Annotated in this window: 110 protein-coding genes, 2 tRNA genes, 2 other RNA genes and 1 pseudogene (2 of these 115 running past the window's edge); 50 read left to right on the plus strand and 65 right to left on the minus strand. The window is 66.6% G+C overall.

Features of this window, described 5'->3' with window-relative positions:
* The 3 genes from dnaG to DF286_RS14145 form a co-directional block, all read left to right on the plus strand.
* Positions 1-747, plus strand: partial view of a DNA primase gene (dnaG, locus tag DF286_RS14135; RefSeq protein ID WP_109272326.1) — the end only. Its footprint begins 1,101 nt before the window's first position; the window shows 747 of its 1,848 coding nt (coding positions 1,102-1,848); the start codon falls outside the window, past its left edge; the stop codon is at positions 745-747.
* A gap of 9 nt (positions 748-756) precedes the next feature.
* Positions 757-2,772, plus strand: a complete 2,016-nt coding sequence (gene rpoD / locus DF286_RS14140) for an RNA polymerase sigma factor RpoD (protein ID WP_109272327.1) — start codon at positions 757-759, stop codon at positions 2,770-2,772.
* A gap of 410 nt (positions 2,773-3,182) precedes the next feature.
* Positions 3,183-3,464, plus strand: a complete 282-nt coding sequence (locus DF286_RS14145; RefSeq protein ID WP_109272328.1) for a PspC domain-containing protein — start codon at positions 3,183-3,185, stop codon at positions 3,462-3,464.
* A gap of 60 nt (positions 3,465-3,524) precedes the next feature.
* Here the strand turns inward: DF286_RS14145 and DF286_RS14150 are convergent, their stop codons facing one another.
* Complete coding sequence (locus tag DF286_RS14150; RefSeq protein WP_146193641.1) at positions 3,525-3,785, minus strand: hypothetical protein; 261 nt, start codon at positions 3,783-3,785, stop codon at positions 3,525-3,527.
* A gap of 324 nt (positions 3,786-4,109) precedes the next feature.
* On the opposite strand from DF286_RS14150, the gene DF286_RS14155 reads away from it, so the two are divergent.
* The 3 genes from DF286_RS14155 (at position 4,110) to DF286_RS14165 (ending at position 6,488) form a co-directional block, all read left to right on the plus strand.
* Entirely contained in the window at positions 4,110-4,781 is a 672-nt protein-coding gene (locus DF286_RS14155; RefSeq protein ID WP_109272330.1) for a DUF6975 family protein, read from the plus strand.
* Between the two features lie 38 nt (positions 4,782-4,819).
* A complete protein-coding gene (locus DF286_RS14160) occupies positions 4,820-5,662 on the plus strand; it encodes an AAA family ATPase (RefSeq protein ID WP_109272331.1) in 843 nt (280 codons plus the stop codon).
* A 73-nt stretch (positions 5,663-5,735) separates the two neighbouring features.
* A complete protein-coding gene (locus DF286_RS14165) occupies positions 5,736-6,488 on the plus strand; it encodes a PepSY domain-containing protein (RefSeq protein ID WP_109272332.1) in 753 nt (250 codons plus the stop codon).
* 46 nt (positions 6,489-6,534) lie between these two features.
* On the opposite strand, the gene DF286_RS14170 is transcribed toward DF286_RS14165, so the two are convergent.
* From DF286_RS14170 to DF286_RS14195, 6 genes are all read right to left on the minus strand, one after another.
* The gene (locus DF286_RS14170; RefSeq protein WP_243444896.1) at positions 6,535-7,083 is read right to left on the minus strand and encodes a DUF305 domain-containing protein; all 549 of its coding nucleotides are present in this window, start codon (positions 7,081-7,083) and stop codon (positions 6,535-6,537) included.
* Between the two features lie 74 nt (positions 7,084-7,157).
* Positions 7,158-7,769 carry a DUF2231 domain-containing protein gene (locus tag DF286_RS14175; RefSeq protein ID WP_109272334.1) on the minus strand — a complete coding sequence of 204 codons (612 nt, stop codon included), beginning with the start codon at positions 7,767-7,769 and terminating at the stop codon, positions 7,158-7,160.
* The gene (locus tag DF286_RS14180; RefSeq protein ID WP_109272335.1) at positions 7,769-8,830 is read right to left on the minus strand and encodes a copper resistance protein B; all 1,062 of its coding nucleotides are present in this window, start codon (positions 8,828-8,830) and stop codon (positions 7,769-7,771) included. The genes DF286_RS14175 and DF286_RS14180 overlap by 1 nt, the downstream gene beginning before the upstream one ends.
* Positions 8,827-10,602 carry a copper resistance system multicopper oxidase gene (locus tag DF286_RS14185; protein WP_207790054.1) on the minus strand — a complete coding sequence of 592 codons (1,776 nt, stop codon included), beginning with the start codon at positions 10,600-10,602 and terminating at the stop codon, positions 8,827-8,829. The genes DF286_RS14180 and DF286_RS14185 overlap by 4 nt, the downstream gene beginning before the upstream one ends.
* A 119-nt stretch (positions 10,603-10,721) precedes the next feature.
* On the minus strand, positions 10,722-11,012 hold the full coding sequence (locus DF286_RS14190; protein ID WP_109272336.1) for a hypothetical protein: 291 nt from the start codon (positions 11,010-11,012) through the stop codon (positions 10,722-10,724).
* A 38-nt stretch (positions 11,013-11,050) separates the two neighbouring features.
* Positions 11,051-11,437 (minus strand): hypothetical protein, encoded by a 387-nt coding sequence (locus DF286_RS14195; RefSeq protein WP_158274704.1) that lies wholly within the window; start codon positions 11,435-11,437, stop codon positions 11,051-11,053.
* Between the two features lie 9 nt (positions 11,438-11,446).
* Here DF286_RS14195 and DF286_RS14200 point away from each other — a divergent pair, with 9 nt between their 5' ends.
* Both DF286_RS14200 and DF286_RS14205 read left to right on the plus strand, forming a co-directional pair.
* Complete coding sequence (locus DF286_RS14200) at positions 11,447-12,925, plus strand: helicase HerA domain-containing protein (protein ID WP_109272338.1); 1,479 nt, start codon at positions 11,447-11,449, stop codon at positions 12,923-12,925.
* On the plus strand, positions 12,925-13,884 hold the full coding sequence (locus DF286_RS14205) for a 2-dehydropantoate 2-reductase (protein WP_109272339.1): 960 nt from the start codon (positions 12,925-12,927) through the stop codon (positions 13,882-13,884). The genes DF286_RS14200 and DF286_RS14205 overlap by 1 nt, the downstream gene beginning before the upstream one ends.
* Here DF286_RS14205 and DF286_RS14210 read toward each other — a convergent pair.
* Both DF286_RS14210 and folE read right to left on the minus strand, forming a co-directional pair.
* On the minus strand, positions 13,878-14,567 hold the full coding sequence (locus DF286_RS14210; protein WP_109272340.1) for an RNA polymerase sigma factor: 690 nt from the start codon (positions 14,565-14,567) through the stop codon (positions 13,878-13,880). The two genes, DF286_RS14205 and DF286_RS14210, sit on opposite strands and share 7 nt — an antisense overlap.
* 39 nt (positions 14,568-14,606) lie before the next feature.
* Entirely contained in the window at positions 14,607-15,269 is a 663-nt protein-coding gene (gene folE, locus DF286_RS14215; RefSeq protein WP_109272341.1) for a GTP cyclohydrolase I FolE, read from the minus strand.
* A gap of 131 nt (positions 15,270-15,400) precedes the next feature.
* Between folE and DF286_RS14220 the strand changes: the two genes are divergently transcribed.
* The 3 genes from DF286_RS14220 to DF286_RS14230 are packed head-to-tail and all read left to right on the plus strand — an operon-like array spanning position 15,401 to position 18,454.
* Entirely contained in the window at positions 15,401-15,925 is a 525-nt protein-coding gene (locus tag DF286_RS14220; RefSeq protein WP_109272342.1) for a DUF4142 domain-containing protein, read from the plus strand.
* A 3-nt stretch (positions 15,926-15,928) separates the two neighbouring features.
* Positions 15,929-16,276: a cupredoxin domain-containing protein gene (locus tag DF286_RS14225; protein ID WP_109272343.1), complete on the plus strand. Its 348-nt coding sequence runs from the start codon at positions 15,929-15,931 to the stop codon at positions 16,274-16,276.
* Between the two features lie 60 nt (positions 16,277-16,336).
* On the plus strand, positions 16,337-18,454 hold the full coding sequence (locus DF286_RS14230) for a S9 family peptidase (protein ID WP_109272344.1): 2,118 nt from the start codon (positions 16,337-16,339) through the stop codon (positions 18,452-18,454).
* Between the two features lie 9 nt (positions 18,455-18,463).
* Here DF286_RS14230 and gatB read toward each other — a convergent pair whose 3' ends face one another.
* The 3 genes from gatB to gatC all read right to left on the minus strand — a co-directional run bounded on the left by gatB (position 18,464) and on the right by gatC (position 21,840).
* A complete protein-coding gene (gatB, locus tag DF286_RS14235; protein WP_109272345.1) occupies positions 18,464-19,954 on the minus strand; it encodes an Asp-tRNA(Asn)/Glu-tRNA(Gln) amidotransferase subunit GatB in 1,491 nt (496 codons plus the stop codon).
* A gap of 117 nt (positions 19,955-20,071) precedes the next feature.
* The gene (gatA, locus tag DF286_RS14240; protein WP_109272346.1) at positions 20,072-21,553 is read right to left on the minus strand and encodes an Asp-tRNA(Asn)/Glu-tRNA(Gln) amidotransferase subunit GatA; all 1,482 of its coding nucleotides are present in this window, start codon (positions 21,551-21,553) and stop codon (positions 20,072-20,074) included.
* A complete protein-coding gene (gene gatC, locus DF286_RS14245; protein ID WP_109272347.1) occupies positions 21,553-21,840 on the minus strand; it encodes an Asp-tRNA(Asn)/Glu-tRNA(Gln) amidotransferase subunit GatC in 288 nt (95 codons plus the stop codon). Before gatC ends, gatA begins: the two co-directional genes overlap by 1 nt.
* A 100-nt stretch (positions 21,841-21,940) precedes the next feature.
* Here gatC and DF286_RS14250 point away from each other — a divergent pair, with 100 nt between their 5' ends.
* Genes DF286_RS14250 through DF286_RS14260 form a run of 3 tightly spaced genes read left to right on the plus strand, consistent with a single transcriptional unit; the run spans position 21,941 to position 25,473 of the window.
* Complete coding sequence (locus tag DF286_RS14250; protein WP_109272348.1) at positions 21,941-23,056, plus strand: DUF3089 domain-containing protein; 1,116 nt, start codon at positions 21,941-21,943, stop codon at positions 23,054-23,056.
* Positions 23,053-23,514 (plus strand): Holliday junction resolvase RuvX, encoded by a 462-nt coding sequence (ruvX, locus tag DF286_RS14255; RefSeq protein ID WP_109272349.1) that lies wholly within the window; start codon positions 23,053-23,055, stop codon positions 23,512-23,514. Before DF286_RS14250 ends, ruvX begins: the two co-directional genes overlap by 4 nt.
* Before the next feature lie 51 nt (positions 23,515-23,565).
* Complete coding sequence (locus DF286_RS14260; protein ID WP_109272350.1) at positions 23,566-25,473, plus strand: S9 family peptidase; 1,908 nt, start codon at positions 23,566-23,568, stop codon at positions 25,471-25,473.
* On the opposite strand, the gene DF286_RS14265 is transcribed toward DF286_RS14260, so the two are convergent.
* Positions 25,474-27,489, minus strand: coding sequence for a putative bifunctional diguanylate cyclase/phosphodiesterase (locus DF286_RS14265; RefSeq protein ID WP_170303987.1), 2,016 nt, complete (start codon positions 27,487-27,489; stop codon positions 25,474-25,476).
* Between the two features lie 147 nt (positions 27,490-27,636).
* Here DF286_RS14265 and DF286_RS14270 point away from each other — a divergent pair, with 147 nt between their 5' ends.
* The 3 genes from DF286_RS14270 (at position 27,637) to DF286_RS14280 (ending at position 29,286) form a co-directional block, all read left to right on the plus strand.
* A complete protein-coding gene (locus tag DF286_RS14270) occupies positions 27,637-28,419 on the plus strand; it encodes an NAD kinase (RefSeq protein ID WP_109272352.1) in 783 nt (260 codons plus the stop codon).
* A 68-nt stretch (positions 28,420-28,487) separates the two neighbouring features.
* A tRNA-Asn gene (locus DF286_RS14275) sits at positions 28,488-28,562 on the plus strand.
* A gap of 112 nt (positions 28,563-28,674) precedes the next feature.
* Entirely contained in the window at positions 28,675-29,286 is a 612-nt protein-coding gene (locus DF286_RS14280) for a hemerythrin domain-containing protein (protein ID WP_109272353.1), read from the plus strand.
* Between the two features lie 108 nt (positions 29,287-29,394).
* On the opposite strand, the gene secA is transcribed toward DF286_RS14280, so the two are convergent.
* Positions 29,395-32,130, minus strand: coding sequence for a preprotein translocase subunit SecA (secA, locus tag DF286_RS14285; protein WP_109272354.1), 2,736 nt, complete (start codon positions 32,128-32,130; stop codon positions 29,395-29,397).
* A gap of 141 nt (positions 32,131-32,271) precedes the next feature.
* Here secA and DF286_RS14290 point away from each other — a divergent pair, with 141 nt between their 5' ends.
* Positions 32,272-32,715: a GFA family protein gene (locus DF286_RS14290; RefSeq protein ID WP_109272355.1), complete on the plus strand. Its 444-nt coding sequence runs from the start codon at positions 32,272-32,274 to the stop codon at positions 32,713-32,715.
* A gap of 101 nt (positions 32,716-32,816) precedes the next feature.
* Here the strand turns inward: DF286_RS14290 and trxA are convergent, their stop codons facing one another.
* Together trxA and addA are read right to left on the minus strand one after the other, a co-directional pair.
* Complete coding sequence (gene trxA, locus DF286_RS14295; RefSeq protein ID WP_109272356.1) at positions 32,817-33,137, minus strand: thioredoxin TrxA; 321 nt, start codon at positions 33,135-33,137, stop codon at positions 32,817-32,819.
* A 51-nt stretch (positions 33,138-33,188) separates the two neighbouring features.
* Positions 33,189-36,626, minus strand: a complete 3,438-nt coding sequence (addA, locus tag DF286_RS14300; RefSeq protein ID WP_109272357.1) for a double-strand break repair helicase AddA — start codon at positions 36,624-36,626, stop codon at positions 33,189-33,191.
* Between the two features lie 214 nt (positions 36,627-36,840).
* Between addA and DF286_RS14305 the strand changes: the two genes are divergently transcribed.
* From DF286_RS14305 to arsB, 8 genes are all read left to right on the plus strand, one after another.
* Positions 36,841-37,365 (plus strand): acyloxyacyl hydrolase, encoded by a 525-nt coding sequence (locus DF286_RS14305; protein ID WP_109272358.1) that lies wholly within the window; start codon positions 36,841-36,843, stop codon positions 37,363-37,365.
* Between the two features lie 63 nt (positions 37,366-37,428).
* Complete coding sequence (locus tag DF286_RS14310; RefSeq protein ID WP_243444897.1) at positions 37,429-38,043, plus strand: trimeric intracellular cation channel family protein; 615 nt, start codon at positions 37,429-37,431, stop codon at positions 38,041-38,043.
* A gap of 64 nt (positions 38,044-38,107) precedes the next feature.
* On the plus strand, positions 38,108-38,314 hold the full coding sequence (locus DF286_RS14315) for a hypothetical protein (protein ID WP_146193642.1): 207 nt from the start codon (positions 38,108-38,110) through the stop codon (positions 38,312-38,314).
* A gap of 215 nt (positions 38,315-38,529) precedes the next feature.
* On the plus strand, positions 38,530-38,880 hold the full coding sequence (locus tag DF286_RS14320) for an ArsR/SmtB family transcription factor (protein ID WP_109272361.1): 351 nt from the start codon (positions 38,530-38,532) through the stop codon (positions 38,878-38,880).
* The gene (locus DF286_RS14325) at positions 38,877-39,380 is read left to right on the plus strand and encodes an ArsI/CadI family heavy metal resistance metalloenzyme (RefSeq protein WP_109272362.1); all 504 of its coding nucleotides are present in this window, start codon (positions 38,877-38,879) and stop codon (positions 39,378-39,380) included. Before DF286_RS14320 ends, DF286_RS14325 begins: the two co-directional genes overlap by 4 nt.
* Complete coding sequence (gene arsN2, locus DF286_RS14330; RefSeq protein ID WP_207790055.1) at positions 39,368-39,808, plus strand: arsenic resistance N-acetyltransferase ArsN2; 441 nt, start codon at positions 39,368-39,370, stop codon at positions 39,806-39,808. The genes DF286_RS14325 and arsN2 overlap by 13 nt, the downstream gene beginning before the upstream one ends.
* Entirely contained in the window at positions 39,805-40,239 is a 435-nt protein-coding gene (arsC, locus tag DF286_RS14335) for an arsenate reductase (glutaredoxin) (protein ID WP_109272363.1), read from the plus strand. Before arsN2 ends, arsC begins: the two co-directional genes overlap by 4 nt.
* A gap of 3 nt (positions 40,240-40,242) precedes the next feature.
* Entirely contained in the window at positions 40,243-41,313 is a 1,071-nt protein-coding gene (arsB, locus tag DF286_RS14340) for an ACR3 family arsenite efflux transporter (RefSeq protein ID WP_109272364.1), read from the plus strand.
* Between the two features lie 211 nt (positions 41,314-41,524).
* On the opposite strand, the gene DF286_RS14345 is transcribed toward arsB, so the two are convergent.
* The 7 genes from DF286_RS14345 to DF286_RS14375 all read right to left on the minus strand — a co-directional run bounded on the left by DF286_RS14345 (position 41,525) and on the right by DF286_RS14375 (position 47,510).
* A tRNA-Lys gene (locus DF286_RS14345) sits at positions 41,525-41,600 on the minus strand.
* Positions 41,601-41,811: 211 nt separating this feature from the next.
* On the minus strand, positions 41,812-42,060 hold the full coding sequence (locus DF286_RS14350) for a hypothetical protein (protein WP_146193643.1): 249 nt from the start codon (positions 42,058-42,060) through the stop codon (positions 41,812-41,814).
* A 74-nt stretch (positions 42,061-42,134) separates the two neighbouring features.
* Positions 42,135-43,742: a cisplatin damage response ATP-dependent DNA ligase gene (locus DF286_RS14355; RefSeq protein ID WP_109272366.1), complete on the minus strand. Its 1,608-nt coding sequence runs from the start codon at positions 43,740-43,742 to the stop codon at positions 42,135-42,137.
* A 212-nt stretch (positions 43,743-43,954) separates the two neighbouring features.
* The gene (locus DF286_RS14360; RefSeq protein WP_158274705.1) at positions 43,955-45,940 is read right to left on the minus strand and encodes a tetratricopeptide repeat-containing sulfotransferase family protein; all 1,986 of its coding nucleotides are present in this window, start codon (positions 45,938-45,940) and stop codon (positions 43,955-43,957) included.
* 87 nt (positions 45,941-46,027) lie between these two features.
* Positions 46,028-46,525 carry a Dps family protein gene (locus DF286_RS14365; RefSeq protein WP_109272368.1) on the minus strand — a complete coding sequence of 166 codons (498 nt, stop codon included), beginning with the start codon at positions 46,523-46,525 and terminating at the stop codon, positions 46,028-46,030.
* An 85-nt stretch (positions 46,526-46,610) separates the two neighbouring features.
* Positions 46,611-47,174: a TMEM165/GDT1 family protein gene (locus DF286_RS14370; RefSeq protein WP_109272369.1), complete on the minus strand. Its 564-nt coding sequence runs from the start codon at positions 47,172-47,174 to the stop codon at positions 46,611-46,613.
* A 9-nt stretch (positions 47,175-47,183) separates the two neighbouring features.
* Positions 47,184-47,510 carry a hypothetical protein gene (locus tag DF286_RS14375; protein ID WP_109272370.1) on the minus strand — a complete coding sequence of 109 codons (327 nt, stop codon included), beginning with the start codon at positions 47,508-47,510 and terminating at the stop codon, positions 47,184-47,186.
* 189 nt (positions 47,511-47,699) lie between these two features.
* On the opposite strand from DF286_RS14375, the gene rpmG reads away from it, so the two are divergent.
* Positions 47,700-47,867 carry a 50S ribosomal protein L33 gene (gene rpmG, locus DF286_RS14380; RefSeq protein WP_106640541.1) on the plus strand — a complete coding sequence of 56 codons (168 nt, stop codon included), beginning with the start codon at positions 47,700-47,702 and terminating at the stop codon, positions 47,865-47,867.
* An 85-nt stretch (positions 47,868-47,952) separates the two neighbouring features.
* Here the strand turns inward: rpmG and DF286_RS14385 are convergent, their stop codons facing one another.
* On the minus strand, positions 47,953-48,351 hold the full coding sequence (locus DF286_RS14385; protein ID WP_109272371.1) for a response regulator: 399 nt from the start codon (positions 48,349-48,351) through the stop codon (positions 47,953-47,955).
* 60 nt (positions 48,352-48,411) lie between these two features.
* Here DF286_RS14385 and DF286_RS14390 point away from each other — a divergent pair, with 60 nt between their 5' ends.
* The 5 genes from DF286_RS14390 to DF286_RS14410 are packed head-to-tail and all read left to right on the plus strand — an operon-like array spanning position 48,412 to position 51,626.
* Positions 48,412-48,663 carry a DUF3572 domain-containing protein gene (locus tag DF286_RS14390; RefSeq protein WP_243444898.1) on the plus strand — a complete coding sequence of 84 codons (252 nt, stop codon included), beginning with the start codon at positions 48,412-48,414 and terminating at the stop codon, positions 48,661-48,663.
* A complete protein-coding gene (locus tag DF286_RS14395) occupies positions 48,660-49,286 on the plus strand; it encodes a hypothetical protein (protein ID WP_109272373.1) in 627 nt (208 codons plus the stop codon). The genes DF286_RS14390 and DF286_RS14395 overlap by 4 nt, the downstream gene beginning before the upstream one ends.
* A 33-nt stretch (positions 49,287-49,319) precedes the next feature.
* On the plus strand, positions 49,320-49,787 hold the full coding sequence (locus tag DF286_RS14400) for a RidA family protein (RefSeq protein WP_109272374.1): 468 nt from the start codon (positions 49,320-49,322) through the stop codon (positions 49,785-49,787).
* Positions 49,759-50,493 (plus strand): glycerophosphodiester phosphodiesterase family protein, encoded by a 735-nt coding sequence (locus DF286_RS14405; RefSeq protein ID WP_109272375.1) that lies wholly within the window; start codon positions 49,759-49,761, stop codon positions 50,491-50,493. The genes DF286_RS14400 and DF286_RS14405 overlap by 29 nt, the downstream gene beginning before the upstream one ends.
* Complete coding sequence (locus DF286_RS14410) at positions 50,490-51,626, plus strand: GNAT family N-acetyltransferase (protein ID WP_109272376.1); 1,137 nt, start codon at positions 50,490-50,492, stop codon at positions 51,624-51,626. The genes DF286_RS14405 and DF286_RS14410 overlap by 4 nt, the downstream gene beginning before the upstream one ends.
* 26 nt (positions 51,627-51,652) lie before the next feature.
* Here the strand turns inward: DF286_RS14410 and rnpB are convergent.
* The 10 genes from rnpB to DF286_RS14460 form a co-directional block, all read right to left on the minus strand.
* Positions 51,653-52,019: RNase P RNA component class A (gene rnpB / locus DF286_RS14415), an RNA gene on the minus strand.
* A gap of 44 nt (positions 52,020-52,063) precedes the next feature.
* Positions 52,064-52,744 (minus strand): N-acetylmuramoyl-L-alanine amidase, encoded by a 681-nt coding sequence (locus DF286_RS14420; RefSeq protein ID WP_109272377.1) that lies wholly within the window; start codon positions 52,742-52,744, stop codon positions 52,064-52,066.
* A 48-nt stretch (positions 52,745-52,792) separates the two neighbouring features.
* The gene (locus DF286_RS14425; protein ID WP_109272378.1) at positions 52,793-53,653 is read right to left on the minus strand and encodes a CheR family methyltransferase; all 861 of its coding nucleotides are present in this window, start codon (positions 53,651-53,653) and stop codon (positions 52,793-52,795) included.
* Positions 53,644-54,765: a chemotaxis-specific protein-glutamate methyltransferase CheB gene (gene cheB / locus DF286_RS14430; protein WP_243444900.1), complete on the minus strand. Its 1,122-nt coding sequence runs from the start codon at positions 54,763-54,765 to the stop codon at positions 53,644-53,646. The genes DF286_RS14425 and cheB overlap by 10 nt, the downstream gene beginning before the upstream one ends.
* Positions 54,762-55,127 carry a response regulator gene (locus DF286_RS14435; protein WP_109272379.1) on the minus strand — a complete coding sequence of 122 codons (366 nt, stop codon included), beginning with the start codon at positions 55,125-55,127 and terminating at the stop codon, positions 54,762-54,764. The genes cheB and DF286_RS14435 overlap by 4 nt, the downstream gene beginning before the upstream one ends.
* A 68-nt stretch (positions 55,128-55,195) precedes the next feature.
* A complete protein-coding gene (locus tag DF286_RS14440; RefSeq protein ID WP_109272380.1) occupies positions 55,196-55,630 on the minus strand; it encodes a chemotaxis protein CheW in 435 nt (144 codons plus the stop codon).
* Positions 55,627-57,981 (minus strand): chemotaxis protein CheA, encoded by a 2,355-nt coding sequence (locus DF286_RS14445; protein WP_109272381.1) that lies wholly within the window; start codon positions 57,979-57,981, stop codon positions 55,627-55,629. Before DF286_RS14445 ends, DF286_RS14440 begins: the two co-directional genes overlap by 4 nt.
* Positions 57,982-58,202: 221 nt before the next feature.
* Positions 58,203-58,838: a histidine phosphotransferase family protein gene (locus DF286_RS14450; protein WP_109272382.1), complete on the minus strand. Its 636-nt coding sequence runs from the start codon at positions 58,836-58,838 to the stop codon at positions 58,203-58,205.
* A 455-nt stretch (positions 58,839-59,293) separates the two neighbouring features.
* Positions 59,294-59,695 carry a DUF2442 domain-containing protein gene (locus DF286_RS14455; protein ID WP_109272383.1) on the minus strand — a complete coding sequence of 134 codons (402 nt, stop codon included), beginning with the start codon at positions 59,693-59,695 and terminating at the stop codon, positions 59,294-59,296.
* Positions 59,683-59,922, minus strand: coding sequence for a DUF4160 domain-containing protein (locus DF286_RS14460; protein ID WP_109272384.1), 240 nt, complete (start codon positions 59,920-59,922; stop codon positions 59,683-59,685). The genes DF286_RS14455 and DF286_RS14460 overlap by 13 nt, the downstream gene beginning before the upstream one ends.
* 337 nt (positions 59,923-60,259) lie before the next feature.
* Between DF286_RS14460 and DF286_RS14465 the strand changes: the two genes are divergently transcribed.
* From DF286_RS14465 to mtgA, 4 genes and pseudogenes are all read left to right on the plus strand, one after another.
* Positions 60,260-60,925 carry a hypothetical protein gene (locus tag DF286_RS14465; RefSeq protein ID WP_109272385.1) on the plus strand — a complete coding sequence of 222 codons (666 nt, stop codon included), beginning with the start codon at positions 60,260-60,262 and terminating at the stop codon, positions 60,923-60,925.
* 119 nt (positions 60,926-61,044) lie between these two features.
* Complete coding sequence (locus DF286_RS14470; RefSeq protein WP_109272386.1) at positions 61,045-61,998, plus strand: RluA family pseudouridine synthase; 954 nt, start codon at positions 61,045-61,047, stop codon at positions 61,996-61,998.
* A 55-nt stretch (positions 61,999-62,053) separates the two neighbouring features.
* Positions 62,054-62,959, plus strand: coding sequence for an RNA polymerase sigma factor RpoH (rpoH, locus tag DF286_RS14475; RefSeq protein WP_109272387.1), 906 nt, complete (start codon positions 62,054-62,056; stop codon positions 62,957-62,959).
* 121 nt (positions 62,960-63,080) lie between these two features.
* Positions 63,081-63,794: pseudogene (gene mtgA / locus DF286_RS14480) on the plus strand (monofunctional biosynthetic peptidoglycan transglycosylase); the annotation flags it as partial.
* Between the two features lie 262 nt (positions 63,795-64,056).
* On the opposite strand, the gene DF286_RS14485 reads toward mtgA, so the two are convergent.
* From DF286_RS14485 to DF286_RS14510, 6 genes are all read right to left on the minus strand, one after another.
* Positions 64,057-64,380 (minus strand): YbaB/EbfC family nucleoid-associated protein, encoded by a 324-nt coding sequence (locus DF286_RS14485; protein ID WP_109272389.1) that lies wholly within the window; start codon positions 64,378-64,380, stop codon positions 64,057-64,059.
* A complete protein-coding gene (locus DF286_RS14490) occupies positions 64,381-66,027 on the minus strand; it encodes a DNA polymerase III subunit gamma/tau (protein ID WP_109272390.1) in 1,647 nt (548 codons plus the stop codon).
* A gap of 165 nt (positions 66,028-66,192) precedes the next feature.
* Positions 66,193-66,288: signal recognition particle sRNA small type (gene ffs, locus DF286_RS14495), an RNA gene on the minus strand.
* A 29-nt stretch (positions 66,289-66,317) separates the two neighbouring features.
* Positions 66,318-66,653 carry a 2Fe-2S iron-sulfur cluster-binding protein gene (locus DF286_RS14500; RefSeq protein ID WP_109272391.1) on the minus strand — a complete coding sequence of 112 codons (336 nt, stop codon included), beginning with the start codon at positions 66,651-66,653 and terminating at the stop codon, positions 66,318-66,320.
* On the minus strand, positions 66,650-67,840 hold the full coding sequence (locus DF286_RS14505; RefSeq protein WP_109272392.1) for a cysteine desulfurase family protein: 1,191 nt from the start codon (positions 67,838-67,840) through the stop codon (positions 66,650-66,652). Before DF286_RS14505 ends, DF286_RS14500 begins: the two co-directional genes overlap by 4 nt.
* The gene (locus tag DF286_RS14510; protein WP_109272393.1) at positions 67,837-68,889 is read right to left on the minus strand and encodes a cysteine desulfurase family protein; all 1,053 of its coding nucleotides are present in this window, start codon (positions 68,887-68,889) and stop codon (positions 67,837-67,839) included. Before DF286_RS14510 ends, DF286_RS14505 begins: the two co-directional genes overlap by 4 nt.
* 107 nt (positions 68,890-68,996) lie before the next feature.
* Here DF286_RS14510 and DF286_RS14515 point away from each other — a divergent pair, with 107 nt between their 5' ends.
* Positions 68,997-69,653, plus strand: coding sequence for an alpha/beta hydrolase (locus DF286_RS14515; protein ID WP_109272394.1), 657 nt, complete (start codon positions 68,997-68,999; stop codon positions 69,651-69,653).
* A gap of 83 nt (positions 69,654-69,736) precedes the next feature.
* Here DF286_RS14515 and DF286_RS15215 read toward each other — a convergent pair whose 3' ends face one another.
* On the minus strand, positions 69,737-69,907 hold the full coding sequence (locus DF286_RS15215; protein ID WP_158274706.1) for a hypothetical protein: 171 nt from the start codon (positions 69,905-69,907) through the stop codon (positions 69,737-69,739).
* Between the two features lie 91 nt (positions 69,908-69,998).
* Between DF286_RS15215 and DF286_RS14520 the strand changes: the two genes are divergently transcribed.
* Entirely contained in the window at positions 69,999-70,238 is a 240-nt protein-coding gene (locus DF286_RS14520) for a hypothetical protein (RefSeq protein WP_146193644.1), read from the plus strand.
* Here the strand turns inward: DF286_RS14520 and DF286_RS14525 are convergent.
* Positions 70,235-71,206, minus strand: coding sequence for a threonine ammonia-lyase (locus DF286_RS14525; protein WP_109272487.1), 972 nt, complete (start codon positions 71,204-71,206; stop codon positions 70,235-70,237). The two genes, DF286_RS14520 and DF286_RS14525, sit on opposite strands and share 4 nt — an antisense overlap.
* 208 nt (positions 71,207-71,414) lie before the next feature.
* On the opposite strand from DF286_RS14525, the gene DF286_RS14530 reads away from it, so the two are divergent.
* The 3 genes from DF286_RS14530 (at position 71,415) to DF286_RS14540 (ending at position 75,210) form a co-directional block, all read left to right on the plus strand.
* Complete coding sequence (locus DF286_RS14530; protein ID WP_109272396.1) at positions 71,415-72,602, plus strand: type III PLP-dependent enzyme; 1,188 nt, start codon at positions 71,415-71,417, stop codon at positions 72,600-72,602.
* A 125-nt stretch (positions 72,603-72,727) separates the two neighbouring features.
* The gene (locus tag DF286_RS14535) at positions 72,728-73,783 is read left to right on the plus strand and encodes a 1,9-bis(guanidino)-5-aza-nonane synthase (RefSeq protein ID WP_109272397.1); all 1,056 of its coding nucleotides are present in this window, start codon (positions 72,728-72,730) and stop codon (positions 73,781-73,783) included.
* Positions 73,783-75,210, plus strand: a complete 1,428-nt coding sequence (locus tag DF286_RS14540) for an amidohydrolase family protein (protein WP_109272398.1) — start codon at positions 73,783-73,785, stop codon at positions 75,208-75,210. The genes DF286_RS14535 and DF286_RS14540 overlap by 1 nt, the downstream gene beginning before the upstream one ends.
* A 1-nt stretch (position 75,211) precedes the next feature.
* Here the strand turns inward: DF286_RS14540 and DF286_RS14545 are convergent, their stop codons facing one another.
* The 8 genes from DF286_RS14545 to DF286_RS14580 all read right to left on the minus strand — a co-directional run bounded on the left by DF286_RS14545 (position 75,212) and on the right by DF286_RS14580 (position 84,000).
* Positions 75,212-76,402: a class I SAM-dependent RNA methyltransferase gene (locus DF286_RS14545; RefSeq protein ID WP_109272488.1), complete on the minus strand. Its 1,191-nt coding sequence runs from the start codon at positions 76,400-76,402 to the stop codon at positions 75,212-75,214.
* Positions 76,399-77,766 carry an NAD(P)H-hydrate dehydratase gene (locus DF286_RS14550; protein ID WP_109272399.1) on the minus strand — a complete coding sequence of 456 codons (1,368 nt, stop codon included), beginning with the start codon at positions 77,764-77,766 and terminating at the stop codon, positions 76,399-76,401. Before DF286_RS14550 ends, DF286_RS14545 begins: the two co-directional genes overlap by 4 nt.
* A complete protein-coding gene (locus tag DF286_RS14555) occupies positions 77,763-78,134 on the minus strand; it encodes a hypothetical protein (RefSeq protein ID WP_109272400.1) in 372 nt (123 codons plus the stop codon). Before DF286_RS14555 ends, DF286_RS14550 begins: the two co-directional genes overlap by 4 nt.
* A 28-nt stretch (positions 78,135-78,162) precedes the next feature.
* Complete coding sequence (locus DF286_RS14560; protein WP_109272401.1) at positions 78,163-78,891, minus strand: N-formylglutamate amidohydrolase; 729 nt, start codon at positions 78,889-78,891, stop codon at positions 78,163-78,165.
* Positions 78,888-79,634, minus strand: a complete 747-nt coding sequence (locus DF286_RS14565; RefSeq protein ID WP_158274707.1) for an enoyl-CoA hydratase/isomerase family protein — start codon at positions 79,632-79,634, stop codon at positions 78,888-78,890. Before DF286_RS14565 ends, DF286_RS14560 begins: the two co-directional genes overlap by 4 nt.
* A 256-nt stretch (positions 79,635-79,890) precedes the next feature.
* A complete protein-coding gene (locus DF286_RS14570; RefSeq protein ID WP_109272403.1) occupies positions 79,891-80,697 on the minus strand; it encodes a 4-(cytidine 5'-diphospho)-2-C-methyl-D-erythritol kinase in 807 nt (268 codons plus the stop codon).
* Positions 80,697-82,181, minus strand: coding sequence for a tetratricopeptide repeat protein (locus DF286_RS14575; RefSeq protein ID WP_109272404.1), 1,485 nt, complete (start codon positions 82,179-82,181; stop codon positions 80,697-80,699). The genes DF286_RS14570 and DF286_RS14575 overlap by 1 nt, the downstream gene beginning before the upstream one ends.
* A gap of 169 nt (positions 82,182-82,350) precedes the next feature.
* A complete protein-coding gene (locus tag DF286_RS14580) occupies positions 82,351-84,000 on the minus strand; it encodes an electron transfer flavoprotein-ubiquinone oxidoreductase (RefSeq protein WP_109272405.1) in 1,650 nt (549 codons plus the stop codon).
* A 158-nt stretch (positions 84,001-84,158) separates the two neighbouring features.
* Between DF286_RS14580 and DF286_RS14585 the strand changes: the two genes are divergently transcribed.
* From DF286_RS14585 to DF286_RS14595, 3 genes are all read left to right on the plus strand, one after another.
* Entirely contained in the window at positions 84,159-84,839 is a 681-nt protein-coding gene (locus tag DF286_RS14585) for a uracil-DNA glycosylase (protein WP_109272406.1), read from the plus strand.
* Positions 84,836-86,608 (plus strand): lytic transglycosylase domain-containing protein, encoded by a 1,773-nt coding sequence (locus DF286_RS14590; RefSeq protein WP_109272407.1) that lies wholly within the window; start codon positions 84,836-84,838, stop codon positions 86,606-86,608. The genes DF286_RS14585 and DF286_RS14590 overlap by 4 nt, the downstream gene beginning before the upstream one ends.
* Positions 86,609-86,694: 86 nt before the next feature.
* Positions 86,695-87,771 (plus strand): PA0069 family radical SAM protein, encoded by a 1,077-nt coding sequence (locus DF286_RS14595; protein WP_243444901.1) that lies wholly within the window; start codon positions 86,695-86,697, stop codon positions 87,769-87,771.
* 104 nt (positions 87,772-87,875) lie between these two features.
* Here the strand turns inward: DF286_RS14595 and DF286_RS14600 are convergent, their stop codons facing one another.
* The 6 genes from DF286_RS14600 to proS form a co-directional block, all read right to left on the minus strand.
* Positions 87,876-89,459, minus strand: coding sequence for a long-chain fatty acid--CoA ligase (locus tag DF286_RS14600; protein WP_109272409.1), 1,584 nt, complete (start codon positions 89,457-89,459; stop codon positions 87,876-87,878).
* A gap of 91 nt (positions 89,460-89,550) precedes the next feature.
* Entirely contained in the window at positions 89,551-93,054 is a 3,504-nt protein-coding gene (gene dnaE, locus DF286_RS14605) for a DNA polymerase III subunit alpha (RefSeq protein ID WP_109272410.1), read from the minus strand.
* A 121-nt stretch (positions 93,055-93,175) separates the two neighbouring features.
* Positions 93,176-94,099: a lysozyme inhibitor LprI family protein gene (locus tag DF286_RS14610; RefSeq protein WP_109272411.1), complete on the minus strand. Its 924-nt coding sequence runs from the start codon at positions 94,097-94,099 to the stop codon at positions 93,176-93,178.
* Positions 94,100-94,108: 9 nt separating this feature from the next.
* Positions 94,109-94,780, minus strand: a complete 672-nt coding sequence (locus tag DF286_RS14615) for an ABC transporter ATP-binding protein (protein WP_109272412.1) — start codon at positions 94,778-94,780, stop codon at positions 94,109-94,111.
* Complete coding sequence (locus DF286_RS14620; protein ID WP_109272489.1) at positions 94,773-96,023, minus strand: lipoprotein-releasing ABC transporter permease subunit; 1,251 nt, start codon at positions 96,021-96,023, stop codon at positions 94,773-94,775. The genes DF286_RS14615 and DF286_RS14620 overlap by 8 nt, the downstream gene beginning before the upstream one ends.
* A 115-nt stretch (positions 96,024-96,138) precedes the next feature.
* Positions 96,139-97,443 (minus strand): proline--tRNA ligase, encoded by a 1,305-nt coding sequence (gene proS, locus DF286_RS14625; RefSeq protein WP_109272413.1) that lies wholly within the window; start codon positions 97,441-97,443, stop codon positions 96,139-96,141.
* A gap of 525 nt (positions 97,444-97,968) precedes the next feature.
* On the opposite strand from proS, the gene DF286_RS15220 reads away from it, so the two are divergent.
* Positions 97,969-98,130 carry a hypothetical protein gene (locus DF286_RS15220; RefSeq protein WP_158274708.1) on the plus strand — a complete coding sequence of 54 codons (162 nt, stop codon included), beginning with the start codon at positions 97,969-97,971 and terminating at the stop codon, positions 98,128-98,130.
* A 119-nt stretch (positions 98,131-98,249) separates the two neighbouring features.
* On the opposite strand, the gene DF286_RS14635 is transcribed toward DF286_RS15220, so the two are convergent.
* The 4 genes from DF286_RS14635 to tpiA all read right to left on the minus strand — a co-directional run bounded on the left by DF286_RS14635 (position 98,250) and on the right by tpiA (position 101,908).
* Positions 98,250-98,705: a CHRD domain-containing protein gene (locus tag DF286_RS14635; RefSeq protein WP_109272414.1), complete on the minus strand. Its 456-nt coding sequence runs from the start codon at positions 98,703-98,705 to the stop codon at positions 98,250-98,252.
* Positions 98,706-98,912: 207 nt separating this feature from the next.
* The gene (locus DF286_RS14640; protein WP_109272415.1) at positions 98,913-100,562 is read right to left on the minus strand and encodes a CTP synthase; all 1,650 of its coding nucleotides are present in this window, start codon (positions 100,560-100,562) and stop codon (positions 98,913-98,915) included.
* Between the two features lie 106 nt (positions 100,563-100,668).
* The gene (gene secG, locus DF286_RS14645; protein WP_109272416.1) at positions 100,669-101,073 is read right to left on the minus strand and encodes a preprotein translocase subunit SecG; all 405 of its coding nucleotides are present in this window, start codon (positions 101,071-101,073) and stop codon (positions 100,669-100,671) included.
* An 85-nt stretch (positions 101,074-101,158) separates the two neighbouring features.
* Positions 101,159-101,908, minus strand: a complete 750-nt coding sequence (gene tpiA / locus DF286_RS14650) for a triose-phosphate isomerase (protein ID WP_109272417.1) — start codon at positions 101,906-101,908, stop codon at positions 101,159-101,161.
* Positions 101,909-102,024: 116 nt separating this feature from the next.
* On the opposite strand from tpiA, the gene DF286_RS14655 reads away from it, so the two are divergent.
* Genes DF286_RS14655 through lexA form a run of 3 tightly spaced genes read left to right on the plus strand, consistent with a single transcriptional unit; the run spans position 102,025 to position 105,295 of the window.
* Positions 102,025-103,971, plus strand: coding sequence for a peptidyl-prolyl cis-trans isomerase (locus DF286_RS14655; RefSeq protein ID WP_109272418.1), 1,947 nt, complete (start codon positions 102,025-102,027; stop codon positions 103,969-103,971).
* Between the two features lie 25 nt (positions 103,972-103,996).
* Complete coding sequence (locus DF286_RS14660; protein ID WP_109272419.1) at positions 103,997-104,590, plus strand: anthranilate synthase component II; 594 nt, start codon at positions 103,997-103,999, stop codon at positions 104,588-104,590.
* A 54-nt stretch (positions 104,591-104,644) separates the two neighbouring features.
* The gene (gene lexA / locus DF286_RS14665) at positions 104,645-105,295 is read left to right on the plus strand and encodes a transcriptional repressor LexA (RefSeq protein WP_109272420.1); all 651 of its coding nucleotides are present in this window, start codon (positions 104,645-104,647) and stop codon (positions 105,293-105,295) included.
* 112 nt (positions 105,296-105,407) lie between these two features.
* On the opposite strand, the gene DF286_RS14670 is transcribed toward lexA, so the two are convergent.
* From DF286_RS14670 to DF286_RS14685, 5 genes are all read right to left on the minus strand, one after another.
* The gene (locus DF286_RS14670) at positions 105,408-105,758 is read right to left on the minus strand and encodes a hypothetical protein (protein WP_109272421.1); all 351 of its coding nucleotides are present in this window, start codon (positions 105,756-105,758) and stop codon (positions 105,408-105,410) included.
* Between the two features lie 211 nt (positions 105,759-105,969).
* Positions 105,970-106,095: a hypothetical protein gene (locus DF286_RS15520; RefSeq protein ID WP_279379367.1), complete on the minus strand. Its 126-nt coding sequence runs from the start codon at positions 106,093-106,095 to the stop codon at positions 105,970-105,972.
* Between the two features lie 112 nt (positions 106,096-106,207).
* Positions 106,208-106,618: a hypothetical protein gene (locus DF286_RS14675; protein WP_109272422.1), complete on the minus strand. Its 411-nt coding sequence runs from the start codon at positions 106,616-106,618 to the stop codon at positions 106,208-106,210.
* Positions 106,618-109,170 carry a cbb3-type cytochrome c oxidase subunit I gene (locus tag DF286_RS14680; protein ID WP_109272423.1) on the minus strand — a complete coding sequence of 851 codons (2,553 nt, stop codon included), beginning with the start codon at positions 109,168-109,170 and terminating at the stop codon, positions 106,618-106,620. The genes DF286_RS14675 and DF286_RS14680 overlap by 1 nt, the downstream gene beginning before the upstream one ends.
* Complete coding sequence (locus DF286_RS14685) at positions 109,167-110,273, minus strand: cytochrome c oxidase subunit II (RefSeq protein WP_243444902.1); 1,107 nt, start codon at positions 110,271-110,273, stop codon at positions 109,167-109,169. Before DF286_RS14685 ends, DF286_RS14680 begins: the two co-directional genes overlap by 4 nt.
* On the opposite strand from DF286_RS14685, the gene DF286_RS14690 reads away from it, so the two are divergent.
* Both DF286_RS14690 and DF286_RS14695 read left to right on the plus strand, forming a co-directional pair.
* On the plus strand, positions 110,252-110,974 hold the full coding sequence (locus DF286_RS14690) for a cytochrome c3 family protein (RefSeq protein ID WP_109272425.1): 723 nt from the start codon (positions 110,252-110,254) through the stop codon (positions 110,972-110,974). The two genes, DF286_RS14685 and DF286_RS14690, sit on opposite strands and share 22 nt — an antisense overlap.
* Positions 110,974-111,634: the 5' portion of a 4Fe-4S dicluster domain-containing protein gene (locus tag DF286_RS14695; RefSeq protein ID WP_109272426.1), read on the plus strand. Its footprint extends 2,051 nt past the window's final position; the window shows 661 of its 2,712 coding nt (coding positions 1-661); its start codon is at positions 110,974-110,976; its stop codon lies beyond the right edge, outside the window. Before DF286_RS14690 ends, DF286_RS14695 begins: the two co-directional genes overlap by 1 nt.

Consider the following 111,634-nt stretch of genomic DNA (forward strand, 5'->3'; position numbering starts at 1 on the left):
TGGCGCCACGAAAGCACCGCCGAGCCGCTCGCCACGCCCGAGCAGCGCGCCGGGCTCAAGCGCCGCCTCCTTGACCATGTCTCCGCGATCGGCGATCCGGACGTGCGCGACCAGTATCGTCATGAGCTGCTGGAGCGCTTCAACACCCTCACCCGCCCCAGGCGCGAGCCATGGACCCCGCGCCAACCGTGGAAGGGGGGCGGCAAGTTCGTGCCGCAACGCCCCACGTCGCCGCGCGCCCGGGCGGTCGCGAGCGGCGGTCTCGATCCTCAATGGAGCCACGCCGTCCTCCACGGCCTGCTGCGTTTTCCCGAGGTCATTGCGGGCCATATTCAGGAGATCGCCGCCCTTCCGCTGGCGGAAAAAGCGGCCGTCCAGCTTCGCTCGACGCTGCTCGACGCGGCGCTCGTGCACGGCGAGCTTGATCAGGAGGCGCTTAATACCATATTGGCCCAGACAGGCGCGGCTGCTCTCATCGAGGGGCTGCACTTAAGACAAGGTTTGGCCTTTTCCTTTATCCGACGTGACGCCGACCCGGAACGTGCTCGCCGCGATCTCGTTCTGGTCATCGAAACTTTGGCGGCACGGCCTGGACTGGACGCCGCCTATGAAGCGGCGACCGCCCGGTTGAAGGAAAAGTTCGATGAAGTGGCGTTCGACGAGCAGAAACGGCTCCGGGCGGCACGCGAGGATGCGGACAGGAAGCTTGCCACGCTGATGATGGGCGAAGGCGGCGGTACAGATTAAGGCGTGCGAATGGCAAAGACGAATACGGCCGAGGCGAACGAGAAGACCGAGAGCGGCGATGCGCCCCTCATCGACCTCAACGATGCCTCCCTCAAGAAGCTGATCGCCCGCGCCAAGAAGCGCGGCTACATCACCTATGACGAGCTGAACAACGGCCTGCCGCAGGACCAGATGTCCTCCGAGCAGATCGAGGACGTCATGTCTGCCCTGTCGGAGATGGGCATCAACGTCGTCGAGAATGAGGAGGCCGACGAGGAGGAGGGCGAGCAGGATGCGGGCGTCGAGGAAGTCGATGCCGCGGAGAGCCAGACCTTCGTCGTCGAGAAGAAGAAGGAGACCGTCGACCGCACCGACGATCCCGTCCGCATGTACCTGCGCGAGATGGGCGCCGTCGAGCTCCTCTCCCGGGAGGGCGAGATCGCCATCGCCAAGCGCATCGAGGCCGGCCGCGACACGATGATCTGGGGCCTGTGCGAAAGCCCGATCACCTTCAACGCCATCATCGAATGGTCGAACGCCCTCAACGAGGGCAATATGCAGCTGCGCGAGATCCTCGACCTCGACGCGATGCTCTCCAAGGGTCCGACCCCGGAGCAGGTCGAAGGCGACGAGGACGGCGAAGGCGAGATTTCCGAGAAGACCGCCGGCCCCTCCTACAAGGAGGAGGAAGAGGTCGAAGAGGAAGAGTCCGAGGACGAGGAGGACGGCCTCGTCGAGCGCCGCACCCCGCGCGCGTCCGACGACGACGATGAGGACAACACCCTCTCCCTCGCCCAGATGGAGGAGGCGCTAAAGCCCCAGGCGCTCGAGAAGTTCGCCACCATCACCGCGCTTTTCCGGAAATTCGCCAAGCTTCAGTCCGCGCGCATGGACGCGATGGGCGCCGGCCACGATTTCCCCAAGGCCGAGGAGAATAAATATCAGAAGCTGCGCGAGCAGTTGACGGCCGAGGTGGAGAGCGTCCAGTTTCACGGCGCCAAGATCGAATATCTCGTCGACCAGCTCTACAGCTACAATCGCCGCCTGACCGCCTTGGGCGGCCAGATGCTGCGCCTCGCCGAGCGCCACAAGATCAAGCGCAAGGACTTCCTCGATTCCTATATGGGCCACGAGCTCGACGAGAGCTGGTCGGACCGCGTCTGCAAGGTCGACAAGAAATGGGCCGCCTTCTGCAGCGAGGAAGGCGCCGCGATCGAGCGCATCCGCACCGAGATCGCCGAGATCGCCCAGGCGACCGGCATGAGCCTCGCCGAGTTCCGCCGCATCGTGAACCAGGTCCAGAAGGCGGAGCGCGAGGCGCGCATCGCCAAGAAGGAAATGGTCGAGGCGAACCTCCGGCTCGTCATCTCGATCGCGAAAAAATATACGAACAGAGGCCTGCAATTCCTTGATCTTATTCAGGAAGGCAACATCGGCTTGATGAAGGCGGTCGATAAGTTCGAATATCGCCGCGGCTACAAGTTCAGCACCTACGCCACCTGGTGGATCCGGCAGGCCATCACCCGCTCGATCGCCGACCAGGCGCGCACCATCCGCATCCCGGTCCACATGATCGAGACGATCAACAAGCTGGTGCGGACCAGCCGCCAGATCCTCCACGAGATCGGCCGCGAGCCGACCCCGGAGGAACTGGCCGAGCGCCTCTCCATGCCTCTGGAGAAGGTCCGCAAGGTGATGAAGATCGCCAAGGAGCCGATCAGCCTCGAGACGCCGATCGGCGACGAGGAGGACAGCCACCTCGGCGATTTCATCGAGGACAAGAATGCGGTGATCCCGGTCGACGCCGCGATCCAGGCCAACCTCAAGGAGACGGTGACGCGAGTCCTCGCCTCCCTCACCCCGCGCGAGGAACGCGTGCTACGCATGCGGTTCGGCATCGGCATGAACACCGATCACACGCTCGAGGAAGTCGGCCAGCAATTCTCGGTCACCCGCGAACGCATCCGCCAAATCGAAGCCAAGGCTCTGAGGAAGCTGAAGCATCCGTCGCGCAGCCGCAAGATGCGGAGCTTTTTGGACCAGTGACAAGCGCCCGAGCGTAGCGACGCCGGCTGCAGGGCAGCCGCCGGAGCAGCGCGAAGAGAGCGCGCAGTCCGGCCGACGGGTCAGCAAAGCTGAGCCCGATCGACGTCACGGGATTCACTCCCGTGACGGCCTTTTCTCGTTGCGTGAACACCGCGAACTGACCCCCACCTCGTTCGTCCCGAGCGTAGTCGAGGGGCGCCCGTGATGAGTCAGTGCCAGCGCCCCTCGACTACGCTCGGGACGAACGGATGTGTGCACTAGTGAAATTTCCCAACAAGTGGTGGCGTATCTCACCACATTTGCGGCTACGCCAAACGCTTGCTGCGACCAACCCTCTGAAATCCGGCCACTTCCCCCATTTGGCACGGCTCCTGCTCTGCATCGGGCAACCAACCCGAAAGGAGCCAAACATGCCGACCGCCCAGCCTTCCCTCTTCGCCCGCGACGACACTTTCTTCGGCGTATGCCAGGCGATCGGCGACGATCTCGGTTTCAACCCCAACTGGCTCCGACTGGCGCTTCCGCTGCTGCTCTTCCTCAACCCGACCCTGACCCTCGTCGGCTATGCGGCGGCCGGAATGATCGTGTTCGTTTCCCGCTGGTTCTTCCCGGAGCCGCGCGTGGCTGCCGAAGCCATTGCAGACCCCGCGCCGGTCGAGGCCGAGCAGGATTGGGTGCAGTTGGCGGCGTAAGCTCCCGCGGAAGGTCCGAGGGTACGGCCCCGGCGCCACGCGCCGGGGCCGCCCCCCGGTTCAGGGGCTGACCGGCGTCTCGTCGTCGTGATTGTGAAGCAGATGGCCCCAACCCTTGCCATTGCCGCGGGGCACGTCAGAGCCATGGCCCACCTGGGGGAAGGCTTTTTGCATGGCGATCAGAATACCGCGAGGCACCTCGCCCCGCTCGGCGGCAGCCTTGCCGGGCTTCGGCCCCGGTCCCTTCTGGGCAAGGGCTGGCGTGGCACCCATGGCCGTGATCGCGGCCGCGCACAGGAACATCCTCGTTACGCTTCGCATACAGACTCTCCTTTTCGACAAGCCGCCAGCTTCCCCCACGAACATCGGGGGTATCATGACGGCAGGCGCACAAAGAGCGACAGGACGGCGGTATCCAGCGATAAGCGGCAGCCCGACCCTAATCGACGATATGGCACCGGTGCTGTTCGAATTCGGAGACGAACAGAGACGCGCGTGGGGACTCGTGGAGCACCGGTCGCCCGGAGCAGAGTTTTCCACAGTTTTCGGTGTGCCTAACGCTTCATAAACCGCATTTTTACGCCAATCGGTTTAGGTAAATCAGCGACAAGCCGTTACTCGGTTTGTCAATTCGGGAGGGCCAGCATGGCTTCAGCATCGGTCGGACTTGCACGGAGCCCGCGCGCCGGCGAGCTGCTGCTGTCCTCAGCCGCTGCCCAGGGCAGCGCCGCCCATGCCTACCTTACGTCCGAAGACCTGCTGTCCGGTCGCGAGGCCCCGCGCAATCTCGCCGATGCCGTGCATTTCCTGGCGGCGCTTCACGGCCGCTATCCGGGCGTGGTCGATCATGCCGCCAACCGTTGCGTCGATCCCTTGGTGCGCGGCTGGTTCAACGACGCCACCTACAGTTTCGCCGCCGAGCGGGCCTATCTCGCCCGCCTCGCCGTCGCCGCCGGACCGCTTCCGAGTACGCCGGGCGCCGCCGACAGCGCCGGCGCCGTGCTCGGCCAGCGCCACGCCCTGGAGATGCTGTCCCAATCGGAGCGCAATGGCTGCGCCGTGGGCGCGGCTTTGGCGGTGGTGCTTGATTGGAGCGCGATCCGCAGCGTGCTCGATGCCGCCGGCCGCCGCTTCGGAGTCGACGCACCGGCCTGGCCGTTCGCCGATGCCACGGCGATTGCGGACCTCGCCGACGGTTTCGCCGCCACCCCTTCCCTGCAGCGGGCCCTGCTCTTCGGCGCCGAGCAGGTCGTGATCCAGCATTTCGGCCTTTGGGACCTGCTAGAAGCGAGAGGCCAGGCGCGCGCCGCCGTCTGATCATTGCGCCCGCCAGCGGCCTCGCCTATGCGCGGGCCATGCGTTTCGAAGGCACTAAAAGCTATGTCGCGACCGAGGACCTCAAGGTCGCGGTGAACGCGGCGGTGGCGCTCCGCCGTCCCCTCCTGGTCAAGGGCGAACCCGGCACGGGCAAAACCGTCCTCGCCCACGAAATCGCCGCGGCCGTCGGCGCGCCGCTCATCGAATGGCACGTCAAGTCGACCACCAAGGCCCATCAGGGGCTCTACGAATATGACGCGGTAGCGCGGCTCCGCGACGGCCAGCTCGGCGACGAACGGGTCCACGACATTTCCAACTACATCAAGCGCGGCAAGCTGTGGGAGGCGTTCACCTCGCCCAAGCTGCCGGTGCTGCTGATCGACGAGATCGACAAGGCCGACATCGAATTCCCGAACGATCTCCTCCAGGAGCTCGATCGGATGGAGTTCCACGTCTACGAGACCGGCGAGACGGTGAAGGCCACGGAGCGTCCGATCGTCGTCATCACCTCGAACAACGAGAAGGAGCTCCCGGACGCGTTCCTCCGCCGCTGCTTCTTCCACTACATCGCCTTTCCGGATCGCCAGACCATGCAGGCGATCGTCGACGTGCACTTCCCGGGCATCCAGAAAATGCTGGTGCAAAAGGCGATGGACATTTTCTACGAGGTGCGGGAGGTGCCGGGGCTCAAGAAGAAGCCGTCGACCAGCGAACTGATCGACTGGCTGAAGCTGCTGCTCCACGAGGACATGCCGCTCGACATCCTCCAGTCGCGCGATCCCAAGAGCGCGATCCCGCCGCTTCACGGTGCGCTGCTCAAGAACGAGGCCGACGTGATGCTGTTCGAGCGACTGGCCTTCATGAGCCGTCGCGGCGCTTAAGCGTCCAGCACGACAGCACGGATTGCTCTATAATGGGCAGGCTTGCTACGTCCTCGCCTCCAATAGCGGGAGCATGGGTATGAGTTGGGCGCGGGTTTCGGCAAAGGTTCACAAGTGGCTGGCGCTGCTGATGGCGATCCAGATCCTCTTCTGGTTCGTCAGCGGTCTCTTCTTCGCGATCGCGCCGATCGAGACGGTGCGCAGCGAGCATCGTATCGCCCAACTGCCGGTCCAACCCGTCTCCCTCGATGCCGCCGCCGCCGGGCTGGCTCGAGTGGCGGCGTCCGGAGCCGCCGGCGCGGACAAGATCGAGCTGCGCAGCCTGATGGGCGAACCGGTCGCCTTGATCACCAGCGGCGAGCAGCGTCCCCGCCTCTATGATCTTTCGACCGGGCAGCGGATCTCGCCCATCCCCGCCTCCATGGCCGTCGCCATCGCCGAGCGCGATCATGACGGGGACGAGCGGGCGGCGCGCGTCTCGGAGGTGACCGAGAACACCACCGAATATCGCGGCTCCCTCCCCGCCTGGCGGATCGACTTCGAGGACGGCGCCAGCCGCGCCCTCTATGTCGCGGCGGACACCGGCGCGGTGACGGCGCGGCGATCAACCCTGTGGCGGACGTTCGACTTCCTCTGGGCGCTCCACATCATGGACTTCAAGAACCACGAGGATTTCAACACGCCGCTGCTCATCATCTCGACCGCGCTGGCACTGATCGTAATCATCACCGGAATTATCATGTTCCCGAGCCGCTTCGGCTACCACGGCTGGCGCAAGCGACGGCTGGCACGGCGGGAGGCCAAGGCAGCGGAGGCTGGGGCATAGTCGTCACCCCGAACTTTCAGGGTCCATGTTTCCAGTTCGCAACGCATCAGTAGCGTTCCAGGATGCGCTGCATCTGCGCGATCTCGCGCTCCTGTGCCGCGACGATGTCCCGGCACAGGTCGGCAATCTCCCGGTCGTTGATCGACGCCCGCTCGCACATCAGGATCGCGCCCGAATGGTGCGGGATCATCGATTTCAGGAACTCCTCGTTGCCGATGCCGCCTTGGGCGCGCATGGCCCAGAAGCTGCCTGCGAACACCAAAACCGCGACCGCGACGACGGCAACGTTGAGCGGCCGGGAGGGAAACATCGAACGCATCGTCAGCATCATGATGGGCGCCATCGGCGTCACCATCATCAGTGTCATCCAGAGCGTGTTATTATTGGGATAGAAGTGATCGAGCGAGGCGATCATCGTGTACATGACGAGATACATGATGATGAAATGGGCCGCCATTTCGACGCCGAGCCCGCCATAGTGACCTTTCACCGCCTGCCTCGCGTCCTTGTGGCCTGCATGCTCCTGCATCGATCCCTCCTCAGTGGCGACGACGGTGCGCGTGAACGACGGCGGCACGGGTGCTGCCCCGCCCATCAGCCGCCATGGTCCGCAAGGCTCCCGGGCGAGGGGCCTAACCCGCCGGCCCCGGCACCCCGTTCACAATCGACTTACCACGCCAGGTGATCGACACCGTGGATCAGGGCGCCGCCATGCCAGCCCTGGACGAGAATCGCGGCTGTCATCACAACGAGGACCGCAAGCATCGCGTTCCCGCGCACATGGCTCGGCCGGGCCAGGACCCACGCGACCAGTCCCAGGCCGCCGACGCCGATGGCGGTGCCGAGCCAGCGATGGACCGTCATGATCTGATCCCGGTCCCAGAGCGACCAACCGCCGTCGAGCCACCCGAGCAGCATCGCGACAGGTGCGGTTAGGCCGCCGGCGAGGATGAGGAAACGTGTCGCCTCGTCGAAGCCGGCACGCCTACGACCGATGACAGCGGTGAACAGCGCCGCCGGCAGGAAGGCGAGCGGGAAATGGACGACCGACGGATGCAGTCGGCCAAGCCAGTCGAGCAGCCTCTCGAAGGCGGACGAAGACGGCGCCTCCGTTTCCTCCGGCTGCGTCACTGCCGGAGCGGTCGCGACGGAGGCATTCCCTGGCTCTGCAGCCGGCGTTTCGACAGCCTCATTTCGCTCGTGCCCCTTGTGCGCATGAGCCGGGACGACAGGCCCGGCGGACAGGATCAGCAGCAAGGGAATCGCGAACGCGCGGCGCATCAGAACCAACCCCTGAGTCCGATCAGGAAGGCCCATCCTCCGACATCCTCGCCCGCGGCGCGCGCGAAATCGGCGGTGTCGCCGAGTTTCCGCTCATATTCGACGCCGACGTAGGGGGCGAATTCGGGGACGAATTCGTAGCGGAGGCGGAGGCCCGCCTCGATGGACGAGAGACCCGATCCGATGCCGAGCTCCGGCACGTCCTGGGCGGCGAGGTCGAACTCGACCGCGGGCTGGAGGATCAGCTTCTGCGTGATGCGCTGGTCGTATTCGGCCTCGAAGCGAGCGGTGACGTCGCCCTTGTTCGAGAGGAAGAGCTGGCCGTCGACCTCGAACCAATAAGGGGCGAGGCCCTGGATGCCGAGGACAAGGTACGTGCGCTCCGGATCAGGCTGGAAGTCGTGGCGGACGCCGGCCTGGAGGTTGAACCAGGGATCGATGGCGCGGCTGTAGAGGAACTGCACTTCGGCCTGTTCGGGAACATCGCCGAAGGCCCCCTCGCCTTCGCTCTTGAACCAGATCTTGTGATAGTCGCCGCCGTACCAGCCCTGGCCGTCCCACTGATAGCCGTCGCGCCCCTCCTGCGCCCGATATTCGAGCCGGTCGATCAGCAGCGTGCCGGTGGTGAAGCCGCCATGCGCGTCGATCAGCGCGTCCTCGCGCTTGCGGAGGAATAGCTCCCGGTCCCAGACCGTCGTGCCGGCATGCTCCGGCCCTCGGAGGGCTTCGGGCGGCGGCGGAGCGACGGGCGGCGCCTCTTCCGCCGCCATGCCCGGCATGGCGTGTCCCGCATGCGGGTCCGCCTGCGCGGGCATTGCATGGCCAGCGTGAGGATCCGTCTGCTCAGGCATGACGTGGCCCGCATGAGGGTCAGCCTCAGGCTGTTCCAGCGCCATATGGCCGGCGTGCGGGTCGGCAGTCTCCTCAGGAGAAGGCATTTGATGGCCGGCATGCGGGTCCTGCTCGGGTGCGGGCGGCGCGCCATGGCCGGCATGTTGAGCCAGTGCCCCCGAGGAGAGGGCGAGCGCGGAAACGCCGAGGGCGATCAGGAAGGGCTTCATGCCGACTCTCCTCCATCGTCCATCGGTCGGACCTTCACCACGTTCATCATCCCGGCGTGCATGTGGTAGAGGAGGTGGCAGTGGAAAGCCCAATCACCCGGGGCGTCCGCGGTGAGGTCGAAGCTCGCCTTGCCGCCCGGCATCACGTTCACCGTGTGCTTCACCGGATGGCCGTGCGGCATCCCCGTCACGACCTCGAAGAAATGACCGTGGATGTGGATGGGGTGGCTCATCATGCTGTTGTTGATGAGGTTGACCCGCACGCGCTCGTTCCGGGCGAAGCGGATCGGCTCGGCCCCTTCGTTCAATTTCCGGCCGTCGAACGACCACATGAAGCGCTCCATGTTGCCGGTGAGGTGGATGTCGACGCTGCGAGTGGGCTCACGCTTGTCGTGGAAGGGCGTCAGCGGCGCGAGGTCGTGATAGGTGAGGACGCGGTGGGGCGCGTCCTCTAGACCCAGCGGCTTGTTGCCGGTGCGATCGACCGGCATCGGCGCGATCATATCGACACCGACGCCGACCTTGACGTCGGACGGGACGAGCGACTTGTCCCGCATGTCGTGGCCCATGCCACCACCGCCGGAGCCATGATCCATCCCCTGCATCGATCCGTGGCCCATCGCGGCGTGGTCCATCGCTCCCATGCCCATGTCCTTCATGCCGAGGACCGGCTTGGGGCGGAGCGGCGGCACCGGCGCCTGCATGCCCATGCGCGGTGCCAGGGTGGCGCGGCCCATGCCGGAGCGGTCGATCGATTCCGCCACCAGCGTGTAGGCCTTGTCCTCGGTGGGCGTGACGATGGCGTCATAGGTCTCGGCAACCGAAATCTGGAATTCGTCGGTCTCGACGGGGCGGACATTCTGACCGTCGGCCTGCACCATGGTCATCGGCAGGCCCGGAATGCGGATGTTGAAGATCGACATCGCCGAGGCGTTGATGAAGCGCAGCCGCACCCGCTCGCCGGGGCGGAACAGCCCCGTCCAGTTTTCCGCCGGTCCATGGCCGTTGATGAGATAGGTGTAGGTCGAGCCCGTGACGTCGGCGATGTCGGTCGGATCCATCCGCATCCGGCCCCACATCAGCCGCTCGTCGAGCGGCATGTTGCGCGCGAGGTCGTCGCCGTCGCCGACGAGGCCGGCGAGCGTCTGCCGCTCCCGGTTGAAATAGCCGCCCTGCTTCTTGAGCTTGCCGAACAGCGAGTGCGGATGAAGGAAGGTCCAGTCGGACAGGACGATCACATGCTCCCGATCGTAGGCGACCGGGTCCGGCTCGGCAGGATCGATGACGATCGGCCCGTAATGGCCGATCTGCTCCTGCAGCCCCGAATGGCTGTGATACCAGTAGGTACCGTTCTGGACGATCGGGAATTCGTAGGTGAAGGTCGTCCTCGGCGGGATGCCGGGAAAGCTGATGCCCGGCACGCCGTCCATGTGGAACGGAAGGATGAAGCCGTGCCAGTGGATCGACGTGTCCTCATCGAGTGCGTTCTCGACGTGGATGCGGACATTCTGCCCTTCGCGAAGCCGAACGAGCGGCGCCGGGAGCACGCCGTTCATCGTGATGGCATGACCGGTGCGGCCGCCGACGGTGAAGGGGCTGGCCGCGACCTTGAGATGAATGTCGTCGCCCGACAGGGTGGGCATTTGCGGGGCAAGGCCGGGACTCCCCGGTTGTGCCCAGGCGGGGAACAGGTTCGCCAGCCCCAGCCCAGCTCCGCCGAGCGCAGCGCCGCGCAGCATGCTGCGGCGGCTCATCGAAGAAAACTCGTTCATTTACATAATCCTTGGACGCGTTCGACCGACGCGGGCCTGCCTTGTCGGCGCTGACACGGCGGCAGGCTCAAGCCCCCGCCAGGTGCGGGGCGGAGCGCCACGCCCCGCCCCAATTCGCGTCAATGCTTCATCTGATGGCCGGCATGGGCGTCATGCCCATCCTTCTGCTCGCCTTTCTGCTCGCCCTTGTCGGCGCAGCACTCCATGGCCTTGCCGTCGGCCATCTTGTCGCAGCAGTCCATCCGGCCGTTGCCGTCCGCATCCTTGCAGCAATCCATCTTGTGGCCTTCGTGCTGGCCCTTTTCGTCGCCCTCATGCTCGGCGGACTTGTGAGCGGCGTGCGGATCGGCGACCTGCGCGGCGGCGGGCATGGCGATCGTCAGCGCGATCGCGGCAATGAGCATCTTCATATCTAAATCTCCTGAAAAGCGCTGGTGTTGGATTCGCTTCAGGAGATTCGGGGAGGCGGCGTCTCCGATTCGGGGTCGAGGCCGTCCGAGGTCGACGTCGCCGGAAAATGCAGCAGCGGCGCCGGAACAGTCATCTGCGGATCCAGTCGAGGCTCCACCGTCGGAACCGCTGCGCACATGATCATGCAGTCGATGTCGAGACCCGGTTGCTTTTTCGAGGGGCCGTCCATGCCGGCGCAATGGCCCATCGCCGCCATGGTATCATGCGGCATGGCCATGGCCGCGCCGCCGCCGACCATCGTCAACGGCGCCATAAGAACGGCCAGCGCGAGCAGAAGCTGGAACAGGCGCTTCATGGCGTGACAGATAGGCTTCGCCCCCGCGGCTGGCAACAGCCCTTGCGGACCGACCGGGGTATCGGCCAAGAGCCCCATGTGACTGTAAAGATAGACATGGGGGCCGACGGCTCGGGCGAGACCGTCGCGATGGACCTGGAAGAGCTGCTGGCGACTCGGCTGCTCGTCCAGGGCAATTCCGGATCGGGCAAATCGCACCTGCTGCGCCGCCTGCTGGAAGGGAGCGCCGGCCTCGTCCAGCAGGTGGTGATCGACCCGGAGGGCGATTTCGTCTCGCTCTCGGAGGCGTTCGGCCATGTCGCGATCGAGGCGGCGGACTATAGCTTCGCCGAGATCGCCCGGCTGGCGGCGCGGGTGCGGGAGCATCGCGCGTCGGTCGTGCTCAACCTCGAGGGGCTGGAGATGGAGGCGCAGATGCGCTGCGCGGCCACCTTCCTTTCCGCTCTGTTCGATGCGCCGCGCGACCAATGGTATCCGACGCTTGTGGTTGTCGACGAGGCCCAGGTCTTCGCGCCGGTAGCGGCGGGGGAGGTCTCCGACGAAGCGCGCCGCGCCTCATTGGGCGCCATGACCAACCTCATGTGCCGCGGCAGGAAACGCGGGCTGGCGGGCGTCATCGCCACCCAGCGGCTCGCCAAGCTCGCCAAGAACGTCGCCGCGGAAGCCTCCAATTTCCTGATGGGCCGCACCTTTCTCGACATCGACATGGCGCGCGCCGCCGACCTGCTCGGCATGGAGCGGCGCCAGGCGGAGGTGATCCGCGACCTGGAGCGCGGCCACTTCCTGGCGCTCGGGCCCGCCGTCTCGCGGCGGCCGGTGAAGGTCCGCATCGGCGAAGTGAAGACCGCCGCCCGCAACGCCAGCCCCAAGCTGATGCCGCTGCCCACCGCGGCGCCGGAGGAACTGGAAAGCCTGCTGCTCGCTCCCGTCGAGGAGGAAGAGCTGCCTCCCCCGCCGCCACCGCCTGCACCGGTCCCGGCGGAGGATCTTATCGGCGCGACGGTGCCCGTTCCGGTGGCCCCTTCGCTTCCGGTCCTTGCCGACGACGAGCAGGAGGCGATCGTTTGCCTCACCTTGAAGGAGCTGACCGAGGAGCCCGGCTCCGCATTCCAGCCCGTTCCGGCCCTTTACCAGGATTTCGTGGTCCGCTGCCGGATGCGGCAGCTGCCGGTGGCGCCGCTCGACCTCGCGGGCTTCCGCCGGCGGCTCGCCATGGCGCGCGCCGGCATATTGGATGCGGGCGACGAAGCCTGGGGATCGGCGCTCGCCATCGGCGCAGAACTGCCGGAGGATATGCTGGCGCCCTTCCTCCTGATCGTCCGCGCCGCGCGTGAGGGCATGCCTTGCCCCGCCGACGAAGCGCTGGCCGAGGCTTATGGCACCAACTCTCCGGCGCGGGTCCGCCGCCTCATCGGGTGGATGGAGGAGCAGCAGATCATCGCCTCGCGCATCGATCTCGCCGGCAAGCGGTCGATCGCTATCCCGCGCCTCGGCTGGACCACCGCGCCGGCCGCGCCGGAGACCGAGCAGCCATTGCGCGCCGCCGGGCGCGGCTGATGCGGATCGCCGTCGTCGGCGTCGGCGCCATCGGCGGCTGGGTGGCGACCCGGCTGGCGGAAGCGGGGCACGACGTCGCCGTGCTCGCCCGCGGCGCGACGTTGGAGGCGATACGGGCGAACGGGCTCGTCCTGCGCCGGGAAGGCGATGAACGTAGCGCGCTCCTGGAAGCCTCCGACGATGCCGCCAGCCTTGGGCGGCGGGAGCTGGTCGTCTTCGCCGTCAAGGCCCCCGCGCTTGCCTCGGCGGCCGTGGCCGCACGGCCCCTCATCGACGGCGGGACGTCGATCGTGCCGATGCTGAACGGCGTTCCCTGGTGGTTCCTGGCCGATCAGGGCCGGGACCTCGATTCGGTCGATCCGGACGGCGTCATCGCGGGCGCGCTGCCGCTGGCCCAGGTGATCGGCTGCGTCGTCCACGCCAGCTGTTCCACCGACGCGCCCGGCGTGATCCGTCACATTGCCGGCAACGGCCTCATCTTCGGCGAACCCGCGGGCGGAGACAGCCTGCGCCTGACGGACCTCACTCAGCTTTTCGCCGAGGCCGGCTTCGCGGCCACGGCGAGCCCCCGCATCCAGAAGGACATCTGGTACAAGCTGTGGGGCAATATGACGATGAACCCCATCTCCGCCCTTACCGCCGCGACCTGCGACCGGATCCTCGACGATGAGCTGGTCGAGGGCCTGGTCCTCAGCATCATGGCCGAGGCCCAGGAAATCGGAGCCCGCATCGGTTGCCCGATCGAAGAGAGCGGCCGCGACCGCATAGCGGTGACGCGGCGGCTGGGAGCGTTCAAGACGTCGATGCTGCAGGATGTGGAAGGCGGGCGGCCGATCGAGCTCGATGCCCTGCTCGGCGCCCCGCGGGAGATCGGCCGACGCGTCGGCGTCGAGACGCCGAACATGGACGCGCTGTTCGGCCTCGTTCGCCTGTTCGCGCGCGAGCGCGGGCTCTACTGACGATCGGCGCAGTAGGCGGCAAGCACCCGCTCGGTCATCGCCTCGCAATCCGCGCCGGCGAAGGGGAAGGCACCGGTGAGCGCGGACTTGAGTTCCGGCGCCAGCGCCTCGCTCAAGCGCCGGCGGGCGCGCAGGTGCCGCGTCTTGACGGTGGCGGCCGGGATGCCGAGCGTCTCCGCCGTCTCCTCGACGCTCAGCTCCTCCACCTCCCGCAGCACGAAGGCGAGGCGGAAATTCTCCGGCAGCCGGGCGATCGCCGCCTCCAGCAGTCCCCTGATCTGCTCGCGGGCCAAATCGGCGCCGGGCGGCGTCTCGGTCATCGACCCGCGCATCAGCTTTTCCCTATAGTCGTCGAGCACCAGCGCGCCGTTGAGATGCGCCCGCCGCCTTTTTTCGGCGCGCCGCCGGCCCAGGGCCTCGTTGACCGCGATCCGGGTGAGCCAGGTGCTGAGCGAGGACCGCCCCTCGAAGGTCCCGATCGCCTCGAAGGCGCGGAGATAGGCGCTCTGCACGACATCCTCCGCTTCGAACCGGTCGCGAAGGATGCTCCAGGCGGCGCGGAAGAGACGCTGGTTGTTCCGGCCGGTGACGAGCCGGACGGCTTCCGGGTCGCGCGCGGCGATGCGCTCGGCGAGCGCGAGATCGTCGAGATTTTCATAGTCGAGCCTCGGCCTTGTCGCCATCTCAGCCCCTCCTGTGCGCGGATTGGATGCCGAAGGGGCTCAGCGGTTCCCGAAAAATCCCCCGCTCCCGCCCCGACAGGGCAGCGAGGCCATGAGCTCGGCCCTGAGGGCGGCATCCTCCTTGAAATCGCCGAGCCAGCATTTGGTCACCATCGTCAGCCCATGCTGCCTTACACCACGCGTCGCCATGCAGCCATGGGCGGCCTCGACCACCACGGCGACCCCGCGCGGCTGCAACGCCTCGTCCAGGGCCTCGGCAATCTGGTTGGTGAGCCGTTCCTGGAGTTGGAGCCGGCGAGCGAAAGCGTCGACGAGCCGCGAGAGCTTGGAGATGCCGACGACGCGGCCGTCCGGGCGATAGGCGACATGCGCCTGGCCGATGATCGGCGCGAGATGGTGCTCGCAGGTGGAGACGACGGGAATGCCGGTGAGGAGGACGGTCTCGTCGTAACCGGCCGCCTCGCTGAACTGGGTGGCGAGCAGCCGCGCCGGATCGATCGCATAGCCGGCGAACCATTCCCGATAGGCCTTCGCCACGCGAGCGGGCGTATCGGCCAGCCCCTCGCGCGTCGGATCGTCTCCGGTCGCCGCGATCAGGATGCGCACCGCATCCTCGATGCCGCGGGTCGCCGACCGCGCATGCAGCGGTATCACCTCGGACTCGGCGGAGGGACAGATCTCGTCATACTCGTACAATTCCATGGGCAAGCTCCTCTCTCGCCCTTTTGGATGCCGGCTGGCCCTGTGCGTTCCCGCGGCGCCTCCCGATCGGGCCGGGAACCTCCCGCCCGGCGCGGCATCAAAAGGGCGTAACCGACAACCGGAGGGAAGACATGATCCGCTATACCGCCATTCTCGGAGCCGCCTTGCTCGTCTGCACGGTGCCCGCAACAGCCCAGGCCGCGCCGGCCGTCACCGACGCGCAGATCGCCCACATCGCCTACACGGCCGGACAGCTCGACATCGACGCGGCGAAGCAGGCGCTCGCCAAATCGAAGGACGCCGAAGTGCGCGCGTTCGCCGAATCGATGGTGCGCGATCATGAGGCGGTGAACGACAAGGCGCTGGCGCTGGTGAAGAAGCTCGGCGTCACGCCCGAAGCCAATCCCACCAGCGAGGCGTTGACCGAGGCTGCCGCCGCCAAGAAGCAGAGCCTCGCCGCGCTGAGCGGGGATGCCTTCGACGAGGCCTATCTGAAAAATGAGGCCGCCTACCATGCGACGGTGAACAATGCGCTGGCCAGCACCCTCATTCCGGGCGCCAGCAATGCCGAGCTCAAGGCGCTGCTGGAAACCGGCCTTACCCTCTTCCGCGAGCATCAGGCCCATGCCGAGCAGCTCGCCGCCGGACGCGACTAGGCGATGGCGAGAGGGACCCTTCTCCTGATGGCGGCGGGCCTCGCCCTTCTCCCCCCGTCGTCAACCTTCGGCGCCGCCAGCATCGCCTACGCCGCGGCGCCGAAGGTCCACACCGTCGTCATGGACAAGATGAAGTTCGGCCCCGTTCCGAAGAATATCCGGGCCGGCGACACGATCCTGTGGGTCAACCGCGACATGTTTCGCCACACGGCGACGGCACGGGACAAGAGCTTCAACATCGACCTGCCGGCCGGCAAGAGCGGCAAGACGGTGATCCGCAAAAGCGGGAAGATCCCCTTCTACTGCATCTTTCATCCCGGGATGAAGGGGCAGCTGGTCGTCGCCAAATAATGACAATCCCCGGAGGGCGTGCCAACGTTGCGGCGTTCACGTCTCCGGGGGATATTTTGAATGACGTTCCTGACGCCCGCCCGCGCCGCCCTCGCCTGCGCCTTCCTTGCTACCACGCCCCTGGCCCAGGCGGCTCCGCCCGAGCCTCCGGTCGCCGCCAAGAAACCTCACGAGGTTCGCGCTCCCCACGGCGCCGTCAGCCAGGATGAGTATTACTGGCTCCGCGACGACACGCGCGAGGACCCTGAGATGCTGGCCTATCTGAAGGCCGAGAATGCCTATGCGGACGCGGTGCTGGCGCCCATCAAGCCGCTTCAGGAAAAACTCTACGAGGAGATTGTCGGCCGCATAAAGCAGGACGACAGCTCCGTCCCCTATCGCCTTCGCGGGTATCATTATTATTCGCGGTTCGAAGAAGGGCAGAACTACCCCGTCATCGCTCGGCGCAAGGGCAGCATGGACGCGACGGAAGAGATACTGCTCGACCAGAACGCCATGGCCGAGGGCCACGGCTTCTTCCAGGTCTCCGACTGGGTAGTGAGCCCGGACAACAAGCTGCTCGCCTGGGCCGAGGATACCGTCGGTCGCCGCCAATATGTGCTGAAGGTCAAGAACCTCGAGACCGGCGAGATGCTCGCCGACGCCGTGACCAATATCGAGCCGAACATCGTCTGGGCCGACGACAACCGCACCCTCTTCTATATCGACAAGGACCCAACCACCCTGCTCGGCAATCGGGTCAAGACGCACGTGCTGGGCACGCCCGCCAGCTCTGACAGGCTTGTCTATGAAGAGGCGGACGACAGCTTCTACATGGGCATAAACCGGACCCGCGACGACGATTTCATCTGCATCTATGTCCAGAGCACGGTCAGCAGCGAGCAACGCTGCACCTCCGCCGAAACGCCGGGTGCATTCGCCGTGCTCGCGCCGCGCGAGCGCGACTTCGAATATCAGGCCGACCATCTCGGCGGCCGCTGGGTCATCCGCACCAATTGGGACGCGCCGAACTATCGACTGATGACGCTTGCGGACGGGCACGCGCTTGGTGACCGCTCCGTCTGGAATGACATGGTGCCGCACAGCGCCGACGTGTTCATCGAAGGGTTCGAGCTGTTCGACGACGTTACGGCGATCGAGGAGCGCTCCGGCGGCGTGAAGCGCCTGCGCACCCTCGCCGCCGACGGGAAGAGCGAGTTCGTGGCTTCGGACGAACCGGCCTACGCAATGTCGCTCGCGAAAAATGCTGAACCGGACACCCAGTGGCTTCGCTACGAATATACGTCGCTCACCACGCCCGACACCACTTACGAGGTCAACATGGTGACGGGCGAGCGCAAGCTCTTGAAGCGTCTGCCCGTGCTCGGCGGCTATGATCCCGCCAATTATGTGACCGAGCGGCTGTGGGCGCCGGCGCGCGACGGAACGAAAATCCCCGTCTCGATCGTCTACAAGAAGGGATTCAAGCCGGACGGCACCGCCGCGCTTCTTCAATATGGCTATGGCAGCTACGGCTCATCGATGGATCCCGCCTTCGATTATGCGCGGGTCAGCCTGATCGACCGCGGCATGGCCTATGCGATTGCCCATGTTCGCGGCGGTCAGGAGATGGGCCGCGCCTGGTACGACGACGGTCATTTGATGAACAAGAAGAACAGCTTCACCGATTTCATCGACGTCACGCGCTATCTCGTCGGCCAAGGCTACGCCGCGAAAGATCGAGTCGCTGCAGCCGGCCGCCTGCTGATGGGTGCGATCGTCAACATGGCGCCCGAGGATTACAAGGTGATCGTCACCCATGTCCCCTTCGTCGACGTGGTCACGACGATGCTGGACGAGACGATCCCCCTCACCAGCAACGAGTGGGATGAATGGGGCGATCCGCGCGAGCCGGAGGCCTATGCCTACATGCTGTCCTATTCGCCCTACGACAACGTCGAGGCGGAAGCCTATCCGGCCATGTTCGTCGGCACCGGCCTGTGGGACTCGCAGGTGCAATATTTCGAGCCCGCCAAATGGGTCGCCCGCCTCCGCGAGCGCGGCACCGGAAGCGCGCCTCTGGTCTTCCGCACCAATATGGAGGCGGGGCACGGCGGCAAGTCCGGCCGCTTCAACAAATATCGCGAGGCGGCCGAATATTACGCCTTCATGCTGGACCAGCTGGGCGTGGCTCCCTGAGTCGGGGGCCTAACCCAGCGCCTTCTTCAACAGCTCGTTCACGACCTGAGGATTGCCCTTGCCGGCCATCGCCTTCATCGTCTGGCCGACGAAGAAGCCGAACAGCTTGTCCTTGCCTGAGCGATACTCGGCGACCTTGTCGGCATTGGCGGCAAGCACCTCGGAGATCACCGCCTCGATGGCGCCGGTGTCGCTGGTCTGCTTGAGGCCGCGCTCGTCAACGATCTTGGCGGGATCGTCACCCGTCTCCAGCATGATCTCGAAGACCTGCTTGGCAAGGGTGCCGGAGAGGGTGCCGTCGGCTACGAGGCTCAGGAGCTCCGCGCCCTGGGCGGGGGTGACGGGGCTTTCCTCGATCGTCTTTCCGAGGCGGTTGAGCGCCCCGAACAGATCGGAGATGAGCCAGTTGGACGCCGCCTTGGCGACTTGCGTTTCCGGACGCTCCTGCTTCAGCGCAGCTTCGGCGATCAGAGCCTCGAACCAGCGCGCCGTCTCGGCCTCGGCGGTGAGCACGGAGGCGTTGTAGGCGGAGAGGCCCAACTCCTCCTCATAGCGACGGCGCTTGGCGTCGGGCAGTTCGGGAAGGCTGTGCCGACATTCGTCGAGGAAGTCCGGGGTCAGCTCCAGCGGCAGCAGGTCGGGGTCCGGGAAGTAGCGATAGTCATGCGCTTCCTCCTTGGAACGGAGCGAGCGAGTCTCGCCCTTGTCCGGATCGAACAGGCGGGTTTCCTGGACGATGGCGCCGCCGCTCTCCAGCACGTCGACCTGGCGGTTGGCCTCATATTCGATCGCGGCCATGATGAAGCGGACCGAGTTGACGTTCTTGGTCTCGGTGCGGGTGCCGAACTTGTCACCGGGCTTGCGCACCGAGACATTGACGTCGGCGCGCATTGAGCCCTGCTCCATATTGCCGTCGCAGGAGCCGACATAGCGGAGAATTGATCTGAGCTTACGGACGTAAGCGCCTGCCTCCTCCGGCGAACGCATGTCGGGCTTCGACACGATTTCCATCAGCGCGACGCCGGAGCGGTTGAGATCGACATAGGAGAAGCTCGGATGCTGATCGTGCATCAGCTTGCCCGCGTCCTGCTCCAGGTGGATGCGCTCGATGCCGACGGTCCGGGTGACGCCCTCGGCGGGCTCGATCTCGATCGATCCCTCGCCGACGATCGGGTGATAGAGCTGGCTGATCTGATAGCCCTGCGGCAGATCGGCGTAGAAATAATTCTTCCGGTCGAAGCGCGAGAAGGCGTTGATCTTCGCCTCCAGCGCCATGCCGGTGCGGACCGCCTGGCGGACGCACTCGACGTTGAGGACCGGGAGCATGCCCGGCATGGCCGCATCGACGAGGCTCACCTGCGTATTCGGCTCCGCCCCGAACTCGGTCGAGGCGCCGGAGAAGAGCTTGGCGTTGGAGGTGACCTGGGCGTGTACTTCGAGGCCGATCACGACCTCCCACTCGCCCGTGGCGCCCTGGATGCGATAGCTGGACTCAGACATGGGCAAATCCAAAGAGTTCGTTCGTCCCGAGCGAAGTCGAGGGGCGTATGTGATGAGTCCGTGCCAGCGCCCCTCGACTACGCTCGGGACGAACGGAAGCGTTGGGCGCTAGGACGCTCACCACCATGCCTCCGGACGGGCCTTGAAGCCGGCCCGCTCCTCGAAGGCCAATCCCGCGTTTAGCACGCCCTGCTCGTCCAGCGCCTTGCCGATGATCTGGAGGCCGAGCGGCAGGCCCTGCTGATCGAGGCCGGCGGGGACCGACATGGCGGGCAGGCCGGCGAGGCTGGCGGGAACGGCGAAGACGTCGTTCAGATACATGGCGATGGGGTCGTTCGATTTCTCGCCCAGCGCGAAGGCGGCGGACGGCGCCGTCGGCGTCAGGAGAAGGTCGCAATCCTGCCAGACCCGCTCGAAATCGCGGGCGATGAGCGCCCTCACCTTCTGCGCCTGATTGAAATAGGCGTCGTAGAAGCCGGCCGAAAGCACATAGGTGCCGATCATGATGCGGCGCTTCACCTCGGCGCCGAAGCCGGCGGCGCGGGTAGCGTTGTACATGTCGTCCAGGCTGCCATGGTCGGGCGCGCGGCGCTGACCGTAGCGGACGCCGTCATAGCGGGCGAGGTTGGACGACGCCTCGGCGGGAGCGATGATGTAATAGGTCGGGAGCGCGTACTGGGTGTGCGGCAGCGACACCTCGACGATCTCGGCGCCGGCATCCCTCATCCATTCGATGCCCTGATCCCAGACCTTGCCGATCTCCTCGGGAATGCCGTCGATGCGATATTCCTTCGGAATGCCGATCCGCTTGCCCTTGATATCGCTGGAAAGATTCGCCTCCCACTTGGGCACCGGCAGGTCGAGCGAGGTGGAATCCTTGGGATCGAAGCCGCTCATCACTTCCAGCATGGCGGCGCAGTCGCGAACGTCCTGGGCCATCGGCCCCGCCTGATCGAGCGAGGAGGCGAAGGCGACCATGCCGTAACGCGAGCAGCGGCCGTAGGTCGGCTTGATGCCGGTGATGCCGGTGAAGGCGGCGGGCTGGCGGATCGAGCCGCCGGTGTCGGTGCCGGTGACGCCCGGCGCGATGCGCGCCGCGACGGCGGCCGCCGAGCCGCCCGAGGAGCCGCCCGGCGTCAGCGGCGCATTGCCGCCGTCCTTGCGCCGCCACGGCGAGATGACGTTGCCGAAGGCGCTGGTCTCGTTCGACGAGCCCATGGCGAACTCGTCCATGTTGAGCTTGCCGAGCATGCCCGCGCCGGCGGCGAGCAGCTTGCCGCTGACCGTGGACTCATAAGGCGGCGTGAAGCCTTCCAGCATGCGGCTGCCGGCGGTGGTCTGGTGGCCCTTGGTCGCGAACAGGTCCTTGATGCCGAGCGGCACGCCCGAGAGCGGGCGAAGCTTGCCCTCGGCGCGCTCGCGGTCCGCCTCCTCGGCGGCGGCGATGGCGTGCTCGGGCGTCTCAATGACGAAGGCGTTGAGGCCCCTCGCCTTCTCGACGGCGGAAACGAAGGCGTCGGCGACTTCGCGGGCGGAGAAACTGCCCTCGCGCACTCCGTCGCGGATCGCCGCGACGCCGAGATCGGTCAGATTGGTCACTATTCGATCACCTTCGGAACCGCGAAGAAGCCATGCTCTGTCACCGGCGCATTGGCCAGGACGGCATCGCGCTTGTCGCCATCGGTGACGATGTCGTCGCGCAGACGCAGGTGGTTGGCGATGACGGCGGTCATCGGCTCGACGCCGGTGACGTCGACCTCCTGCAATTGCTCGATCCAGCCGAGGATGTTGTTGAGCTCGGGCACCAAGGCCTCGGCCTCGCCGTCGGTCACGGCGATGCGGGCGAGCCTTGCGATATGGCGGACGGTGGCGGTGTCGACGGACATAGGTCGCGGCGCTAGCATCGGCGCGGGCGGGCATCAAGCGAGGCTTGCAAGATCGGCGCGCATGCTGTTGGGAGCGCGGCTGTTTGGTTGGAGACAATGGATGCTCGCGCGGCGTTTCCTGTGGATCGTGGCGGGACTGGTGGTGCTGCTGCTCGTCCTGGCGCTCGCCTATCGCATTTTCCAGATGGATCTGATGAAGGCGGCGCTGGTGCCGACCGCCCAGTTCGTCGAGCAGGAGACCCCGGAGCCGGGCCCGACCTATGCCGACGTCGAGATGTGGATCGCGCGGCCGGACATTCCGAACAATCCCTCCGCCTGGACGCCGGAAGGCTTCACCCCCACCGGGGAGCCCAAGGCCTCGCTCTTCTTCATCCACCCGACCTCCTATCTCGATCGCACCCATTGGAATGCGCCGCTGGATCATGAGGAATCGCAGGAGCGGGCCGAACTGTTCGTCCGCAGCCAGGCCAGCGCCTTCAACAATATCGCCGAGATCTGGGCGCCCAAATATCGCCAGGCGACCTTCGGGGCGTTTCTCACCACCAAGGCGGACGCCGAAAGGGCGCTGGACTTCGCCTATCGCGACGTGCTGGCGGCCTTCGAAGCCTTCCTCCAGCAGGCGCCCGAGGATCGGCCGATCATCCTCGCCGCCCACAGCCAGGGCAGCCTCCATCTCATGCGATTGCTGAGAGACCGGATTGCCGGCACGCCCGTCGAGCAGCGGATCGCGGCCGCCTATGTGGTGGGCTGGCCGATCTCGACCACCGCCGACCTCGGAAAGCTCGGCCTTCCAGCCTGCGAGGAAGCGGACGATTCGGGGTGCATCCTCAGCTGGCAGAGCTTCGCCCAGCCCGCCGACCCGAAGATGGTGACGGACGTTTACGATGCCTCGGCCGCGCCGGACGGGACGCCCCGCGCCGGCTCGCCGATGCTGTGCGTCAATCCGATCAGCGGCGTCAGAGCCGACGATGCCCCCGCGTCGGAAAATCTCGGCACGCTTGTCCCCAATGGCGATCTCACCGAAGCGGAACTGGTGGAAGGCGCGGTGCCGGCGCGCTGCGACGTGCGCGGTTTCCTGCTGATCGGCGAGGAGGCGCCGGACCTCGGCAACTATGTCCTGCCCGGCAACAACTATCATGTTTATGATTATGCGCTCTTCTGGGCGAACATCCGGGCCGACGCCGAGCGGCGGCTGGAAAGCTTCCTGGGACCATGATCACCGCCAGCGCCTCGGCTTTTCGCGATGCTTTGCCGGGCGGCGGGCGCCTCATCGGCCTGGACGTGGGCACGAAGACGATCGGCATCGCCCTGTGCGACTCCGGCTGGACGATCGCCACGCCCGCCGAGCTCCTCCGGCGGACCAAATTCTCGGCCGATCTGGAGCGATTGAAGGCGCTGATGGTCGCACAGTCGGTCAAGGGCATCGTGGTCGGCCTGCCGCTCAACCTCGACGGCAGCGACAGTCCGCGCACCCAGTCGATCCGCGCCTTCGCCCGCAACCTCGAGCCGCTCGAACTCCCCATCCTCCTCTGGGACGAGCGCTGGTCGACCCAGGCCGTGACCCGCACGCTCCTCGCCGCCGACGCCAGCCGGGCCCGCCGCGCCGAGCTGGTCGACAAAATGGCCGCCGCCTACATCCTGCAAGGCGCGATCGATGCGCTCACAATGAGCTAGCGCGGGCGATACTCCACTGGTATAGGGGACTAATACACAGGGGAGGGTTTGATGAGATATTTGAAGGCGCCCGCGATTCTGCTTGCTTCGACCAGCCTGGCGCTCGGGGCCGCACCGTCCCTCGCGGAGACCGCCGCCCAGCCGGTCCGCTATTCGGCCGAGGTCTTTTACAACACCACCAGCTTCAACATGGCCTCGCCCGCCGGCTATGGCTTTTCCGCCGACGGCAAGTCGATCCTGATCAGCAGCGACGCCTCCGGCGTCTTCAATGTCTATGCCCTTCCCGTGGCGGGCGGAGAGCCGGCGGCTGTCAGCCATTCGACCGACAATGCGACCTTTGCCGCCAGCTATTTCCCCACAGACGACCGGGTGCTGTTCACCGCCGACAAGGGCGGCAACGAACTCGACCATGTTTATGTCCGCGCCGCCGACGGCAGCGTTCGCGATCTGACGCCGGGGGAGAAGGTGAAGGCGGACTTCATCGGCTGGAGCGCGGACGGCGAGACCTTCTGGGTCACGACCAACGAGCGCAACCCGGAGATGTTCGACATCTATGCCTATGACGCGGACGATTATGAGCGGCGCCTCGTCTTCCAGAATGAAGGCTATAGCGTCGGCGGCATCTCGCGCGATGGACGCTATGTGGCGCTGGTGAAGGAACGGACGAGCGCCGACAACGACCTCTATCTCGTCGACCTCAAGGCGACGTCGCCCGAGCCCAAGCACATCACGCAGCACCAGGGCAATGTCAGCTACGGCGTCTATGATTTCACGCCGGACAGCCGCTCGCTCGTCTACGCGACCAACGAAGCGGGTGAGTGGAACCAGGCGTGGCGCTACGACTTGGCTTCGGGGGAGAAGGCGCCGGCGATCGAGGCGGACTGGGACGTCATGTACGTCTCCTTCTCGCCGTCGGGCCGTTACCGCGTCTCCGCGCTCAACAATGATGGGTCGACCGATCTCACCATCCAGGACCGCGAGGGCAAGGCCGTGACCCTCACCGGCATTCCGGACGGCGACATCGGAGGCGTGCGCTTCAATCGCGACGAGACGATGGTCGCTTTCACGGTAGCGTCGGACACGTCGCCGGCGGACATTTTCGTCGCCGATCTGGCCACAGGCACGGCGCGACGACTGACGACGGCGCTCAATCCGGCGATCGACGAGAAGCAGCTCGTCGAAGCGACCGTCGCCCGATTCAAAAGCTATGACGGCCTCGAAGTCCCCGGCATTCTCTATAAGCCGAGGGAAGCCAGCGCTTCAAACCCCGTGCCGGCCCTCGTCTGGGTCCATGGCGGGCCGGGCGGGCAGAGCCGGCGGGGCTACAGCGCGACCATCCAGCATCTCGTGAACCACGGCTATGCCGTCTACGCGATCAACAACCGCGGCTCCTCGGGCTACGGCAAGACCTTCTTCCATATGGACGACAAGAAGCATGGCGACGTCGACCTGAAGGACGTCGTCGCCTCCAAGGGCTTCCTCCAGTCGCTCGATTGGGTATCGAACGACGACATCGGGATCATCGGCGGGTCCTATGGCGGCTATATGGTCGCCGCCGCCCTCGCCTTCGAGCCGCAGGCGTTCGATCTCGGCATCGACATCTTCGGCGTGACCAACTGGGTGCGGACGCTCGAATCGATCCCGCCCTGGTGGGGCGCCTTCCGCGAGGCGCTCTATGACGAAATGGGCGATCCCGCGACCGACGCGGAGCGGCACCGGGCGATCTCGCCGCTGTTCCACGCCAAGAACATCCAAAAGCCGTTGCTGGTTATCCAGGGCGCGAACGACCCGCGCGTGCTGCAGGTGGAGAGCGACGAGCTGGTGGCTGCGGTAAAGGCGAACGACGTGCCGGTGGAATATGTGGTGTTCCCCGATGAGGGCCACGGTTTCTTGCGGAAGCAGAACCGGATCGACGCCTCAGAGGCCTATCTCAAGTTCCTCGACTCGCATCTCAGATAGTCACCGACGCCGGCGCGTCACGATATCGGCAAGCTCGTCGAGGGCTACCGGGGGCGAGCAGAGATAGCCCTGGTAGAGGGTGCAGCCCTCCTCGGCGAGCAGGCCCAGCTGCTCCTCCGTCTCGACGCCTTCGGCGATCACGTCGAGGCCGAGCGATCGGGCCATGTCGATCACCCCGCGCACCACGATCCGGTCGCGGGGCGATCCGGCTATGTCCTGCGACAGGCGCTTGTCGATCTTGAGATAATCGAGCGGCAGCGCTTTCAGATAGGCGAGGCTGGAGTAGCCCGTGCCGAAATCGTCAATGGCGACGCGAAGGCCGCCTTCGCGAAGGCCGGCGAGCAAGGTGGCGGCGGCGCTGAGATCCTCGATCAGCCCGCTCTCGGTCACCTCGACGGTGAGGCGGTGGGGATCAAAGCCGCTCTCCCCCACCATGGCGACGAACTGCGCCGCAAAGCCGGGGCGAACGATGTCGGCGGCGGTGATGTTGACGGCGAGGCGAAGGCCGGAGAGCGTCTCGGGCCAGGCGGCGGCAAGCTCAACGGCCTTCTTCTGCACATGGTCCGACAGCTGCACGAGATAATCGGATCGCTCGGCGACGTTGAAGAGCGTCGCCGCGCCCAATTGTCCCAAGGTCGGGTGCCGCCACCTCGCCAGCGCTTCGGCACCGACGATTTCGCCGCTGGTGACAGACAGCTGGGGCTGGAAGACGATATCGATCTCGTCCTGGTCCAGCGCGCGGCGAAGGTCGACCTCAAGCCGCTCGTCGTCGATGGCATCGCCGCTCCCAGCGGATTCGAACAGGCGGATCGCGCCCGTCTCGGCTCCTTTGGCCTCGGCGAGAGCGGCGCTGGCGCGGCGAAGCAGTGCGGCCGCATCGTCCCCCGAAACCGACGCCGCGACGCCTACCCGGCTGCCCAGCGTGACGACATGATCGCCCGACAGAAAAGGCCGGGCGAGCGATTCGACCAGCGCGCCCGCGAAAAGCCGCGCCTGGTCGGCCGATCCCGCGAGCAGCACGGCGAACTCCGCACCGGCCAGGCGGGCCACGAAGCGCGGCCGGTCATCGCCGCCTGCCAGCCGCTCGATCCTGCGGCCGGCGGCCTGGAGAACGGCGTCGCCGGTGGCCCGGCCGAAGGCGGCGTTGATCGCATCGAAGCGGCTGACCGCCAGCAGCACCGCAACCAATCCCACGCCGTGCATCAACCGGTCATCGATCCAGGCCCGGGCAGCGTGCGCGTCGCCCAGGCCGGTGATCGGATCGCGCGACTGAAAGGCGCCGTCGCTCGGCGGATGTAGCGTCTCGGTGTGGCCGACTATCTCGCCGGCGTCCCGATCCACGCGGAGATGGTGCGCCAGACGGGCTCCGCTTTGCCGATCGAGATGGGCGAACGCGGTGGACCGCCCGGTCTCCATGGCTCGGCCGACCGCGCCGCGCGCGGCTTTGCGGCCCTCGGGGTCCAGCTTGCGAAACAGCTCCATCAGGCTGATGCGTCGTCCCGGATCCTCGCCGAGGCCGGCCTGACGCGCCAGCGCCGGACTGAGCTGGACGGTGGGCGAGCCGGCCTGCCACCGCCAGGATTCCTGCCGCGTCTGCCCGTCGTCGCCGGCGCGGCGCCGGTAACCGCCGCCGACCCGCTCGGCATGGCGGGCGGCGAACTGCACCGCCTTGACGAACTGCTGCTCACTGAAAGGACTGATCAGGAAATGGGTGGCGCCATCGGCATGAAATTGGTCGAGCGCCGCACCATCGTTGCGCGACAGCAGCACCAGCAGCGCGCCGGCATTCGCCTCGACGGTATCGCCGAGCCTGCGCGCCGCCTCCTGCCCGTCGCTCAAGGCGCCGCGGGCGTCGACAACCGCGACCGCCGCACTGGAGCCGATGAAGCGCTGCTCGACATTGGCGAGGCGACGGGCGGCGATCGGATGCCAGCCTGCGCCCTCCGCCAATTTCGTCAGCTCATCTCGGTGACGAAACGAAAGGATGAACAGGGCTGCCGGTCCGCCAGCGGTCATGGTGTTTCGCATCCTTCCTGGCGATGGCGCCCACCTCCATTGTCTACCGTCACGCCGGCGTTCCGCCAATCGCGTTTCCCCGAGCGACTCGTTCTGGGACACCGATCGCCTTGCCCGGCGCCGGCAAGGTCCGTAGCAAGGACGGCGATGCAGGATCTTGCCGACCAGCCCATGGCGCTTGTCGCCTCGCCGACCCCGGTAGCGCAGGCGGCGGAGCGCATGCTGCGCAAGCGCTACGAGTTCGTGCCGCTGGCCGAGGCGGATTTGGTCGTCGCGCTCGGCGGCGACGGCTTCCTGCTCCAGACACTGCACGAGATGCTCCACCGCGAGAAGCTCTGCCCGGTCTTCGGGATGAATCGCGGCACCGTCGGCTTCCTGATGAACGAGTGGCGCCTCGACCGGCTGCGCGAGCGTGTCGGCAACGCCAAGCTCTTCTCGGTCGCGCCGCTGAGAATGGTGGCGACGACCGTCAAGGGCGAGACGCTCACCAACCCCGCCATCAACGAGGTCTCGCTGCTGCGCGAAACGCGGCAGACGGCCTGGATCGAAGTGTCGGTGAACGGGCGCGTGGTCCTGCCGGAGCTGGTCTGCGACGGCGTGCTGGTGGCGACGCCGGCCGGTTCCACCGCCTATAATCTCTCCGCCTACGGCCCGATCCTGCCGCTGGCCTCGAAATTGATGGCGCTGACGCCGATCAGCCCGTTCCGCCCCCGGCGCTGGCGCGGAGCGATCCTGCCCGACGACCTCAAGGTTTCCTTCCGAATCCTCGATCCGGAAAAGCGCCCCGTATCGGCGGTCGCGGACCAGATGGAGGTGCGCGAAGTCGCCACCGTCGAGGTCACCGTCGACCGCAGCCGTGCCCTCAGTTTGCTGTTCGATCCCGAGCATGCGCTCGACGAACGTATCTCGATGGAGCAGTTCGCCGTCTGAAAGTGATTTGAGGTGCTTGCCAGCCGCGAAAAGGGGCTGCTATAGGCCCGCCTGCCCGAAGGGGCTGCTCCCCGGTAGCTCAGCGGTAGAGCAACCGGCTGTTAACCGGTTGGTCGATGGTTCGAATCCGTCCCGGGGAGCCACTTCTCTTTTCGCCGCACCAATTTCGCCGAGTGGATCGCCCTTCGGGGCGAACGCCGGAACCGGTCCGCCTCGCCAGCCATTCCATCTTCCTGGATCAGGAGGAGAAGGCCAATGGCGACCAAGACGCGAGCAAGACCGACCGGCGAAAGCAAGCCGCACAAAAGCGCATTCAACTGGGGCAACGGCAATACCGGCGTGCTGGTCGGCGCGGCGGTGGCGGGTGCCGCCGTGGGGCTGGCGGCGAATGCCGGACGCAAGCTGTTCATGCAGTTCGGCAACGTCACTGCGGGCGACTGGTTCGAGGCGCTGAAGATGGAGCACGAAATGGCGCTCGCCATCTTCGACAAGATAGAAGGCACGGACGACAGCCAGACGACGATGCGCTCCCATCTCCTCAGCAAGCTCAAATACGCGCTCAGCAAGCACGCCATTCAGGAGGAGATGGTGATCTACCCGGCGCTGCGGCAAGCGGGCCATGGCGGCCAGGCCGACCATCTCAACTCCGACCACGGCATGGTGAAGGCCTATCTCTACGAGCTGGAGACGATGCCGAACGACAGCTCCGCCTGGATGGCGAAGGTCCGGGAATTCCGCACCGAGATCGAAGAGCATATGCGCGAGGAAGAACAGACGATCTTCCCGCCCTTCCGCTCACAGCTCTCCGACGAGGAGAACAGCAAGCTCACCGCGATGATGAACAAGGAAGGGTTCAAGCACGCCTGAACTGGCGCGCGAACTCGTCGTTGCGAAGCGCGAAGCGACGAAGCAATCCAGTCCGGCGTGGACTGGATTGCTTCGCTCCGCTCGCAATGACGGTTAGGTGGACGCCGGTTACAGCGCGCCGTGGCAGTGCTTGTATTTGCGGCCCGATCCGCACGGGCAGGGAGCGTTGCGGCTGGCGGGCGGGACGATTTCGGCCACGGCCGTATCGCCGCCGCCGTCGGGCATCTCCGGCCGCGGCACCTGGAGCGGCGGCAGGCGGGAGAGGACATTGCCCGTGGCCGCGTCGAGATCGGCGCTGTCGTCCTCGCCGGTAAACGGATCGATATGCTGGGTCACGAAGTCCGGCATTTCCGGCAGGTCCGGCTGCTGGAAGGTGAACTGCGCGAAAGCGAGCGTCCGCGTCACGTCCTCGCGGATCGCGCCCAGCATCCGCTCGAACTGCTGGAACGCCTCATGCTTATATTCGTCGATCGGCTTCTTCTGGGCATAGGCGCGCAGGTGAATCACCTGCCGCAGCGCATCCAGCATCGCCAGATGCTCCTTCCAGTGATGGTCGAGCGACTGGAGGAGGATGCTCTTTTCGATCTGGATGTAGGTTTCCGGCGCCAGTGACGCGGTCTTGTCGGCAATCTGCGCGTCGGTGGCGGCGCGGATGCGGTCGACCAGCATTTCCGGATCGACCGACTCTTCCTTCAGCCAATCGTCGATCGGCAGGGTCAGGCCGAAAATCTCGCCCACGCGGGATTTGAGATGCTCGATATCCCACTGCTCCGGATAGGAGTTGGGCGGGCAGGCTTCGCCGACGATGGCGTTGACCGTCTCGACGCGCATATCCTCCACGACGTCGCCCACGGTGTCGGCGTCCATGATGTCGGCGCGCTGCTCGTAGATGACCTTGCGCTGGTCGTTCATGACGTCGTCATATTCGACGACCTGCTTGCGGATGTCGTAGTTGCGTGCCTCGACCTTCTTCTGGGCGGTCTCAATCGCCTTGGAGATCCAGGGACTGACGATCGCCTCGCCGTCCTCCAGATTCTTGTTCATCAGCCGCGCGAACATGGTCTGCGGCCCGAAGATGCGCAGCAGGTCGTCGTCGAGGCTGAGGTAGAAACGGCTGAGGCCCGGATCGCCCTGGCGGCCCGAGCGGCCGCGCAGCTGGTTGTCGATGCGGCGGCTTTCGTGCCGCTCGGTGCCGAGGACGAACAGGCCGCCCGCCTCCAGCACGCGCTGCTTCTGGACGGCGACCTCTTCCTTGATCTTGGCGATCGCCGCGTCGCGCTCCGGTCCCTCGGGAACGTCTGCAAGCTCGTCCTCGATACGGAAGTCGACATTGCCGCCGAGCTGGATGTCCGTCCCGCGGCCCGCCATGTTGGTGGCGATCGTGACCGCTCCCATCGCGCCGGCCTGGGCGACGATATGCGCTTCCTGCTCGTGATAGCGGGCGTTCAGCACCTCGTGGCGAACGCCTTCGCGTTTGAGAAACTCCGACAGAAGCTCCGATTTCTCGATGGAGACCGTGCCGACCAGCACGGGCTGGCCGCTCTCCTGCTTCTCCTTGATCGCCTTGGCGATGGCGGCGAACTTGTCGTTCTGGTTCTTGTAGAATTCGTCGTCCTCGTCGATCCGCTGCACCGGCAGGTTGGTCGGAATGGTGACGACGTTCATCTTGTAGATGTCGTAGAATTCCGGCGCCTCGGTGAGCGCCGTGCCGGTCATGCCCGAGAGTTTCGGATACATGCGGAAATAGTTCTGGAAGGTGATCGAGGCGAGCGTCTGGTTCTCCGGCTCGATCTTCACGCCTTCCTTGGCCTCGACCGCCTGGTGAAGGCCGTCCGACCAGCGCCGACCGTCCATCATACGACCGGTGAACTCGTCGATGATGACGACCTTGTCGTTCTTGACGATATAGTCGATGTCGCGCTTGAAGATGACGTTGGCTTTCAGCGCCTGGTTCAGGTGCTGGACGACCTGGGTGTTCTCATAGTCGTAGAGGTTGCTGCCGACGAGAACGCCCGCATTCTCGAACAGACGCTCGATCTTCTCGGTCCCGTCCTCGGTCAGGACGACCGACTTCTGCTTTTCATCCACCTCGTAATCTTCGGGGACGAGCTGCTTCACGATCGCGTCGACCGACATGTAGAGCTCAGACTTGTCGTCGGTCGGGCCCGAAATGATAAGCGGCGTGCGCGCTTCGTCGATCAGGATCGAGTCCACCTCGTCGACGATGGCGAAGTTGAACGGCCGCTGCACCATCTGCGCGCGGTCGTATTTCATATTGTCTCGGAGGTAATCGAAGCCGAATTCGTTGTTGGTGCCGTAGGTGATGTCGGCCGCGTAAGCCGCCCGGCGCTGCTGATCGGTGAGGTTGGGGACGATGACGCCGACGGTGAGCCCCAGGAAGCGGTAGACCTGTCCCATCCAGTCGGCGTCGCGACGGGCCAGATAGTCGTTGACCGTGACGACGTGGACGCCCTTGCCTTCGAGCGCGTTCAGATAGGTGGCGAGCGTCGCGACGAGCGTCTTGCCTTCACCCGTCCGCATCTCGGCGATCGAGCCGCGATGGAGGACGATGCCGCCGATCATCTGAACGTCATAATGGCGCTGCCCGAGCGTCCGCTTGGCCGCCTCGCGCACCGTGGCGAACGCCTCCGGAAGGATATCGTCGAGCGGCTGCCCGTCGGCGAGGCGCTGGCGAAAGAGTGCGGTCTGCCCCCGCAATTCCTCGTCGGTCATGGCCGAGATGGCAGGCTCGAACCCGTTGATGCGGTCGACGATCTTCTGGAGGGAGCGGACGTATCGGTCGTTCGACGATCCGAAAATGGCTTTGGCAAATCCGCCAAACATGGGCGTTCCTGTCGTTAGAATGCGTGGGCGCGCGAGGCGACAAAAGGCCGCCGACCCCCGCTAAAAATATCGTCGGCGATGTAGGGTCCGCCTCCCTCCAAGTCAATTGACGGGCCCGCGCGCGAGGCATAGCGATGGGCCATGAACGCGGCTCGACAGGGCGGATGCGCGTGCGGCGCGGTGCGCTACGAACTGAAGAGCGCGCCCTTCGACGCCGGATGGTGCCATTGCCGCATCTGCCGCCTGACGTCAGGCGCGCCGGCCATGGTCTTCGCCAGCGTGCCGGCCGGCGACCTCGTCTTCACCGCGGGCGCCGACAAGGTGAGACGGTTCAAGTCGAGCGATTTCGGCCACCGCCTCTTCTGCGGCGAATGCGGCACGCCCTTCGCCATGCAGGTGGACCATCAGCCCGAGACGATCGACTTCAGCGTCGCCACCTTGGACGAGCCGGACACGGTGGAGCCCGGCTTTCACATATTCTACGCGAGCAAGGTCGCCTGGTTCGAGACCGCCGACGAACTGCCGCGCCATGCAGAGTTCAGGCGGGATACGAGAGGGCTCGGAGGGACCAAGCCGACGCACTAGCGGACGAGACCGATCTCGTCATTGCGAGCGCAGCGAAGCAATCCAGCTCTTGCGCCCGCTGGATTGCCCCGTCGCTACGCTCCTCGCAATGACGACGGTGCCTAAAGCTGCCCTTCGAGCCAGCTCTGCAGCGCGCCCTTCGGGGCGGCGCCGACCTTGGTGGCGGCGGGCTGGCCGTTCTTGAACAGGATCATCGTCGGGATGCCGCGCACGCCATATTTGGCGGGAGCGTCGGGATTCTCGTCGATGTTCAATTTGGCGACGGTGACCTTGCCGTCCATCTCGTTGCTGATCTCTTCCAGCGCCGGCGCGATCATCCGGCACGGGCCGCACCATTCCGCCCAGAAATCGACGAGCACGGGCTCGGACGCGCCCAGCACATCGGACTGGAAGGAAGCGTCGGTGACGGTCTTGGTGGCCATGATAATCTCCTGAAAGCTTTGAGAAGGATGTAGGATACCGATGGCGCCGGCTCAACCGGGGGTAAGCACGGGGTCGGGCCTGAAGGCGTCGAGCAAGGCGGCGGGCAGCGGATGAAGCTTCGGCCCCGCGGTATAGAGCAGGGCCGCCTCGACCTCGTGGCCGGGGAAGATGATCTCCAGCGCGGCGACATAGGCAGCCATCTGGCGCAGATGCGGCTTGGGGATGTCGGCGGACGACGCTGGCACCATCCTCCCCGTCTTGAAATCGATCACGCGGACGCGCCCGTCGCTGACGAGCAATCGGTCGACGGTGCCGGTGACGACCGAGCCATCGGGAGTGACAGCCGCGATCGGGGCCTCGGCCAGCGCTTCTTGGCCGAAAATGTCCGCGAAGCGCGGATCGGAAATGATGGCGCAGGCGTCCTCGACCAGAGCCTTCCTCAGCGCCGAATCGGCGATGCCGGCGGACCGGGTCAGCCAGCTGTCCGCCACAGGCTCGCGCTCGCCCGGGTCGACCGCCGGCAGGCGCTCGAAAAGCTGGTGAAGCAGCCTGCCCCGGTCCGCGGCGGCCCGCATCTCCGGCGTCGGAGGCGGATTGGGAACATCGTCCTCCCCCAGTGATGACGGCGCCAGCGGTCGCGGCGGGCGGGCTTCGACGGGTGCCGGGCGATGAAGCCACTCGGGCCCGTCCGCGCCACGCTCGGGAGGACGACGGGTGGGAGCCGCCCGGGCCGGTGTCTCCGGGTCCCCAAAGCGGCGGGCGCGGCCCCAGTGGGGCTCGTCTTCCCATAAGCAGCCAAGGCCATCGAAGGAGGTCTGGAGCGCGGCGTACCAGCTCGCCTGGGGCGGTCCGTTGCGGTCGGCCGGGCCCAAGGCTCCTCCCACATAGAGCCGCTCCTCCGCGCGCGTCAGGGCGACATAGAGGAGGCGCCAATGCTCCTGTCGATCCAGCGCATCCTGAGCCTCGATCTGGCTCTTCAGCGGCTCCGTCAGCTCGTCCTTGCGCGGCCGGAAGACGGGCAGTGGCGGCAGCCCCTCCTCCAACGTCAGCTCGGCCGTCTTGCCCGGCGACCGGTTCGGATCGACACATGAGTCCGCCAGGATGACGACCGGCGCCTGCAGCCCCTTCGAGCCATGGACGGTCATCACCCGCACCGCGTCCAAAGGTGCGGAGGGATCGCGGACGATCTCGACGTCTCCCCTCGCGAACCAATCGAGGAAGCGCTGGAGCGAGGGGATGTTGGTCGTCTCGAATTCGAGGGTGAGCGAAAGCAGCTCCTCGATCGGATCGCGAGCTTCCGGACCGAGCCGCTCCAGCAGGCGGCGGCGGCCCTGCATTGCCCCGGAGAGAATCGTCTCCAGGAACTGATGCGGCGTCGCATAGTCCGCCATGGCGAGGAGTTCGCCGAGCTGCTTACGCGCTTCGCAGCCCTGGGGAAGCGCGGACCAGAGCGATCCTTCGCGCTTGTGCGCAACCTCGAACAACTGCTCCTGACTCCAGCCAAGCAGCGGCGATACCAACAGCGAGGCGAGATTGAGGTCGTCCAAGGGCTGGGCGGCGAAGCGGGCGGCGGCCAGCAGGTCCTGAACGGCGAGCGGGGCCGACAGGAGCAGCCGGTCGACGCCGGCGACCGGCACGCCCTCCGCATGAAGGCGGGCGACGATGAGCGAGACCAGGGTCGAGCGCCGTCGGACGAGGATGAGGATATCCTCCGGACGAACCGGGCGCTTGTTGCCGGCCTCGCCGAGCTCGAAGGGGTGATCGAGCCAGTGGCGGATCTGCCTCGCGAGCTTCCCGGCGTAGCGGCGGACGGTGTCGCTGACCCATCCCTCCTCCCCGGCTTCGTCCGAAGCTTCGGCGATCTCGTCGGAATAAGGCTGCCACAGGATGACCGAGCCGGGGCGGGTCGCGTGGTGGCTTTCATGGGGGTTGGGCCGGCGGGGCAGCCCCAGCGCCCCGTGGCCCTGATCGGCGATGAAACGGTCGACGACCGTCAGGACAGGCGGCGAGGAGCGGAAGCTGCGATCCATCGACAGGTCGAGGAAGTCGCGGTCGATGGCAGAGGCCTGGCGGACGAACCATTCGCGGGCGATCTCGAACGAACCGGGGTCGGTGCCCTGGAAGCCGAAGATCGCCTGCTTATAGTCGCCGACGGTGAAGATGGTGCGGTGGCCGGAGGGCTCGTCCGCGCCGCCACCCCGCGCCCCCTCGCCGGCGAAATATTCGAGCGCCAGCGCACGAACGATGTTCCACTGGCTGTGATTTGTATCCTGCGCTTCGTCGACGAGGATATGGTCGGTGGCCTGATCGAGCTTGTAGCGCACCCAGTCGCCCATTCCGGGCTCGAGCAGCAGGCGCTCGGCCGTCCGGATGAGATCGTCGAAATCGACCACGCCCTGGGCGCGCTTCGCTTCTCCATAAGCGCGGGCGAAGGTCTGGCCCGCCCGAAGGCCCGCGGCGAACAGGGCGACGAGCCCGGCCGCCGCGCGCATGGCGAGCAGCGCGCGGCAGCATTCGACGAGCCGCGCGGCATGGTCCGCATAATCGGGATCGGCCTTGAGGAGACCCGCCGAGATCGATCGCGGCTCGCCGTCCTTCTTGATTACGATGGCGGCGAGATCGGCGAGACCGGCGGCCCGCCCCGCCCCGTCTCCGGACAGCCAGCCGGAGATGACGTCGCAGCAGTTGAGCCCGGTCGACGTGCCCCAGGCACGATTGGCGGCGGCAATCGCGTCGACCGTTTTTCGGTCAAAGACGTCGTCGCCGCAGGCCGTGGCGATGGCCTCGTCTATGTCGCCGAGGGGCAGAGCGAAGACGTGGCGAAGGCGTGCCTCGACTCCCTCGCGCGGGCCCAGCGTCTCCATCGCGGCCGGCGCGCGCGCGCATTCCATCAGGAAGGCCTCGGCGCCGCCCTCGCCAAGGCGATGGCTGAGCGCCTGCAGGTCGCGCACCAGCGGCTGGTCCCCTTCCCGCTCGGCGCGGACGAGCAGGTCGGCCAAGGTCTGGCGGGCCAGCAACTGCTCTTCCCGGCCTTCGAGCGGCCGGAAGCCGGGGACGAGCCCTGCTTCCGACGGAAAGGCGGCGAGCAGACTCTGGGCGAAGGCGTGGATGGTCTGGATGCGCAGCCCGCCCCCCGGCGCGTCGAGCACGCGCGCGAACAGGGTGCGGGCCCGCTCGCGCATCTCGGGCCCGACCGGTTCGCCGAGCGCGGCCAACTCGACGGCGAGCGCCGCATCCTTCAGCCGCACCCAATAAGCGAGCCGCTCGTGGATGCGATGCGCCATCTCGGCGGCGCCGGCCTTGGTGAAGGTGAGGCAGAGGATGGAGGCCGGATCGACGCCCGAAAGCAGCAGCCGCAGCACCCGGGCGGTCAGCACATGCGTCTTGCCGGTGCCGGCCGAGGCGGACAGCGCCGCATGGTCGCGCGGCGACGACGCACGAAGCTGATCGCCCGCCAGGCGCGCCAGAGGCTTCAAACGCTTAGGCAATCGAACAACCCCGCATCCCGGCCGAGCATAAGGAGCGATTTGCGCCCGCGCCACGCCTCAATGCCAGCGCGTGACGAACGACAGGTTTCATGGGCTATTGCCGAACCTCACGGTTACCTGCGCGCGCGAGCATTCGGATCGACGACAATGCGAAATTGGTGGTACCAGGATCATGTGATGCTCGGGCCATAGGGTAGTCGCTGAGGAGAGCGCGATGCGGATGGTGTTCCTGTTTGCCGGGATGGCGATGATGGCGAGCGGCCCGGCTCAGGCAGCGGAAGTCTATGGCGGCGTCCTGGCGCACGACATCGATTCCCCGCTGACGCACGGCGGCCGCGAGGGAGGCGCCGACTTCCAACTCGGCTGGCGCGGCGAGCGCATTGGGGCCTTGAGCTTCATCGGCGCCCCCTCCCCTTATCTGTTCGGCTCTCTCCATAGCGGCGGCGACACCCATTATGCGGCGGCCGGGGTCAGCTGGAGGATCGGGGGCCGTCTGTTCCTCCGGCCCGGCATCGGCATCGCCGTTCATATGCGCAGCGACGATGGCGTAGAAGACGGGCGGAGAACCGATCTCGGCTCGCGTGTGCTGTTCGAGCCCGAGCTTAGCCTCGGCTACCAGATCAGCGTTCGCATGGCCGTCGAGGCGAGTTGGGTTCATCTGAGCCACGCGCAGCTGCTCAGCCGGCAGAATCCAGGCATGGACAGCGTCGGAATTCGGCTGAACTACCGCCTGCGCTGACCCATGCAACCGCCCCTCAACCCCCTCGTTCTCGACGAGAGACTGCTCCGCGACCTCCTGCTCGTGCTCGATCTCGCCGGGACTTTCGTCTTTGCGATCAGCGGGGCGATGCTGGGGGTCAGGAACAGGCTCGACTTCTTTGGCGTGCTGGCGCTGTCCTTCGTCGCATCCAGCGCGGGCGGGATCACGAGAGATCTGCTGATCGGTGCCCTGCCTCCGGCGGCGATCAACGACTGGCGCTATTTCGCGGTCGCCATGGGGGCGGGGGTGGCGATCTTTTTCTGGTACTCGCCTATATCCCGCCTGCGCAAAGCGATCCTGGTCTTCGACGCCGCGGGCCTCGCGCTCTTCGCGGTCGCCGGGGCCGAGAAAGCGCTCGCCTTCGGCCTCAACCCGATGATGGCGGCGCTGCTCGGCATGGTGACGGGCATCGGCGGAGGGATCATGCGTGACCTGCTCGTCGCTCGGACCCCGGCGGTGCTTCAAAGGGATCTCTATGCGATTGCCGCGCTGGCCGGGTCGTCGTTGGTCGTCATCGGCCATCTGCTGGATTGGGCGGTTATTCCCACTGCCATCGCGGCCGCCGCCCTTTGCTTCGGGATTCGCCTGATCGCGGTCCGACGCGGCTGGAGCCTCCCTGTCGCCGCCTCCTCCGAGCAGGATGAGTCGAGTTCCTGAGACGACATGCATCTGGGTAACGGCTGATTGGGCAAGTCGGATGGACTCAACGGAGCAGCTGGCGTTGCCGATCCTCCACGAGGACATCGCCATTCTCCTCATGCTCATGGCTATTGTCGTCCTCTTTTTCATCCCCGTGGCCGCCGCCGTAGAGCAGCGCCGCCGGGCCGCGCAGCACCTCGATCCGGCGCAGCAGCAGCGGCTCACTGACGATTGTTTCTTGGGTTGCCTACAAGCGGACATTCGTTGTGGGATTTCGACATTTCCGTAATTGTCGAAATGTGTATTGACGAGTGCCAACGACTCGAATATTTCCATGTTCATCGAAATGATGGAGTGAGCGATGTCGAGGAGCTTCAGGCAATTTGTCGAGCGCGTGTTGACGATAACCTCCCAGCAGCTTCGGCTGTGCTGCCATCGGGAGGTGGGGAACCTCCCGCTGGAAATGCTCCGCCGCGATGATCCTCGCTGGGGGAGGCTCCGCTGATGGACTCGGCCGCCGTCGTCACCGCCCTGGGCGCGTTGGCGCAGGAGCACCGGCTGGCGGTGTTCCGCCTGCTGGTGCAGGCCGGCGACGAGGGTATGCCGGCCGGCGCGATCGCCGAGGCTTTGGGCGTCCCCAACTCGTCGCTGTCGTTCCACCTCGCCCAGCTCAACCGGGCGGGCCTGATCAAACAGGAGCGGCAGAGCCGGTCGCTCATCTACACCGCCGACTACGCCGCGATGAACGCGCTGCTCGGCTATCTCACCGAGAATTGCTGCGCCGGTGCCGCCTGTGCCCCGGACGCCGCCTGCGGCGCCGAAGCCGCTCCCATCCAGAAAAGGAAATCCGCATGAAGCGTCTGCACGTCCATGTCGGGGTGAACGACCTCGACCAGTCCATCGGCTTCTATTCGACCCTGTTCGGCGCCGAGCCGTCGGTCGTGAAGCCGGATTATGCCAAGTGGATGCTGGAGGATCCGAGGGTCAACTTCGCCATCTCCTCCGGCAATGCGCATAAGGGCATCGAGCACCTCGGCATCCAGGTCGAGAGCCAGGACGAGCTGAAGGACGTCTACGGTCGTCTCAAGGCCGCCGACCGACCGGTGCTCGAAGAGGGCGCCACCACCTGCTGCTATGCCAAATCGGAGAAGAGCTGGATCGCCGACCCGCAGGGCGTCGTCTGGGAGGCCTTCTTCACCAATGGCGATGCGACCGTCTATGGCGACAATGTCGACCTGTCGGCCATCTCCGCCAATGCGGCGGAGGCGACCTGCTGCGCTCCCGCCCTTCCGAAGAGCGACGCCTGCTGCGAGCCGAAGCAGGATCGTCCGGCCGAAGCTTCGTGCTGCGGCTGACGCGGCTCGACGATAGCGATCTGGCGCGGCTCGAGTCCGCGCTGGACGCGGCCGGCCTCCCTTATGATGACGTGCGCGAGGCCGGGCGATTCTTCTATTGGTCGGACGGACCGCACGCCAGCTTCGTCGGCCTGGAGGTCTTCGGCGGCGACGCTCTTTTGCGTTCGCTCGTCGTGCCTTTGGGTGCGCGCGGCAAAGGTCTCGGGAGAAGAGTGGTCGAGACCCTGCTCGTCGAGGCAAGCGAGAGCGGCATCGAGCGGCTCTGGCTTCTGACGACGACCGCCGAAGCCTTCTTCGCCGCGATCGGTTTCGAGCCTGTCGCCCGGCAGGAGGCGCCTCCCGCCATTCGGACAACGCGGGAATTCCGCGACCTGTGCCCGGCATCGGCCACCTTCATGAAACTGGATCTCGCGAGGAACCGTCTGTGAGCGTCACCATCTATCACAACCCGTCCTGCGGCACGTCCCGCAACACGCTGGGGATGATCCGCAGCGCCGGCATCGAGCCCACCGTCATCGAATATCTGAAGGAGCCGCCTACGCGCGCCGAGTTGGTGTCGCTGGTCGAGCGGATGGGCATCAGCCCTCGCGACCTCCTGCGTCAAAAGGGCACGCCCTATGCGGAGCTGAACCTCGGCGACGCCTCGCTCACGGACGACCAGATCATCGACGCGATGATGGAGCACCCGATCCTGATCAACCGCCCGATCGTGGTGGGTCCTAAAGGCGTGAAGCTCTGCCGCCCGTCCGAGGAAGTCCTGTCGGTCCTCGACCGGCCGCTCCAGACCGACTTCGTGAAGGAAGACGGCGAGGTGGTGGTGAATGAAAGCGGCCGCCGCGTCGGCGCCCGCAAGGAATAAGCCATGGCCACCGAAGCTGTCGCGGCCACCCGGCCGGCCATGTCGCCCTTCGAGCGGTATCTGTCGCTCTGGGTGGCGCTGTGCATCGTCGCGGGCATTGCTCTGGGTGCAGCGATACCGGACCTGTTCGCCGTCATCGCCTCCGCCGAAGTCGCACGAGTGAACCTGCCGGTGGCCGTGCTCATCTGGCTAATGATCATCCCCATGCTCCTCAAGATCGACTTCGCGGCGCTGGGGCAGGTGCGGCAGCATATGCGGGGCGTCGGAGTCACGCTCTTCATCAACTGGGCCGTGAAGCCCTTCTCGATGGCGCTGCTCGGGACCTTCTTCATCGGATGGCTGTTCCGGCCGCTACTGCCGGCCGACCAGATCGAGAGCTATATCGCCGGCCTGATCCTGCTCGCCGCTGCGCCGTGCACCGCGATGGTGTTCGTCTGGTCCAACCTTTGCGAGGGCGAGCCGCACTATACGCTGAGCCAGGTCGCGCTGAACGACCTCATCATGGTGTTCGCCTTCGCGCCGCTGGTGGGACTCCTCCTCGGCGTGGCGTCCATCACGGTGCCGTGGGAGACCCTGCTGCTGTCGGTTGTGCTCTATATCGTCGTGCCGGTCATCATCGCTCAGGCCCTCCGCAGGGCGCATCTCCGCAGCGGCGGGCAACAGGCGTTGGATCGGCTGTTGAAACGGGTGGGACCGATTTCGCTGATCGCCCTCCTGACGACGCTGGTGCTGTTGTTCGGTTATCAGGGGGAGCAGATCCTCGACCAGCCGCTGGTGATCCTCCTTCTCGCCGCGCCGATCCTGATCCAGGTCTACTTCAATGCCGGCCTGGCCTACTGGCTCAGTCGACGATTCGGCGTGGCCTGGTGCGTGGCCGCTCCGGCCGCGCTGATCGGCGCCTCCAATTTTTTTGAGCTCGCCGTCGCCGCCGCGATCAGCCTGTTCGGCCTCAAGTCGGGGGCGGCGCTGGCAACCGTTGTGGGCGTACTCGTCGAAGTGCCGGTGATGCTCTCAGTGGTGGCGTTCGTGAAGCGCACCAGGCGTTGGTATGACGAAGGAGCAGCGACGAGCTGATACTCGGCCCGCGGAGGCCTGCTCAAAACGTCCGAGATCGTGCGCCGGCAGGCTTCCGCCGTTACCTGCGGCGTCTCGAGGATGACGGACTGGCGCTATCAGCGCTCCGATGGAAGTCGAGCGCCTCTAGGCCTGACAACTTTGTCGGAATGGCGGATCGCGCGGTGTCGGAATGGCGCCGCGCGAACATCCACTAAGAGACTGAAAAGAATGGTGGACGCACTAGGGCTCGAACCTAGGACCCGCTGATTAAGAGTCAGCTGCTCTACCAACTGAGCTATGCGTCCATGCCTGAAGGCAATGCGCTTCGGGAGCGATCGGTTCCCGGCGCGGCGTGCCCGCTAGCATGGCCGATGCGGCGATGCAATGGGTCGCTGATCGCGAAGATGGCGTGGCCTGCGTCTTTCGCAAGACGGGCGTGGGCGATGAGGAGAGGCAAGTTGCGCCGAGACCTCCCGCGGGGCTCCCCGGAGCGCGGGAGGTTCGTTTGCGCGCGGGTTAGGGGCTGACGGGGATGTCGTCGCCGTCATCGTCGTCGATGATCTCGATCAGCGCCCAGACGCTGGCGACACCGAAAGCGGCGAGCAGCGCATAGCCGAGGATGTTGCCGCCCTCGAACTGAGCGCTTTCTCCCTGGGAGCCGAGGCTGGTTTCCGTCGCCGGCTGCGGCACGGACTGGGCAAGCGCCGGCGCCGTCGCCATGACGAGAGAGAGGGAAGCCAGGGCGGCCGTTGTTCTTTTAAGCATGACACCTCCTTGGCGACGGGCAGGTGCCGTCGCGGAGTCTGTCCAACCGTTCGCGCTGCCTATCTTTCCGCAACTCATGTCGTGTCGGTAACCATTCGCCGCAAAGCCTCGAGCCGATCCGCCTCTGCCGCGGGCTTGTCGGTGCGGATGCGGCTGATCCTCGGGAAGCGCATGGCGAGCCCCGATTTGTGGCGCCGGCTGACGTGGATCGAATCGAAGGCGATCTCGAGAACGAGGCTCTTCTCGACCTCGCGCACCGGGCCGAAGCGCTGGACGGTATTGTTGCGGACGAAGCGGTCGAGCCAGAGCAGTTCCTCGTCGGTGAAGCCGAAATAGGCCTTGCCGACCGGAAGCAACTCGCCGTCCTCGGCCCAGCAGCCGAACGTGTAGTCGGAATAATAGGACGAGCGCTTGCCGCTGCCGCGCTGGGCATACATCAGCACGCAGTCGGCAACGAGCGGATCGCGCTTCCACTTGTACCAATGGCCGACCCGCCGGCCGCCTATATAGGGGCTGTCCCGGCGCTTCAGCATCACGCCTTCGATGGCGGCGTCGCGGGCGCCGCCCCGGATCGCCTCCAGCGCGTCGAAGCAGGGAGCGTCGATGAGTGCGGAAACGTCGAATCGGTCCGGATCCAGCGTAGCCGCGAAATGCTCCAGCCGTGCGCGTCGCTCGCTCCAGGGCAGCGGCCGCAGGTCCTCGCTGCCGTCGATCAGAATATCGTAGAGGCGGACGAAGGCCGGATAGTCGCTCAGCATCTTCTGCGACACGGCCTTGCGGCCCAGCCGCTGCTGGAGCGCGTTGAAGCTCGCCGCCCCGCCGCCATGGGCGGCGGCGCCCTGCGCCTCGCCCTTGACGAGCAGTTCCCCGTCGACGGCGCCGTCGCGGTCGAACGCGCCGGCAACGTCCGGAAAGCTCCCGGTGATGTCGTCGCCGGCGCGGCTGTAGAGGCGGGTCTCGCCGCCCGCCCGAACGATCTGGACGCGAATGCCGTCCCATTTCCATTCCGCGGCGTACTCGTCCACCGACAACCGGATGCCCTCCAACGGATGGGCGAGCATGAAGGGGCGGAACACCGGGACATTCTCTACCGTCGGTTGGGCTCCCCTGCCCTCCGCCCAGGCGAACAGCGGCAGATAGGGCGGGCCGATCCCGTGCCACACCTCCTCCACGGCATCGACGTCGAGGTCGAAAGCCTGCGCGAGCGCGAGCTTGGCCAAGCGTGCCGAAACACCGATGCGCAAGGCACCGGTGGCAAGCTTCAGCAGCGCATAGCGACCGCTGGCATCGAGATGATCGAGCATGCGGGCGAGCGCGCCCGGCGCTTCCGCTCGTCCCAGGCCCGCCAGCCGCTCGACGACATTGGCGAGGCGTAGCGTGCCGTCGTCCAGGTCGGCGGGCTGGTCGATCGCTTTCGGCCAGAGCAGCGACAGCGTCTCGGCCATGTCGCCGACATAGTCGCGGCTCATATGAAGGAGCACCGGATCGACCCGTTCCTCCGCGATGGCGCGAACGACCGCCGGCTTGACCGCCGGCAGGTCCAGCTCGCCGGTGAGCGCGGCCAGCGCATAGCCGCGGTCCGGGTCCGGCACCCGTCTCAGATAATCGCCGATCAGCTTCAGCTTGGCGTTGCGCGAGCGGGTGTAGACGAGCCCATCTAGAAGCTGGGAGAATTCACGCATCGCTGGCGTAACGAACAGACGCGAGCGCCGGGTGCAACCCCGTCAGCGCCGGAACGCCGACGGTTCAGCTGTGTTTAGCCAGCAGCACGAAGGAGAGCCTGATGCTGAGAGCCATCGGCTGCATTGTCATTATCCTGGCCATCATCGGCCTCCTGGTCGTCAGCGGATTGCTGAGCCTGATCTTCTAGCCGCGACGCCGTCGCCCGCGCTCGTTAGATGCGATAGCCCATCGACTCGGCCCAAGGCTGCAGCACCGGCAAGATGCCCTCAATCGAGTGACGATACCGCTCCCAGCGCCCGCTGGCGCCGGAGTAGATGCCTTCCGTCACCTGGTCGTAGCTCGGCGCGAGGATCCGGCCCCGCCCCGCCGCGGTCTCCTGGTGATCCAGGATCCGGTCATCCCAGGGCAGATCGAGAAAGGTCAGCAGGGAGCGCATCTCGGGCTCCACCTTCTCGACGATCCGCTCGTAGCGCACAGTGTGGACGCTGAGGGGGAAGACACGGGTGCACCTACCCCACAAGCCCATCACGCCGTCGTACAGACCGGCAGCGTCGCCGAGATCGAGGAAGCTCGCCATCGCCTCGTTGACCTGGAAATCCTGCATGAAGCAGCTCAACACCGCGTCGCACGGGTGGCGCTGGGCGAATATGAAACGGGCGTCGGGGAATATCCGATGGATAAGCGGCGCGCCGACGAGGTTGAGCGGAAGCTTGTCGACGACGAGGCCGTCGCCTGCCGGAACATGCTTGTCGAGTTCGGAGAAGTAGAGCGCCCTCAACCGATCGACAGCGGCGGTCTCAAGGCTTGGCAGGCGCGAGAAATCGCCCATAGCGGTCTTCACTTGCTCCAGCAGCGGCACTTCCTCGAGCACCCTGACGTCGGGGTGCCCCATCAGCAGCGTGTCGAGCAGCGTCGTTCCGGAACGAGGAAAACCGACGAGAAAGACGGGGGCTGGGCGAGACCGGCTCGGCTCGGCCGCGCGCCAGCTGGCGTACCAGCGCTCGTTGACCAGATCCGCGATCGAGGCAACCTGCCGCCGATATTGTGCGGCGCGCAGGCGAGCGTCCGGATGGGCGCGCAAGGTCAGCCGATTCATTTCCTCGAAGGCCGCGAAGGCGGTCTCGGTGTCGTCGAGGGCATCGGCGAGGCGGCCGATGAGGCGCGCCCGCCGTACGGGCTCGACACCCTCGGGCACCGTCTTGGCGAGGGCTAGCGCCTCCTCGAGCTTGCCTTCGCGCCGCAACGCCACGGCGCGCAGATAGGTGAGCGCCTCGGACGTGACGCCCTCGGCATCCGCTTGACGGAGCAGCTCGGCGAGCGCGTCTAGCCGGTTGCCGCGCTCGAGCACGATTCCAAGCTCCAGATAGGCGGCGACGGCTTGGGGATGGGTCTCGATCGTACGCAGATAGGCCGCTTCCGCCTCGTCGAATCGCACCAGGCTGACCAGGGTTCTGGCCCATTCAAGTTGCGCCTCGAGGTGAGCCGGCGCCAGTTCGGCGGCGCGGGCCAGGGGAGCGAGGGCGTCCGCATCGCGTCCCAGGTGCCTCAGCAGGCGGCCAAGTTCGAACTGGATCGCGGCATGATCCGGGGCGAGCCGGGCCGCGGCTTCGTAGGCGCCGACGCTTTCCTTGAGGCGGCCGGCCTCGACGAGGGCGGCCCCGAGGTTGAGCTGGACGGTCGCCATGTCGGGCCGCAATCGCGCCGCGCGCGTCAAGGCGTCCACGGCCGTCTCGCGATCCCCTGCCGCGCGCAGGGTATTGCCGAGATTGTTCCAGGTCTCCCAGTCGTCGGGATAGAGCGCCACCGCGTCGCCATAGGCGTCGATCGCCTCGGCATGACGGCCCTGGGCCTGCAGAATATATCCCCGAAGGCGCAGCAGATCCGCATCGTGGCTCTGGGCGCGGTCGACTCCGAGAATCGCCTCGGCCGCCATCAGGTCGCCCGTCGCGACCAACGCGCTTGCAAGATCGAAGCGAATCCGAGTGTCGCCGGGTGCGATCTCGTGCGCCCGGCGAAGATACTCCACGCCCTTGCCGAGGTCGCCGCTTCGGCAGCAACTGTCGCCCAGGAGCCGCAGGAGGGCGGCGTCGTCGGGTCGATCGGCCAGCGCCGCTTCGCCGTCGACGCGCGCCTGCGCGAAATCGCCGCGCTGATGATGGTGGAGAGCCCGGTCGAGCGCGGTCGTTACGTCAGACAATGGGGAGGTCTTCCTGTATGAGGCGCTCCCGACGCGGGAGCTTTGCAGGAGTGATTCCCTAAAGGCCAAGCAGGCGCAAGGCCGGTTTCAGCCTCGTTGGCCGGTCGCGAACAGGAACCAGGCGCGCTCCTCCGCCTCGTCCGTCCAGTCGTCGAGTATGCCCGAGGTGCCGTTGTCCCCGGCCTTGTCGACGATTTCCTTGGCCTCGCGTAGCGATTCGACGAGCGCGAGATTGTCGCGGTGGAGCTCGGCCAGCATGTCCGGGGCGCTGACGAACTCCGCGTCATTGTCTTCGATACGCTTCAGGCGAGCGATATGGCCGATCGAGCGCAACGTCGTCGATCCGATCTTGCGCACGCGCTCAGCGATGGCATCGGTGGTGGCGAGGATCTGCGCGGCCTGCTCGTCGAGCATCAGATGATAGTCTCTGAAATGCGGGCCCGAGACGTGCCAGTGGAAATTCTTGCTCTTGATGTAGAGCGCATAGCTGTCCGCCAGGATCGCGTTGAGCGCCTCGGCGACGGTGCCGATCGCATTGCGTTCCAGATCAGACGGGGTCTTCAATTCGGCCGGGGTCGCGACCATTAGCTCCTCCTTTGATTGACTACTTCTATAACGAAGAAGGAACTAATTTGCTCCATCAATAACTGGACTGTCACTGATCGAGTGACTAGATCAGCTCGAGGCTAATCACGGCTACAACGAAGCTCGCCACCAGGAACAGCACGGCTATGCCGACGCGGGCCTGTCGCAGCGGCGCCGTGGCCAGCCGGTCGGCGAGAAGCGCGGCAGGGACGTTCGCGGCCACCATCCCCGCGGTCGCGCCGGCGGCGGCGAAAAAGAGGCTGTCGAACTGGGCGGCCAACGCAGCGGTCAGGAGCTGCGTCTTGTCGCCAAGCTCTACGATGAAGATGCTGGCGGCGGCGGTGATCAAGGCGCCCGTCTTCCAGTGAAACCCGACCTCCGGCCGCTGCCCGCCGATGAGGCCGCTGACGCCGGCAAAGGCCAGGGCGAGCGCAACCAGCAAGGCCGTCGCCCGGGGCGTGACGAGGTCGTGGAGCCAGGCCCCGGCGAAGGCGGCGGCGAGGCTCCCCGCCAGAGCCGCCAGGGCCAGGCCGAGCAGGATCGGACCCGTCCGACCGTATCGGGCGGCGAGCGCCATCACCAGAAGCTGCGTCTTGTCTCCGGTTTCGGCCAGGGCGGCGGCCAGGAAGGTGGCAAGTAGGACGTCCATCGCGCTCGGTCAGGCGCCGAGGCGCACCGATACCGACGCAATCATCGCCTGGCTCACCGCATCGTCATTGCGCTCGCAGCCGATCGCGTCATGAAGACGGTCGAGATAGAGAGCCGTCGCGCAACGGCGGGGGCCTTCTTCAGTAGCGGCGCGTTCCATGGCCTCGGCGAGATGGACGACCGGAATCAGGCCATAAGCAGCCGCAAGGCGGCGGATCGACTGGATCGATTCCAGGAGATTATGTTTCGGGCGGCGGCGCGACAGGCGCTGGAGGCTTTCCAACCGCTCGCAAAGCTCGGCCCTGACCAGCATCGTCGCATCATGTTCGGCACGCATGGTCGAACCTCCTGCCGTTCCCGATGCCGGCATCATGCCCGAGTAGAGTTACAGGCCGGTTAAGCAGCCGCTGCCCTTGACAGAAGGCCCGGATCGCGGCAGAGCCCGGCCGCGCAGCAAGGCGGCGGCGACGCCGCTTTTATTTTTCGCGACACCCGTTTCGTCAGACCCGTTTTTAAAGAGGCTGCCATGGCCAAGCCAGCAACCGTCAAGATCAAGCTCGTCAGCTCCGCCGACACCGGCTTTTTCTACGTGACCAAGAAGAATCCGCGGAACATCACCGAGAAGATGACCTTCCGCAAATATGATCCCGTCGCGCGCAAGCACGTCGAGTTCAAGGAAGCCAAGATCAAATAAAATGCGTCATCCCGGCGTAAGCCGGGATCTCGTGCATAAGGGCCGCGTCGTCTCGTCGAGATGCCGGCCCTCGCCGGCCCGACGTTCAGGTCCCGAATTCGGAGTCCTCGTCTTCCCGCCGCGCCAATAGCGCTCCCACCGCCTGGACGAACCGCACGACCGAGATGGGCTTCGCCTCATAGCCCTCCGCGCCGGCGTCGCGAATCCGCTCCTCGTCGCCCTTGGCCGCATAGGCGGTGACGGCCATGATCGGCACGCTCTTGAGTTCCTCGTCGGCCTTGAGCTGCTCGATCAGCTCCAGCCCGCTGATATGCGGCATCTGGATATCCATGATGATGAGCTCCGGCCCGAATTCGCGGGCCTTCTCCATGGCGTCGCGGCCGTCCCTCACCGGCTCCGCTTCATAGCCATGGGCCCGGAGCAGATCGCAGAAGAGCTTCAGATTGAGTTCGTTATCCTCGACAACGAGTATTTTCTTCGGCACGCGCTCGCCTCTAGGAAGCCCTCACAACACCCTTAGGCGATGAAGATTCAGGAAACAAATATGGATAAGGCGGCGGCCATCGCCCTTTCCGCGCTTGGCTGGACCCTTGCGGACGACGGGCGGGCGCAGCGACTGCTGGCGCTCACGGGGCTGTCCCCGGATGATTTACGGTCGCGCGTGGGCGATCCCGCCGTGCTGGCGGCGACGGTGGGGTTCCTGGAAGCGCATGAGCCGGACCTGCTTGCCTGCGCACAGGCGCTTCAGGTCGAGCCCGCCGAGCTCATAGAGGCGCGAAGGGTGCTGGAGTCATGAGCCGCCCTCTCCTCATCAGCGACTGCGACGAAGTGCTCCTTCATATGCTCCGCCATTTCTCCGACTGGATCGGCGAGGCGCATGGGTTCGATCTTGCGCTCGACGCGACCAGCTTCCGGGACGCGGTGCGGGAAAGGGAAACCGGCCTGCCCGTCGCGGAAGAGCGTGTGTGGCCGCTGCTCGACGGCTTCTTCGACAGCGAGATGCACCGCCAGAATGTCGTTCCCGGCGCCATCGAGGCGCTGGGCACGATCGGCGAGGTTGCCGACATCGTCATCCTCACCAATCTTGGCGACGAATATCATACGAGCCGCGTCGAGCAGCTCGAGGCCTTCGACATCCGCCACCGGGTGCTCTGCAATCGAGGCGGCAAGGGCCGGCCGGTGCGGGAGCTGATTGCCGAGATGCGACCCAGCGTCGCGGTCTTCGTCGACGACCTCGCCGTCCATCATCAATCGGTGGCGAAGCACGCGCCGGACGTGTGGCGGCTGCACATGATCGCGGAGCCGAGATCGGCGGTCCACATGCCCCCTGCGCCGCATGCCCACGCCCGCATCGACGAATGGGAGGAGGCGCGCGGCTGGATCCTGCAACGCTTCGATGAAGGCCCGGCCAAGGCTTGACCCGGCGCATCCGGCGGTGCTTACGGACTTGTCATGACCGACAGCATCGCAGACCGCATCGCCGCCCAGGGGATCACCCTTCCCGAGCCCGCCGCCCCCGTCGCCGCCTATGTGCCGGCCGTGGAAGTGGGCGGGCTGCTTCACATTTCGGGCCAGCTCCCGTTCGACGACGGGCAGCTGATGACCGGCCGTCTCGGCGAGGATCGGGACGTCGACTATGGCCAGAAGGCGGCGCGGGCCTGCGGCGTGATGCTGATCGCCCAGATGAAGAAGGCGTTGGGCAGCCTCGACCGAGTCGAGCGGGTCGTAAAGCTCGGCGTGTTCGTCAACAGCGCCGGCGCCTTCACCGATCAGCCCAAGGTCGCCAACGGCGCCTCCGAGCTGATGGAGCAAGTCTTCGGCGAGGCGGGTCGCCATGCCCGCAGCGCCGTCGGCGTGCCGGTGCTGCCCTTGGGCGCCGCCGTCGAGATCGATGCCATTGTCGCGGTCAAGGCCGGCTGATCCCGCGCTCGCCCGGCTGATCGCCCAGCCCATCGCCCATCGCGGGTTGCATGGGAGCGGGCGTGTCGAGAACAGCCGGGCCGCCTTCGAGGCAGCCATCGCCAGAGGCCAGGGCATCGAGCTGGACGTCCAGGCGAGCCGGGACGGCGAGGCCGTCGTTTTCCACGACTATGCGCTGGATCGCCTCACCACCGCTTCCGGCAAGGTAGCCCTCCGCAGCCTGGCGGATTTGCGCGAAGTAAGGTTGCGCGGCACCGCCGAGACCATCCCCGATCTCGCCGAGACTCTGGCGCTGATCGGCGGTCGCGTGCCCCTCCTGATCGAAATGAAGGCGCCCAGCCGTATTGTCGGGCCACTCTGCCGTTCCGTGCGGGATGCATTGCACGGCTACGACGGGCCCGTGGGCGTCATGTCCTTCAACCCCGAGGTCGGCCGCTGGTTCTCGGTCCATGCGCCGCACATGCTTCGCGGCTTGGTCGTGACTGAACGGGAGAAGCGTGGGCCGAGGGGCGAGGTCGAACGCCGCCTCGCATTCTGGCGCTCGCGACCCCATTTTCTGGCTTATGACATACGCGACCTTCCCTCCCGCTTCGCCGCCGGGGCGCACCGCCCCGTGCTGACCTGGACCGTCCGTACGGCGGAGGATCGCGCGCGGGCCGCGCGGCACGCCGATCAGATCATTCACGAGCTGCCGGAGCTCAGGTGACTGCCCGCCAGATAGCGGCGCGCGTCGGCGAGGGCGTGGCCGCCTTCGATCCGGTCGAGTGGGATCGTTGCGCCGGCCCGGACAATCCCTTCACGACCCATGCGTTTCTCTCTGCCTTGGAGGAATCCGGGAGCGCCACGGCGGCGGCCGGCTGGCAACCCGTTCCGATTGCGATCGACGGCGCGGATGGGCGGCTCGCGGCGGTGATGCCGGCCTATGCCAAGAGCCACAGCCAGGGCGAATATGTGTTCGACCACGCCTGGGCCGACGCGTTCGAGCGCGCGGGCGGACGCTACTATCCCAAGCTCCAGATCGCCGTGCCCTTCACGCCGGTGCCGGGCCGGCGGCTGCTGACAGACGAGCCCAGTCTCGCTCCCGGGCTCATCGCAGCGGCCGAGGAGCTGGTGCGGCAGAACGGCCTCTCCTCCGCCCACGCCACCTTCATCGCGCCGAGCGAAGCGCCCTTGTTCGAACGCGCCGGCTGGCTGATCCGCGTCGACAGCCAATTCCACTGGCACAATGACCGGTATGGATGCTTCGACGATTTTCTCGCCACCCTCTCCTCGCGCAAGCGCAAGGCGATCCGCAAGGAACGCATCGCCGCCCTCGAAGGCCTGACGGTGGAGCATGTCACGGGAGGGGCCATAGCCGAGCGGCACTGGGATGCCTTCTGGACCTTCTATCAGGACACGGGCGCCCGCAAATGGGGCCGGCCCTATCTCACCCGCTCCTTCTTCTCGCTCCTCGGACAGAAGATGGCGGACCGGCTGTTGCTGATCCTTGCGATTCGGGACGGGAAGCCGATCGCCGGCGCGCTCAACCTCGTCGGCGCCGACGCTCTCTACGGCCGCTACTGGGGGACGATCGAGGAGGTGCCGAACCTCCATTTCGAGATCTGCTACTATCAGGCGATCGAAGCGGCGATCGCGCGCGGGCTGAAGCGGGTCGAGGCGGGCGCCCAGGGCGGGCACAAGCTCAGCCGCGGCTATCGCCCGGTGCCGACCTTCTCGGCCCATTATCTCGCCCATTCCGGACTTCGCAAAGCGGTCGCCGAATATCTGAGCCACGAGCGCGCAGCCGTGGCGCACGAAATCCGCGCGCTGGAGGAGATGACGCCCTTCAAGAAAGGCTGAAGGTGGCGCGCGATGTGCGGGCCTTAAGCGCCAGAGGGTCTGTAAGCCGGGTTCTGTCCAGCGGATCACTCCGCCTGTGCGACCATTCCTCTAGGAGGCGGATCGCTCCGCCCCTCCAGCAACCAACCCGGGCGACGAGCCGGAACATGGCCCATATGCCGCCCCTATTCGGTCTTGCTCCCGGTGGGGTTTACCGTGCCGCCTTCCGTTGCCGGAGGCGCGGTGCGCTCTTACCGCACCCTTTCGACCTTGCCGGCCCGAAGACCGGCGGTTTGCTTTCTGTTGCACTGTCCCTGGGGTCACCCCCGCCGGGCATTACCCGGCACCGTCGTTCCGTGGAGCCCGGACTTTCCTCGCCTCGCTAGCGCGAGCCGCGGCCGCCCGACCCTCTGGCGTGCTCCATGTAGCGATTGCGCCGCCATTCTCCAAGGCGAAGCTCAGCCATTGCCGAGCAGCAAGCCCAGGAGGATGGCACGGGTCTCGCCGTCGATGACGCCATCGACCTGCTCCGGTCGGAAGCGGCGCTGGAAGGCAACCACCGCCGCTTGGGGATCGCGAACGTCGTAGCCGAATCGCTCGAGGGCCAGGAGGAAGCCTCCATCGGTCCAGTTAGGGTCGAGGAGATTGCGGGTCGGCCGGCGGACGGCAAGCCCGAGCTTGGCCAGGCGGTTCCATTCGAACAGCTCGCCCGGGTCCTGCTTGCGCGCCGGCGCGATGTCGGAATGACCGACCACATTGGCCTTCGGGATTCCATGGCGGCGGACGATGTCGGCGACGAGCGGCACGAGCGCGTCCATCTGCTCCTCGGGGAAAGGCTGATAGCCGAACTCGTGCCCCGGATTGACGATCTCGATGCCGATGCTGGCGGAATTGACGTCCCTCACCCCACGCCAATGCGAGCGGCCCGCGTGCCAGGCGCGCTTCTCCTCGTCGACCATCCGCAGCACCTGCCCGTCCTCCGCCACCAGATAGTGACAGGAAACCTTGGCCTCCGGGTCACGGAGCCGTTCGATGGCCGAAGCGGCGTCGACCATGCCGGTATAATGCAGCACCAGCATGCTGATGGGCACGTCGCGCTCATCGAAATTGGGCGAAGGACAGTCGATGATGGCGCTCATGGCCACACTTGCGCTCGAAAATCGCGCGCTCGTCAAGAGCCTCCGGCCTCAACCGTTGGCGACACGCCGGGGTTCGACGGCGGGTACTTCCTCGCGGCGCATATAAAGGCCGCGGTGGCTCGGATCGGAAACGAATGCCTCCGTCTGCCCGATCACGGTCTCGCCGGCGCCGAGCATCAATATGGCGTCCGGTGCGCTGGCCGCGGCCAGCTTGTCGAACACCGTCCGCCGCCTCTCGGCCGAGAAATAGAGAAGAACATTGCGGCACAGGATGACGTCGAACCGGCCCGGCCTCGGCGGCGGTTCGACCAGACTGTGATGCTGGAAGCGCACGGAATCACGGATCTGCGGCATGATTCGCCACTGCTGCCCTTCCTCCTCGTCGAACCAGCGAATCATCTGCAGCACGGGGAGGCCACGCTGCACTTCGAATTGGGAATAGAGGCCCGAGCGGGCGCGCTCGATCGCCGAGCGCGAAACGTCCGTGCCGACGATGTCGATCGTCCAGTCCCGCCAGCGGACCTTGTCCTCCGCGAACGCCATGGCGAGGGAATAGACTTCCTGACCCGTCGAGCAACCGGCGCACCAGATGCTGAGCTTCTTCTCCGCCGCGCGCATCCGCTCCAGGCGCCTCAGCGCCCCGTTCAAGAGCAGATCGAACGGCGACCGGTCGCGGTAGAAATAGGTTTCGTTATTGAGAAGCGCTTCCACCACCTCATCCGCGAGGCCCGGCTCGCGGCCGGTGACGAGGGTGGCGATCAGCTGATCGAGCGTGCCGATACCGCGCTCGCGCAGGATCGATTTCAGCGCCGTCTCGATGCGCCAGCGGCGGCTGATCGTCAGCTGCTGGCCCGTGCGCGTTTCGAGCAGGCCGGCAAGGATACGGCTTGAGGCGTCGCTTACTTCCACGGGACCCCCTGGGCTCTGGCGGCAACTCTGCGGGCAAGATCGGCGGGAGACAGCACGGCCGAAGCCAGCCCGGCTTCGGCAACGGCGCGGGGCATGCCCCACACGGCCGAGGTCTCCTGATTCTGGACGAGCACCGCGCCGCCGCTGTCGACGAGCCGGGCGCTGCCGACCAGGCCGTCGCGGCCCATGCCGCTGAACACGACGCCGAGCCCGTGCCGGCCATAAACTTCACCCACCGACCAGAACATGCTGTCGACGGAAGGAAGGCAGCCGGAGCTTGCCGGATCGCGGCTGAGGGTCACGTGGACGCTCCTGCCCTCGCGAGCCAGGCACAGATGCGCGTCGCCGCGGGCGATGAAGATCTGCTCCGGCTCCAACCGCATGCCTTCGTCGACGACCCGCGCCTCCCGCCCCGCCGCCGCCGCGATCTGGCGGGCGAAGAAGGGCATGAACACGTCGGGCAGATGCTGGGTGACGAGGATCGGGCCGCCGAGCTTCGATGGCAGCGACTTCAGGAATTCGCCGAGGGCATGGAGACCGCCCGTCGAGGCGCCGAGCGCGAGGCAGCCGAGGCTGGTATCGGGCATTGCCCGAAGCGTCACTTCCGGAAGATCGGCGGCCGACGCCCCTGCCCCGGCGGCCTGGCCGGCGCTGACCCGGCCGATTCGGCGCAGTCGCTCGGCCAGCACTTCCGAGAATCGTCCGGCAAAAGTGCCGGTGCCGGGCTTGGGAAGGGTGTCGGCGGCGCCGAGCGCCAGCGCCTTCACCGTCGCCTCGGCGCCATCCTCGCAGATAGAGGAAACGATCAACACACGGGCGCCGCGACCGCGCTTCAATATTTCGGGAAGCGCCTGCAGCCCGCTCGTTCCGGGCATCTCCACGTCGAGGAGGACAATGTCCACCCGCACGCTCTTCAATGCGTCCAGCGCTTCGCCGGCATTGCCCGCAAGCGCGACGATCTCGAAATCCTTGTGGGCGGAGAGCATCCGCGACAGCACGGCGCGGGCGATCGGCGAATCATCGACGATCATCAGCCGGATCGGCGGCTCCTGGCGCATGCCCTCGCCGATCCTGACGGGGCGCGCCGGCACCGTCGCGAAGGGTTGTATCACACGACCCCGACGATCTGCAGCTTGCTCTCCAGCGTCTCGCGGTCGAACGGCTTCATGACATATTCGTCGGCGCCGGCGTCGATCGCGGCCCGGATGTGCGCCGCATCATTCTCGGTGGTGCAGAAGACGACCTTGGGCTGGCTGCCCAGCTTCTGCTGGCGGAGGGTGCGCAGGAACTCCATGCCGCTCATCACCGGCATGTTCCAGTCGAGCAGGACGACGTCCGGCACGCTCGCCTCGATGCGGTTCAGGGCCTCGCGGCCGTCCTCCGCTTCGTCCACGGTGAAGTTGAGCGTCTCCAAGATGTGACGCGCGACTTTGCGGATCACCTTGGAATCATCGACGACAAGACAGTTCTTCATTCCCACTCTCGCTCTAACGGCCGCGATCTTCAGGCTAGCCGCAATTGGTAATGACTATGTTAAGGCGCTCACGCGGCTTGCGCGGCAGGGCCGGTGAGCAGCGACTGCGTCTCGATCAACAACAACAGGTCGTCGCCGGCCTGCACCATGCCCTTGGCGACGCGCCTCCAGCCGCGGGCGATCGACGTCCGCACCGGGCGGATTTCGCCGGAAAATTCGATCACGTCCTCCACGGTCTCGACGAGCAGCGCATAGGGATGCCCGTCCGTCTCGATGACGATCGCCTCGCGCGGCCCATCGACCGACGATCGATCGAGCCCGATGCTGGCGGAGCAATCCACCACCGTCAGAACGCGGCTGCGAAGCGCGGCGAGGCCGGCGACATGGTCGGGAGCACGCGGGATTGGCGTCAGCCCCTCGATCTCGACAACCGCCTCGACATCGGCGGCCGGTATGGCGACGCGCTGGCCTGCCAGCGAAATGATGAGGAGAAGCTCCGTCATTTCCCTTCCTTCCTGCGCATCGCGGTTCGACTGCTGAGGGCGCTCAACAGGCCCGCCCGGTCATAACGGTAGATGCTGTCGTCATTCTCGTTGGCCGGATCGAGCGCGGCGCGGATCTTGAGCACCCGATCGCTTGGCGACTCCGCCATTTCAGCATCCGCGCTCGCGATCAACACGTCTGCCTCTTCCGCCTGGGGCGTGCCGGCCGCGACCAGTCGGTAGCCGGCGCTCTCGATGATTGGGCCCAGCACATGCTCCATCCAGCCGCCGTCGTCCGGAAGCGCACAGACCGGTTTCACCGCCTCGGCCGCGCTGTCCCCGCCATGGGCGCCGAACAACCAATACGGATCCAGGACCTCGACCTGCTCGCCGCCGATCAACGTCACCCCGCCGACCTCGCCGGGGGCGCCGGCCGGCTGCCAGTCCGGCCCCAGCGCCACGAGGTCGATAACCTCGGCAAAGCCATAGGCCAGCTCGGTCACGCCGTCCGAGAGACGAAGGATACGTATCGATCCGTCCGGCTGTTCCGTACAGCCCGCGAGCGGGAGGATGCGTTCGCCCAAGGCGACCCGCATGCGCCCGGCGCTGCGCTTGATCGACTCCGCGGGCACGTCCTCGATACGCTCGACGACGGCGAGACGGATAACGCGCTTGGCGCCGTCCACGGTGCGGAACAGCAAGGCCGGCGTTTCCCCGCGAGAGGCACTTTCCGGCACGGGCTGGGCCGTCAGCTTGTCGATCTCATTCTGGTCGAGAACCACGCCGGCGAAAGTCGCGATACCGGAAGGATCGAGCAGGAGAATGGGGCTGCCGTCGTCGGCGAGTGTCGTGCCGGCATAAAGACCGGTGGCCATGACCACGGGAGCGGCGGGCTTCACGACCAATTCCTCATGATCGTGGACGCAATCGACGGCGAGCGCATAGACGTCCCCGCCCGCCGGTTTCAGCACGATCATGCTTTGATCGGCCATCTCGCAGCCTTCCTCGATGCCCAGCGTGTCACCCAGCGAGACCAGCGGGATGCGCTTGTCGCGGATGCCGGCGATGCGAGCGCCGCCGACGGATTCGATGCGCACGCTATTATTCTTGCTGCGCACGATCTCCTCGATCGCCGAGCGCGGAATTGCGAAGCTGCGGCCGCCGACGCTGACGGTCAGCGCCGGAATGATGGTGAGGGTGAGCGGCACGCGGAGGGTGAGGCGGACCCCCTGCCCGACCTTGCTCTCGATATCGACGACGCCGCCGATCCTCTCGATATTGGCGCGGACCACGTCCATGCCGACGCCGCGACCGGAAATGGCCGTGACCTCCCTGGCGGTCGATAGTCCCGCCTGAAAGATCAGGGCGATGCGCTGGGTATGGGACAGCCGCTCGCCCTGCTCACTGCTGAGGACGCCGGCGGACACTGCCTTGCGGACCAGCTTCTCGCCGTCGATGCCGCGGCCGTCGTCGAGGATTTCGATCAGGATCTGGTTGCCCGACTGCCGCGCGGAGACGCGGAGCGCGCCGGTAGCGGGCTTGCCCGCCTTGGTCCGTTCCTCAGGCGGCTCGATGCCATGGTCGACGGCGTTGCGGACGATGTGGGTCAACGGATCGCGGATCATCTCGATCATTTCGCGGTCCAGCTCGACATCCCCGCCGTCCACTTCGAGCGTCACTTGCTTGCCGAGCTCGGCCGAAAGGTCGCGGACCATCCGCGGCAGGCTGACGAAGAGATTGTCGATGCGCTGCATGCGCGTGCGGGTGATCGCGTCGCGCATCTCGGCAATACAGCCCGAGACCCTTTCGAACGCCGATTCGATGGCCATGTTGCCGGGCGCCTCGCGCAGGCGACGGGCGAGTTCGTTGCGGGCGAGCACCATGTCGGAGACGCCGCTCATCATGCGATCGAGCAGGTCGACCGACAGGCGGATGCTGCGCAGGCTCTTGCGGGCCTCGACGAAGCCCCCCGTGCCCGGCTCCTGCTCCGGCACGACCGCTTCGCTGGTTTCGCTGAGGGCGGCGATCAGCTGATTGTCGTCACTGCTCGAAACCGACTCTCCGGTCTCCAGCGCCTGGACCAGTTCGCCGATGCGGTCGATGACGGCGAGGACGGCGGTGACGAGCTTGGGATGGGCGCGGCGCTTGCCGGCGCGGACGTCCGCCAGCACATCCTCGGCGGCGTGGCTCAGCGCCTCCAGACGCGGCAGGTCGAAGAAGCCGCAATTGCCTTTGACGGTGTGGACGAAGCGGAAAATCTCGTCGAGGCGGCCGCGGTCGTCCGGCTCGGCTTCCCAGGCGACGATCTCTCCCCCGAGCGCCTCCAGCATCTCGCGCGTTTCGGCGATGAATTCGTTGATCAGGTCTTCCATCGGGCCCCATCCGGAACGGGTGATGGAGCGCTTATGGAGACGAGTTGGTAAAGGAGGCGTTTACGGTTGAGGGGTCATGACCGCCTCACGAACGCCCCTCGACTTCGCTCGGGGCGAACGGCTGAGCACCGCGGATGAAGTCCTTGGCCTCAAAGCCCACCCGGCCTCGTTCGTCCCGAGCGAAGTCGAGGGGCGCACCCGCAGCGCGCGCAAATCAAAACTCAGGCCGGCAGCGAGGCGCCGATCAGCAGCATGCCTTCCTCATTGTCCATCACCTGGACCTCGCCCTGCCCTTCCGAGACAAGGCAATGAACCAGCCAGGCCGCGGCGGCGCGCGGCGCGATCTGCTCCTCCGAGCTCTCGCCGGAAAGCGCCTTCTTGAGCTCCGGATCGAGGACGATGCGCGGGCCTTCGGCGCGGATGACGATGTCGAGCCCGTCGCCGTGCTTCTCCGCACCGACGTCAAGCCGGCCACCCCGGACGAGGGCGTCACTGGCGATCAGGACGAGGTTGAGGAGGACCTTCAACGCCGCCTTGCTCATCGTCGGCTCGTCGACGATCCAGCCGAGCTGGATACGGCCTTCCCCGCCGAACAGCCCCTCGATCGCGACCCGGGCTTCGCGGGTATCGACTTCGTCGGCGAAGCCGCCGGCCGCGCCGAAGGCGAGGCGGAAGAATTTGAGCTTGTTGGCGGAGGCGCGAGCGCTCTCGCCGAGAAGATCGATGCAGCGGGCGCGCATCTCCGGATCATGTTCGTCCGAGAGCAGCTCGATGCCGTTATTGAGGGCGCCGACGGGGCTCAAAAGGTCGTGACAGAGGCGCGAGCAAAGAAGGCTGGCGAATTCGTGGGATTTCATCCGGTTGGGCCCCTTTGGCGGCTATTGCGTCTCTTATCATGCCTATTGGCGCCTGCGCCGCGAGGTTGCAAGGCGGCGCATGGCCCGCCAGGCTCGTCGCGACCCAAAAGGTACAACGCCAGACGCGAAAGCGGGCGGAGGCAATCGGCTATTCCGTCGCCGCCATTTTGCAGGCATAGCGTCGATGGCGATCTGGAGGATGACCACAGATGACCAACCCGCTGCTCGGCGGCTCGGCACCCCCCGCCAGACGCTCTGCGACATCCTGAACGAGAAGCGGCCCGTCACCCGACCATGGCCCTGCGCCCGAGCGCCGGCTGTTGAAGCTGGTCGGGGAGTAGAGGGCAGCCGTCATGGCGAGCGGAGCGAAGCAATCCAGCGCTGCGTCGCCCGGATGTTCGACGGCAGCGCCGCAATTCCGGGGACACACAAATCGATGGGGCACAAAACCCAATTCACCCCGCCTTCCGCGGCCGTCCTCCCTTCGCGCCGTTCGCACGCGCCGCCGCCGCCTTGGCCGGCGAGGTAGTCCGCCCCGCTCGCGACGCCATCCATTTAGCGGTTCCGAACACCCCGTTGACGAGGCCGGGCACGGTGTAATCGAGGTCCAGCGTCTCCCAGTGCAGGCCGAAGCCCCGGCCGATTACCTCCACCTCGCCGATCTCCGCCGGGCTGGCGTCGTGCAGCCCCTCCACCAGCCGGGGCGGAAAGGCGAAGGTCGCGCCGTTGGTAAGGTCGACGACTACCCTGTCCGCCTTCGCATCGTAACGCACGCTCCGCGCATGCGGCTGGGTCTCACGGACGATCCGCCCGCGCTCGTTCGCCGCCGCGATCTGCTCCCTGGTCAGTTCAACCATGATATTCGTTCCATCTCTCCAGCAGAAACGCCTGCTGCTCGGCCACGATCCGCATCGCCTTCCTCGCCGGCCTTGAAGCCGTCATTATAGACCAGCTCCGGCTCGCCGCTCGGCCCCGTCAGATTGATCTTGGCCGTTCCGTCGCCGATCACATGCACATGGGCCGGCTCATGATCATCGACGAAAATGATGAAGCGCAGGCCTGCTTCGCGATGCACTGTGACCATGGAGCAAAATAACCCATCGCGATGGGTTATTCAAGCCTGGCCCCCTCGTGGAACCGCACGAAAATAAGCCCTCGGTGCAAACGACGCCGCCCGGTTTAGCGCGCGCCGAGACGCGGAGGCGCGAAGAGGCTGTGCCGGGCGGCTGCTCATCGCATATCCGAGTAGCCTATCGGAAAGGCGCCTTTTTCCAGAGCTCCTCCGCGTCTCCGCGTCTCCGCGCGAATGAAATGGCGGCTTCGCCGCCCGCCCGCACGCCGCAAAGGCTGACGGGGAGCGGCCCCCGCCGCCTGCGAAAAAGCGTTTTCCTACAGCCTGCGTCCTGGCGCATGGTGCCCGCATGAGCGGCCCATCCGAGCAGGACGAGGAGGAGGACATCCCCTTCACCCCGGTGCCCGTGCGCGCGCGGCGGGACGGCTGGACCGAGGCGCGGCAGCGCGGTTTCATCCGCGCCCTGCGGCGGATCGGCAGCGCCGCCGCCGCCGCCCGCTCGGTCGGCAAGTCGGCGCGCGGCGCCCACAAGCTGCGCTCCCGTCCCGGCGCGGAGAGCTTCGCCGCCGCCTGGGACGAGGCCGCGGCGCTCGGCCACGACAACCTGCGCGACCATGTCATCGACCGGGCGCTCCACGGCGCCGTCGTGCCGCGCTTTCGCGCCGGCCGCCAGGTCGGCGTCGCCCACCGCTATTATGACGCGCTCGCCATCGCCGTGCTGAGCGGCCGGGGCGCCGGTCTCGCCGAGCGGCTCCGCCAGGCGGAGGAAAGGGGCGCGCGCCGATCCTATTTCGAGATCGAGCGCGCCTGGCGGCGGCACCTCGAGGAACTGAAGGAGGAGCGGGATCGCCGCCTCGCCGCCGAGGGCAAGCTCGCCCGCCTCGCCGAGGCCGGCCTGATCGGCCGCGAATGGCTCGATCCGGCCGCCGCTTCGCCGTCCCTCCCGTCTGCCGCCCGCGCCGCCGCTGCGCCGCCCATCGCGCGCCGGACCGCCCCCAGGATCACCCTGTTGTGACCGGCCCCGCCCATATCGCTATTCCCGGGGAACTTGGGGAACTTCCGGCTAGGCCGCGCCGGCACCCGACCCCGCCCGAGCCCCTTGAAAGCCGCCGTTCCGGGGCCATCTCGGGCGGGATGAATCGGGGGGTTTCTACGATAATCGCGACGATCGGCGCCGATTCAGCCGGCTGGCGGCTCGACCGGGCCCTGGCGGCTGCCGTGCCCACCGTCTCGCGGGAACGGCTGAAGGCCCTGATCAGTAGTGGCCAGGTCCGCAATGCCGAAGGCGTGGCCGTGCGGGACCCCTCCTCCAAGGCGAAGACGGGCGATTACCGGATCGACATTCCCGCCCCGGCCCCGGCGCATAACGAGCCGCAGGATATTCCGCTCACGATCGTGTTCGAGGACGAGCATCTGCTGGTCGTCGACAAGCCGGCGGGCATGGTGGTGCACCCCGCGGCGGGCAATCTGGACGGCACGCTGGTCAACGCCCTCCTCCACCATTGCGCCGGACGCCTCTCGGGCATTGGCGGGGTGGCGCGGCCGGGCATCGTCCACCGGATCGACAAGAACACGTCGGGCCTGTTGGTCGTCGCGAAGACCGATGTCGCCCATGAGGGCTTGGCGGCGCAGTTCAAGAAGCACAGCATCCAGCGCGGCTATCGCGCGATCGTGGCAGGACTGCCCAACCCGCCGAGCGGCGCCGTCGATGCCCCCCTCGCCCGCTCCTCCGCCAACCGCCAGAAGATGGCGATCGTCGGCGAAGGCCGCGGCAAGCGGGCGGTGACGCATTACCGGCTGATCACGCCGCTCAAGGAAGCGGCGCTGGTGGAATGTCGGCTGGAGACGGGGCGAACCCACCAGGTGCGCGTCCACATGACGTCGATCGGACATCCTTTGTTAGGCGACCCGGTCTATGGGCGAACCAGAATCGTTCACCGTGAGTTACTCAATCAATTGGACTTCAAGCGCCAGGCCCTGCACGCTGCCGAAATAGGCTTCAGGCATCCGGTTACAAAGGCAGATTTGTCCTTTAAAAGCGCCATTCCGCCGGACATGCAGGAACTGTTCAGGGCGCTTACCGTATAACTAGCAAGTGTCGGCACGGACGATACCGTGCGACGCAGGGAGAATGAGAAGAGCAATGGCAAGCGGCAGCAAGGTCCCGGCGACTATCCCCGCCACCGGTGGTGAAGCGGGCCTCAATCGCTATCTGGCCGAAATCAAGAAGTTCCCGATCCTCGCGCCCGAGGAAGAATATATGCTGGCCAAGCGCTGGACCGAGCATCAGGATACCGATGCCGCGGCCAAGCTGGTCAACTCGCACCTTCGTCTCGTGGCGAAGATCGCGATGGGCTATCGCGGCTACGGCCTGCCTGTCTCGGAACTGATCTCCGAAGGCAATATCGGCCTGATGCAGGGCGTGAAGAAGTTCGAGCCCGATCGGGGCTTCCGCCTCGCCACCTATGCGATGTGGTGGATCCGCGCCTCCATCCAGGAATTCATCCTGCGCTCGTGGTCCCTCGTGAAGATGGGCACCACGGCGGCGCAGAAGAAGCTGTTCTTCAACCTTCGCCGGATGAAGAACCAGATCGAGGCGTTCGAGGACGGCGATTTGAAGCCCGAGGACGTCAAGAAGATCGCGACCGATCTCGGCGTCTCCGAGGAAGACGTGATCTCCATGAATCGCCGCATGGCGATGGGCGGAGACACGTCCCTCAACGTGCCGCTCCGCGAGGAAGGCGAGGGCCAGTGGCAGGATTGGCTGGTCGACACCGATCCGCTCCAGGACGAGCGCGTTGCCGAAGCCCAGGAATCGAGGGTCCGCCACGAGCTGCTCGTGAAGGCCATGGATTCCCTCAACGATCGCGAGAAGCACATCCTCACCGAACGGCGCCTGTCGGAAGACCCGAAGACGCTTGAGGAGCTCAGCCAGGTCTATGACGTCAGCCGCGAGCGCATTCGCCAGATCGAGGTCCGCGCGTTCGAGAAGCTGCAAAAGGCGCTGATGCACCTCGCGGGCGAGCGGAAACTGCTGCCCGCGGGCTGATACATACCCCGGTCTCTGGATTGCTTCGCCCGGACGGAGGTCCGGGTTCGCAATGACGGAAATCCAATCGTCATCGCGAGGAGCGTAGCGACGAAGCGATCCAGCCGCTAAGCACGAGCCCATGGCGAGGGCGAAATCGAAACGCAGAGCACCCAGGCGCGGCTGGTTCGCGCGCATTTCCTCGTGGATCGTCGGCGCGGTCCTCCTCTTCCTGCTGGGCAGCGTCCTGTGGGTGCTGCTCTATCGCGTCGTGCCGCCGCCGATCACCTTCACCATGATCGGCGACCTCGTCGACGGGCATGAGATCAATCAGGACTGGATGCCGATCGAGGCTATCGACGACGACATGAAGCGCGCCGTCATCGCCGCCGAGGACAGCAAATTCTGCAGCCACCGCGGCTTCGACGTGGACGCCATCGCCGAAGCGATGCGGCGCAACGCCGAGGGCGGACGCATACGCGGCGGCTCCACTATCAGCCAGCAGACGGCCAAGAACGCCTTCCTCTGGCAGGGCGGGGGCTGGTTCCGAAAAGGGTTGGAGGCCTGGTTCACGCTTCTGATCGAGAATCTCTGGTCCAAGCAGCGGATCATGGAGGTCTATCTCAACATCGCCGAGACCGGCATCGGCACTTACGGCGTCAATGCCGGTGCCCAGCGCTATTTCGACAAGGACGCCTCCAGCCTCACCCGCACCGAGGCCGCGCGCATCGCCGCCGTCCTCCCGCTGCCCAAGGCGCGCGAAGCCATATCCCCCACCGGCTTCACCCGGCGGTACGGCAATTCGATCGCGGCGCGGATAGGCGTGGTGGCGCGGGACAATCTCGACGCCTGTCTCGAAGGCGACGGCCAACGCCTGGCTCCCGTCGAGCCGGCCGAGGCGCCCACACCCACAAAGCGCAAGGAATCCGCGCCTGCTCCCACGCCGCAGCCGGAAGAGGTGGAGGACTATCTGGAGGCGCCGGACATCGGGCCGCCGGTAACGATCGAGGAGCCGGTCCTCAACCAGACGCCGGTCCAGATCGAGCCGCCTCCCCCCGTCCAACCGGAAGCCAATGGGCTGGAACCGGTCGGCATGTAGCTCCCCGGCGAGCAGCAACTCAGAACGGCATTTTGAAGCCCGGCGGCAAAGGCAGGCCGCTGGTGATCTTCTGCATCTCCTGGCTTGCAGCCACGTCGGCCTTGCCGCGCGCATCGTTGATCGCGGCGGCGATGAGGTCCTCCAGCATCTGCTTCTCCGAAGGAGCGAGCAGGCTTTCGTCGATATCGACGGAGATGATGCGGCCCTTGGCGCTCGCCTTGATCTTCACCATGCCGCCGCCGGAGACGCCCTCGACCTCGATCGCCTCTAGGCTCTCCTGCGCCTTCTGCAGCTCGGCCTGGGCGTTCTGGGCCATTTTCATGATGTCGTCGAGATTGGGCATTCAAGCGCTCCGTGTGTCCTTGAGGGTGTAATCGGCAAGTTCGGCGTCCGGAAACGCCTCGAAAGCGGCCTTGACGATCGGCTCCTCCAGCACCGACTGACGCAAGGCGTCGGCCGCCATTTTCTCTTGTTCGAGCAGCGGAGGCTCGGCCTCGCCGTCAGACGCTTCGACGGTCCAGTTCGTTCCCGTCAGCGCCTTCAACGCTGCGGCGAGGTCGCGCTCGAAATCGCCGGCCAGCTGCTTCAGCGGGCGATAGGCGAGCGCCGGCGGCTCATAGCGGACGAGGCCGACGAAATCGTGCAGCATCTGCGCCAGATGCGGCTTGCCGCCATTGGTGAGAAGGTCGACCAGGCCGGCGAAACTAGGCGGCGCTTTCAGCATCGTCCCCTGCTCTTCGGCCGTCGGCGCAGCCGGAGCACGGGACGCGGCCGGAACGGCTTCGCCGCTCGCCAGCTTCTCCATCAGCATCCCGGGATCCGGCAGCTCGCTGGCGTGTATGACGCGCAGCAGTGCCATTTCGGCGGCCTCCAATGGCATCGCCGCGGTAGTGACTTCGCCCAGTCCCTTCAGGAGGAGCTGCCAAAGCCGGTGGATGACGGCGTAGCTGAGGCGGCTCGCCCAATCGGCATAGGCCTCGCGTTCCTCATGGCTTTGCGCGGGATCGACGGCGCCCCCGACCTTGGCCCGAGTAATGCCGTGGACGCTTTCCAGAAGCCCGCGCAGCAGCGCTGCCGGCTCCACGCCGAGATCATATTGCTCCTTCACCACCGCCAGCGCGCCTTGGGCGTCGCCGGCGAGGAGAAGGCCGAGAAGATTGCGGATGGCGCCTCTGTCCGAGAGGCCGATCATCGTCCGCACCTGGTCGGCCGTGACGCCGTCCGCGCCATGGGCGATCGCCTGGTCGAGAATGGAAAGGCCGTCTCGCGCCGAACCCTCCGCCGCGCGGGCGATGAGGGCGAGCGCTTCGGGTTCGACCTCCACGCCTTCCTTCTCCGCCACCTCGGCGAAATGGGCCGCAAGCTGCTCGGCCGAGATGCGGCGAAGATCGAAGCGCTGGCAACGGGACAGCACCGTCACCGGAACCTTGTTCACCTCAGTCGTGGCGAAGAGAAACTTAACATGCGCAGGCGGTTCTTCGAGAGTCTTCAGAAGCGCGTTGAACGCATTCTTCGACAGCATGTGGACTTCGTCTATGATGTAGACCTTGTAGCGCGCCGAAACGGCCGCGTAGCGCACCGCCTCGATGATCTCGCGCACGTCGTCGACGCCGGTGTTGGAGGCGGCGTCCATCTCGACCACGTCGATATGCCGCCCTTCGGCAATGGCGACGCACGGTTCGCACACCCCGCAGGGCTCGATCGTCGGGCCGCCCTGCCCGTCAGGCCCGATGCAGTTCAGTGCCTTGGCGATCAGGCGAGCGGTCGAGGTCTTGCCGACCCCACGCACGCCCGTCAGCAGGAAGGCATGGGCCAGCCGGTCGCGCTTGATGGCGTTCCCCAGCGTCCGGACCATCGCATCCTGGCCGATCAGCTCGTCGAACGACTGCGGCCGATATTTGCGCGCGAGGACTCGATAGGGCTGCGCCTTTGCCGGCTGCGGCGGCTCATCGAGGCCGAGGCCAAGGGAGTCGGGGGATTCGGATGCCATGGCTGCAACCTAAGCAGCCCCCCTTCGTCATTCCAGTGAAAGCTGGATTTCATTTCCGTGGTTGGAAGGGAGTCGCGGCAAAGCCGCGCCGTCGGTCCTCGCCGAGCGAGGCCTGCCGCGCTTGCGCGTCTCGGCTATAGCTCTCGCTATCTTCGTGCGCGCTGCGCGGTGGGAGCCGGAACGACCCGGAGCGAAATCGTTACGGCTGCTTCCTTCCGGACCTGACCGGGTTGGCGACGACTCCGTCCGCCCGACTCCCGCGGCGCATATGGGGGAGTCCGCCCACGGAATCAACGGCCCTGCATATTGTGAGCGCCCCCCGGCATCCTCACGGTGAGGCTGTCTAGGTCATCTCTCGTCCACACTTGGCAGGCAAGGCGCGAATGGCGGGTGACGTGGAGGGCAAGGTCGAGCATGTCTTCCTCTTCCTCGCTCGCAGGCGGGAGCTTGGCGAAGTCTTCAGCCTCGACGACGACGTGGCAGGTGGAGCAGGCCATCTGCCCCTCGCAGGTGCCTTCGAGCGGCTGCCCGTCGGCCTGGGCGATGTCGAGCAGGCGCTCGCCGGGAGGGGCATCGACCTCGCGGACGTCCGAACCGTCTGCGGAGATGAAGCGGATGCGGGTCACGCGGCGAAGCTCCGTTGACGCTCGGCCGCCTGCTCGATCAAGCCGAGCGCCTCATCCAATTCCTCTTCGGTCGTGTAGCGGCCGAAGCCCAGGCGAAGGCTGGACCGGGCTTGGCGATCGTCGAGACCGAGCGCGGCGAGGACATGGCTGGGCCGTCCGGAGCCGCTGGCGCAGGCGGAGCCGGCGGAGAAGGCCACCCGCCGCACTTCCGAGATCAGGCGGGCAACGTCGAGGCCGTCGCGGCGAATATTGAGATTGCCATGATATCGCTGCTCGGCCGAGCCGTTGAGGGTCCAGCCGTCGAGCCTAGACCGGGCTCGCCTCCACAAGCGCTCGACATGGGCATGGTCCTCCTCCCGACGCCGCGAAAGCAGGCGAGCGGCTTCGCCGAAGCCGACGCAGAGGGCGGGCGACAGCGTGCCGGAGCGGATGCCGCCCTCCTGCCCGCCGCCGTGGAGCAGCGGATCGATCGCGATACCGTCGCGGACCCACAGGGCGCCGATGCCCTTGGGACCGTGAACCTTGTGGCCGGAAATGGCGACCATGTCGCAGGCCTCCAGCGGAACGGCGGCGCGGCCATAGCCCTGGACCGCGTCGCAGAAGAGAAGCGCGCCTCGACTGCGGGCGAGAGCGGAGATTTCGGCGATCGGCTGGACGACTCCGATCTCGTTGTTCACCAGCATCGCCGCGACGAGTCCGGTGCGATCGTCGATGCGATCGGCGACCTGGTTGAGGTCGACGATGCCATCCGGCTGGACGGGCAGGATGTCGATGTCGAAGCCTTGAGAGCCGAGCCATTCGACCGTGTCGAGAACGCAGGCATGCTCGGTGGCCAGGGTCAGTATTCGGCGCTTGTCGGCGGGGAGATGTGCCGCCGCGCCCTTGAGCGCCCAATTGGCGGCCTCGGTGGCGCCGGAGGTGAAGAAAAGCTTCCCAGGAACCGGTTCGCCCTGAGCGTAGTCGAGGGGCGTATGTGGCGAGTCCGTACCAGCGCCCCTCGACTTCGCTCGGGACGAACGGAGAGCTTCCAGAATATGCTCTCTCGCCACCTCGACCGCCGCCGCCGCTTCACGGCCGAGGCGGTGAGGACTGTGCGGATTGCCGAAATGGGTCTCCAGCCACGGACGCATGGCGGCCGCGACTTCGGGGGCGAGCGGAGTGGTGGCTTGATAATCGAGATAGATCATGCGGCGCGGCGTTTGGCGGCTATCCTGGTCCAGGCTCGGACGAAGCGGTCGACTTCCTGTGCGGTGGTGGAGGGACCGAAGCTCACCCGGACGACCTCCCGGGCGGCGGTTTCGTCCCAGCCCATGGCGGCAAGAACGTGGCTCGGCTTCAAGCTGCCCGAGGAGCAGGCGCTCCCCGCCGAAACGGCGATGCCTGCCAGATCGAACTGGATGAGCTGGGCATTGGAGGGCACGCCCGGCATGCGATAGGCGCCGATGGTGGGAATCCGCGGCGAACCGGACGCCACGACTTCGCCGTCAGCGGCGACGAGCGCCGCTTCGAGCTGCTCGCGAAGCTCGGCAGCCTTGTCGATCCATCGGGGCGCGGCCTCCAACGCGGCCGCCATGGCGAGGATGCCGGGGAGATTTTCGGTTCCCGGCCGATAGCCCTGCTCCTGACCGCCGACGGCCTCTATCAATCCGAAATCGCGCAGTAGCAGAGCCCCGACGCCCGGTGGCCCGCCGAATTTGTGGGCGGAGATGGCGATCATGTCGGCGTCCGGCAGCGACAGCTTGCCCGCAGTCTGGGCGCAATCGGCGAGGAGAATGCCGCCGTTCTCGCGCACCGCCTCGGCGATCTTGTCCAAAGGCTGCAGGACGCCCGTTTCGTTGTTGGCGTGCTGGACGGCGACGAGCGGCCGTTCGCCATCCACACCCGTCGCATGGACCAACCCGGCCGGGCCGACCGGCAGCCTCACCCCATTGGGAACGGCACGGAAAACCGCCTCATGCTCGACGGCCGACACATAGCAGGTCCCCGACTTGGCACGGCCGAGGGCGATGGCGAGCGCTTCGCTGGCGCCGGAGGTGAAGACGATCTTGCCCGTCCAGCCGAGCGCGGCGGCGATCCGCGTCCGGGCCTCCTCCAGTGCCGCCTTGGCCGCGCGGCCTTCCGCATGCGGCGAGCTCGGATTGTGCCAGCGCGCCAGGGCCTCGGCCATGGCTTCGCGCGCCGCTGGGAGGAGCGGCGTGGTCGCGGCGTGATCGAGATAGGCGCGGGCTTCCGGCACCGATGTCCTCTTGATTGCTAAGCGGGTGCTTCGACCTATATAGAGCGCCATCGCGCTCGGCACAGTCCGGGCGTGCTCCTTATCACGCCAGTCCAAGCGCAGGTGCAATGCCCGAAGTCATTTTTCCCGGCCCCGAAGGCCGTCTCGAAGGCCGTTTCCAACCGGGGCCGCGCCCCCGCGCGCCCGTCGCCATGATCCTCCACCCGCATCCGCAGGCGGGCGGCACGATGAACAACGCCATCGTCCAGGCGCTCTACAAGACGTTCGTGCGCCGCGGCTTCGCGACCCTGCGCTTCAACTTTCGCGGCGTCGGCAAGAGCCAGGGCGTGTTCGACAACGGCATCGGCGAACTGTCCGACGCCGCCTCCGCGCTCGACTGGGTGCAGCAGATCCATCCCGAGGCCGAGACGACCTGGGTCGCGGGCGTGAGCTTCGGTGCCTGGATCGGTATGCAGCTCCTCATGCGTCGTCCCGAGGTGCGCGGCTTCATCTCGATCGCCCCGCCGGCGAACATGTACGACTTCACCTTCCTCGCCCCCTGCCCCGCTTCGGGCATCATCATCCAGGGCGAGGCCGACGAGGTGGTGACGCCGATCGCCGTGCAGAAGCTGGTCGACAAGCTCCGCACCCAGAAGCACATCACCATCCACCACGACACCATTCCCGGCGCGAATCACTTCTTCCAGAACGAGATGCCGCAGCTGATGAAATCGGTGGACGACTATCTGGATTTCAGGCTCGACCCCAGCTGCCCGATCAAGTGACGTTTCGAGCGAACCGACTCAAAACGTCATCCCGGACTTGATCCGGGATCCAGGAACACTGTCTTAAGCGGATCCTCCCTGCCCTAAAGCGTCAAGATCAGCACGTTCCCGAGCAGCACCAGCGCCGCCACCAGCATCAGCGCGCCCTTCTTTGCATCGCGTCGCTTGGCGATGAGCCATAGGCCGCCGCCGCCCAGGAGGAGGGCGGCGACCATGGCGATGGAAAGGAGGATCGATCCCAGTCCGCTGGTCATGCCGCTCCATGGCACGCCGCAACGGCGCGAGAAAGGCCCGGGCTTTTACGAAAGGTTAAGCATCCGGGATTATGACGGTTCCATGGGGCACATGGACCTTCAGCTTGGCCTCGACGAGGCCTTCGAGCGAATCGAGGAGACGATCCTCCCCAGCATCTCGATGATGCTGGACACCCTGCTCGACGCGGCGACCCTGGGACAGCCGGGGATCGACGCCGAAGTCTATGCGGCGGAGCTGCGCACCATCGCCCTTCAGCTCGAGGAGCTGACGAAGCAGGTAGAGGCGATGTCGCCGGCCCATCTCGACCCCCAGGAATATCGCGCCGCCTAAGCGGCCTCAGACCGTAATATCTCCGCATAGACGAGCGGATCGACATTGCCTCCCGAGAGAATGATCGCCGTCCGCCCGGTGAGAGGGCCTGCCTTGCCGGCCAGCACCGCGGCCAGCGACACCGCCCCGCCCGGCTCGACGACCAGGCGCAGGTGACGCGCGGCGAAAGCCATGGCGGCTGCGATCTCGTCTTCGGTAACGGCGACCCCGCGAGCCCCCGCTTCGCGTAGGGCATTGAATGTCAGGGGCGAGACCAGCTTCGTCTGAAGCGCGTCGCATCGCGTCGGCGGCGCGTCATCCGGCACGGGCACGCGCTCGCCCAGGTCCAGCGATCGGGCCATGTCGTCCCAGCCTTCGGGCTCGGCGACGACGATCTCCGCCTCCGGAAGAGCGAGCGCGATCCCTGCCGAAAGACCGCCCCCGCCGCAATTGACGAGCACCTTGTCGGGCACGCCGCCCGTGGCTTCGATCATCTGCGCGCGGAGCTCGACGCCAACCGACCCCTGCCCTTCGATAATGTCGACATCGTCGAAGGATGGAACGAGCGTCGCCCCGGTTTCGGCGGCGAGGCGGGCGCCGATCTCCTCGCGACTCTCTCGCGCCCGATCATATTCGACGACCTTGGCGCCCGCGGCCTCGGTCGCCTGCCGCTTCACCGTCGGCGCATCGGACGGCATGACGATGGTGGCGGCGATTGCCATCCGCCGGGCCGCAATGGCGACGCCCTGCGCGTGATTGCCCGACGAAAAGGCGACAACGCCGCGCGTCCGCTCCTCTGGGCTGAGCAGCATCAGCCGGTTGGTGGCGCCGCGCAGCTTGAAGCTGCCGCCCAGCTGCAGGCACTCGGCCTTGGCCCACAGCCGCTGGCCCTCGACTTCGAAGGGCAGCAACGGCGTTCGAGTCATTTCGCCGGCGATCCGCGCCGCCGCGGCTTCGACTCCTTCCCGCGTCGGCTTTCTCATCGTCATTCGCTCGATTCCCTTCATCGCGCCCGAGCCACGATCCGACACGGAAACCGCAACGATTTCCTTGCCCTAACCGTCCTCCAGAACATGGCAAACAGGCAGGTCTTTACAGGGGGGTATCACGAACTTATATCGCGCCTCCGCAGCCCCATGGGGACTTCCAAACCGCAAGGCTGCTTCGTCGTCAACTACCCTCTGGAGGTCCCTTGAATTGCACAGCCATCATAGCGCGCTGGGGCTAGCGACTGCCCTCCGACCGGTTCAGCCGGTCACGCTCATTCGTCCGCACGCGGCTCGCCGTGCCGCTCGGTTCTTCGTCGAGAAGTTTCCGGGCACGGCCATGTATGCGGTCAAGGCGAACCCTTCTCCGGACCTGCTGAAGGTGCTCTGGGACAGCGGCGTGACGCATTACGACGTCGCGTCGATCGCCGAGGTGCGTCTCCTGTCGGAGACGCTGCCGGAGGCCCGGCTTTGCTTCATGCACCCGGTGAAGGCCGAGGAAGCGATCGCGGAAGCTTATTTCGAGCATAGCGTTCGCACCTTCTCGCTCGACACGATGGACGAGCTGGAGAAGATCGTCCGCGCCACCAAGGGCGCGAGCGACCTCAACCTGTGCGTGCGGCTGCGCGTCTCTTCCGATCATTCGAAGCTGAGCCTCGCCTCCAAGTTCGGGGCGGAGCCGGGCGAGACCAAGGCTTTGCTGTTCGCGGCCCGCCAGGCGGCGGACGCGCTCGGCATCTGCTTCCATGTCGGTAGCCAGGCCATGACGCCTGCGGCCTATGCCGAGGCGATGGAGCGCGTGCGCGCGGCGATCGTCGAGGCGGCCGTCACCGTCGACATCGTCGATGTCGGCGGAGGCTTTCCTTCGACTTATCCGGGCATGGAGCCGCCGCCGCTCGAGACCTATTTCGAGGTGATCCACAAGGCGTTCGAGAGCCTGCCGATTTCCTATTCGGCTGAGCTCTGGTGCGAGCCGGGCCGTGCGCTCTGCGCCGAATATGCGAGCGTGCTGGTCCGCGTCGAGAAGCGTCGCGGTAACGAGCTCTACATCAATGACGGAGCCTACGGCGCGCTGTTCGATGCGGCGCATGTCGGCTGGCGTTTCCCGGTGAAGCTGGTGCGCGAGGAAATCTCGGACGCCAAGGACGTGGCGTTCAGCTTCTACGGGCCGACCTGCGACGATCTCGATCATATGGCCGGCCCGTTCCTGCTTCCGGCCGATGTCGCCGCTGGCGACTATATCGAGATCGGCATGCTCGGCGCCTATGGCTGCGCGATGCGGACCGGGTTTAACGGCTTCGGATCGGACATGAAGGTCGAGATGACCGACGAGCCGATGGCGACGCTCTACGGCGGAGCCGAGGAACAGGCCGTTCCGTCGAACGTCGTTACGCTGTAATTTAGCTCCCCTCCCGCTTGCGGGAGGGGGTGGGGGAGGGCATGTCCCGCCCCACGATTCCGACAGCCCCTCCCCTAACCCCTCCCGCAAGCGGGAGGGGACATGAGTTCATTGGAGACCCCAAAATGACCACCGAAGCCCTCATCAACGACACCCGCAAGGCGGAGCTGCTGTCGACCGAGGTCGAGCATATCGACATCAAGAATTTCGACGCGCGCCCGATCGTCGAGGCGATGAAGAAGATGAGCTTCACCAGCCGCGACCTGGGCCGCGCGACGGACATCTACAACCAGATGCTGGCCGATCCGGACTGCTCGATCGTGCTTGTCGTCGCCGGATCGACTTCGGCCGGCGGCTGCATGGATCTCTATGCGGACCTCGTGAAGCACAACATGGTCGACGCGATCGTCGCTACCGGCGCCACGATCGTCGACATGGATTTCTTCGAAGCGCTTGGCCACAAGCACTATCAAGCGCTTGAAATCCCTGACGACGACACGCTGCGCTCGCTCTATATCGACCGCATCTACGACACCTATATCGACGAGGTGGCGCTGCAGAATGTCGACCACACGGTCGCGCTCATCGCCAACGAGCTCGAGCCCCGCCCCTATTCCTCGCGCGCCTTCATCCGCGAGATGGGCAAGTGGCTGACCAAGAACGGCAAGAAGGAGAACAGCCTCGTCAAGCTCGCCTACGAGAATGACGTGCCGATCTTCTGCCCGGCCTTCACCGACAGCTCGGCGGGCTTCGGTCTCGTCAAGCATCAGGTCGATGCGATGAAGGCGGGCCGCTCCTATCTGACGATGGATTCGATCGCCGATTTCCGTGAGCTGACCGACATCAAGATCAAGGCCGGCACCACCGGCCTGCTGATGATCGGCGGCGGCGTGCCGAAGAACTTCGTCCAGGACACGGTCGTCTGCGCCGAGATCCTCGGCCACGAGGATGTCGAGGTGCACAAATATGCGGTGCAGATCACGGTCGCGGACGTCCGCGACGGCGCCTGCTCCTCCTCGACCCTCCAGGAGGCGGCGTCCTGGGGCAAGGTTTCGACGGCCCTGGAACAGATGGTCTATGCCGAGGCGACCTCGGTGCTGCCGCTCCTGGCTTCCGACGCCTATCATCGCGGCCACTGGAAGACCCGCGCCAAGCGCGCCTTTGGGAAGATGTTCGACTGATGCGGAAAAGACTCGCCGCCCTCGCCGCCGCGCTCCTCCTTACGGCGCCGGCGAGCGCGGGGGGCGAAAAGGCGGACCTCCTCATCCGCCACGCAACTGTCGTCGATGTCGCCGGCGCGAGAACGGTGCCGGACCAGGCGGTGGCGGTGCGCGGCGACAACATCGTTGCGGTCGGACCCGATGCCGCCGTGGCCGCGCGCTTCGCAGCGGCCGAGGTGATCGAGGCCTCAGGCAAGTATGTGATGCCGGGCCTGTGGGACATGCACATGCATTTCGGCGGCGGGCCGGAGCTTGTGGAGGAGAACAGGAATCTTCTCCCCGTCTACGTCGCTTACGGCGTCACCTCGGTTCGCGATGCCGCGGCGGACATCAGCGACTCCGTGCTGACGTGGCGGAGCGAGGTGGCGAAGGGGGCGCTCCTCGGCCCCACCATCTACACGTCAGGACCCAAGCTGGAGGGCTATGACCCGCTCTGGAAGGGCACGATCGAGGTCGGAACGCCCGCCGAGGTCGACGCGGCGCTCGATCGGCTGGAGGCGATGGACGTCGACTTCGTCAAGATCACCGACAACACGCTGAAGCCCGACATCTTCCTCTATGCCGTCAAGGCCGCCAAGGCGCGCGGGATCAAGACCTCGGCGCACACGCCCTATGCGCTGACGATCCTGGAGGCGGCCGAAGCGGGGCTGAGTTCGGTCGAGCATATCGATTATCTCATCAAGGCCGGCTCCCCCCTGGAGGCGCAGGTCGGCGCCGATTATGCGGCGGGTAAGCTGACCTATGGCGAGGCGTCCGACCGCTTCGTCGAGACGTTCGATCCCGACTATGCGAGGAGCGTCTATAAACAGCTCGCCGCGACCGGCCTGGCGGTCACGCCGACGCTCAACATGGGCCGTATCCTCGCCTATCTCGACCAGGAGGATCATTCCGACGATCCGGCGCTGGCCCTCATCGGCCCCGGCCTCCGCAAGACCTATGAATGGCGCGTCGAGCGCGCCGCCAAGGCCACGCCCGAACAAGTCGCGGATCGGCATCGGGAATATGAGCTCAGCGCCAAGGTGCTCCCGATGCTGCGAGATGCCGGCATCCCCATCCTGGCCGGGACGGACGCCGGCTATCTCAATTCCTTCAACTATCCCGGCCAAGCGCTACACGACGAGCTGCAGCGCTATGTCGAGGCGGGGCTGACGCCGGCCGAGGCCCTGGCGAGTGCGACCATTACCGGCCCGGCCTTTCTCGGCCATTCCGATCGCTATGGCGCCGTGGCCGAAGGCAAGACGGCGGATCTCCTGATCCTGAATGCCGACCCGCTGGAGGACATTTCCGCCACGCGCGGCATTCACGCCGTAATCCTGAAGGGACAGCTGCTCGACTCCGCCGCGCTGGACCGCCTGCTCAACGAGGCCAAGGCACGCGCCGCGCGCTAGATCATTCCCGCGAGAACCGCGCCGCCAGCTCCACATGGGTGGACCAGCGAAACTGCCCCACTGGCTTGATCCAGTCGAGGCCGTAGCCGCCTTCGATCAATATCTTCGCGTCACGGGCGAAGGTGCTGGGATTGCAGGACACCGATGCGATCCGGGAAACGCTGGAGCGGGCCAGCATCTCCGCCTGCTCCCGCGCGCCGGCGCGGGGTGGATCGATCACCACGGCTTCGAAGCGGCTCAGCTCCTGCTCGTCCAGCGGGCGACGAAAAAGGTCGCGATGGTCGACGAAGATCGTTCGCTGCGCGCGATTGGCCGCGCTCTTCAGCGCCAGGGCCGCGTCCCGGCCGCCTTCCACCGCCAGGATACGTCCCTGCAGCGACAGGGCGAAGGTGCCGAGACCGGCGAAAAGGTCCGCGAGAATGCGCGCGGGCCCGACCGCTTCGCGCACCGCTTCGACCAGCGTTGCCTCGCCCTGGTCCGTCGCCTGGAGGAAGGCGCCTTGGGGCAGCGGCACGGGCGCGCCGCCCAGAGTGATGGTCACCGGCTCCGGCTCCCAACGCGTTTGCGGCCCATCGCCGTCGTCGGTGGCGAGGCGGGCGATCCGATGGGCGTTGGCGAAATCGGTGACCCGCTCCGTCGCCTGCAACCCTGCAACCGGAACGTTTTCGAGGAGAATGTCGGGCCCCTGATCGGCCAGGGTCATGCGGACGCCGCCGCTTCCCCTGGGCCCGAGCAGTTCGCCCAGCAAGCGCCGCAGCGGCTCGACCAGTGCGAACAGCTCCGGCCGGAGGATGAAGCATTCGTGCATGTCGACGATGCGGCTGCTCTTCTCGGCGTTGAAGCCGAGCCGCACCTGGCGGCCTCGGCTCTCCGCGCGAAAGGAGGCGCGTCGGCGGCTGACCGTGGGCGAAATGTGCGGCGGCAGGATTTCGGGGACGGCCACGCCTTGGCCCATCAATGCCGATGCAATGCGGTCGACGAGGAAGCCCGCATAAGCGGTGTCGTCGACATGCTGGAGCTGGCAACCGCCGCATTCGGGGAAGTGGCGGCAGGGCGGCTCGGCCCGATGCGGCCCCGGCTCTATCGTGCCGTCCGCATGCACCCGATCGCCGAGCGCCGTGAAGGGGATGTGACGGCCGGTCTCCGTCACGCCATCGCCGCGCGCCGCAATGCGTACGATGGTGTCGGTCACCGGCACTCTGCGAGCGCTTCGCGCAGATGGGAGAGGAGATCGTCGGCGATCAAGCCGGGGCCCGCCATGGCACCAGTCCGGCCGTGCAGCCACACGCCGGCACAGGCCGCCTCGAAGACCTCCAGCCCCCTCGCCCGCATCGCTGCGATTATGCCGGCGAGCACGTCGCCCGTCCCGGCGCTGGCGAGCCAGGGTGAGGCCGGTGGCGCGATGGCGGCTCGGCCGTCCGGCGCGGCGACGACCGTATCGGATCCCTTGAAGACGATCACGGCCTGGGAGCGACGGGCCGCCTCCCGCGCCTGCTCCACCTTGCTGCCCACGAGCGTTCCGAACAATCGCGCGAACTCGCCGGCATGGGGGGTAAGGATCGGCGTCTCTCTCCAGCGCGGGAAATCCTGCCCGGCCAGCAAGGCAAGGGCGTCGCCGTCGATCACCAGTGGACGTCCGGATTCGAACGCCCGCCGGAACCTGTCTCTTCCCTTCCCCACCTTGCCGAGCCCGGGCCCGATGACGACGGCATCGACGCGTTCATCGTCCAGGGCCTCGAGGCCGTGCGACTGCACGACGGCGCTCGGCACGCCGGGGAGCGGCTGCGGTGCGATCAGTCGGACATAACCGGCGCCAGCCCGCGCAGCGGCGGCGGCGGCCAGGGCAATCGCGCCGAGCATCTCGCCGGCGACCAGGGCGGCATAACCCCTTGTATATTTATGATCGTCCGGCCCGGGAGCGGCCAGCCTTGGTCTTTCGATCCGCCGAAGGTCACTCCTCGCTTCGATGCCGATTTCCGCCACGGCGATTCGACCCATGTGCCGAGCCGCCGGCTGAAGGAGGTGCGACGGCTTCAACGTCGCGAAGGTGACGGTAAGCTCGTAATCGGGAACCGGCGAGAGAATGCGGCCGTCGTCGGTGGCGACGCCGCTCGGCAGGTCGATGGCCACTTTGACGGCGGCCTCACCGGCAAGGCGCATCAGCGCCGCCGCCGTCGCCTCGTCGAGCGGCCGGGCAAGGCCGGTGCCGAACAGCGCGTCGATCAGAAGCGGCGCGCCTTCCGCCGCCGCCAATGGCTCGACGAGGCCGGACCAGGCCGCCCGCGCCGCCTTGGCCGCACCGCTCTTGGGTTCGGCGAGCGCCGCCACGCGCACGTCCACGCCCCTGGCCGCCAACTCGCGCGCGACGACATAGCCGTCGCCGCCATTATTACCGGGTCCGCACAGGATGAGCGTGGGCAGAGGCCCGGCAAAGCGCCATATCGCCTCGGCGGCCGCGATGCCGGCGCGCTCCATCAGCGTTTCGACGGGCGTGCCGGCGTCGATCGCGCGTTGCTCGGCGGCGCGCATTTCGGCCGCGGTGAGGATGACGCTCATTGTCCCTGCCGCAGCGCCTTGACCGTCGCCGGCAGCCGGTAACGGTCGTCCGCAATCGAAACTTCGATCCGGTCGTCGGCGATGATGGACACGATGGCGGGCTCCGCGCCGTCCGCCGCGACGACGCCACGCCCGTCGCCGGTGACGAGGAGGCGGCGGAAGCCACCGCTGGGGTGGTGGAGCGTCAGGATCGACCCTTCATCGCCGGCCGTCCGTTCCACGATGCAGCTCGATTTGAAGGCCGTCGCGCCTTCGACCGCGCAGGCTATGCGATTGGCCGGATCGGCGGCGAGCGCCTCCTGCGCCCCTCGGTCGGAATCGCCGCAGGCGGCCAAGAGGATAAGGGCGGCGAACGGAAATTTCCTCATCCGCGGGTGTTTGAGCCAAGCACCGGCCTCAAGCAAGAGCGTCGGCGGTCCGCTGCAGTATCGGTGTCAGCCTGTCGGCCCAGCGCCGGACTCCGGCGGCGTCGCCGATCAGGTCCTGCCGAACCTCGACGACGAGGTAGGGAAGCCCCCGCGTCTCGGCGTGAAGGTCCATCGTCGCATTGAGGTCCTGCCCCGAATAGGGCTGGTTGTCGCCGGTGACGATCCCCTCGGCCTTTAGCAGATCGATGGCGATATGGGCCGCGCGCACGTCCTGGTTGTAGAGGATCCCGACCTCCCACGGCCTTTTCTCCTGGGGCCGGGTGGCGAGCTGGGGCGTGAAGCTGTGAAGCGCGAAGAGGATGCGCGGCCTAAGCCGCTCCACCGTTTCCGTGATCAGCCGGTGATAGGGGTCCCAGAAGCGTTCGAGCCGCCGCTCCCGATCGGCCGGCGTCAGGGCCTCGTTGCCCGGGATGGGATGTCCGTCGCTGATCACGGGAATTGCGTTGAGCTCGTCCCGCTCGCGGTGGAGATCGACGACGAGCCGTGAAACGGTGGCGAGAATGGCCGGACAGCCGAGCCGGGCGGCGACTTCGCGCGCCAGCGGATCGACGCCGATGTCCACCGCCATATGCTGGTGCATGAGGCTTTCGGGGATGCCGAGGTCGATGTCGGCCGGCACGCGGTTGGACGTGTGGTCGGCGACAAGCAGAAGCTCGGAGCCGGGCGTCCCCGGAAGGAAATCCGCGACTTCGCTCATTTCCTGCGGCTCCTGTGAGCGGCAAGTCGCTCGGTCACCGCCTCCGAACCGAGAAGCGACTCGAACGCCCTGTCCTGCCCCTCGTCCTGGCTCGTGCCGAGCGAGGCCAGCCGGACCGCCCGTTTCAGAACGCGAAGGCTCTCTTCATCATTGGCCGCAACAGCGGCGGCGAAGGGTTCGACCGCGGGCTCCGCTTCACCCTCGATAGCCCATTCGACGAGGCCGATGCGGGCCGCCTCCCGCGCATCGATGATCTCGGCGCCGAACAGCAGCCGCGACGCCTGGCCCGGACCGACGAGGGAGACGAGCCGGTACACATCCTCCTGGGGGTAAGCGACGCCGAGCTTAGCGGGCGTGATGGCGAAGCGCGCCTTGGGCCCGGCCACGCGAATGTCGCAGGCCATGGCGAGCGCGACGCCGGCCCCGAAACAGGCACCCTCGACCAGGGCGATGGTGGGAATAGGCAGGTCGGCGAGCGTGTCGAGCCCGTGCCGCATCGCACGGCGGAAGGCAGAACGCGCCTCCGCGTCGTCTCGGAAGGAGTCGAACTCCGAAATATCGGCGCCGGCACTGAAGGCGCCGCCGGGCGCGCTGCTGACGATCAGGGCTCGGGCGCCGGAGCCCACTGCCTCGTCCGCCGCAGAAGCCAATTGGAACCAACCGTCGATAGCTATGGCGTTAAGCGCCGCGGGACGGTTCAGAGCTAGGCGCGCGGTGGCGCCATTTAGGGAAAGTTCGAACATCGCCGCTGCTTGCCGCTCCGGAACGGCTTTGTCATCCGCGACGAGAAAAAAGGGCCGGGCGCGAATACTGGCGCCCGGCCTCTGAAGGTGCATGGCGCTCGCCCCGGAGGACAAGGACCATGCGCGGATGTCGGCTCGTACGTGCGAGCCTCGACCCGTCCATGACGGCACGCAGCAAGGCTCGTGCCACGACGGCAGGACGGGGCTTACGATGGTTAATCCGGCTCCAAATCTGTCCCGTCGCGGGAAGACCGGATCATCTGAGACGAGTCGCGAGCTGCCACCAGTCCGGGCGTTCGGCCGCTATGGCATCGTGCGCCGCGTCCCGCTCCACCACGGACTCGAACAGCGCGAAGCAGGTCGCGCCAGAGCCCGACATCCGAGCCAACCGCGCACCGCTCTGAGCCTTAAGGCGCTCCAGGACCTCCCCGATTTCCGGCACCATCGCTAGGGCGATCGGCTCCAGATCGTTGCGGCCGGCCCTCCAGTCGTCCGGCAAAGGGCCGCGATCGATGCCGTCCCAGCCGCGAAACACCGCGGCGGTCGAAACCGCCTTGCGGGGATTGACCAGCAGGACCGGCATCTTGCCCAACCCGGTCTCCACTGGCTGCAGCCTGTCGCCACGCCCTTCGCCGCGTGCGGTAACGGAGCCGATGCACGCGGGCACATCCGCGCCGAGCGATGCCGCGAGCTCGGTCAGCTTCTCGGAGTCCAGATCGAGCGCCCAGAAGCGGTTCAGCAGCCTCATGGCGGCGGCCGCATCCGCCGAGCCGCCGCCAAGCCCGGCCGCGATCGGCAGGCACTTGGTAAGGCGCAGCGAGGCGCCTTTGCCGCCCGGCTGAAGAAGGCGTGCCGCGCGCAACACGAGATTGTCGGTCTCGTCCGACAGATCTTGGCGCATCGGCCCCTCGACGTGGAGCTCAAGCCCGTCGGCCGGCGCCACCTCAAGCTCGTCGCCGTCCTCGCAGAAGGCGAACAGCGTTTCGATGCGGTGATAGCCGTCCGGTTCCCGGGAGCGAACGTGCAGCGCCAGGTTGATCTTGGCGTAGGCCCTTTCCCGCATCAGGGCGAAGCGAGCGTGGGCGTCAGTCCCGTCTCGATCTTGGCCCGTAACCGCTCGGCATCCTCTTCCTCGGCGTAGATCAGCGCCGCCTCCCAGGCATAGCGCGCCTCATAATGGCGGCCGGCGCTGTAATAGGCGTCGCCCAGATGCTCGTTGATCGCCGGGTCGGCCGGCTGCCCCACCACCGCCTTTTCGAGCAGCGGAATGGCTTTGTGGACCTGGCCGTGCAGATAATGCGCCCAGCCGAGGGAGTCGGTGATTTCCGGGCTGTCGGGCTGAAGCCGGCTCGCCTCGGCTATGAGGCGCATGGCCTCCTCGATATTTTCGCGCCGTTCGAGCTGCGAATAGCCGAGATAATTGAGCACCAGCGGCTGCTGCGGCGCGAGCCGATAGGCCGCTTCGAGCGCGGCCTTGGCCTCGGGCCAGTTCCCGGCCTGATCTAGCGCGCCGCCCCGAAGCAGCCACAGCGCCCATTTGCCTTCCTCGGTGCCTTGCTGTTCCGCAACGGCCAATGCGCGGCCATAAGCGGCGGCGGCATCGTCCATCCGCTCCAACTGGCCATAAAGATCGCCGAGGCGAGTCCAGTCGGCGATGCTCGGCGGCCCCGCCTTCACCGCCGCCAGCGCCTCGTTCAGCGCGGTCTCGGTTTCACCGGCCGCGATCAGCAGCCTTATTCGCCCGTCGCTGGCGTTGGCGGCGAAGGGGTCGGTCGGTGCGACATGGCTGAGGACTTCCAGCGCCTCCGCCTGCTGCTCGCGCGCAGCGAGCAATTCGCTCGTCACGAGCCATGTCTCGCTATTCTCGGGCGCGAGGAAAGTCGAAAGCCGCGCATAGGTGAGCGCCAGCGGCGTCACATTCTGGCGATGAAGATCGATGGCGATGCGGACCAGCAGCTCGGCGATGCCGGGCCGGGCGCCGTCGATGGCGCCTGGGATGGGCCGTTTCGCTTTCAACAGCCGCCGCGCCGCAACGATCGGGGTTTCGTCTCCCTGAAGGAGCTCCGCCGCCTTGTCCCGTCGGCCCTGCTTGGCGAGCAAGGCTGCGGCGGCGATCCGGAGACGGCTGTCGCGACCGCCGGCGCCGTCCGCCACTTTCGCCAGCTGGGCGGCGCCCGCCTCCTTGCCCTGCGCCAGCAGGATCAGCGGGCGGTGCTCCGCCACATAGGCGGCAGCCAGGGGGTCGCTGCCCGCGGTGGCGAGGATCTCCATCGGATCGCCCTTGCCGGTCTCGAAAGCAAGCCAGGCGCGGAGCACCGGAAGCATGAAGGAGAAGACGTCGTCCTCCCCGATCGCCGTGACATAGCGTTCGGCGGCGGCCCAGTCCCCGGTTCGAACCGCCTCGGTCAGGAGGAGCATCCGGATGTCGGTGGCGAGCAGCCCCGCCTGTTCCAATATGCGGGCGGAACGCACGGCAAGGTCGCGATCCCCGGCCTCGACGGCTTGGGCGAGCGCGCGCGCCGCCAGCATCTTGTTCTCGGGGGCCAAGGAGAGGGCGGCGGCATAGCCTTCGGAGGCCCGGTCCAGCGCTCCAATGCTGTCGGCCGCCCGCGCCTGGACATAGGCGCTGAGGAGCGCATGGTCGTCGCGACTGGCATGAGACGCGGCGCCGAGAGGGAGGATCAGGGCGCCGGCGAGGACGCCATGGAGTCCGAGCCTACATATTGGGATAATTGGGTCCTCCTCCGCCTTCCGGGACCACCCAGTTGATGTTCTGGGTGGGGTCCTTGATATCGCACGTCTTGCAGTGGACGCAATTCTGGGCGTTGATCTGGAGCCGGGGATTGCCCTCCTCCTCGCCCACAATTTCGTAAACCCCCGCCGGGCAATATCGCTGCTCGGGCGCGTCATAATCTTTGAGGTTCACCTCGATCGGTACGCTCGCATCCTTGAGCGTGAGGTGAACGGGCTGGTCCTCCTCGTGATTGGTGTTCGACAGGAACACCGAGGAGAGGAGGTCGAAGCTGATCACGCCGTCCGGCTTGGGGTAGGCGATCGGCTTCGCCTGATCCTTGCGCAGCAGCGTCTCATTGTCGGGATGATGCTTCATCGTGAACGGAAGACCGATTTTCAGCGTCCGCATCCACATATCTGCACCCGCGAGGATCGTGCCGAGCGTGCCGCCGAATTTGGCGACCATCGGCTCGACGTTGCGGACCATTTTCAGCTCGTCGGCAACCCAGCTCGAGCGGAGATTGTCGTCATAGGCCTTGAGCGCATCCCCCTCGCGGCCGGCGGCGATCGCCTCATAGGCGGCTTCGGCGGCGAGCATGCCGGACTTCATCGCCGTGTGGCTGCCCTTGATGCGCGGCACGTTGACGAAGCCCGCCGAGCAGCCGATCAGCGCGCCGCCGTCGAAGGCGAGCTGCGGCACCGATTGCCAGCCGCCCTCGTTGATCGCGCGGGCACCATAGCTGACGCGCCGGCCGCCTTCCAGGATCGCGCGGATCTCCGGATGCTGCTTCCAGCGCTGGAATTCCTCGAACGGGTTGAGGTACGGATTCTTGTAACTGAGCGCGACGACGAAGCCGAGCGCGACCTGGTTGTTCTCCTGATGATAGAGGAAGCCGCCGCCCCAGGCATCGGTCAACGGCCAGCCCTGGGTGTGGATGACGCGGCCCGGCGCATGCTTGGCGGGGTCGATGTCCCACAGCTCTTTAAGGCCGATCCCATAGACTTGCGGCTGACTATTCTCGCCCAGCTTGAAGATACGCTTCAGCTCCTTGGTGAGGTGCCCGCGCGCCCCTTCCGCGAAGAAGGTATATTTGCCGTGCAGCTCCATCCCCGGCTGGTAGTCGGGCTTGTGCGTGCCGTCGCGGGCGACGCCCATGTCGCCGGTGGCGACGCCCTTCACCGCGCCATTCTCATGGAACAGCACCTCGGCGGCAGCGAAGCCGGGGAAGATTTCGACGCCGAGCGCCTCGGCCTGCCCGGCCAGCCAGCGGCAGACATTGCCGAGCGAGGCCGTATAGGTGCCCTTGTTGCTCATGAAGGGCGGCATCATCCAGTGCGGCATGCCGTATTTCGACGTCTCGCCCAGAACCCAGTGATGGTTCTCCGTCACCGGCACGGTAAGGGGGCTGTCCAGGTCCTTCCAATTGGGCAGCAGCTCGTCGAGCGCGCGCGGATCGATGACCGCGCCCGAAAGGATGTGGGCGCCGACTTCCGATCCCTTTTCGAGGATGCAGACGGAAAGCTCCCGCCCTTCCTTCTCCGCGAGTTGCTTGAGGCGGATGCTGGCGGCGAGCCCGGCAGGGCCGGCCCCGACAATCACCACATCATAGGCCATGGACTCGCGTTCGCTCATTCCTCACTCCGTTTCGCCACCGTTCCTTCGTCGCAAACGGCCAACATCTCGCAGATAAGCGGCTATTTTTCCGTTGACCACCCCGCAATAGCATGACTCTATAGGGTGCTGTGGAGCGGGGAGGCGAACCCTATTCCCCTGCGGCCGCGGCAAGCGCGTTGCAGTGGTGGCTGGAGGCGGGCGTCGACGTCATGGTCGACGAAGCCCCGCGCGACTGGCTGCGCCCCGAGCCCAAGGCCCCGCCTCCCCCGGCTCCGGCGCCCTCTGAAGCGCGTGAGGAGCGGCTGCCCGATCAGCTCGATCTGTTCCAGGCGTGGCTCAGGGACAGCGGGACCCTCCCCTTCGCCTCTCCATCGGCCCCGCGGGTCTGCCCCTCGGGTGATCCCGCGTCGGGGCTGATGATCATGGTCGACATGCCGGCGACCGAGGACCGCCGCGATGGCGCCTTGCTGTCCGGCGAGGCGGGCCGGCTGTTCGACCGCATGATGGCGGCGATCGGGCGCGACCGGGGATCCCTTTATCTCGCCGCCCTTTCCTGCTTCCGCTCGCCGGATGGCCGCTTCACGAGCGAGACCGGCCGCCAATGCGCCACGATCGCTCGGCACCATATCGGGCTTGCCGCGCCGAAGGCGCTGCTGCTGTTCGGCGATGCCTGTTCCAAGGCGTTGCTGGGACTGCCGATGGCGAAGGCGCGCGGACGCTGGCACGAGGTTGCGACGCATGCCGGGCCCGTTAAGACATTGGTAACCATTCCACCCTCTTATCTGCTCGATCAGCCGTCGGCGAAGGCTCTGGCCTGGGCCGACCTGCAGATGCTCGCCGAAGGACTGAAGCCATGAAGCCCCTCCGCGCCCTGCTTTTGGCCGCCACGCTCACCCTCCCTGCCGCGCCGGCGCTGGCGCTCGACGTCAGCACCGGCCGCAGCGCCGATCTTCGCCGCGATGGCCCGTCGGTGCTGAGCGCTTCGGAGCGCAGCAATTATCGCGAGGTCTTCGCCGCCATCCACCGCAGCGACTGGGCGGGCGCCGCGGCGCGCCTCGCCGGGATGCGCGACGGGCCGCTCCACGCCGCGGCCACCGCCGAGCTGTATCTGGCCAAGGGTTCTCCCGTGGTCTCGATGGAGCAGGCGCTGACCTTGCTGAGGCAGGCCCCCTATCTTCCGCAGGCCGCGCAGTTGGGACGGCTCGCGCAAAGGAGAGGGGCGACGGAGCTGCCCGATCTGCCGCGGGCGCAGGATCTCGCCTGGGCCGGCAGCCAGCCTCGCCGCGCCCGCGCCGAGAGCGTGGCGACCGACCCGGCCGCCCGCGAATTGGATGCGCTGATCCAACCGCTTATCGTCGGCGACCGGCCGGCGGAGGCCGAGGCGTTGCTCAACGCGCATTCTTACGGCCTCAGCCCGGAGGCCCGAACCGAATTCCAGCAGCGCGTCGCCTGGTCCTACTATCTCATCGAGAACGACGCCGCCGCGCGGCGCCTGGCGGACGTCGCCCGGAGCGGCAGCGGCCAATGGGCGCTGCATGCCGCCTGGGTCTCCGGCCTCGCCTCCTGGCGGATGGGCGATTGCAACGCTGCCGCCAATGCCTTCGCCCAGGTCGGCGCCCGCGCGAGCGATACCGAGCTTTCCGCCGCCGGTCATTATTGGGCCTCGCGGGCGGACATGAAGTGCGCGCGCCCGGAGAATGTCCAGGCGCGGCTGCGGCAGGCGGCGGCGCTCAAGGAAACCTTCTACGGCCTGCTTGCGGCCAGCGCGCTCGGCATCCGCACGCCGGGCTTTGCCGGGCTCCACGATTTCCATGACGCCGAATGGCGCAAGATCGCGCGCGAGCCCAATGTCCGCGCGGCGATCGCCCTGACGGAAATCGGCGAGACCAACCTTGCCGACCAGTTTATCAAGCATCAGGCGCGGATCGGGGGACGCGAGGATCATGCCGCCCTCATCCACCTCGCCGCCGACCTCAATCTCGCCTCAACCCAATATTGGCTCGCCCATAACGCGCCGCGCGGCGCCCATGTGAACATGGCGGCACGCTATCCCACCCCGGATTGGCAACCGCCGCGCGGCTGGCGCGTCGATCAGGCGCTGGCCTATGCCCATACGCTTCAGGAATCCGGCTTCCGCACCGCCGTCACCAGCCCCGCCGGCGCCAAGGGCCTGATGCAGGTTCGGCCCGGCACCGCCGGCGACATCGCCCGCCGGCGCGGCGAGCCTTTCAGCCCGGACCAGCTCAGCGTTCCCGCCTACAATCTGGAATATGGCCAGAGCTATCTGGAATATTTGAGGAGCCACCACGGCACGGGCGGCCTGCTGCCCAAGGTGATCGCCGCCTATAATGCCGGTCCCGCCCCCATATCGGAATGGAACAGCCGCCGCTTCGGCGAGGGCGATCCTTTGCTCTACATCGAGTCGATCCCCTATTGGGAAACGCGCGGCTACGTGCCGATCGTGCTCAGAAACTACTGGATCTACCAGGAGAAGGCCGGCGACCAGCCGGTCAGCCGCCAGGCCCTGGTCCAGGGATTGTGGCCGCGTTTCCCGGGCCTCCCTGGGGCGACGGCGGTGCGCCTCGGCACCGGCGCCTCCCGCGCCGGCGCCCACGGCAGCGACTAACCCTGCCGTCATCCTTCCACCACCGTCATCCCTAACCACCACGATATGTTCTTGCTATGTTCTTATCAAAGGCGTAAATGCGGGGCATGCCTCGCCCCGACGTACGCCCTGGCCGCGGCGCGCCCGAGAACCGGACGCCGACCCGCTTCGGCCTGGCGGTGCGCGAGGCGGACGGCGATTGGCTGGATGCGCGCGAAGAACAGGACGGCGAGCCGCCGCCGCTTCGGACAACGGTCACGATCGAGAAGCCGAAGACGATCATTGCCCGCAACAGTTCGCCCGACATCGGCTTCGACCGCTCGATCAACGCCTATCGCGGTTGCGAGCATGGCTGCATCTACTGCTTCGCTAGGCCGACCCACGCCTACCATGATCTATCGCCCGGCCTCGACTTCGAATCCAAGCTGTTCGCCAAACCGAACGCGCCGGAGCTTCTGCGGAAAGAGCTGGGGAAACCCGGCTATGTCCCGCGTCCGATCGCGATGGGAACCAACACCGATCCCTATCAGCCGATCGAAAACCACTATCGCATCACGCGCGCCTGCATCGAGGTGCTGCTCGAGACCAAGCACCCGCTGACCATCACCACCAAGTCGGACCGGGTGCTGCGCGATCTCGACCTTCTCGTGCCGATGGCGGAGCAGCGGCTGGTGAGCGTGGCGCTGTCGGTGACGTCGCTGACGCCGCAAATCTCGCGCACACTGGAGCCGAGGGCGCCTTCGGCCCGCAAACGGATGGCGGCGGTGAAGCGGCTGAGCGAGGCCGGCGTGACGGCGTGGGTCGCGATCGCCCCGGTCATTCCCGCCGTGACCGACCATGAGCTGGAGCATATCGTCGAAGCCGCTGCCGAGGCCGGTGCCAAGGGCGTCTTCTACCTCCCCGTCAGGCTGCCCTTCGAAGTGGCGCCCCTGTTCCGCGCCTGGCTGGACGAACATTATCCCGACCGTGCCGAGAAGGTGATGAGCATCATCCAGTCGATGCGCGGCGGCCGCGACAACGACCCCAACTGGTTCACCCGGATGCAGGGCTTCGGCCCCTGGGCGGAGCTGCTCCGGACGCGCTTCCAGATCGCGGTCAGGAAGCATGGCCTCAATCAGGAAAAGATGAAGCTCCGCACCGACCTGTTCGAACCGCCCCAGGGACCGCAATTGCGGTTACTGTGAGTGAATGAGGCCTCGTTCGTCCCGAGCGAAGCCGAGGGGCGCCGGCACGGACTCTTCCACACACGCCCCTCGGCTTCGCTCGGGACGAACGGACCCTCGCGCGGCTAAGCGGCCGCCAGCTTGTAGTTCCTGTACTGCTCCCGGATCGCCGTCTTCAGCAGCTTGCCCGTGGCCGTGTGCGGCAGGCTCTCCACGAACAGGATCTCGTCGGGCAGCCACCATTTGGCGACATGGGCCGAAAGATGAGCGAGGATTGCGTCGGGCGTCACATCCGATCCTTCCTTGCGGACCACCAGCAGCAGGGGCCGTTCGTCCCATTTGGGATGGTGCACGCCCACCGCGGCCGCTTCGGCGACGCCGGGGCAGCCCACGGCCGCATTCTCCAGCTCGATCGAGCTGATCCACTCGCCCCCGGACTTGATCACGTCCTTCGAGCGATCGGTGATCTGCATCACGCCGTCCGGATGAAGGATCGCGACGTCGCCCGTGTCGAACCAATTGTCGGCCTCGGTGACCGCTTCCTCGGCCTTGAAGTAGCGCCCGACGATCCAGGGTCCCCGCGCCTGGAGCCGTCCCGGCGTCTGGCCGTCGCGCGGAAGCGCTCGGTCTTCATCGTCGACGATGCGGAGCTCGACTCCGAACGGTGCCCGGCCCTGCCGGCAGAGAAGGTCGAGCTGCTCGCCTTCGCTCATGTCGTCCCAGCCGGCAGGGCGGCCGCCGACGGTGCCGATCGGCGACATTTCGGTCATGCCCCAGGCATGGCCGACGTCGATGCCCCGCTTCATGAACCACTGGATCATCGAACGCGGCGCCGCCGAGCCTCCGATGGTGACGAGCCGAAGGCGGCCGAGATCGGCGCCCGTCGCCTCGACATGGTTGATGAGGGCCAGCCAGACGGTGGGAACGCCGGCGGTGTGCGTCACGCCTTCCTCGCGCATCAGGTCGCACATGACCTCAGGCGTGTAGTCGGCCGAGAAGACAACCTTTGCCCCGACGATCGGCGCCGCGAAGGGGAGGCCCCAGGCGGCGGCGTGGAACATCGGCACGATCGGCAGCGCCACGGCGCGGTTGGAGAGATCGAAGACGTCCGGCATCACCTCGACCAGCGCGTGCAGCACGGTCGAGCGATGCTCGTAGAGGACGCCCTTGGGATGGCCGGTGGTGCCGCTGGTGTAGCAGAGCATCGCCGGCTCGCGCTCATCGCCCTCGACCCAGGCGTAATCGTCGCTCTCGGCGGCGATCAGTTCCTCGAACTCGCCATTGTCGAAGCAGATGAAGTGCTCGATCGTCGTCCACTGGGGCTTCAGCCGCTCGACGATCGAAGCGAAGGCGGCGTCGTGGAAGAGGATGCGATCCTCCGCATGGTTGGCGATGTAGACGAGCTGATCGTCGAACAGACGCGGGTTGATGGTGTGGAGGACGCCCCCCATGCCGATCGCACCGTACCAGGCGACCAGATGTCGGCCATGGTTCATCGCCAGGGTCGCAACACGATCGCCCCGCCTGATGCCCAGCCGCTCCAGCGCGTTGGCGAGCTTTCGCGCGTCGCGGGCGATGCCGGCCCAGTCGGTGCGCACCACATCTCCGGCCGCGTAACGGGAAACGATCTCGCGCGACCCATGCTCGCGCTCGGCATGATCGAGAAGCCGCATGATCCGGAGCGGCCAGTCCTGCATTGCACCCAGCATCAACCCTCTCCCGTTCTTTCGACGGAAGCTGGAATTTCTTTTCCTTGCTGTCGAGAGGAAAAGCTGGGCCCCGGATCAACTCGGGTGACGATTATTGATTGGCGACCAGCGCGAGCCGGGGCGGTTCGGCGGCGGAGAGGCGGACGGCGGTGACGCCGTCGAGGCGTTCGATGCGCGCGGCCGTTTCCGCGTCGAGCTGGAAATCGCGGCCGAGCACGAGATCGGCCTCGCCCGTCTCGAACATGGCTTTCAGGCGAAGCACGCCATTGCCGCCCCGCTCTCCCGCCAGCGCCTGGGCGAGCCTCGGCAGCGCCCCCGGTCCTTCGATCTCCACCTCCATCTGGAGCCGGGTACGCTTGGAGAGCGTCTCGAACGACTGAATGCTCCTGATGGTGACGCGCGGCGCTTCCTCGCCCGGCCGGCGATCGAGCTCCACGCCGAGCAGGACGCAAGTTCCCGCCTTGGCCGCATCCTCCACCTGTGTCGCGACCATGTCGTCGAAGACGGTGGCGACGAACTGGCCGGATGCGTCGGATAGCGTCGCCATCAAATAGCGGCGGCCCCGCGCCGACGTGCGCCAGCGCGCCTCCTCGACGAGGCCTGCCATGACCGCGCTGGATCGGCCGCCGTCGGCAGGCGCCGGCATCGCCCCCAGATCGGCGAAGCTTTTGGCGCCGTTCGCGACAGCGAGATGCCGATAACGGTCGACCGGATGGGCGGAGAAATAGAAGCCGAAGCTTTCCTTCTCCTGCGCCATGCGCTCGGCCAGCGACCAGGCGGCGACGGTCGGCATCCGGATGGGAACGACGTTCGACTCGCCCCCGAAAAGACCGCCCTGCCCGCTCGTCCGAGCGTCGGCGGCGCTGGCGGCATGGGCGAGGATGGTTTCCGCGGCGGCGTGGACGCTGGCGCGATTGGGCGCGATCACGTCGAATGCGCCGCCGCCGGCCAGGCTCTCGATCTGGCGGCGGTTGAGGAGGCGCGGGTCGACTCGATTGGCGAAATCATCGAGCGACTTGAACGGCCCCTTGATCCGGCGTTCGTCGACCAGCTGCTCCATCGCCTTTTCACCGACGCCTTTGAGCGCGCCAAGGGCGTAGCGCACCGCATGCCTGTCCTGAGCATCGTCGAAGGGGGCCTCCCCACTGGGCTCTACCGTGTATTCGGCCTCGCTGGCATTGATGCAAGGCGGGCGGCATTCGATTTCCAGCCGCCGCATGTCGTCGACGAAGATGGCGAGCTTGTCCGTCTGATGCATGTCGAAGCACATCGACGCCGCATAGAATTCGACCGGATAATGCGCCTTCACCCAGGCGGTCTGATAGGCGACCAGTGCATAGGCGGCGGCGTGGCTCTTGTTGAAGCCGTAGCCGGCGAACTTGTCGATCAAGTCGAACAGCTCGTTGGCCTTGGCGGGGGCGATGTCGTTGGCGGCGCAGCCGGTGACGAAGCGCTCGCGCTGGGCGTCCATCTCGGCCTGGATCTTCTTGCCCATCGCGCGGCGCAGCAGGTCAGCCTCGCCGAGGCTGTAGCCGGCGAGTACCTGCGCCGCCTGCATCACCTGCTCCTGATAGACGAAGATGCCGTAGGTCTCCTTCAGCACCTCCTCCAGCATCGGGTGCGGATATTCGATCGGCTCGCGGCCGTTCTTGCGCGCGCCGAACATCGGGATGTTGTCCATCGGGCCCGGCCGGTAGAGTGAGACGAGCGCGATGATGTCCTCGAAGCTGGTCGGCTTCACCGCCGCCAGCGTCCGCCGCATCCCCTCCGATTCCAGCTGGAACACGCCGACCGTGTCGCCGCGCTGGAGGAGCTTGTAGACTTGCGCGTCGTCCCAGGAGAGGCTGTCCAGATCGACCTCGATGCGGCGCTTAGCCAGCATCTGCACGGCCTTTTGCAGTACCGACAGCGTCTTGAGGCCCAGGAAGTCGAACTTCACCAGCCCCGCGCCTTCGACATATTTCATGTCGAACTGGGTGACCGGCATGTCGGAGCGCGGATCGCGGTAGAGCGGCACCAGCTTGTCGAGCCGCCGGTCGCCGATCACCACGCCCGCCGCATGGGTGGAGCTGTGGCGCGGAAGGCCTTCGAGCTTCATCGCGAGGTCGAACAGACGCCGCACCTGCGCATCGTTCTTATACTCGGCGGCCAGCTCGGAAACGCCGTTCAGCGCCCGCTCCAGGGTCCAGGGGTCGGTCGGATGGTTCGGCACCAGCTTGGCCAGCCGGTCCACCTGCCCATAGGGCATCTGGAGCACGCGGCCGGTGTCCTTGAGGACGGCGCGGGCCTTCAGCTTTCCGAAGGTGATGATCTGGGCGACCTGGTCGCGGCCATATTTCTGCTGGACGTAGCGGATGACCTCGCCGCGCCGCGTTTCGCAGAAGTCGATGTCGAAGTCCGGCATCGACACGCGTTCCGGATTGAGGAAGCGCTCGAACAGCAGATTGAGCTTGATGGGATCGAGATCGGTAATGGTGAGCGCCCAGGCGACCACCGATCCCGCGCCCGAACCACGCCCCGGCCCGACGGGGATGTCGTTTTCCTTCGCCCATTTGATGAAATCGGCGACGATCAGGAAATAGCCCGGGAAGCCCATGCGGACGATCACGTCCACCTCGAAGTCGAGACGGTCGAAATAGACCTCCCGCGCTTCGTCACCGAGACCGCTATAGCCCGCGAGCCGCTTCTCCAGGCCGGCCCGCGCATCGCGGCGAAGCTGCTCGGCTTCGGCATCGATGTCGCCGGCAAGGCTGGGCAGGATCGGCTTGCGCTTGGGCGCGCCAAAGGCGCAGCGGCGGGCGACGACGGAGGTGTTGTCGATCGCCTCCGGAAGGTCCTCGAACAGCTTGCGCATATCCGTCGCCGGTTTCATCCAGGCCTCGGGCGAGGATTTGACCCGGTCGTCGCGGTCGATCTGGCTCGATTGCGCTATGCACAGCATCGCGTCATGCGCCCGATGGAAAGCGGCATCGGCGAAGCAGGCGGGATTGGTCGCGACCAGCGGCAGGTGACGCTCATAGGCAAGGTCGATGAGCGCCGGCTCCGCCCGCTGCTCGATGTCGAGGCCGCGCCGGCAGAGCTCGACATAAAGGCGGCCGGGGAACAGCCGCTCCAAGCTATCGAGATACGCTGCCGCCGCGTCCTTCTGCTCTTCGGCCAGAAGCCGCGCGAGGCCGCCCTCGCCCCCCGCCGTCAGCGCGATCAGCCCGTCGGTTCGCCCTTCAAGCGCGGCCATGGCGACATGCGCTTCGTCCTCCACCGGCCGATCGAGATGCGCCGCCGAGACGAGGGCGCAGAGATTCTCGTAACCCGCCTCGTCCTGCGCATAGAGCGCGAGCCAGTCGATGATGGGCGGCTTGCCTTCCGGCGTTCCGGGCCGGGCCAGGCCCAGCATGGTGCCCACGATCGGCTGCACACCCTCGCCCTTGCAGGCATCGGTGAACGCCATGGCGGCATAGAGGCCGTTGCGGTCGGTGAGCGCCGCGGCGGGAAAATCCAGCTTCTTCGCCTGCTTGGCGATCGCCTTGGGCTCGATCGCGCCGTCCAGCATCGTGTAGCAGGAGAAGATACGAAGCGGGACGTAAGGCGCTGCCATCGGTCCACTATGGGCGGTCACAGCGGCTTATGGAACAGCAAGCGGCCAGTTTTCCACAGGAATTCGGTAACGTTGGCGGATAGTCATTACGAGCGCAGCGTAGCAATCCAGGCGTGGGGAGTTAATTCGCGTCCCGCATGATGTCGCGGATCTCGTCCATGCGGTCCTCATAGCCTTCCTCGATGCAGTCGTTGCTGCGGCAGCGATCGCGATAAGCGACAAATCTGTCCCGCGACCGCAGCAATATCTGCCGCGTGCGCGGATCGGCATTCGCCATGGCCTCGTCGAACAGCTCGTTCATGCGGCGATCCCGGCGAGCGAGCCGATCGCTGCCGCAGACCATGATCTCGCTGCGCGTCCTCGCCTGACGACAGTCGAAGCTGGGATTCGACCATCCGCCCTGGGGCGCGGCCGGCGGAACAACCGGCGGCGGGTATGCAGGATATTCGTCTCCCTCGATGGGGGCGCCCACCGTCTCGTTCTCGGCCGCCTCGATCACATCCTCGGGAAGCGCCAGCGGCTCGCCCTCCAGCTCGAACGCCGCCAGCCGGGAGACGATCGCGTCCGCGCCGCTGATCCGGTAGACCGGGCCGCTCCCGTCCGCGGCGGGCTGCACCTCATAGTGCACGTCCGCGACCAAGCGCCGTTCGCCGTTGAACGCGCGCTCTGCGCCTGGCGGTAGCTCCAGGATGAAACGGCCGGCACAACGCGTCACACCCAGCGCCTCGTCGCGCCCGGCCACCACCGGATTTTCCATGCGCGGGAAGGCCGTAGCGGCGAGAACGTCGAAGTTCACCCGCTCGCCGGTGCGGATCCGCGCCGCGGCGTCGAACACCAGCTTCTTCAGGCCCTGCAAAGTGTCCCGCGACCCACATAGGTCCTGGGTCGTCTCGCGCTTCTCCTCGACCGCCTTCTCCTCGGAGGGCGTCGCCGGCCGCTCCCGATCGGCGACGATCAGGCCGAAGGCCGCGGCGACGACCAGCAGCAGCGCGATCAGCGCCATCACCAGCTTGCGTTTATCGATCGGGGGTCGGCGCTCGGCCAAGACGCGCTCCTACTCCAGCACTCCGTCGTGCAAACGCACGACGCGGTCCATCTTGGCCGCGATGCGCTCATTATGGGTGGCGACGAGCGCGGCCGATCCTTCGTGGCGGACCAGCTTCAAGAACTCCTGGAACACGACATCGGCCGTGGCTTCGTCGAGATTGCCGGTCGGCTCGTCGGCGAGCACGAGCGACGGCCGATTGGCGAGCGCCCGCGCGACGGCGACGCGCTGCTGCTCGCCGCCCGAAAGCTTGCTCGGCCGATGGGTGAGGCGCGCGCCGAGGCCCAGTGCGGTGAGGAGCGATTCGGCCCGGTCGCGGGCGGCGCTCGTCTCCGAGCCGTGGATCAGCTGCGGCAGGATGACATTCTCGACCGCGTTGAAGTCCGGCAGCAGGTGATGGAACTGGTAGACGAAGCCGAGCGCGTCGCGGCGAAGCCGGGTGCGGCCGTCATTGTCGAGATGGGCCGCTTCCTCGCCCTTGATGCGGATCGATCCCTCGAAACCGCCCTCGAGCAGGCCGACCGCCTGGAGCAGGGTGGACTTGCCCGATCCGGAGGGCCCGAGCAGCGCCACGATCTCGCCATTGCCGACCGTGAGATCGACGCCGCGCAGGACGTGGATGGTAACTCCGCCCTGCTCGAAATTGCGCTTGAGACCGCGCGTCTGGAGGACGTCACTCATAGCGCAGCACCTGCACGGGATCGGTGCTCGCCGCCTTGTAGGCCGGGTAGAGCGTGGCGAGGAAGCTGAAGGCGAGCGCCATGATGGTGACCGCCACGACCTCGAACGGATCGGTCTTGGAGGGCAATTCCGTCAGGAACCGGATCGATGGGTCCCAAAGCTCCTGCCCCGTCACGATCTGCACGAAATTCACCACCGGCTGGCGGAAATAGAGCGCGATCGCGCCGAGGATCAGCCCGGCGATGATGCCCAGCGCGCCGATCGTCGTGCCGACCGTGACGAAAATCTTGACGAGGCTGGCGCGCGAGGCGCCCATCGTCCTCAGGATCGCGATGTCGCGCGTCTTGGCGCGGACCAGCATGATCAGCGACGAGAGGATGTTGAACACGGCGACGAGGATGATGAGCGACAGGATGACGAACATCGCCACCCGCTCGACCGACAGCGCTTCGAAGAGGGCCGAGTTCATCGATTTCCAGTCGGCCACCACCGCCTGCCCGGCCACCGCGGCGGCCAGCGGCGCGAGGATTTCGCCGACCCGATCGGGATCGACCGTCTCCACTTCCACCATGCCGACGTCGTCGCCGAGCATCAGCAGGGTCTGCGCATCCTCGATCGGCATGACGACGAACGCCTTGTCGTAATCATAGACGCCGACCTCGAAGACGGCGGCGACATTATAGGCGACGATGCGCGGCACCGTGCCGAACGGCGTGGTGCGCCCCTGCGGACTGATGAGGCTGATCTGACTGCCGACCGTGGCGCCGAGCGATTCGGCGAGGCGTACGCCGATGGCGACGTTCTGGGCGCCGGGGCGGAGCGCTTCCAGCGAGCCCGCAATCTCGTTGCCGCGCAGGACAGCGTTTTCGAGGATGTCCTGCCGCCGCATGCCGCGGACCAATATGCCCTCGACCCGGCCGTTATGGCTCACCATCAGCGGCTGCTCGATCAGCGGCACCGCGGCGGTGACGCCGGGCGTCTCCTTCGCCGCCGCGACGATCTCCTGCCAGTTCGGCAGGCGACCGCCATAGCCCTGCACCACCGCATGGCCGTTGAGGCCGACGACCTTGCTGAACAGCTCGGCCCGGAAACCGTTCATGACGCTCATCACGATGATGAGCGCGGCGACGCCCAGCATCACCGCGAACAGGCTGATCCCGGCAACGAGGAAGATGAACCCCTCGCCCTTGCCGGGTAGGAGGTAGCGCTTGGCGATCATGCGCTCGTAGCCGGAGAGGATCACCGTGTGGTCGCCCCAGACCCGTTCGTCCCGAGCGCAGTCGAGGGGCGCCGGCACGGATTCAGAGAAACGCCCCTCGACTTCGCTCGGGACGAACGGTTTTCGGCGTATTGCTCCCTCATCCCACAAGCCTCGCCAGCGCGCTTTCCACCGACAGTTCCTCGCGCTCGCCCGTGGCGCGGTTCTTGAGCTCGACGACGCCCTTCTCCAGCCCCTTGGGACCGACGATCAGCTGCCAGGGCAAGCCGATCACGTCCATGGTCGCGAACTTGGCGCCGCCGCGCTCGTCGCGGTCGTCATAGAGAGTCTCGATACCGGCTTCGCGAAGCCGTTCGTAGAGCCGGTCGGCCGCCTCGGCGCACCCCGCATCGTCGGCGCGCATGTTGATGAGGCCCACTTGGAACGGCGCCACGCTCTCCGGCCAGATGATGCCATTCTCGTCGTGGCTTGCCTCGATGATCGCGCCCATCAGGCGAGAGACGCCGATACCGTAGCTGCCCATATGCGGGTGGACCTGGCCGCCCTCCTTCGTCTGCACAGAGAGGCCCATCGAGGCGCTGTATTTGGTGCCGAAGGCGAAGATGTGGCCGACTTCGATGCCGCGCCGGGTGCGGAGGCGCTCGGCCGGAACCGGGCAAGTCTCGACCTTGGCATGCTCCTCCTCCTCCATCGCATAGAGGTCGGTGAGCCGCGTGATGGTCGAGGCATCGGCGGAAAGCAGCTCCTCGCGGGTCACCTCGTCGATGGCGGCGTCGTAGAAGAGCGCGCTCTCCCCCGTATCGGCGAGAATGTGGAATTCGTGGCTGAGATTGCCGCCGATCGGCCCGGTGGGCGCCCGGACCGGAACCGCCTGCAGGCCCATCCGCGCGAAGGTGCGCAGATAGGCGACGAACATCGCCTCATAACTCTGCTTCAGCCCCTCCTCGTCGAGGTCGAAGCTGTAGGCGTCCTTCATCAGGAACTCGCGGCCGCGCATCACGCCGAAGCGGGGGCGCACCTCGTCGCGGAACTTCCACTGGATGTGGTAGAGCGTGCGCGGCAGGTCCCGATAGCTCCTGGCGCCGTCCTTGAAGAGGAGCGTGATCATCTCCTCGTTGGTCGGGCCGTACAGCATCTCGCGCTGGTGCCGGTCGAGGATGCGCAGCATCTCCGGGCCATAGGCATCGTAGCGGCCTGACTGGCGCCACAGGTCGGCCGACTGGATGGTCGGCATCAAAAGCTCGATCGCGCCGGCGCGATCCTGCTCCTCGCGGACGATCTGCTCGATTCGCGTCAGCACCTTGAGGCCGAGCGGGAGCCAAGCGTAGATGCCGGCGGCGGTCTGGCGGACGAGGCCGGCGCGGAGCATCAGCTTGTGGCTGACGATCTGGGCGTCGGCGGGCGTTTCCTTGGTGACGGGAAGGAAATAGCGGGAAAGGCGCATGGGGCTCCAGGCTGGTCCGGATGGGAAACGAACTCAAGTCCGCCAGCCTCTAGGGGGGCCTCGCGCTCGAAGCAACTGCCGGCACCGTCCCGCGCCTGTGACCTTCACGACACAGGCCCGGAGCAAAACCGCCGCCTTACCGTATTTACCGATGACAAGCGCGCCGCCCTTCCCTTAGCGTCCGGATACGGACTGCGGCTCCAGGCCATGGTTCGGGGAGGCTTCGGCCCCGCATTCCCAGGCGAGGTGGGGATCGCGTGCGGGCTGAGGCACCTTTAAAAGGGGGTTGGCGGGAGACCGTCACGCGGGTGCCCGGATCGTTACGGTCCGGGCACTTGCCATTTAGGGCATTGGCCGCGGACCCGCGCGGAACTCGGCACAACTGATCAACATGCGCCCCGCAGCCTAATCGACTTGCCGCGCGCGACGGAACGCGCTCCTGCGGCGGGGCGTTTTACGGGTGCCCATCTTCGGGCGATCGGATGAGGATGTTCCCCATGGAAAGGAAGAACCAAGGCAGCCAGCGTGGCCAGGGACAGCAAGGCGGTGGAAGCCATGGCGGCCAGCGTCAGCAACAGCAGCAAGGCGGCGGCCAGCGCCAGCAGGGCGGCGGTGCCGGAAGCCAGCGTGACCGCGAGCGGCACGGTGGCGGCGGCGAGCGCCAGCGCGAACGCGAATAGCATCTAGACAGCTCGCACCGCCACCCGCGGGCGCAGCACAGCTCGGCCGCTCCTTCCGGGAGCGGCCGTCTTATTGTCGATGCCAGACGCCTGCCCCCCGGCGTCCGCCGGGAGACCGGCCTGAAGTCAGTCGGCACTCGGGGCCAGCTGGCCGCGAATGGCGCCTTTGGGAAATTCGGCCGTCTGAACGCCGACGTAGAAGCTGGCCGGATCGGCCTGGATCTCGTCCGCCAGCGCGTCGCCGATCGAATCGCAGTCGTCGCTGTCGATATTGTCGTCCGGCGTGTCGAGCTTGACGACCGGCGAGCCCTCCTCGCCCTCGGCGCCTCGATAGATATACACGCTGGTCACATCACCGACGCTGCGAACTTCAAGGTCGGCGCAGAGACGATCCATATCGTCATAGACGTTGATGCGGGCACGGCCCCAACCGTCCGTGTCGCCCGCCACCAGTTCGTTGTCGCCGGAAAGAACCGCCCGGAATTCGGCGGCGACCGCCGCTCCGGCCGTTCCGGCTCCGGCCAGGATAAACAGCCCCCCGAAGGCCGTCAGAAGCATGCGGCATTCTCTGTCCTTCAGCATGTTTCGTTCCTTTCTTGGTGGGGAAGGCCGCCGCGAAAGAGCGCCGTTCGCGCGTGGCAAGGCGGCCAAAGAGGCCAAAGCCCCGAGCGCCCGATGGTTCCGGCGCCAAGCCGGGCGGCCCCGATCCGTCGATGAATGACGGACGGGCGGGCGCCTTACTTGGACTGCCTTACTTGGACTGATTGCTCATCGACCGTGGGGCCGCCCCTAGACCAGGCGGGACTGTTTCACCGCCGCCTCGATGAAGCTGGCGAAGAGCGGGTGCGGGTCGAACGGCTTGCTCTTCAGCTCCGGGTGGAACTGGACGCCGACGAACCAGGGATGGTCGGGCCGCTCGACGATCTCGGGCAGCGTCCCGTCCGGGCTCATGCCGCTGAAGATAAGCCCGCCCTCTTCCAGCGCGGGCATATAATGGGCGTTGACCTCGTAGCGGTGGCGGTGGCGCTCGCTGATCTCGTCGGAGCCATAGATGGTGGCGACGTGGCTGTTGGGGCTCAGCCGGGCGCCATAGGCGCCGAGGCGCATGGTGCCGCCCAGATCGCCGCCGGCGGCGCGCTTCTCCAGCCCTTCGCGGCTCATCCACTCGGTGATCAGGCCGACGACCGGTTCCGACGCCTCGCCGAACTCGCTGGAGGTCGCCCCCTTGATCCCGGCCGTGTTCCGCGCGCCTTCGATGCAGGCCATCTGCATGCCGAGGCAGATGCCGAAGAAGGGCACCTTGCGTTCGCGCGCGAACTGGACGGAGGCGATCTTGCCCTCGCTGCCGCGCTCCCCGAATCCGCCCGGGACGAGGATGGCGTGCATCGGCTCCAGGCTGGCGGCGACCTCCGCCTCGGGATGCTCGAACATCTCGGCGTCGAGCCATTTGATGTTGACCTTCACCCGATTGGCGAGGCCGCCATGGACGAGCGCTTCGGTGAGGCTCTTATAGGCGTCGGGGAGCCCCACATATTTGCCGACGACGCCGACCGTCACCTCCCCTTCCGGATTGTCGAGGCGATCGATGATGTCGTCCCAGCGGCTAAGGTCGGGCGCCGGCGCGTCGGTGATACCGAAGGCGCGAAGCACCTCGGCGTCGAGGCCTTCGCCATGATATTGGAGCGGCACCGCATAGATGCTCTTCGCATCCAGCGCCGGGATGACCGCTTCTTTCCTGACGTTGCAGAATTGCGCGATCTTCGCCCGCTCACCCTCGGGCAGCGGGCGGTCGACGCGGCAGAGGAGGACATCCGGCTGGATGCCGAGCGAGGTGAGGTCGCGGACGCTGTGCTGGGTCGGCTTGGTCTTCAGCTCGCCGGCGGCGGCGATGTACGGGATCAGCGTCGTGTGGATGCTGACCGTGCGCTTATGGCCCGCGTCATCAGTGCCGAGGTCGTTCCTCAACTGGCGGATGGCCTCCATGAACGGGAGGCTCTCGATATCGCCGACCGTGCCGCCGATCTCGCAGATGAGGAAATCGAGATCCTCCGTATCGGCGAGGGCGAAGTCCTTGATCTCGTTGGTGACGTGCGGGATCACCTGGACGGTGGCGCCGAGATAGTCGCCGCGCCGCTCGCGGGCGATGATGTTGGAATAGATGCGGCCGGTGGTGATGTTGTCGCTCTGGCGCGCCGCGACGCCGGTGAAGCGCTCATAATGGCCCAGGTCGAGATCGGTCTCCGCGCCGTCGTCGGTGACGTAGACCTCGCCATGCTGATAGGGCGACATCGTCCCCGGATCGACGTTGAGATAGGGGTCGAACTTCCTGATGCGGACCTTGTAGCCGCGCGCTTGGAGAAGGGCCGCCAAGGAGGCTGCCATGAGACCTTTGCCGAGCGAGGAAACCACGCCGCCGGTGATAAAAATGAACCGCGCCATGGGAGTTGAGGCTTAAGCGGTGCCGCGCGCAAAGGGCAAGGGCGAGAATCGCCCGGCCGCGAAATAATTGGGGAAAAGCCGGGCTCTTCCCCGTTGTCGCAGCCCTTTATTCCGCCAGCGGCACGTCGCCTTGGGTGTTGCTCTGCGGCGCCTGGGCGTTGCCGGCCTGGGCGGCGACGCCGGCCAGGGGATCGCCGGTGGCGAGCGGCACGTCGGCTGGAGCCGTGGCGGGCGCCGCGGGGGCGGCCTCACGGGCAAGCGAGGTGTCGATGTCGCTGGCGCCCGAGCGGCCGACGGCGGCGAGACCGGCGAGCACGATGGAGAGCAGCACGAACAAAGTGGCGAGGATCGCGGTGGCGCGGGTCAGGAAGTCCGCGGCGCCGCGCGCCGTCATCAGGCCCGAGGTGGAGCCGCCGACGCCGAGGCCGCCGCCTTCCGAACGCTGCATCAGGATCACGGTGACGAGCGCCGCGGCGACGAGCGTCTGGACGATGAGGAGGAAGGTGAACATTGTGGCTTCGGCTTTCGGGAAAGGGTTTGAGGCCAACTAATTCAGCGACGCATCAAATTCAACCGGCAGCCCATCTTAGCAACCATCAATGCGCCGCAGCGGCCTCGATGATCGGGACGAACTGGTCGGCGGTGAGACTGGCGCCGCCGACGAGCGCGCCGTCGACATGAGGCACGGCGAAGATGGCCGCCGCGTTGTCGGCCTTGACCGAGCCGCCATAGAGAATGCGGATGCGCTCGCCAAACTCGCCGAGGCGTTCGACGAGGGCTGCGCGAATGGCGGCGTGCATTTCCGCAATGTCCTCGGGCGTCGCGACGTTGCCGGTGCCGATCGCCCAGATCGGCTCATAGGCGACGACCAATTCACCGTCATGGGCCTGGTCCGGCAGAGAGCCCTCGAGTTGCGCCGTCACCACCGCGACATGGTCGCGGGCGGCGCGGTCCATCTCGGACTCGCCGACGCAGACGATGGTCTGGAGGCCATGGCGAAGGGCCGTCTCGGCCTTGGCCCGGACCTCGGCGTCGGTCTCATGCTGCTCCGCCCGCCGTTCCGAATGGCCGACGATGACCAGACGGGCATGGACCTCCTGCAGCATCGGTGCGGAAACATTGCCGGTATGGGCACCGCTCTCGGCCGAATGGACATCCTGCCCGCCGATCGGGAGGCCGCCCGATCGGGCGACGGCGGCCGCGATCAGGGTGAAGGGCGGGCAAATGGCGACGTCGACCCCGGCCGCCTCCTTGGCGGCGGCGGCGATGGCGGCGATCTCGCCCAGCTGGTTGAGATTGCCGTTCATCTTCCAATTGCCGACGACGAGCTTGCGGTGCACTTCGATTCCCTTTCGTGAGAGGAGGCACAGCGCCTAGCAAGGGCCCAGGCGTCCGCCAAGCTTGCCGCGATCATTTGCCGATCCTATGACGTGCGGCTCATCGCATTCAGCCCGGATACTCCATGCTCAAAATCTTTCGCAGCGGCACATCGTCCAAAATCCTGTTCGGTTTCCTGGGCCTCGCCCTGTTCGCGATGGTGATCACGGGCTTCGGCACGGGCGGCATGGGCCTGGGCGATCTGGGCGGCGGCCTCGGCGGCGACACCGTCGCCGAGGTAGGTAGCGCACGGATCGGTTCGACCGAGGTCGCCGATCAGGCCAACCGCCAGTTCGCGCGCATCCGGCAACAGCAGCCGGATCTCGACATGGGCGAATTCATCCGCAGCGGCGGGCTCTCCGAGATCATCGACCAGATGGTCTCCCAGGCGGCGCTTACCGTGTTCGGGCGCGATCAGGGCCTGGTCGCCTCGAAGCGCATGATCGACGGCGAGATCGCCAGCATCCCCGCCTTCCAGAACCTCGCCGGCCAGTTCGACGTCAACAGCTTCCGCGCCGCGCTCGCCCGCGAGAATATCAGCGAAGGCCAGCTGCGCCAGGATATCGCCGGCACCCTCATTGCGCGCCAGCTGCTGCTGCCCGCCGCGGGCTCGCCCAAGGTGCCCGACGCCATGGCCCGGCAATATGCCTCGCTGCTGCTGGAGCAGCGGACCGGGAGCATCGGTGTCGTGCCGACCGAGGCGATGGGCGCGGGCACGGAGCCCACCGCCGCCGAGATCGCCGCCTTCTACAAGGAGAATGAGGCGCGCTACACCATTCCCGAGCGGCGGGTGCTGCGCTTCGCCACCTTCGGACCCGAGCAGGTGACCGCAGCCGCGCAACCGACCGACGCCGAGATCGCCGCCTTCTACAAGGCCAATGCCGCTCGTTACGCCGCGCGCGAGACTCGTTCCCTCAGCCAGGTCGTGCTGCCCGACGAGGCCGCCGCGCGCGCCTTCGCGCAGCGCATCGCCGGGGGGATGAGCTTCGCCCAGGCGGCGACGCAGGCCGGCTTCAGCCCCGACGACGTCTCGCTCGGCGAGCAGGGCCGCGATCAGCTCGCCCAGCTTACCTCCGAAGCGGTCGCCAACGCGGCATTCTCGGCCGCCGAGGGCGCGATGACGGCGCCGACCCGCTCGCCGCTGGGCTGGCACGTCATCCGCGTGGACGCCATCACCCGCACGGAGGCCACGCCGCTGGCCGCGGCCCGGGACGAGATCGTGCAGCAGCTCGCCGCCCAGAAGCGCGAGGGAGCGCTGGCCGACCTCGTCACCCGCATCGAAGACCGCCTGGCCAAGGGCGCGACCCTGCCGGAGGTCGCCGAGGCGGAGGGACTTACCCTGCGCGAAACCCCGCCGATCACCGCCTCGGGCATCCAGTTCGACAACCCCGACTATCGCGCACCCGAGCTGCAGCCGGTGCTGGAGACCGCCTTTGACATGGGCGTCGACGAGGACCCCTTGGTCGAAACCCTGGAGGAGGGACAACGCTTCGCCATCCTCGACGTCACTGAGGCCATTCCCGCAGCGCCCCCGCCGCTCGCCGAGGTCCAGGACCGGGTGAAGGCCGATCTCGTCCAGCGCCGCGCGCTCGAGAGGGCGCGCGCCGTCGCCGCCTCGATCGTCGCCAAGATCAACGGCGGGACGTCGCCCGCCCAGGCCTTCGCCGAAGCGCAGCCGCGCCTGAGCGCCCCGGAATCGGTGACCGCGCGCCGGATCGACATCGCTCGTCCGAACGAGCCGGTGCCGCCCCCGCTGGCGATGCTGTTCAGCATCACCGAAGGCAAGGCCCGCCTGCTCGCCGCGCCTAACGGCCAGGGCTGGTTCGTCGTCCACCTTCAGGAGTCGGTGCCCGGCGACGCGAGCAGTTCGCCGGGTCTGATCCAGGCCACCCGCGGACAGTTCGAAGGCATATTGGGCCAGGAATATGCCGAGCAGTTCGGTCGCTCTATCGAAGCCGGCCTGAACATCGAGCGCAACGAAGGTGCGGTCGAGCGGCTGAGGCAGCAGCTGGCCGGACCGGGCGCGGAGTAAACGGGATCTTCCGGCGTGAAGCACGATGATCCTCGTCATCGACAATTATGACAGCTTCACCTGGAACCTCGTCCATTATCTGCGCGAGCTTGGTACGGCGGTCGAGGTGGCGCGGAACGACGAAATCTCCGCCGCCGCGGCGCTCGCCAGCGACGCAAACGCATTTCTGATCTCGCCCGGGCCGGGGGCGCCCGAAGAGGCCGGAATCTCCCTCGAATTGGTGCGGCTGTGCGCCGAGGCTCGCCGTCCGCTGCTTGGGGTCTGTCTCGGCCATCAGGCGATTGCCCACCATTTCGGCGGCAAGGTCGTCCGGGCGAAGCCGATGCACGGCAAGACATGCGCCGTGCGGCACGACGGGACGGGCGTCTTCGCCGGCCTCCCCTCCCCTTTTAGGGCGACGCGCTATCATTCGCTGGCCGTGGCCGCGGACGCGCTACCCGACTCTCTTGCCGTCAACGCGACCGCCGAGGACGCGACCGTGCAGGGCCTTCGCCACCGCACGCTGCCGATCCACGGCGTCCAGTTCCACCCCGAGAGCATCGCCAGCGAATGCGGCCACGAACTGCTCGGAAATTTCCTACGCCTGGCGGCCGGCCCGGCGCTGGGGGTAGATGCTTGACACAGTCACACCTGTTCCTTACACGTTCCGTATACGTTCCATGGGGGACCGCCGATGCTGACTCGCAAGCAACATGAGCTTCTCTGCTTCATCCACGATCGCCTGGTCGAAACGGGGGTGTCGCCCTCCTTCGAGGAGATGAAGGAGGCGCTGGAGCTCAAGTCCAAGTCCGGCGTCCACCGCCTCATCTCGGCCCTGGAAGAGCGCGGCTTCATCCGTCGGCTGCCCAATCGGGCGCGGGCGCTGGAAGTGCTGCGCATGCCGGAGAAGGGCGGCGCCAACGTCGTGCCGCTGAGGGCGCCTGCCCCGCCCGCCGCGGCCAACGACGTCATGGAAATCCCGCTCCACGGCCGCATCGCCGCGGGCACGCCGATCGAGGCTTTGCAGGGCACCGAGAGCCTGTCCGTGCCGGCCGCGCTGCTCGGGCCGGGCGAACATTATGCGCTGGAAGTGTCCGGCGATTCGATGGTCGAGGAAGGCATTCTCGACGGCGACTTCGCCCTGATCCGCAAGACCGATACGGCGCGTGACGGCGAGATCGTCGTCGCCCTGGTCAACAATGAGGAAGCGACCCTCAAGACCTTCCGCCGCGAAGGCCAGATGATCCGTCTCGACCCGGCCAATCGCAACTACGACCCGCAGCGCTACCGGCCCGAGCAAGTGGTGGTGCAGGGCCGGCTGTCGGGGCTGCTCAGACGCTATTAGAGCCATCGGCCAGCTCAGGCTGAGCTAAAGCGGCGTCATTGCCGAGGCTTCAACTCCGCCTGATAAGGGGGGGACGGCTTATCGCCGGCTCCGCGACGATCAACGATCCTCGTCAGCTGAACGATTTCGGCAGGCCCGGATGCGAAGGCCCGATGGGATTCATCTGCGCCAGCAGGTCGATGCCGCTGAGCGGATCCTCGAATTCCAGCCGGGCGCGCGTGCCGTCGGTCCAGGCGACGGTCGCCAGGGTTTCCAGGCGGCCGCGCTTCAGGATGATGTCGGTGCCGACGGAGGGCAGCCGCTCGCCCGTCACCACCGCGGCGGCCGACGAAAGTTCGCGCAGCATGACCGGCATCTCTCCGGTCGTCGTCACCAGCTTGGCGCCCAGCAAGAGCCGAAAGCATGTGCCGCCCCCGATCTCGCTGTCATCGCCGACAAGGCTCAGCATCGCCTGATTGTTCATTCCCCACTCCCCCGAAAATTGGTCGAGGCGGGATCTACGGTGGTATCCCTACCATCCCGTTAACCTTGCCTAAAGCGTTGGGTAAAACAGGTAATTTCGCCGGCATGTTCCGGGAGCGGAACGAAGCGGACATCTCCTCGCCAAATGCGCTCGACCAGCGATTCGCAACTCTCCACGCTTATCCTGCGCGGCTCAGGCTTCCAGTCCGTCGCTAAGCGCCCATGCCGATCAAGACCGCGAGCAGCGCGATCACGACCATGCCGATCATGATCTTGTTCGACGAGAACATCGAACCGCTTTCGAACTCTGCCTCGACCCTGTCCTTATTCTCGTCCATCGCCATCTCCCCTCGGGCGGAAGGCCCGATGCCTCGAGCGCACACCGGCGGACCAAACCTCCGGCGTCGGCAGTCAGAGGCGGCGCCATTATGCGCTCCGCCACCGATGCGATCAATCCGGCTCGGTTTCTCTCGGTGGCGCGGTTCCCCCGAAAAGGGAATCATGACTCGCCGGCCTTTCTGGGATGAGCATGGCCGGCAGCCCCTGCCACAGCACGGCCAGGAAGGAGAGCAGGCAAAGCAGCCCGCCAGCCTTGCGCCAGAGGCCGGTGAGGTCCGCCTGCGGCGTCTCCCAGCGCGGCAGGCGTCCGGTCCAAAGGCCCCAGCCGATCCAGGCGATGGCGGCAAGGCAGATGAGCGTGGCCAGGCCGATCAGGAGGCGCGAGACGAGGCCCGCCTCCCAGGTCAGGGTGATGGCGAGGGTGGCGAGGGAATAGACCAGGCCGAGATGGGCCGACCAGATCAGCGGCCCGGCCAGGAGCACCGACCATTTGGCAAGCGTATCGAGGCTCCGCCGCGGCATCAGGACACCAGCCTCGGGAAGCCGTGGGCGACGATCACGGTCACCGCCGCCTGGACGATCGTGTAGCGCCACAAGAGCCTTGTCGTATCGAAGCTCAGCCGCCGCACATTATCGGTGCGCCCGACCAGGATGCGCGCCGCGACCAACCCGGCCATGAAGGTGATGGCGGCGAGGTTCTGGGCATTCAGAAAGCCGAGCGCGAAGGTGCTGGCGCCATAGCCGCTTTCGCTCGGCCAGAGACCGGTCCGCGTCCACAGCCAGATGTCGCCTCCGACGGCCGCGCCGAGGACCAACACGCCCGCTAGCAACGGCGCGACGACAGCCGCCTTGCCTCGTCCCTGCGTCAGCATCCGGTCGGCGATGGCCAGCAGGCCGGCGCTGCCTGCGAGGAGGAGGAGCGCGCCGCCCGTGTGGAGCAGTCCGGGAAGCCTCGTTCCCGGCGGGGGCCATCGGTCCGGCTGGACGCTCCAGAGATAGACATAGCTGAAGACCATGCAGGTGAAGATCATGCCGATGACGACGATCAGCACCCACACCGCCCAGATGGCGTGATTCTTGTTGCCGAGCATGTAGACGGGGAGTTTCAGCCCTCCGCCGACATCGACCGGGTCATGGTCCGGCCCCTGGTCGAGCTCCCACACCCAGCGCAGCATGGCGGCGATGGCGATGACGCCGCCGATCACCGCGACCAGCACCATCTTCACCGTCAGGGAGAGGAAGAAGACGGCGGTGAATACGGCCGCGACGACGTGCCACCAGCTGGGGCCGGGAATGATGACCAGATATTGCGGGATCGCCTTCAGCGGCGACGTCACGATCGTCTCCCGCCGGCGAGTCAACGCGCCCGGCAGGAACCATTGCCCCTTCTCGACCTGATCGCTGAGCTCGGGATTGTCCCACAGCGGCTCGCGGCTTTTCACGATCGGGATGCTGCGGGCGGCGTAGGAGCCGTTGGGCAGCCATTCCAGGGTGCCGCCGCCATAGACGTTGCCGGCATTCTCATCCTGCGTCATGCGGAACTTGAGCGCCATGTCGATCACGAAGAGCGCCACGCCGGCGCCGATGGTGAAGGCGCCCATCGTCGAGACGAGGTTGAGGCCGTCGAGGCCCATCTCCGGCAGATAGGTGTAGACCCGGCGCGGCATGCCGGCGAAGCCAGTCCAGTGCATCGGCAGGAAGGTGAGATGCATGCCGGTGAACATCAGCCAGAACACCCATTTTCCGACCCGCTCGGACAAGGCGAAGCGGCTCACCATCGGCACCCAGTAATAAATGGCGGCGAACAGCGGGAAGACCATGCCGCCGATGAGGACGTAGTGGAGGTGGGCGACCACGAAATAGGTGTCGTGCGCCTGCCAGTCGAAAGGCACCATCGCCACCATCACGCCGGTGAGCCCGCCCATGGTGAAGATGATGAGGAAGCCGACGGTGAAGAGCGTCGGCACATTCCATCGCGCCCGCTCCCCCGCCATGATGGTGGCGATCCAGGCGAAGACCTGGATGCCGGCCGGAATCGCCACCGCCATCGACGCGGCCGAGAAGAAGCCGGTGGAGATGGGCGGCAGGCCGGTGGTGAACATGTGGTGGACCCACAGGCCGAAGCTGATGAAGCCCGTAGCCACAAGAGCCGCGACGATCAGCCGATAGCCGACGAGCTTGGCCCGCGCGACGACCGGCACGATCATCGACATCATGCCGGCGGCGGGGATGAAGATGATATAGACTTCGGGATGGCCGAAGAACCAGAAGAGATGCTGCCAGAGCAGCGGGTCGCCGCCCTTCTCGGCGACGAAGAAGGGCCAGTGGAACGCCCGCTCCAGCTCCAGCAGGATGGTGCCGAGGATGATCGCCGGGAAGCCGACGATGATCATGCCGGCGAAGACCAGCATCGCCCAGCCGAACAGCGGCAGCTTGTCCAGGCTCATGCCGGGCGAGCGGGTCTTCAGCACGCCGACGACGATCTCGATCGCGCCGGCAATGGCGGAAATCTCGATGAAGCCGATGCCGAGCAGCCACCAGTCCGCCTTGCTGTCCGGCGAATAGATGTAGCTGGTGAGCGGCGGATACATGAACCAGCCGCCGTCCGGCGACTGGCCAAAGAATATGGTGGTGAAGAAGACGAGACCGCCGACGAGATAGGCCCAGAAGGCGAAGGCGGAGAGCCGCGGGAAAGGCAGGTCGCGCGCCGCCAGCATCTGGGGCAGCAGCAGCACCCCCATCGCTTCCACCGCCGGGACCGCGAAGAGGAACATCATCACCGTGCCGTGCATGGTGAACAGCTGGTTGTAGGTGTCCTGGCCGACGATTTCGGCCATCGGCGTCGCCAGCTGGCTGCGCATCAGCAGCGCCAGGCAGCCGGCCAGCACGAAGAACAACAAGGCCGCCCCGACATAGGCGGCGCCCACGATATTGTTGTTGACCGCGGTCGGCAGCCGCCAGCCGGTCGGCTGGCGCCATACCTCCTCCAATATCTTCAGCTCCTCCTCCGGCCGCGGCCGCGGGTCCGGCAGGTTCTTCGCAGCGGCGCGGAAGGCGGCTTCCTCGTCCGTCATTCAAGGCGGTCCATATAGGTGACGAGGGCTCTCAGCTCCTTGGCGGAGAGGCCGGAATAAGCGGGCATTTTGACGCCGGGCTTCAGCCGCTGCGGGTTGGCGGTCCAGCCTCCGAGCGTGCCCTTGTTGTTGGGGAGGATTCCGGCACCGAGATGCAGGCGGGACGCGACATGGGTGAGATCGGGGCCGGCCAGCCCCCTCGCCGGCGTGCCGCGCACCTGGTGGCAGCCACCGCAGCCCAAAGTTCGAAACAGCGCCGCGCCTTCGGCGGCGAGCGGCTCCGAAGGCGGCAAGGCCGGTCCCGCCTCGCGCCTCAGCCAGACTGCATAGTCGGCCGGCGACAGCGCGCGCACGCGGAACAGCATGAGGGCGTGCGGGCCTCCGCAATATTCGGCGCAGGCGCCGTAATAGACGCCCGGCTTTGCGGCGAGGAGGCGAATGCGGTTGGTCTTGCCGGGGATCATGTCGAGCTTGCCCGCCAGCTCCGGCACCCAGAAGCTGTGGATGACATTGTCCGAAGCGAGGTCGATCAGCGCGGGCCGGCCGGCCGGGATGACGATCTCGTTGGCGGAGGCGAAGCGTTCGGGTTCCAGATATTCGACCCGCCACCACCATTGCTCGCCCGTCACATGGATGCGGACCGGGTCGGCGTCCTCGGTGCCGACCAGGCCGGCCGTGAGACCGAGGCCGTAGGTGAGGAGGCCCGTCAGGGTGACGACGGGAAAAAGGACGCCGCCGATGATCACCATCTTTTCGCCGGCGATCCTCCGCCGCCACGCCCCGCCGAACAGGGCTATGCTGAGGGCCACGAGGACGATGAGGAGAATGACTCCCCCGCCGACGATCAGCACCCAGCTCAAAGTGGTGATCGGATCGCCCTGAGGTCCGGATGTGTCGAGCGCAAGGGGCAACCCGTTCCCGCTCATCCGCACGATAGCTTGGCCGGCAAGCTCGCCTCCCTGTGGCTCCCCCGCCTTCAACCGATCCGCCGCCGGCTCGTTCCACAGCCGTTTCTTAGCCGAGCGGAACGCCTCCGGAATGTCTTCGTTGGGAGACGGGAGCTGACGGCGATGGGCGACGCATGGCGCAGATTTTTTCGGCACGGACGGACCGCCTGCTCAGACGGCTCCTCCTCGCCCTGCCGCTGCTGTTCGTCCTTCTCCTCGGGATCGGCTTCTACCAGTTCCGCTCCGACGCTCATTGGGGCGTCGGCAGGACGGCCGAGCAGCCGATCGGCTTCCGCCACGACCTCCATGTGCGGGAACTCGGCCTCGACTGCGCCTTCTGCCATGGCGGTGCCGCGCGAGCGGCCGCGGCGGGCATGCCGTCGGCGAGCGCCTGCCTCGTCTGTCATTCCCAGCTCTGGCGCGGCGTGGACGCGCTGCGACCGCTGTTCACCAGCGTCGAGCTCGGCCAGCCGATCGAGTGGAAGTCGCTCTATCGCCTTCCCGAGCACACGCGCTTTCATCACGGCGCCCATGCCGCGTCCGGCATCGGCTGTGCCGCCTGCCACGGCGACGTGGCGACGATGGTGAAGACCGAAAAGGCCGAGCCGCTGTCGATGGCCTGGTGCCTCGATTGCCATCGGCAGGTGGGCGAGCGCGGGCAGCAGAATCGCACAGCAGCCCTAACCCCTCTTCGTCATTCCCGCGAAAGCGGGAATCCCGCTTCTTCTCTTCCCGAAGCAAGGCAAGAGCAGCGGGACTCCCGCTTTCGCGGGAGCGACGGATCAGGTGTCCTGGCTGCCGAGGATGTCGCTTTCGCCAATCCCCGCCTCACCGATTGCTCGACCTGTCACTACTGATGAGCGGCGACACAAAAGCGGGTCTCTGGCGCGGCATCGGCGATTTGACGGCCGATCGCATCGAGTCCTGTCTCGAGGCCGAATTCCCCGCCCTCCACCGGATGGGGATGATGGACCGGCGCGACCTGATGCGGCTGATGGGCGCATCGCTGGCGCTGGCGGGGCTCACCGCCTGCGAGAAGCGGCAGCCGCCGCTGCTGTCCCAGCCCTTCAGCCCGGAAGGGCATGTCGCCGGACAGCCGCTCTACTTCGCCACCTCGCTTCCGCTCGACGGCTATGGCCGCGGCGTGCTGGTCAAGTCGCATGACGGGCGGCCGATCAAGATCGAAGGCAACCCGCTCCACCCCGCCAGCCTCGGCGCGACCGACCCGTTCATGCAGGCCGAGATATTGTCGCTCTACGATCCGGATCGCTCGCGCACGCCCCGGCGGGGCGACGAGCCGATGCCCTGGAGCGCGCTCCGCCGCTTCCTTACCGAGCAGCGGACCGAAATGGCGAGCGATGGCGGGCAAGGCACGCACGTCCTGTTCGGCGCCACCTCCTCGCCCACCCTCGCCGGATTGATCGATCGGCTGCGCTCCCTATACCCGGCCATGCGTTTCCACAGCTATTCGCCGGTCAGCGATCTCTTGGCGGCCCCGGAGCTGATCTACCGCCTCG

It is taken from the genome of Sphingosinicella humi, assembly GCF_003129465.1.
GTDB classification, from domain to species: Bacteria; Pseudomonadota; Alphaproteobacteria; order Sphingomonadales; family Sphingomonadaceae; genus Allosphingosinicella; species Allosphingosinicella humi.

What these genes read in the sequence shown, in the direction of transcription:
- rpoD (WP_109272327.1), top strand. Translation starts at nt 757, where the DNA reads ATGGCAAAGACGAATACGGCCGAGGCGAACGAGAAGACCGAGAGCGGC.
- DF286_RS14145 (WP_109272328.1), top strand. Translation starts at nt 3,183, where the DNA reads ATGCCGACCGCCCAGCCTTCCCTCTTCGCCCGCGACGACACTTTCTTC.
- DF286_RS14150 (WP_146193641.1), bottom strand. Translation starts at nt 3,785, where the DNA reads ATGCGAAGCGTAACGAGGATGTTCCTGTGCGCGGCCGCGATCACGGCC.
- DF286_RS14155 (WP_109272330.1), top strand. Translation starts at nt 4,110, where the DNA reads ATGGCTTCAGCATCGGTCGGACTTGCACGGAGCCCGCGCGCCGGCGAG.
- DF286_RS14160 (WP_109272331.1), top strand. Translation starts at nt 4,820, where the DNA reads ATGCGTTTCGAAGGCACTAAAAGCTATGTCGCGACCGAGGACCTCAAG.
- DF286_RS14165 (WP_109272332.1), top strand. Translation starts at nt 5,736, where the DNA reads ATGGGTATGAGTTGGGCGCGGGTTTCGGCAAAGGTTCACAAGTGGCTG.
- DF286_RS14170 (WP_243444896.1), bottom strand. Translation starts at nt 7,083, where the DNA reads ATGGGCGGGGCAGCACCCGTGCCGCCGTCGTTCACGCGCACCGTCGTC.
- DF286_RS14175 (WP_109272334.1), bottom strand. Translation starts at nt 7,769, where the DNA reads ATGCGCCGCGCGTTCGCGATTCCCTTGCTGCTGATCCTGTCCGCCGGG.
- DF286_RS14180 (WP_109272335.1), bottom strand. Translation starts at nt 8,830, where the DNA reads ATGAAGCCCTTCCTGATCGCCCTCGGCGTTTCCGCGCTCGCCCTCTCC.
- DF286_RS14185 (WP_207790054.1), bottom strand. Translation starts at nt 10,602, where the DNA reads ATGAACGAGTTTTCTTCGATGAGCCGCCGCAGCATGCTGCGCGGCGCT.
- DF286_RS14190 (WP_109272336.1), bottom strand. Translation starts at nt 11,012, where the DNA reads ATGAAGATGCTCATTGCCGCGATCGCGCTGACGATCGCCATGCCCGCC.
- DF286_RS14205 (WP_109272339.1), top strand. Translation starts at nt 12,925, where the DNA reads ATGCGGATCGCCGTCGTCGGCGTCGGCGCCATCGGCGGCTGGGTGGCG.
- DF286_RS14210 (WP_109272340.1), bottom strand. Translation starts at nt 14,567, where the DNA reads ATGGCGACAAGGCCGAGGCTCGACTATGAAAATCTCGACGATCTCGCG.
- folE (WP_109272341.1), bottom strand. Translation starts at nt 15,269, where the DNA reads ATGGAATTGTACGAGTATGACGAGATCTGTCCCTCCGCCGAGTCCGAG.
- DF286_RS14220 (WP_109272342.1), top strand. Translation starts at nt 15,401, where the DNA reads ATGATCCGCTATACCGCCATTCTCGGAGCCGCCTTGCTCGTCTGCACG.
- DF286_RS14225 (WP_109272343.1), top strand. Translation starts at nt 15,929, where the DNA reads ATGGCGAGAGGGACCCTTCTCCTGATGGCGGCGGGCCTCGCCCTTCTC.
- DF286_RS14230 (WP_109272344.1), top strand. Translation starts at nt 16,337, where the DNA reads ATGACGTTCCTGACGCCCGCCCGCGCCGCCCTCGCCTGCGCCTTCCTT.
- gatB (WP_109272345.1), bottom strand. Translation starts at nt 19,954, where the DNA reads ATGTCTGAGTCCAGCTATCGCATCCAGGGCGCCACGGGCGAGTGGGAG.
- gatC (WP_109272347.1), bottom strand. Translation starts at nt 21,840, where the DNA reads ATGTCCGTCGACACCGCCACCGTCCGCCATATCGCAAGGCTCGCCCGC.
- DF286_RS14250 (WP_109272348.1), top strand. Translation starts at nt 21,941, where the DNA reads ATGCTCGCGCGGCGTTTCCTGTGGATCGTGGCGGGACTGGTGGTGCTG.
- ruvX (WP_109272349.1), top strand. Translation starts at nt 23,053, where the DNA reads ATGATCACCGCCAGCGCCTCGGCTTTTCGCGATGCTTTGCCGGGCGGC.
- DF286_RS14260 (WP_109272350.1), top strand. Translation starts at nt 23,566, where the DNA reads ATGAGATATTTGAAGGCGCCCGCGATTCTGCTTGCTTCGACCAGCCTG.
- DF286_RS14265 (WP_170303987.1), bottom strand. Translation starts at nt 27,489, where the DNA reads ATGACCGCTGGCGGACCGGCAGCCCTGTTCATCCTTTCGTTTCGTCAC.
- DF286_RS14270 (WP_109272352.1), top strand. Translation starts at nt 27,637, where the DNA reads ATGCAGGATCTTGCCGACCAGCCCATGGCGCTTGTCGCCTCGCCGACC.
- DF286_RS14280 (WP_109272353.1), top strand. Translation starts at nt 28,675, where the DNA reads ATGGCGACCAAGACGCGAGCAAGACCGACCGGCGAAAGCAAGCCGCAC.
- secA (WP_109272354.1), bottom strand. Translation starts at nt 32,130, where the DNA reads ATGTTTGGCGGATTTGCCAAAGCCATTTTCGGATCGTCGAACGACCGA.
- DF286_RS14290 (WP_109272355.1), top strand. Translation starts at nt 32,272, where the DNA reads ATGAACGCGGCTCGACAGGGCGGATGCGCGTGCGGCGCGGTGCGCTAC.
- trxA (WP_109272356.1), bottom strand. Translation starts at nt 33,137, where the DNA reads ATGGCCACCAAGACCGTCACCGACGCTTCCTTCCAGTCCGATGTGCTG.
- DF286_RS14305 (WP_109272358.1), top strand. Translation starts at nt 36,841, where the DNA reads ATGCGGATGGTGTTCCTGTTTGCCGGGATGGCGATGATGGCGAGCGGC.
- DF286_RS14320 (WP_109272361.1), top strand. Translation starts at nt 38,530, where the DNA reads ATGGACTCGGCCGCCGTCGTCACCGCCCTGGGCGCGTTGGCGCAGGAG.
- DF286_RS14325 (WP_109272362.1), top strand. Translation starts at nt 38,877, where the DNA reads ATGAAGCGTCTGCACGTCCATGTCGGGGTGAACGACCTCGACCAGTCC.
- arsB (WP_109272364.1), top strand. Translation starts at nt 40,243, where the DNA reads ATGGCCACCGAAGCTGTCGCGGCCACCCGGCCGGCCATGTCGCCCTTC.
- DF286_RS14350 (WP_146193643.1), bottom strand. Translation starts at nt 42,060, where the DNA reads ATGCTTAAAAGAACAACGGCCGCCCTGGCTTCCCTCTCTCTCGTCATG.
- DF286_RS14355 (WP_109272366.1), bottom strand. Translation starts at nt 43,742, where the DNA reads ATGCGTGAATTCTCCCAGCTTCTAGATGGGCTCGTCTACACCCGCTCG.
- DF286_RS14365 (WP_109272368.1), bottom strand. Translation starts at nt 46,525, where the DNA reads ATGGTCGCGACCCCGGCCGAATTGAAGACCCCGTCTGATCTGGAACGC.
- DF286_RS14370 (WP_109272369.1), bottom strand. Translation starts at nt 47,174, where the DNA reads ATGGACGTCCTACTTGCCACCTTCCTGGCCGCCGCCCTGGCCGAAACC.
- DF286_RS14375 (WP_109272370.1), bottom strand. Translation starts at nt 47,510, where the DNA reads ATGCGTGCCGAACATGATGCGACGATGCTGGTCAGGGCCGAGCTTTGC.
- rpmG (WP_106640541.1), top strand. Translation starts at nt 47,700, where the DNA reads ATGGCCAAGCCAGCAACCGTCAAGATCAAGCTCGTCAGCTCCGCCGAC.
- DF286_RS14390 (WP_243444898.1), top strand. Translation starts at nt 48,412, where the DNA reads ATGGATAAGGCGGCGGCCATCGCCCTTTCCGCGCTTGGCTGGACCCTT.
- DF286_RS14395 (WP_109272373.1), top strand. Translation starts at nt 48,660, where the DNA reads ATGAGCCGCCCTCTCCTCATCAGCGACTGCGACGAAGTGCTCCTTCAT.
- DF286_RS14400 (WP_109272374.1), top strand. Translation starts at nt 49,320, where the DNA reads ATGACCGACAGCATCGCAGACCGCATCGCCGCCCAGGGGATCACCCTT.
- DF286_RS14405 (WP_109272375.1), top strand. Translation starts at nt 49,759, where the DNA reads ATGCCATTGTCGCGGTCAAGGCCGGCTGATCCCGCGCTCGCCCGGCTG.
- DF286_RS14420 (WP_109272377.1), bottom strand. Translation starts at nt 52,744, where the DNA reads ATGAGCGCCATCATCGACTGTCCTTCGCCCAATTTCGATGAGCGCGAC.
- DF286_RS14435 (WP_109272379.1), bottom strand. Translation starts at nt 55,127, where the DNA reads ATGAAGAACTGTCTTGTCGTCGATGATTCCAAGGTGATCCGCAAAGTC.
- DF286_RS14440 (WP_109272380.1), bottom strand. Translation starts at nt 55,630, where the DNA reads ATGACGGAGCTTCTCCTCATCATTTCGCTGGCAGGCCAGCGCGTCGCC.
- DF286_RS14445 (WP_109272381.1), bottom strand. Translation starts at nt 57,981, where the DNA reads ATGGAAGACCTGATCAACGAATTCATCGCCGAAACGCGCGAGATGCTG.
- DF286_RS14450 (WP_109272382.1), bottom strand. Translation starts at nt 58,838, where the DNA reads ATGAAATCCCACGAATTCGCCAGCCTTCTTTGCTCGCGCCTCTGTCAC.
- DF286_RS14455 (WP_109272383.1), bottom strand. Translation starts at nt 59,695, where the DNA reads ATGGTTGAACTGACCAGGGAGCAGATCGCGGCGGCGAACGAGCGCGGG.
- DF286_RS14460 (WP_109272384.1), bottom strand. Translation starts at nt 59,922, where the DNA reads ATGGTCACAGTGCATCGCGAAGCAGGCCTGCGCTTCATCATTTTCGTC.
- DF286_RS14465 (WP_109272385.1), top strand. Translation starts at nt 60,260, where the DNA reads ATGAGCGGCCCATCCGAGCAGGACGAGGAGGAGGACATCCCCTTCACC.
- DF286_RS14470 (WP_109272386.1), top strand. Translation starts at nt 61,045, where the DNA reads ATGAATCGGGGGGTTTCTACGATAATCGCGACGATCGGCGCCGATTCA.
- rpoH (WP_109272387.1), top strand. Translation starts at nt 62,054, where the DNA reads ATGGCAAGCGGCAGCAAGGTCCCGGCGACTATCCCCGCCACCGGTGGT.
- DF286_RS14485 (WP_109272389.1), bottom strand. Translation starts at nt 64,380, where the DNA reads ATGCCCAATCTCGACGACATCATGAAAATGGCCCAGAACGCCCAGGCC.
- DF286_RS14490 (WP_109272390.1), bottom strand. Translation starts at nt 66,027, where the DNA reads ATGGCATCCGAATCCCCCGACTCCCTTGGCCTCGGCCTCGATGAGCCG.
- DF286_RS14505 (WP_109272392.1), bottom strand. Translation starts at nt 67,840, where the DNA reads ATGATCTATCTCGATTATCAAGCCACCACTCCGCTCGCCCCCGAAGTC.
- DF286_RS14515 (WP_109272394.1), top strand. Translation starts at nt 68,997, where the DNA reads ATGCCCGAAGTCATTTTTCCCGGCCCCGAAGGCCGTCTCGAAGGCCGT.
- DF286_RS15215 (WP_158274706.1), bottom strand. Translation starts at nt 69,907, where the DNA reads ATGACCAGCGGACTGGGATCGATCCTCCTTTCCATCGCCATGGTCGCC.
- DF286_RS14520 (WP_146193644.1), top strand. Translation starts at nt 69,999, where the DNA reads ATGGACCTTCAGCTTGGCCTCGACGAGGCCTTCGAGCGAATCGAGGAG.
- DF286_RS14525 (WP_109272487.1), bottom strand. Translation starts at nt 71,206, where the DNA reads ATGACGATGAGAAAGCCGACGCGGGAAGGAGTCGAAGCCGCGGCGGCG.
- DF286_RS14535 (WP_109272397.1), top strand. Translation starts at nt 72,728, where the DNA reads ATGACCACCGAAGCCCTCATCAACGACACCCGCAAGGCGGAGCTGCTG.
- DF286_RS14540 (WP_109272398.1), top strand. Translation starts at nt 73,783, where the DNA reads ATGCGGAAAAGACTCGCCGCCCTCGCCGCCGCGCTCCTCCTTACGGCG.
- DF286_RS14550 (WP_109272399.1), bottom strand. Translation starts at nt 77,766, where the DNA reads ATGAGCGTCATCCTCACCGCGGCCGAAATGCGCGCCGCCGAGCAACGC.
- DF286_RS14555 (WP_109272400.1), bottom strand. Translation starts at nt 78,134, where the DNA reads ATGAGGAAATTTCCGTTCGCCGCCCTTATCCTCTTGGCCGCCTGCGGC.
- DF286_RS14560 (WP_109272401.1), bottom strand. Translation starts at nt 78,891, where the DNA reads ATGAGCGAAGTCGCGGATTTCCTTCCGGGGACGCCCGGCTCCGAGCTT.
- DF286_RS14565 (WP_158274707.1), bottom strand. Translation starts at nt 79,634, where the DNA reads ATGTTCGAACTTTCCCTAAATGGCGCCACCGCGCGCCTAGCTCTGAAC.
- DF286_RS14570 (WP_109272403.1), bottom strand. Translation starts at nt 80,697, where the DNA reads ATGCGGGAAAGGGCCTACGCCAAGATCAACCTGGCGCTGCACGTTCGC.
- DF286_RS14580 (WP_109272405.1), bottom strand. Translation starts at nt 84,000, where the DNA reads ATGAGCGAACGCGAGTCCATGGCCTATGATGTGGTGATTGTCGGGGCC.
- DF286_RS14590 (WP_109272407.1), top strand. Translation starts at nt 84,836, where the DNA reads ATGAAGCCCCTCCGCGCCCTGCTTTTGGCCGCCACGCTCACCCTCCCT.
- DF286_RS14595 (WP_243444901.1), top strand. Translation starts at nt 86,695, where the DNA reads ATGCCTCGCCCCGACGTACGCCCTGGCCGCGGCGCGCCCGAGAACCGG.
- DF286_RS14600 (WP_109272409.1), bottom strand. Translation starts at nt 89,459, where the DNA reads ATGCTGGGTGCAATGCAGGACTGGCCGCTCCGGATCATGCGGCTTCTC.
- dnaE (WP_109272410.1), bottom strand. Translation starts at nt 93,054, where the DNA reads ATGGCAGCGCCTTACGTCCCGCTTCGTATCTTCTCCTGCTACACGATG.
- DF286_RS14615 (WP_109272412.1), bottom strand. Translation starts at nt 94,780, where the DNA reads ATGAGTGACGTCCTCCAGACGCGCGGTCTCAAGCGCAATTTCGAGCAG.
- proS (WP_109272413.1), bottom strand. Translation starts at nt 97,443, where the DNA reads ATGCGCCTTTCCCGCTATTTCCTTCCCGTCACCAAGGAAACGCCCGCC.
- DF286_RS14635 (WP_109272414.1), bottom strand. Translation starts at nt 98,705, where the DNA reads ATGCTGAAGGACAGAGAATGCCGCATGCTTCTGACGGCCTTCGGGGGG.
- DF286_RS14640 (WP_109272415.1), bottom strand. Translation starts at nt 100,562, where the DNA reads ATGGCGCGGTTCATTTTTATCACCGGCGGCGTGGTTTCCTCGCTCGGC.
- secG (WP_109272416.1), bottom strand. Translation starts at nt 101,073, where the DNA reads ATGTTCACCTTCCTCCTCATCGTCCAGACGCTCGTCGCCGCGGCGCTC.
- DF286_RS14655 (WP_109272418.1), top strand. Translation starts at nt 102,025, where the DNA reads ATGCTCAAAATCTTTCGCAGCGGCACATCGTCCAAAATCCTGTTCGGT.
- DF286_RS14660 (WP_109272419.1), top strand. Translation starts at nt 103,997, where the DNA reads ATGATCCTCGTCATCGACAATTATGACAGCTTCACCTGGAACCTCGTC.
- lexA (WP_109272420.1), top strand. Translation starts at nt 104,645, where the DNA reads ATGCTGACTCGCAAGCAACATGAGCTTCTCTGCTTCATCCACGATCGC.
- DF286_RS14670 (WP_109272421.1), bottom strand. Translation starts at nt 105,758, where the DNA reads ATGAACAATCAGGCGATGCTGAGCCTTGTCGGCGATGACAGCGAGATC.
- DF286_RS15520 (WP_279379367.1), bottom strand. Translation starts at nt 106,095, where the DNA reads ATGGACGAGAATAAGGACAGGGTCGAGGCAGAGTTCGAAAGCGGTTCG.
- DF286_RS14675 (WP_109272422.1), bottom strand. Translation starts at nt 106,618, where the DNA reads ATGCCGCGGCGGAGCCTCGATACGCTTGCCAAATGGTCGGTGCTCCTG.
- DF286_RS14680 (WP_109272423.1), bottom strand. Translation starts at nt 109,170, where the DNA reads ATGACGGACGAGGAAGCCGCCTTCCGCGCCGCTGCGAAGAACCTGCCG.
- DF286_RS14690 (WP_109272425.1), top strand. Translation starts at nt 110,252, where the DNA reads ATGGCGCAGATTTTTTCGGCACGGACGGACCGCCTGCTCAGACGGCTC.